The organism is Lysobacter rhizosphaerae (assembly GCF_054779795.1).
Genome location: NZ_BAAGXO010000007.1, coordinates 568,194 through 683,536, shown reverse-complemented (window position 1 = coordinate 683,536; position 115,343 = coordinate 568,194). Strand labels below are relative to the sequence as shown.

Sequence of the window (115,343 nt, the reverse complement as noted above, 5' to 3'; positions counted from 1 at the left end):
CGACGAAAACGGCAAGCGCATGGGCCTGATCGTGGTGGCCACGGACCTCACCGAACGCCATCGGCTGGAAGCCGACCTGCGCGCCAGCGAGGCGCGCGCGCAGGAAGCCAATCGCGCCAAGTCGTCCTTCCTCGCGGCGATGAGCCACGAGATCCGCACGCCGATGATCGGCGTGACCGGCATGATCGAGATCCTCGCCCATTCCCGGCTCGACCCCGACCAGCGCCACGCGCTCAACGTGATCCAGCAGAGTTCGCAGTCGCTGCTGCAGATCATCGGCGACATCCTCGACTTCTCGAAGATCGAAGCCGGCCGGATGGAGGTCTCGCCGAGCGTGGTAAGCCTCGCCGCGGTGCTGCGCAGCACCGTGGCGAACTACACCGGCGCGGCGTCGAGCAAGGGCCTCACCCTCACCTGCGAGATCGACGACCGCATCGCACCCGCGCATCTCGCCGATGCGCTGCGATTGCGCCAGATCATCGGCAACTTCCTCTCCAATTCGATCAAGTTCACCGCCAGGGGCGGGGTCGAAGTCGCGCTGGAGTGGCGCGGCGGCGTGCCCGCCGACGACGCGCACCCGCTAGGCGCCGACCTGCTCAGTTTCCGTGTCACCGACACCGGCATCGGCATCAGCGCGGAGGCGCAGCAACGCCTGTTCCAGCCGTTCGCGCAGGCCGAAGGCGACACCACGCGCCGCTATGGCGGCACCGGCCTGGGGCTCGCCATCTGCACGCGCCTGGCCGAACTGATGGGCGGCGTGGTGACGATGGATTCGGTGCCGCAGATCGGCACGACCCTGCGCATGGCGATCACGTTGCCGCGCGCGCCGGCTTCGGAACTGCCCGTCGACAACGTGTCCGCGGGCAAGAGTGCCGCATTCACGCCGCGGCGCCTGCCGACCCTGGAGCAGGCCGAGCGCGAGCGCAGCCTCGTCCTGCTGGTCGACGATCACCCGACCAATCGCCTGGTGATCACGCGCCAGCTCGCGCTCGTCGGCTATGCCAGCGAAGCGGTGGAGGGAGGCGCGCAGGCGCTCGCGCGCTGGCGCACGGGACGCTATGCGTTGCTGCTGTCGGACGTGCACATGCCGCACATGGACGGCTACGCCCTGGCCGGCAATATCCGCAGGGAAGAACAGCAGCGCGGGCTGCCGCGCATGCCGATCATCGCGCTCACCGCATCGGCGCTGAAGGGCGAAGCCGAGCGCTGCCTCGCCGCCGGCATGGACGACTACCTCGCCAAGCCCGTCGCCATCGCCACGCTCGCCGCCATGCTGCAGCGGTGGTTGCCGCACACGGCCAGCGCACAGGTGGATGCAGGCGCGGCCGGCAATGGCGATGCCAACGCCAGCGCCGCGCTGGCATCGGACGGATTCCCGCAGTTGGATGAAGCGCCGCCGCTGCTCGACTACAACGCATTGAACGACCTCAGCGGCGGGGACGAAGCGGAAACCAGCGCGGTGCTGCGCGACTTCCTCGACGCCACCGCGCAGGACCTGGCGCAACTCGCGCAGGCACGCGAAGGCGGCGACATGCCCGCGATCGCCCGCCAGGCACACAAGATCAAAGGGGCCGCGCGCCTGGTCGGCGCGATCGAGCTGGCACACGCCGCCGCCGAACTCGAAGCCGCCGGCCACGCCGGCGCGTGGGCGGGCATCCTGCCGCTGGTTGCGCACGTGGACACCGCGGCCGAGCGGCTGAAGCTGCTGGTCGCCGAGCGCCATTCCGCCCACTGAGTGCGCTGTCACGGTCGCGCGCGCTGCGGGCAGATCCGGCACGGACGTGGGGATTGCGCCGGCGCTACGATGCGCGCTCTGTCCCCGGGCGAACTCCCATGCGCAAACTGTTGCTTGGTCTCTTCCTGACGCTCCCGCTTACCGCCATGTGCGCCGACCGCGTTACCGGACACCCCTTCGCCACCCGCAGCGAGGTCTACGCGCCGCACGCGATGGCGGCGACCTCGCATCCGCTGGCGACGCAGATCGCCCTCGATGTCATGAAGGCGGGCGGCAGCGCTGTCGATGCGGCGATCGCGGCGAACGCGGCGCTCGGCCTGATGGAGCCGACCGGAAGCGGTGTCGGCGGCGACCTGTTCGCGATCGTGTGGGATCCCAAGTCGAAGAAGCTGTACGGCTACAACGGTTCGGGCCGTTCGCCCAAGTCGTTGACCCTGGCCGAATTCCAGAAGCGCGGACTCACCGACATTCCCTCCTATGGCCCCTTGCCGGTGACGGTGCCGGGCGCGGTCGATGCGTGGTTCGCCCTGCACGACCGCTTCGGCCGCAAGCCCATCGCCACCGACCTCGCGCCGGCGATCCGCTACGCGCGCGAAGGCCATCCGGTGCATGAGGTGATCGCCTACTACTGGGGCCGCTCGGTACCCAACCTGTCGAAGTGGCCGGGCTTTGCGGAGCAGTTCACCGTCGCCGACGAGACCCCCGGGAAAAGGCGTGGTCCGCGCACCGGCGAGATGTGGCGCAATCCCAACCTCGCCAACACCCTGGAGAAGATCGCCAAGGGCGGCCGCGACGCGTTCTACAAGGGCGACATCGCACGCACCATCGACGCCTACTTCAAGGCCAACGGCGGTTTCCTCTCCTATGACGACCTCGCCGCGCACCACGGCGAATGGGTCGAGCCGGTCAGCACCAACTACCGCGGCTACGACGTGTGGGAACTGCCGCCCAACGGCCAGGGCATTGCCGCGCTGCAGATCCTCAACCTGCTCGAGCCCTACGACCTCAAGAAGTACGGCTTCGGCAGCCCCGAGCACGTGCACCTGTTCACCGAAGCCAAGAAACTCGCGTTTGCCGATCGTGCTGCTTCCTATGCGGATCCGGACTTCTACAAGACGCCGGTGGCGAAGCTGGTGTCGAAGGAATATGCGCGTGAACGCGGCAAGCTGATCTCGATGGACCGCGCCGCCAAGGCGGTCGAGCCCGGCGTGATCCCGCAGCTCAACGAGGGCGACACGATCTACATGACCGTCGCCGACGCCGACGGCATGATGGTGTCGCTGATCCAGTCCAACTACCGCGGCATGGGCAGCGGCATGGCGCCGCCGGGCCTGGGCTTCATCTTCCAGGACCGTGGCGAGCAGTTCGTGCTGAAGGAAGGTCATCCCAATTCCTTCGCACCGGGCAAGCGTCCGTTCCACACCATCATTCCCGCGTTCGTCACCCACGACGGCAAGCCGTGGTTGAGCTTCGGCGTGATGGGCGGTGCGATGCAGCCGCAGGGCCACGCGCAGATCCTGATGAACCTGATCGACTTCGGCATGAACCTGCAGGAAGCCGGCGATGCACCCCGCATCCAGCACGACGGTTCCACCGAACCCACGGGCCAGGCCACCGCGATGAGCGACGGTGGCGAGGTCGACCTCGAAACCGGCTTCTCCTACGAGACGGTGCGTGCGCTGATGCGCAAGGGGCATTCGGTGAGGTTCGCCGACGGCCCCTACGGCGGCTACCAGGCGATCATGGTGAATCCCAACGGGGGCTACATCGGCGCCAGCGAGTCGCGCAAGGACGGACAGGCCGCGGGATACTGAGCGGATGAGCCACGAATTCCCCGAACCCGCGTGACCGACGCCGCCGCGATCGCGGACCTGTTGCGCAGCGCATGGGCGCAGTTGCGCGGCGGCCAGGTGCAACAGGCGCAGCTGCAACAGGCGCAGCTGCAATGCGAGCAGGTCGTGCAGCGCGATCCTGCGAACTTCGATGGCTGGCGCATGCTCGCGATGGCACGCCAGGCGCTGGGCGACGACGCCGGTGCCGGCCTCGCGCTCGAACGCGCACAGGCGTTGCGCCCCGACGATCCGGGCACGGCGTTCGATCGCGGCAGCTGGCTGTTGCAGCGGGGCGACGCCGGCGCGGCACGGCCATTGCTGGAACTGGCCACGCGGGCATTGCCGGCCATCGGCCGCGTCGCCTTCCGCCACGGCACCGCATGTTTCCTCGATAACGATTTCGCCGCCGCGGCCGCAAGTTTCCGGCGCGCGGTCGAACTCGAACCGCAGTGGAGCGAGGCCTGGAACAACCTCGCCGCGGCGCTGGGCCGGCTGCAGGATTACCCCGCGGCGATCGAGGCCGCGCGCAGCGCGTTGCGACTGCAGCCGCAGGTCGCGGCCTCGCACCAGGCCCTGGCGGCCCTGCTCTCCAATCTCTTCGATCCCGAATCCTTGCGCGAAGGCCTCGTCGCGGCCGAGCGCGCGCTGGAACTGGCGCCCGACCTGGCGGAGGCGCACCGCAATGCCGCCATCCTGCTGCGCAAACTGGGCGAACCGGTGCGCGCCGAAGTGCACGCGCGCCGCGCCTACGAACTGGCCCCGGGCGATCCGGACACCATCGAGACCCTGGGCGATCAACTGATGCTCAACGGTCGCGCCGAGATGGCCGCCGCGCTGTACGCGGCGGCGCGGCAGGCCGGGGTGGACACGCCCAGCGTGATCCGCCAGCACGGCATCGCGTTGCTGCGGCAGGGCCAGGCCGATGCCGCGCACGCGGCACTGGCTGAAGCGGTGGCGCGGCGCCCGGACGACCAGCGTGCGATCGCGCACCTGGGCCTGGCCCTTGCGAGCGCGGGCCAGATGGAGGCGGCCATCGATTTCGTCGGCCTGCAGCGGCACATCCATGCGATCGAACTGCCGGTGCCGGCGGGTTTCGCCAGCGCGGACGCATTCCATCAGGCATTGGCCGCCGACATCCGCCGGCACAGCCAGCAACGCTGGGAGCCCGCCGGCCTGGCCGCGCGCAACGCCTATCTCAGCGGCGACCTGCTGGCCGACGGCACGGCGGCCATCGTCGGGTTCGAGCAGCGCCTGCGCGAAGCCATCGACGCCTTCCTGCGCCGCTGCCGCGCGCAACGCGCAGCGGGCGCCAGCGACAGCTTCCTTGCCGGCATCCCGCAGGAGTACCGCATCCACGTGTGGGCAACGCAGGCGGCGCAGAGCGGTTTCATCGACACCCACATCCACGAGGACTCCTGGTTGTCGGGCGCGTACTACGTGGAACTGCCGCCGGCGATCGCCGCCGCCGACGCCACCCACGCCGGCTGGATCGAATTCGGCCGTCCCTTCGCGAGCCTGCCGCCGTGGCCCGAGCACGCGCTGCGGCACGTGATGCCGCAGGTCGGCACGCTGCTGCTGTTCCCGTCGTACCTGTTCCATCGCACCCTGCCGTATGCAGGCGAGGGCGAACGCATCAGCATCTCGTTCGACCTTGGCGCGGCCTGAGCCCGGCATGCCTGTGCACCAGGGCTGATCACTGACCATGGCTTTCGATGCTTTCGCGCTCGTGCTCGCCATGCTGGCGCTGGGCTACGCCTTCCAGCGCCTGCGCGTGCTGCCGGCCGACGCGGCGCGCACGCTGAACCTGGTCGTGCTGTACGTGTGCCTGCCGGCGGCGGTGCTGCGCTATGCGCCGCGCCTGCACCCGGAGCCGGCCCTGCTCGGCGTGATCGCGGTGCCGTGGTTGCTGCTGCTCGCCACCGTGCCGGCGGTGGCCGCGCTGTCGCGCTGGCTGGCCTTGCGCGACGAAGAGCGCGCGGTGCTGCTGCTGACCGTGGCGCTGGGCAACACCAGCTTCCTCGGCTATCCGCTCACGCGCGCGCTGATCGGCGAGCACGCCTTGCCGTACGCGGTGGTGTACGACCAGTTCGGCGCGTTCCTGATCCTGTCGACGTTCGGCCTGTGGGTGCTGGCACGCTACGGCGGCGACGCGCGGCCGACGGCGCGGGACATGCTGCTGCGGCTGGTGAAATTTCCACCACTGTGGGCCTTGCTGCTCGGCTTCACCTTGATGCCGGCGGCGCCAGCGCCCTGGATTGCCGGTGGCCTGCAACGCCTGTCCGATGCGCTGCTGCCGTTGGCGATGCTGACCATCGGCCTGTCGGTCCGGCTCACCCTGCCGCGCGAGGAGCTCAAGCCGCTCGCCGCGGGCCTGGGCTTGAAGCTGGCGTTGATGCCCGCGCTCGCCACCGTGCTGGTCCCGCTGCTCGGACTGCACGGCGACATGGCACGCACGACCGTGCTGGAGTCGGCGATGCCGTCGATGGTGACAGCCGGCGCGCTGGCCATCGCCCACAACCTCGCGCCACGCCTCGCCGCGGCGATGGTCGGCTACGGCGTGCTGCTGTCGCTGATCACGCTGCCGTTGTGGGCACAGTGGAACGGATGGGGCGTGGGTTGAAAGCCCGGGCCAAACCGGCGCCGCACCAGGGTTTCAGTCCGCCGGCACCGTGCGCCCGCGCGCCCATTCGCGCAGCGCCGTGACCTGCTCGGCCATCAGCACCGACAGCGGCCGCGCCTGCTTCAGTTCGGCGCGCAGGGCGAAATCCGACAACGGCGAACCGGTGGCGTGGGCGGCAAAGAGCGCGGACACGATTGCCTGTTCGATCTCTGCGCCGGAAAAGCCGTCGCTGGCCGCGGCGAGCGCGGGCAGATCGAACGTCGCCGCATCGAGCTTGCGCTTGCGCAAGTGCAGCGCGAACAGTTGCTCGCGCGTGGCCGCATCCGGCAGGTCGACGAAGAACACTTCATCGAAGCGGCCCTTGCGCAGCAGTTCCGGCGGCAGGGCATCGATCTGGTTGGCAGTGGCGACCAGGAACACCCGCGACCTGCGCTCGGCCATCCACGTCAGCAGATAGCCAAGCACGCGGCGCGACACGCCGCCGTCGCCGTTGCCGCCGTCGGTCGCCAGGCCCTTCTCGATCTCGTCGATCCACAGCACGCAGGGCTCCAGCTGCTCGGCCGAAGCCAACGCGTCACGCAGGTTCTTCTCGGTCTCGCCATGGAACTTGTCGTACAGCGTGCCGAAATCCAGCCGCACCAGCGGCACCCCGAAGCCGGCAGCGACCGCCTTGGCCAGCATCGACTTGCCGCAGCCCTGCACGCCCAGCAGCAGCACGCCGCGCGGCGGGTCCAGCGGGTTGCCGCCGCTGGTGGTAGGCGCGTCGCCACCGATGAACACGCTGCGACGCAGTTCGATCCAGCGTTTCAGCCGCCGCGCTCCGGCGACGTCGTCCATGCGCGCGCTGTCGAATTCGTAATGCAGGTGGCCGCTGCGGTTGAGCAGTTCGAACTTGAGCCGCGCCAGTTCCGGCAGGTCGCCGGCATTGAGCGCGCCGTCGTCGTGGATCAGCTGGCGCGCGATGCGGCGCACGTCGATCGGATCGAGGCCGCGCAGGTTGCGCACGATCTGCTGCACGGCTTCGCCATCGACTTCGACGCGACGGCCGCCGTTCTCGCGGGCATAACCCTCGGCCTCCTCGCGCACGATCTTCAGTCGCGCGCCGGCATCGGGCAGCTGCGGCGCGTAGCGCACCGCCAGCGTTTCCAGCTCCGGCGGCAACTCCACCTTGTGGCCGATAAGCACCAGCACGTGGGGCTGGCAGTCGCGGCGCTGGATCAGGTCGCGCAGCAGGCGCTGGGTGCTGGCGTAGCCGAGGTAGGGATGCAGGTCGAACATCAGGTAGATGCCGCGTTGCCCGGCATCGCGGATGGCCGCCAGCAGGGCCGACGCATCGGGGGCCACATCGGTCTCGTCCTCGCGGTCGAAATCGATGCGGCGCAGGCCTTCGGTGATCGACCAGCGGAACAGCGCGCGCCAGACCTGCATCAGTGCCTGCCGGAACAGCTCGACCACGCGGCCTTCGTCGCGGGTCTCGATCACGATCAGGGGAGTATTGGCGCGGATCAGCGCGACCAGGTCTTGCAGTTCGGACATCGGCCCAGCGCTTCCATGTGGCGGCCCGGAATGATAGCGGCGCGTGAAGCCCCGGCGCGCGGCGACGTGGCCCACGCAGCGTGAAGATCGCCATCACGTCAGCGGGAATACGTTTCGGCGATTCTTTACAGGACCTGCAACGTGCCGGCGTGAAAGTCGGCCGCGAGGGCCATCCGGAGGGGGAATGACGCATCCCGAATGGTTCCAGCGGGTCGCCCACGACCTGCGCGATCCGCTCTCGCCCATGCAGACCGCGGTGTACCTGCTGCGCAGCAGCGACATCAGCGAGGAGGAGCGCATCCGCATGCTGGAGCTGATCGAACGCCAGGGCGTGCGACTGTCCGGCATGATCGACGAACTCGGCGACTGCCTGCGCGCCGCGCGCGGCAGCCTGCTGGCACGCCGCACCGAAGTCGACCTGGGCGTGCTGGCCGCGCTCGGCATCGCCAGCGCCGACGCCGCGCCCCTGCGCTGCGAGGACGGCCCGATGCGCATGCTGGGCGACCACAGCCGCCTGCAGCAGCTGCTGCGCATCCTGCGCGAACTGAGCCTGTCGGCCGAGGAGGTCCCGCCGGCGCCGTTGTTCCTCGAGCGCGATGGCCGGCGGGCCCGCCTGCACCGGCGGCTGGCGTGCCCGGCGGATTTTCTCGACGAGCCCGCGCGCCTGCTCGACGGGCCCCTGCCTGCGGCACTGGGGCAGGGACTGGGCCTGCAGTTGCCGCTGGCGGCGGCCATCATCCGCGAGCACGACGGGCAGATCCGCGCCGAAGCCGAACCCGGCGGCCGCGTGGCGCTGGTCGCGGAACTGCCGCTGCTGGCCTGAACGCGCCCGCTCCTGCCGCGTGCCGATGGCCAGCCGCCGTTGTACGCTGGGGCCATCGCGCCGATGAGGGGGTTGGATGAAGACCGTTCTGGTGGCCAGTTCCAAGGGGGGCGCGGGCAAGACCACGATCGCCACCCACCTCGCCGCGCAATCGGCGCTCGACGGCCTGCGCACCGCGCTGGTCGACGCCGATCCGCAGGCTTCCTCGACGCGATGGGCGCAGAAGCGTGCCCTGGACGGCCGCGCCGGTCTCGACAGTGCGGTGCTGGCCGTCGACGGTACCCACCGCAAGGGCTGGCGCAAGCACGTCCCCGACGACACCCAGCGCGTGGTCGTCGACGGCGCCGCCGGGGCGATGGCCCACGACCTCGAGCCGTTCCTCGACACCGTCGACGCGGTGGTCGTACCCGTGGTGCCGTCGACTTTCGACATCGAGGCCACCGTGCCCTTCCTCGATTCGCTGGCCCGTCATCCGCGCGTGCGCAAGGGCACGCTGCGCGTTGCCCTGGTCGGCAACAAGCTCAAGCCGTGGACCAACGTCTCGCAGCAGGCGCTGGACCTGCTCGCGCAATGGCCCTATCCGCTGGTGGCGCAACTGCGCGACAGCCAGGGCTATGTCGTCACCACTGCGCTGGGCAAGACTCTGTTCGACTACCACTCCGCACAGGTGCGTGAGCACCAGGCCGACTGGCAGCCCCTGCTGCGGTGGCTGAAGAAGTAGCGGGCTGATTTTCGAGCCCATCCCCAGTTTCGAATTCCCGATCGCCACCACGGAACCCGGCCTGCCCATGCGCGAACTGATCCTGCTCCGCCACGCCCACGCTGACCCCGCTTCGCCCGGTCAGGCCGATCTCGATCGTCCGCTGTCGGCGGAGGGCCTCGCCGAAGCCGAGGCCGCGGGCCGCTGGCTGGCGGAAAACCGGCTGGTGCCCGACTGCGTGCTGTGCTCGCCGTCGCGGCGCACGCGCGAGACGCTGGAAGCCGTGCTCGGCGCGGTCGGCTATGTCGACCAGCGCATCGAGCCCTCCATCTACGAAGGCACGCCGGGCGCGCTGATCACGCTCGCCGACAGCCACGCCCACTCCGAACGCCTGATGATGGTCGGCCACAATCCCGGCTTCGAGCAGCTGGCCGCGCTGCTGCACAGTGGCCAGTCCGGCGACTACCGCGGCATGCCGCCGGGCGGCATCGCCGTACTGACGGTGCCTGCCGGTGCCGCGCTGGAGCCCGGGATCGCGCAGCTCAGCGCCTTCTGGTGGCCGTGAGCCACGGGCACGCGGCATGGGGTAGATGAGGTGGTGTGTAACGACTTCCGGCAATCACTGTTCGGCTTCCGGCAATCACTGTTCGCCATCTGCACGCTGCTCGCGCTCGCGCCGTTCGCGCCCGCCGCCGCGCAGGCGCTGGATGCCAGCCGCAGCCGGTTCGACTTCGAGCTGAGCCTGCGCTGGGGCCAGACCCTCAGCGGCCACTTTCCGCGCTACGAAGGCGAAGTGGTGGTGCTGCCCGATGGCCGCCACGAAGTGCGCATCCGCCTCGCCACCGCCAGTGTCGAGGTCGAGGGCTCGCCGCGTTACACCCGTTTCGCGCGCGGCGAGCGCTTCCTCGATGCCGCGCACCATCCGTGGGTGGAATTCCGCTCCGATCCCTACGCCGGCGAACTGGTGCGCAGCGGTGGCCCGCTCGACGGCACGCTGACGATGCACGGCGTCAGCCGGCGCGAGGCGTTCGTGCTCGCGCCCAGCGCCTGCGCGCGCCCGGCCTACGATTGCGACGTGCTCGTCCAGGGGCGCGTGCAGCGCACCAACTACGGCATCCAGACCTGGCGCTGGGCCCTGACCGACGACGTGAACTTCCGCCTACGCGTGCGCCTGCAGGATGTGGCCCCCAAAGACGCGGCCCCTTAGGGCATTGCCTCTAGAATCGCGCGCCATGAATCTGATGCATCGACTCCTCATCGCCGCGGGGACGCTCGCGCTCGCCGCCTGCGCCAGCCTCTCGCCGGCGCAGCGCGAGCACAGCGCCCGCATCGTCGCCGCGGCGCGGCCGACGGCGGTCGACTGCGCTGCGCTCAACAAGTGCGCACAGCCCTCGCCGCTGCGCGACCTCGCCACCCGCGCGCTGACCGAATCCACCAGCGAACAGCCGCGCCACTACGCCCTGATCATCGAGCGCGGTCCGGACGCGATGCTGGCGCGCATCAACCTGATCCGCGCCGCGACCACGCGCATCGACCTGCAGACCTACATCTTCGACGAGGACGACGCCGGCCAGCTCGTGCTCGATGAGCTGCTGGCCGCCGCGCGCCGCGGCGTGCAGGTACGCGTGCTGCTTGACCAGTTGTCCGCACTCAAGCGCGTGGAGACCCTGGCCGCGCTGGCCGGCGCGCACGCCAACCTCGAAGTGCGCATCTACAACCCAGTGCTGCACCGCGCGCGCATCAACTATCCCCAGTACGCCCTCGCCGCCGCGTGCTGCTGGCGCAAGCTCAACCAGCGCATGCATTCGAAGATGCTGCTGGTCGACAGCGCGGTGGGCATCTCCGGCGGGCGCAACTACCAGGACGACTATTACGACTGGAACGACCAGTTCAACTTCCGCGACCGCGACCTGCTCGTCGCCGGGCCGGCGGCAGCAACCATGGACGCCGCCTTCGTCACCTTCTGGAACGATCGCCGCAGCGTGCCCGTCGAGTACCTCACCGACGTGGGCAAGCGGCTGATCAAGGGCGGCGTGCCGACGCTGGCGCCGCCGGTGTTCGAGCGACCGGAGCGCGCCGCGGCGATGCGCCGCGACGCCGCCGACGCCGCCGTGGTCAGCGAACGGCTGGTGTCCGCCGCGATGCCGGTCGGCCAGGTGCATTACCTCTCCGACACGCCCTCCAAGCAACGCAGCGCGGGGCGCGAGCACGAATGGAGCTCGGACACGCTGCGCCAGCTGATCGAAACCGCGCACAGCGAGGTGATCCTGCAAACGCCGTACCTGGTGATGTCCAAGCCGGCGCAGGCGATGTTCCGGCGCATGCACGAGCGCGAGCGCAGCCAGCGTCCGCGCGTGACGGTGTCGACCAATTCGCTTGCCGCGACCGATGCCTTCATCGCTTACGCGCTGTCGTACAAGTACAAGCGCCGTTACCTGCGCGAATTCGGCTTCGACATCTACGAATACAAGCCGTTCCCGCTGGACTCACCGATCGACGTCGCCGCCACCGGCGCGGAACTGCCGGAACTGTCCGACGACGAGCAGGGCCCCAGCGAGGCCCTGGCGCTGCCGGGCCCGGGCTCGGGGTCGGCGCCGGAAACGTCATACACCCGCCGTGGCCGCGATAGCGACGCCAGCGACAGCCGCAGCGTCGTCTACCGCCCCTACCGCGCGCCGCTGTCGCGCGAGGACACCGCCAAGCGCTATGCGCGCCGCCGCATCAACGAACCGGTACCGCTGCGGCGCGCCGGTGTGCGCGTCGGCCTGCACGCCAAGTCGATCGTTATCGACGAACGCATCGGCGTGATCGGCACGCACAACTTCGATCCGCGCGGCGACAACTACAACACCGAAAGCGCGCTGGTGATCGAGGACCCCGCGTTCGCGCACGCGCTGGCCGAAAGCATCCGCCGCGATACGCGCCCGGAAAACGCCTGGGCGATCGCGGCGCGCGACAAGCCGTCGATGTTCTCCGGGCTGGAGTACTCGATCGGCAAGATGTCCGAAACCATGCCGATCTTCGACCTGTGGCCGATGCGCTACGCCACCAGCTACGAATTCGTCCCCGGACCCGACTGTCCAGGGCCGCTGCGGCGCAACGATCCGCGCTTCCGCGCCTGTTACAAACCGGTCGGCGACTTCCCCGAGGTCGATGTCGGGCTGAAGTCGCTGAGCACGCGCATGTTCACCGCGTTCGGCGCGGGCCTGGCGCCGATCCTGTAAGGGGCGTTTCCCGGCTGCGCCTGGAAACCCCGCCACGCGCTGCCACACCCCCATTCGCGCCTTCGGCGCGAATCGCCCCCTGACTCAGGGGGCCGGACCGGCGCGGTTACGAGCCGCCGTGCAGGTAATCGAGTGTCACCTGCAGCATCGCGCGCAGGCCGAGGTCGAGCGCGGATTCGTCCATGTTGAACTGCGGTGAGTGGTTGCCCGGCGCGGTGGCCGGATCGATGCCCTTGGCGGTTGCGCCGACGAAGAAATACATCGACGGCACTTCCCTGGCGAAGTAGGCGTAATCCTCGGCGCCCATCTGCAGCGGCGGCTCGACCACGTTGTCCTTGCCGGCGACCGCTTCCAGGCTCGGGCGCATGCGCGCGGTGAGCTCGGGATCGTTCATGGTGACCGGGTTGCCCTTGGCGTCGGGCACCTTCGCTTCCACGGTTGCGCCATGGGCCGCGCCCACATGCTCGGCGACATTCTTGAGGTCGGCGAAGATCTTCTCGCGCATGCCCAGGTCGAAGGTACGGATCGTGCCGGTCATCTCGACGTCGTCGGGAATGATGTTGAAGCGGATGCCGCCATGGATCGTGCCGAAGGTGACCACCGCCGGCAGCTTCGCCAGGTCGGTGCGACGGCTGACGATGGTCTGCGCGGTGCCGACCATGTCGGCGGCGGCGACGATCGGATCGATGCCGCCCCACGGCCGCGAGCCGTGCGTCTGCCGGCCGTGCACCTTGATCGTGAAGCGGTCGGACGCCGCCAGCATCGGTCCCTGGCGCACACCGATCTGCCCGGCCTGCAAGGTGGAGAACACGTGCAGGCCGAAGATCGCGTCCGGCTTGAAGGTCTTGAACACGCCTTCCTCGAGCATCATCGGGGCACCGCCGTTCTCGCCCGGCGGCACGCCTTCCTCCGCCGGCTGGAAGATCAGCATCACCTGCCCGGGCAGGTCCTTGCGCATCGCCACCAGTGCGTCGGCGACGCCGAGCAGGATGCTGGTGTGGCCGTCGTGGCCGCAGGCGTGCATCACGCCGGTGCTCTGGCCGTTGAACGTCGCCGTCGCCTTCGAGGCGAAGGGCAGGCCGGTCTGTTCGGTAACGGGCAACGCATCCATGTCGGCGCGCAGCGCCACCTTCGGTCCCGGCTTGCCACCTTCGATGATCGCGACCACGCCGTGGTGCGCGATGCCGGTCTGCGGCTTCAAGCCGAGCGCGCGCAGGTGTTCGGCGACCTTGGCGGCAGTGCGCTGTTCCTGGTTGGACAGTTCCGGGTTCTGGTGGAAGTCGCGCCGCCAGGCGACGACCCTGGCCTGCTCGGCCCGCGCCGCCGCGGCGACTTCCGGCCGCTGCGTGGCCTGTGCATGGACGGTGAGCGCGCAGAGCGCGAAAGGCAGGATCGCAAGGCGACGCATGGATCACTCCGGAACGGAAAGCGCCGATGCTACCGCCAAAGCGCGCGCTAGCCCGTGCGCGATCTGGCCGCATGCGCGGGGGCGCTTCGCATGCAGGGCTGGTCAACCTTGGTCCTGCCGATTCGGCGCCAACACCCAGGTTACCCAAATCGCAACCAGGTGTTCGTCAATCGAGAACGCCACTTGGGACAACTGAAGTCACCCTTGCATGGGGCGCACGATCAATCCCCTGATGCGATACGCCACCGTCAGTGGCCTGCTGCCGGCATTGACCGCCTCAAGAAACCATTGCATGGAGCACGCGATGAATCCCCTGATGCGATACGCAACCGTCAGTGGCCTGCTGCTGGCATTGACCGCCTGCCATCCCCTCGACAGTTCCCCGCAGACCATGAGCAAAAAATACCATCCCCTGTCGGACTACACGCTGGAACTCCGGCACAACCCGCAACCCACGCAGGCCTACAAGATCAGCCTGATGCTGATCAATCCGCCCGGACCGTTCGCGTACATCCGGGGCGTGGCGCAGTACGACGTGATGAACACCGAGTGCCTGCCGCCTCCGGACAGCAATCCCTGGGGAGTCACCTCGAAGCTCGGCACCGATGAGCCCATCGTGCTGACGCAGGTCTCGGCCAATGGGTACGAAGGCGTCATCCATGCCGACCTGATGCGCGATGAGGACTACATCGGGCGCGGCGTGTGCCATTGGCAACTTACCGAGGTGCGTGTGCGGCTGCGAGCCACGGGCGCGGAGAGCGAGACCCGATTCGTCCCCAGCCTTGCTGCGGAGTCCGTTCTGGCAGAGCGGTCGCAAGCGTTCTATTTCTGGAAGGGGCTCTATCCGCGAGCCCGCATGGATAACTTCGCCGACTATGGCGAGACGGATGTTGGTGAGTTCAAGCCCGAAGTACGGGGTGACCTCTTCGGCATGATCCTGACGGCGAAGAAGGTGCAGCCATGAGCCTCACCTCGCAGCAGTACGCCGGCCTGGCAAAAGATGCCTACACGGATTATCCGGTGGGCATTCGTCCGCCGGACGATGACAAGGGGGTGCCGATCGAAGGCATCACCTACAAAATCTACGAGCACGTCGACAACCCGCGCACGGGCTACCAGGGCACGATCTACGAGCGCGTGGACACCGGCGACCTCGTGGTCGCGCATCGCGGCACGGAACAGATGCTCCAGGACGGGGCGTTGGCCGATGGCCGCATGGTGCTGGCCCGCGCCAACCTGCAAGCCGCAGACGCCATCGCGTTGACCCGGCGGGCGGTGGAACGTGCGGCAACTATCGGTGACTTCAAGGGTCGAGCCCACGAGGTCACCGTCACCGGCCACTCGCTGGGCGGCTGCCTGGCGCAGATCACCGCGCATTACTTCAACCTCAAGGGCGAGACCTTCAACGCCTATGGGGCCGTCGGCCTGGAGCATCTGCGCATTCCCGAAGGTGGAAATGCGGTCATCAACCACGTCATGGCGGCCGATCCGGTGAGCGCGGCCGGTGCGCACTACGGGCAGGTGCGGGTGTATGCCACACCGCAGCAGATCATCACGCTGTCCCGCAACGGCTACGAGAACGACCGCGACTTTCTGTTCAATGAGCGCGCCGTGGTGCTGGCGGCCGGTGCCTCGGTCGGGTACCACTCGATAAGCAACTTCCTCAATGAGGATCATCATCGCTCGGTGCTGGCCGACCCGCATGCGCGGCAGCTGGCGCAGCAGTTCGACCCGATGATCGACCGCTACCGTGGCGACGTGGCGCTGACGCGCGGCGTTATCACGCTCTCGGCCCGCGGCCCCGCGGGATGGGTGCAGGACGGCTACGACTCGCTGCGCGGCCCGCTGGCGCCCGGTGCGCCGGCCGCACATGACGCGCACGACGCCGCGCAGCGGGCATTTGCAGAAGTCCTGGCGCGCCAGGACCGGGCCATGCGGCAGGGCATGCAGCATCACGAGCCCATCCGCTCCGGCCTCCCGCTACCGGACTACCTGACCCCGGACGGGCTGCATGCGCCGCTACGCGAGCCGGTGCGCGCCCCGCTGCAGCCCTTCAGCGATGCACGGCATCCGCAGCACGCGCTGTACGAGGACGTGCGCGAACGCCTCGCGGACCAGGGCCATCACTTCCCGGAAGACCGCCTGACCCAGATCACCGCCGCGCTGCACAACACTGGCACCAAGGCCGGCTGGGACGGACCGATCAAGGTCAAGAACGATCAGGTGATTGCGCTGGACTATTGGAACTACGCCAGCTCGGGGGTGACCGTGCGACTGGATCAGCCGGCCCCGTCGATTCAAGCCTCGATGGAAGGGGTACAGATCAAGGACCAGCTCAAGGCGGAGCGGCACGAGGCGTTTGTGCAGCAACAACAACAGCAGCAAGCGCGCGGCCACGGTCGAAGCATGTAGCCCTCGCCCCGACGGTGGCCGCCACGCGCTGACCGCCTCATGACGGATGGCGCCGGCACCGGCGGCACCCGTACTTAGACAGCGCCCGCCATGGCGTGCGAACCTGCACCCGAACCCATGCAGGCCTTGCCGATGAACGACGCAACCCGTCCCACGCCTCCCGCGCCGTTGCAGGGCGATGCCGCATTGCTGCGCGCGGTCGGTTCGTTCGCGTTGACCGCGGCGGTGATCAACGTGATCGTCGGCGGCGGCATCTTCCGCATGCCGTCGGCGCTGGCGACGCAGATGGGCGCGGCCGCGCCGCTGGCGCTGGTGGCGGGCGCGCTGGCCATCATCCCGATCGCGTTGTGCTTTGCCGCGGTCGGCAGCCGCGTGCAGGTCACGGGTGGGCCGTACAGCTATCTCAGCGCGACGTTCGGGCCGTTCGCCGGTTTCGTCGGCGGCGCGCTGATGTGGATCAGCAATTTCACCTCGAGCGCGGGCGTCGCTGCCGCGTTGTCAGTGCAGGTCGCCAGCCTGGTGCCCGCGTTCGCGCCGCCGCTGCCACGCGCCATGCTGCTCACGTTCGTGTACGGATCGCTGTTCGCACTGAATGCCTTCGGCGTGAAGCTGGGTGCGCGCGCGATCACCACGCTGGCGGCGTTGAAGCTGGCGCCGCTGTTCGCGCTCGCGCTGCTCGGCGTGTTCTTCGTCGACTGGAGCCAGGTGAGCTTCGCGATCGGCGACGTGCCATCGTGGGGCGCGCTGGGTGCATCGATGGTGCTGGTGATGTTCGCGTATTCCGGCATGGAAACCGCACTGGTGCCGTCGGGCGAGCTCAACAATCCCGCCCGCGACGTGCCGCGCGCGACCATGGTGGCGATCCTGCTGGTGGTACTGCTCTACCTCGCGCTGCAGATCGTCGGCCAGGGCCTGCTCGGCGCGGGACTGGCAAAGAGCGGCGTGCCGGTGGCCGATACAGCCGGTGCGCTGTGGGGTCCCGGCCGCGTACTGCTGCTGATCACCGCCTGCATCTCGATGACCGGCTTCCTGATGGGCAACCTGTTCGGCACCGCGCGCCTGGTGTTCGCACTCGGCCGCGACGGCTACCTGCCGCGCGTGTTTGGCACGGTCAGCCCGGCGCACCGCGTGCCGCTGTGGGCATTGGTCGTGCACGCCCTGCTGGCCTGGGCACTGGCGATCGCCGGCAACTTCGACGCGTTGGCGCTGATCTCCGGCGGCGCGATCTGCCTCGTCTACGGGCTGGTCAGCCTGTCCGCCTGGCGGGCGCAGTCGCTCGACCTGCGCGAGCGCGGCGACCAGCCATTCGTGCTGCCCGGTGGCGCGTTGATCCCGGCGCTGGCGATCGCGGCGATGGTCGCGATCGTCACCACGTTGACCCGCAAGGAATGGCTGGCGATCGGCATCGCGCTGGCGGTGCTGGTGGTCACCTACACCTTGCTGCACGCGCGTCGTCAGCGGCGCTGACGGGAGGCACAGGCGCGCGTCGGATCAGGACGCCGTCAGGCTTCGTCGGCCGGCTTTGCCACCGGCACCAGCAGGTTCGCGTCGCGCGCCAGTTTCCAGCGCCCGTCCTCCCTGCGCAGGATCGTCAGCGTGTGCCCGGCGCGCGTTACCGTGTCGCCTTCGCGTGGCGTCGCGATCACGGTCAGGTGCGAGCGCATGAAGGCCCAGTCACCGTGCACCTGGATCTCCTCGATCTCGCTGCGCCCGTCGAACTGCAGGCTCGCTGCGGATTGAGTCTGCGCGGCCTGCGCGAAGTCCGCCTTGCCGAACGGCGGGCGGCCCGGCACCAGGAACACCGCGTCGTCGGTCATCAGTTCGAGCACGGCCCGGGTGTCGCCGGCCTTCGTCGCCGCCATCCATGCAGTGACCAGTTGGCGAATCGCATCTTCATCGCTGCGCATGCGGGTGGCTCCGGTGGGCGACGCGAACATTGTGGCGCCTGCCAGGCGCCGCGACCAGTGGGTTAGACGAGTCATCCCGAAACAGATTGACCGCTGATTCCACGGCGATCTCGTGCTTTTAGCACTGCGTTGCCCACACGCGAACACGATGTTCGCAAAGTGCGTCTAGCTAGGACGAAAACATGTTGTTACATCGGTTGCCAACATTTCTGGCTACCGCCGCGGATCGATGTCCATGCACATCACTATTCAGGGCGCCACCCTCAGCCTCAATCAACAGATGGGTGAGGCCAATCTGGCCGCCCGCGTGTGCGTGTCACGGCTCGGACTGGTGCGACTCGGGGAGACGGGCTTCTCCATATGGGTTCAGCTCCGCGGCGTTTCGTGGATAACGACCCTGGAAGGGCGGCTGAAGCTGAGCCGCGGCGAGTGGATCGCTTTTGAAAAGGACTCCAGGCCGTCGGTGCAGAGCAGCCATGACGGAATATGCCTGGGCCTGGTGTTGAGTGAAAACGTCATGTCCAGTTTGACGCGATCCACAGGCTGCATCATTTGTGCGGGTCGTGGAAGCATGACGCGCCGCGAGCAGCTCAGGACGCTACGGCTCTGGCGATGCATTCGTGATGACAGGCTGGCTTCCGAAGTCAGTGAAACGCATCAAATCCAGCTGCATATGGCCGAGGTACAGCGGGAATTGAAGCAGAGCCTCTGCAGATGCCCCGGCTACTCGTTGACTCACAGGCGCAGGGTATTCAATCGTTTTCAGCGCGCGCGCCTCTATCTCGAGGGGAATGCCGAAAGAATCGTGCGGATGGGAGAGCTCGCCGGGCTGGCGAATATCTCCGCCTGGCATTTCTCGAAAGTGTTCCAGCAGATCTATGGCGAGAGTCCACAGTCCGTAGGCGCGCGAATTCGCATCCAGAGCGCCGCCATTCGACTGATATCAACGTCCGAAACCGTAAGTGAAATCTCTGCTGGCTGCGGATTCGATAGTCCGTGCAGCTTCGCGCGGGCCTTTCGTTCCCACTATGGAGTCTCTGCGACGCAATGCCGAAAGACAGGAGCTTTGCCAAATTTAGTAAAGAAGACTCCTTGAAAAAGCCAACGTAGAAGGTGTGCTCCCCGGGTAAGTTTTCAGTGCCTTAACACCGAAATAACTTTGGGAGTGCATCTGCAATGTCCAGTCGCCATGCCGGAACGCGTCGTCGGAATACCTTGTCTGCTTGTGTCGGCTTGGCGCTGATACCGGCCATTGCCAGCGCGCAAGACCCGAGTGCTCAGGACCCGAGCAAGGTTACTTCGCTCGAACGCATAGAAGTGACCGGATCGCGAATCAAGCGAGCGGACATAGAGACATCACAGCCTGTCTTCCAGCTGAGTCGAAGCGATATCGAAGCCCAGGGCCTGACTTCCGTCGGTGATGTGATCCAGAACCTCACCGCAAACGGATCGACGCTCAATTCCACCTTCAACAATGGTGGCAATGGTGAAACGCGCGTCAGTCTGCGCAATCTTGGTTCCAACCGCACCCTGGTTCTGGTCAAATGGCAGGCGTTGGGTCGGCGGCACGGGACTCGGCGGCGCGGTTGACCTCAACACGATCCCTACGGCGGCCGTCGAGCGCATCGAAGTGCTCAAGGATGGCGCGTCGACCATCTATGGCTCTGATGCGATCGCCGGCGTCGTCAACGTGATTCTGCGCCAGGATTTCGACGGCGCGGAAGCGAATGCCTATATCGGCTCGTACACCAAGGGCGATGGCTCCCGCCAATCCTACGACGTAACCATCGGATCGAGCTCCGATCGTTGGAATGCCATGCTTGGCGTCGCGTACGTCAAGGAAGATCCCGTCAAGGCAGGCGACCGCGAGATTTCCGCAGTGCCGCTATTCGGCGCGATCAACCGTTTCCGTTACAGCTCGACGACCCCGGATGGCCGCTTCCGTTTCGCCGGAAAGGGCGCCGGGACCGATTTCACCGCAGATGGCAAAGGCGGCTTCCGCCCTTACGTCGGCGCGAACGACAGCTACAACTTCGCTCCTGACAACTACCTCGTGACCCCGCAGGAACGCGCATCGATCTTCGCAAGCGGTGGCTTGAATATCGCCGACGACCTGCGCTTCAAGATCACCACGCAGTACAACAACCGCAAGTCGGAACAGTTGCTCGCCGCAATGCCCGTGACCTTCGGCAGGGCGGCGCCGGGCACCAATGCGGCCAATATCCTCATCAGCAAGAACAGCATCTATAACCCGACGGGCAAGGATGTCGACTACGGCGCGCGGCGCGTAACCGAGACAGGTGGCCGCTCGTTCAACCAGAACGTGACGACGTCGGTCTTCAATCCTTCTTTTGAAGGCACCCTGACCTTCGCCGACAAGCCCTTCGACTGGGAAGCCGGCTATCTGTACGGCGTCAACACAGCCAACAACACCACTTATGGCCTGTTCTCGGTGCCGGCGCTGCGCAATGCCTTGGGGCCGTCGTATCGCGATGCGGCTGGCAACGCCCACTGCGGCACTGTAGCCGCGCCCATTGACGGCTGCGTGCCGATGAACTTCCTCGGCGGCGAAGGCACTATTAGCCGCGAAATGCTGGACTACGCGACTTTCACGGCGCACGACGAGTTCCAGTACAAGCTGAAGACCTACTACGCCGATATCAGTGGCGAGCTTTTTGACATCGGCAATGCCGGAGCGTTCGCCTTCTCGTTCGGACTCGAGCATCGCACGGAGTCGGGCTACGACTCCCCGGACGCGCTGATCAACAGCGGCGACACCACCGGCAATGCGCGTACCGCCACGCGCGGCGGTTACTCCCTCGATGAGGCCTATCTCGAGCTGGCCATCCCGGTTCTGGCGGATGTGCCGGGTGCGAAGCTCCTCGACTTCTCGGTCGCTACCCGGTATTCCGATTACAGCAACTTTGGCGACACGTTGAACAGCAAGTTCGGTTTTCGCTGGAAGCCGTTCGATGACCTGATGATCCGTGGCAACTGGTCCCAGGGATTCCGCGCGCCTTCTGTCGCCGAAATGTTCTCCGGCATTGCCGATTCGTTCCCGACGATCGCCGATCCGTGCGCTGGCTTTTTCCAGGGCGCCCCCAATCCGAGCCGCCCTGCCTCGTGCGCCGGAATCCCCGCTTACGATCAACCCAACGCGCAAGTCCGGATATCGACGGGCGGCAATCCGAATTTGCAGCCCGAGACGTCGACCTCCACCACCTTTGGCTTCGTCTACAGCCCGAGTTGGGCACAGGGACTCGATATCTCCCTGGATTGGTGGAAGATCAATCTGGACGACGCCATTCTCACCGTTACCGGCCAGACCGTGCTGGACCATTGCTATCGCGCGGGAGATGCCGCCTCGTGCGCCTTGATCAGCCGAACCTCGTCAGGGGAAATCAGCGACTTGCTGGCTGGGCCGCTGAACATCGGCAAGTTCGTGTCCGAAGGCTACGACATCACGGTCGGCTACAGATTGCCCGAGACCGCGTGGGGCAAGTTCTCCTTCACTTGGGACACGAGCTACCTGTCAAAATTTACCCAGGACCTGGACGGCGACGGCGTGGTCACCGACGACGAAGGTGGTAATCAGGCAGGCGAGTACTCCCAGAGCAGCAACAACTGGCGCATCCGTTCGAACCTGGCCACGCGATGGGAGCGGGGCGACTGGGGTGCGACCTGGAACGCCCGCTACTACTCCAGGCAGGAAGAAGATTGCTCGGCCATTCCGGCGGTCCAGCAGCCGTTGGTTTGCAATGCTGCTGCGGGCGCGCGCCCGCAGAACAAGATTGGTGCGCGCGTCTACAACGATGCCAGCGTGTACTGGAATGCCCCTTGGAACGCCAAGGTGACCCTGGGCGTGAACAACATCCTGGATCAGGACCCGCCCAGCTTCGTGAATGCGTTCGCGAACTCGTTCGATCCGCAGTACGAGATTCCCGGACGCTTTGTCTACATGCAGTACAAGCAGGTGTTCTGACCCGGCTCAATGGTCACGACAATACGGCCCCTTCGGGGGCCGTATTCGTTTGGAGGGCGAATTGTCCGGCGCTCTCTTCGTCAGTCAGCGCTATATCGGTGGCGTCCCGGACTTCTTCCAGGCGAGACAACTTCAGCCGCGGTGCTCCAGCGCCAGGTACTCCGCCGACTGCATTTCGATCAGGCGCGAGGTCGTGCGTTCGAAGGCATGGGCGAGTTTGCTGCCGATGTACAGCTCGTCCGGTGCCGTTGCGGCGGTGCAGACGAAATTGACGTGGCGGTCGTACAGCTCGTCGATCAGGTGGACGAAGCGGCGCGCCGGATCATTGCGGGTGTCGTCGAACTGCGGGATGCCGCCGAGCAGCACGGTGTGGTGCTCGGTGGCGATCTCGATGTAGTCGCTGGTCGCACGCGGGCCTTCGCACAACGCGGCGAAGTCGAACCAGGCGTGACCCTCGCAGGTGGCACGGACGGGGATCTCGCGACCATCGATCTCCATCATGCCGGCCGAATTGACGCACGGATCCTGCGGCAGTCCGGCGGTGAGTTCGCCCCAACGCAGCGCCAGCCACGCGTCCGACTGTGCATCGAGCGGCGCGTGGTACACCGGCGACTTCGTCAACGCGCGCAGGCGATAGTCGTTGGGGCTGTCGAGCAGCAGTTCGACCGTGTGCGCCTGCAACTGCGCAATCGCTGGCAGGAAGCGTTCGCGCTGCAGGCCGTGCGCGTACAGGTTCGCCGGCGCGGTGTTCGAACTGGTCACCAGCGCCACGCCTTCGGCGAACAGGCGTTCGAGCAGGCGCCCGAGCAGCATCGCGTCGCCGATGTCGTTGACGAAGAACTCGTCCAGCACCAGCACGCGCAGGTTGCGCCGCCATTCGCTGGCGATCTTCGCCAGCGGATCGCTTTCGCCGGCATGCTCGCGCAACGCGGCATGCACTTCGCGCATGAAGCGATGGAAATGGGTGCGGCGCTTCTCGGCGATCGGCAGGCCGTCGAAGAACAGGTCGATCAGGAAGGTCTTGCCGCGGCCGACGCCGCCCCACAGGTACAGGCCGCGCGGCGTTTCCGGCTTCTTGCCGAACAACGAATCCAGCATCCCGCGCTTCACCGGCTGCACGAGCAGGGCATGCAGGCGATCGAGTTCGCGCAATGCGGCGTACTGCGCCGGATCGTCGCTCCAGGCGCCGCGCGCGACACCCTCGGCGTAGCGGCGGGAAGGCAACAGGACGGAGTCAGTCACCGGCGGAGATCCTGCCGGACACAAAGCCGTGGCATCGGTTCAATCCGCGATCGGGTTGGGCAGGTACGGCCGCACACCCGCCTTGATCGCGCCGCGCAGGTCCATCAGGCGGCGGTGGAAGAAGTGGCTGGTGTCGGGCATGCGCACCAGTTCCGGCGGGTTGGGCAGGTCCTTGAGCGAATCCAGCCAGTCGTAGACGGCCTGCGGATCGACGACTTCGTCGGCATCGCCCTGGATCACCAGCCACGGACAATCCGGCGGCGTGATCGCGGCGAAGTCCCAGCTGCGGCCGGCGGCCGGCGGGGCGATCGACACCAGCATGCCCGGCTGCAGTTCGGCGGCGCACCTGATCGTGACGAAGGCGCCAAAGCTGAAACCGGCCAGCCACAGCTGCGCGTCGGGGCGCCGCTCGCGCACCCAGCGCGCGACGAAGCGCAGGTCGTCGGATTCGCCCTCGCCATGGTCGAAGTGGCCGTGCGAGGCACCGGTGCCGCGGAAGTTGAAGCGCACCGTGGCGATGCCGCACTCGCGCAGCGCCCGCGCGGCCATCGTCACCACCTTGTTGTGCATGGTCCCGCCCTCGGTGGGCAGCGGGTGGCAGACGATGGCGACGATCGGCTGTGCCGGGCCTTCGGGCAGGTCGACGGCGGCCTCGAGGTCGCCGACGGGTCCGGGCAGGGTCAATGCCGCCGATTCGGCGGGGAACGTGGGTGCGCTCATACGCGCATTCTACGGCGCGCCTGAATCGACAGGTCTGGCGCGCAGAAACGACAACGCCGCCCGGAGGCGGCGTTGCGGAAGCGAGCGCGCGATGCGGCTTACTTGAGGTTGCCAACCATCCAGTCGACGGTGGCCTTGACCTGCTCGTCGGTGAGGGACGGGTTGCCGCCCTTGGCGGGCATCACGCCGGCGCCGCCGGTGAAGCCTTCGATGGCGTGCTTGTACAGCGTGTCCTTGCCCTGGGCGACGCGCGGACCCCAGTGGGCCTGGTCGAGGGTCGGTGCACCGCCGGCGCCGGAGGTGTGGCAGCCGGTGCACAGCTGGCCAAAGATCACCGAGCCGTCGGTGGTGCCGCCGTAGGCGACCTGCGAGGCGGCCTGCGCGGCCGCGGCGGCCACGGCCGCCGCTTGGGCAGCGGCGCCGGTGGTGCCGGCATAGACCGCGCCCGCCGGGGCGATGCGGTCCTGGGTCTTCTTCAGCGCGACCGGATTGACCTCCACAGGCAGGTGCTGGTGCACGTAGTAGGCGCCCGCGATCAGGCCGAGGGTGACCAGCATCAGGAAGCCGATCACCATGGAGAATTTCTTGAGGAATTCGAGGTCGTAATTACGCACGAGGGGCTGTTCCTGGGGCTTGTTCCCGGCCACGGAGCGGGCTGCGCCCGACCGGTCAAAGAGCGCGAATTATTCCAGAAGCGGGAGGCGGGCGCGAGTTTCCGCCGCCGAGGCGGCAGGAACGGGGTCGCGCTCAGGCCTCGAAGCCGCCCGGGGCGACCGCTGCGTCGCCGGCCACGTCGCGCCACAGGTGGTACATGACCCCGAACATGACCACGTACAGCGCCAGCACGAACAGCATGTAGAGCGGCAGGAATACCACCAGCGCCAGCAGCGGATTGAGCAGGCCGAGTACGCCGGCGACCAGCAGCAACACCACCCCGGCCGCCATCAGCAGGGCCAGTGCCACCAGCGCCATCAGCAGCAGCGGCAGCAGATTGCGCGCCGCGCCGGCCAGGCCCTCCATTACCGCGGTCCCGATACCGTGGCCGCGCAGCGCGACCTGGCCCAGGCCGACCGCGAACACGGCCGCCACGAACAGCGCGAACAGTCCGGCCAGGCTGAAGAGTCCGCCCAGGCCCTCCGGCGGCGGTGGCATTTCCGGAGGCTTGCCGGGCGTGGCGTGCTGGAGGATCTCGGCCAAGCCCAGGTACCAGTCCTGCAGGTTCTGCATCGCGTGCCCGAACACCGCGACCAGCAGCGACAGCGCGCCCAGCTGGATCAACAGCATGACGAAGCTGAAACCGATCATCCGCTGCGCGTCGTGCGAGTTGCGGAACGGTGCGAGCACATCGGCGGCGTGCGCGGGCTGGCCGCGTTCGCTGGCATCGATCACGCGCAGGTACCCGCCCATCAGCGGCCCCAGCAGGACCACCGCGAGCACGGTGGTCAGCGCCGCGATTACCGTGGCGCCGCCCGGTCCCGGCCGCAGCACGAGGTGGGCGAACGCCTGCAGGAAGCCCGGCACCAGCGCCGCCACCATCAACAACGCCGCGCCGCCAAAGATCGCCCGGGGATTGTTGCGCCCGGAGTTGAGGCCGCGTTTGAGCCAGGTGAGGCCGGCGAGCGGGCCGTTGGCGCGAGTAGTCATTACCGATGCATCTCCAGGGGGAAGGGCGCAGCCGCGAGATGGGGCCGCGCGCGGATAAGTCCAGTGCTCAGCGTGGCAGGGTGCGCGCGTGGCGCACGAAACGGCGCAGCACCAGCCGCGCATGCGGCGTCGCGCTGACGCCACGCGCCACCTGCTTGTGGCAGCGGCCCTCGTGGGCGAGCGCCTCCTCGCGGGCGCGCACGTAGCCGCGCATGTGGGTGGCGGAAAACTCGGGGTGGAACTGCACACCCCAGGCGCGATCGCCCCAGCGGAACGCGTGGCAGGCGTCGTGCGCCGACTTCGCCAGCACCGTCGCGCCCTCCGGCGCGCGCAGCACGCTCTGCAGATGCGTGGCCTGCGCGGGGAACTGCGCAGGCAGGCCCGCGAACAGCGGATCGTGTTCGGCCTGCGGATGCAGTTCGAGCGCGACCGTGCCCATCTCGCGTCCGGCCGGGTGGTAGTCGACTTCGCCGCCGAGCGCATGCGCGATCAGCTGGTGGCCGTAGCAGATGCCGAACAGCGGCAGGCCGTCGTGCGCGGCGTCGCGCAGCCACTGCGCGGAGCGTTCGCTCCAGTCGGCGCGGTCGGTGACCATCGCGCCCGAGCCCGTCACGATCGCGCCGGCGAAACCCTCGCGCGACGGCAACGCCTCGCCGGCTTCGACGTTCACTACCACCGCTTCGTCGCGCTCGAGTCCGGCGGCGACGCGGATCCAGTGCGGGAAGCCGCGATGGCGGCGCATGGAAGCGACCGGCTGGCCGGTCTCGAGGATCAGGAAGGGGTGAGGATGCCGCGTCAAGCCGATGCCCTGTCGGCATCGGCTGCGGATCCGAACGCCGGGCCATGGATGGCCGGGCCGGACGATCCGAAGCCGATGCGGTTGCGCCATGGACGGCACTGCAATGTCATTGGAACACCGTCAGGCGGGAATCAAAAAACGGACTGCCCGGCGCCGTAAACCAGCTGCGGCAAGGGCGATAGCTATACTACCGCGCTTTGCCCCGCGGCCTTTCCGTAACCATGTCACAAGCCAGCGCGACGCCGTCACCGATCACGTTCCAGCAGCTCATCCAGCGCCTCAACGCCTACTGGGGCGAGCGCGGCTGCGTGCTGATCCAGCCGCTGGACCTGGAGGTCGGCGCCGGCACTTTCCACCCCGCGACCTTCCTGCGCGCGCTGGGTCCGGAACCGTGGAACGCCGCCTACGTGCAGCCCTGCCGCCGTCCCACCGACGGCCGCTACGGCGAGAACCCCAACCGCCTGCAGCGCTACTACCAGTACCAGGTGGTGATGAAGCCCAGCCCCGACAACATCGTCGAGCTGTACTTCGATTCGCTCAAGGCGCTGGGCGTGGATCCGCTGGTGCACGACCTGCGCCTGGTCGAGGACAACTGGGAGTCGCCGACGCTCGGTGCCTGGGGCCTGGGCTGGGAAGTGTGGTTGAACGGCATGGAGGTCACCCAGTTCACCTACTTCCAGCAGGCCGGCGGACTCGAGTGCCGGCCGGTGCTCGGCGAGATCACCTACGGCCTCGAGCGCCTGTGCATGTACCTGCAGAACGTCGACAACGTCTTCGACCTGGTCTGGACGTACGGCCCGGATGGCACGCCGGTCACTTACGGCGACGTCTACCACCAGAACGAAGTCGAGCAGTCGACGTACAACTTCGAGCACGCGAACGTTGAGGAACTGTTCCATCGCTTCGATGCCTGCGAGGCGGAGGCACAGAAGCTGATCGAGCTCGCCCTGCCGCTGCCGGCCTACGACCAGGTATGCAAGGCCAGCCATGCGTTCAACCTGCTCGACGCGCGCCGCGCGATCTCGGTGACCGAACGCCAGCGCTACATCCTGCGCGTGCGCAGGATCGCCCAGGGCGTGGCGGAGGCGTATTACGCGCAACGCGAGAAGCTCGGATTCCCGGTATTGAACAAGTCCCGGAACCCGCAGGAGGCCGCGTGATGAGCATGCAGCCCCTGTTGATCGAACTCGGCACCGAGGAACTCCCGGTCAAGGCGCTGGCCGGACTGGCGCAGGCCTTCTTCGACGGTGTGCTCGAAGGATTCGCCAAGCGCGGCATCGCCTTCGATCGCGGCGAAGCCAAGCCGCTGTACTCGCCGCGCCGCCTCGCGGTGCGCCTGCCGGGCGTGGCGACGGAGCAGCCGGAGCAGACCTCGGAAGTGCTCGGCCCGTATCTCAACATCGCGCTCGACGCCAACGGCGAACCGACCAAGGCCCTGCAGGGCTTCGCCGCCAAGGCCGGCGTCGAATGGACCGCGCTGGAAAAGACCAGCGACAACAAGGGCGAACGCTTCGTCCACCGTTCGGTGAAGCCGGGCGCGCGCACCGCGGCGCTGTTGCCGGAGATCATCAACGAGGCGCTCGCCGCCATGCCGATCCCCAAGCCGATGCGCTGGGGCGACCATGACTACGGCTTCGCCCGCCCCATGCACTGGCTGGTGCTGCTGCTGGGCAAGGACATCGTCGACGGCGAGGTGCTCGGCATCCGCGCCGACCGTATGAGCCGTGGCCATCGCTTCATGTACGACAAGCCGGTATGGATCAACGGCGCCGACGAGTACGTGGACGCGATGCGCGGCGCCAAGGTGCTGGTCGATCCGGACGAACGCCGCGCGCGCATCGTGCACGAAGTCGAACACGCGGCCCAGGCCGGTGGCGGCAGCGCGCGCATCGATGCGGGCATCCTCGAGGAAGTGAATGGCCTCACCGAATGGCCCAAGGCCATCGCGTGCAGCTTCGAAGCCGACTTCCTCGCCGTGCCGCAGGAAGCACTGATCGCGACGATGGAAGCCAACCAGAAATTCTTCCCGGTACTGGACGGCGACGGCAAGCTGAGCGAGCGCTTCATCGGCATCGCCAACATCGAATCCAAGGACGAAGCCGAAGTGCGCAAGGGCTACGAGCGCGTGATCCGCCCGCGCTTCGCCGATGCGCAGTTCTTCTTCACCGAGGACATGAAGCAGGGTCTGGCCTCGATGGCCGAGGGCCTGAAGACCGTCACCTATCAGGCCAAGCTCGGCACGGTCGCCGACAAGGTCGCACGCGTGGCAGCGCTGGCCGAGGCGGTAGCAAAGCAGGTCGGCGTCGATGTGCAGCTCGCGCGGCGTGCGGCGGAACTGTCCAAGGCCGACCTGCAGTCGCGCCTCGTCAACGAGTTCCCGGAACTGCAGGGCATCGCCGGCCGCTATTACGCCGCAGTGGAAAGCCAGCCGATCGAAGTCGCGAACGCGATCGACGAGGCTTACATGCCGCGTTTCGCCGGCGATGCGATCGCACCATCCAAGTTGGGGCAGGTGCTGGCGATCGCGGAGCGACTGGACACCCTCACCGGCGGTTTCGCCGCGGGTCTCAAGCCGACCGGCAACAAGGACGCCTTTGCCCTGCGCCGCAATGCGCTCGGCCTGGCACGCACGCTGATCGAGGGCGGCATCGACCTCGACCTCGACGCGACGCTGGCCAAGGCGCGCGACACCGTCGGCGCGATCGCGCTGGACAAGGCGCCGGCCGCGCCCGCGAACATCGATGAGCTGCGCGATTTCATCATCGACCGCCTGCGCGGTTACTACGCCGACCAGGGCGTGCCGCCGCAGCAGTTCGAAGCCGTCGCCGCGCTGCGCCCCGCTTCGCTGCTCGACTTCGATCGCCGCCTCAAGGCCATCGCCGAATTCGCCAAGCTGCCCGAAGCCGAAGCGCTGGCCGCGGCCAACAAGCGCATCCGCAACATCCTGCGCAAGGTCGAGGGTGACGTCCCTACCGCGATCGAGCCGGCGCGTTACACCGAAGCGGCCGAACGCGAACTCGGCGCCGCCGTCGACGCCGCCTGCAACGACACCGATGCACTGCTGCAGTCGCGCGATTACGTCGCCGTGCTCGGCCGCTTGGCCCGCCTGCGCCCGCAGGTCGATGCCTTCTTCGACCAGGTGATGGTCAACGTCGACGACATGGCGGTGCGCAACAACCGCCTTGCGCTGCTCAAGCGCCTGGGCGACCGCCTCGGCAGCGTGGCAGCGATCGAATACCTGTCGATTTAGTGCTCGCGCGTGGCACCGGCGCCGCAAAGGGCGGCGCCGGGCCGGGTTTGTTTCCGCATGGCGTTCACGGAATGACCTACGCCGTTAAGCGCGCTTTGACGCTCCACGGTTATCCTGCCGCGATGCCCTGTCTCCCCCGACTCAGCACGCGGTTCGTGTTCGCCCTGGGCCTGCTGGCGGCGGGCGGCGCGCACGCCGCGACCGTTACCAGCGTGGACATCCGCGGGCTCGACGAAACGATGGCGCTCAACGTGCGCGTGTCGTTGTCGCTGGTCGATGCGATCGGCAAGGACGTGTCCGGCCGCCGCCTGGCGTACCTGCTGCGCGAGGCCGAGCAGGAGACGCGCGAGGCGCTGGAGCCGTTCGGCTACTACTCGCCGAGCATCACCGTCGAGCGCACCCGCGATGGTGTGACCACCGTAGTGGGCGAACCGGGTGCCGGCACCGCACCCGCCGACACCACGCCTGCCGACACCACGCCCGTCATGGACGCGACCGCGCCGGGCGCGCCTGCCACGGCCGCCACCGGCGCCGCGCCAACGGCGGCCAGCGAAGCGGCGCCGCCCGGCGAGCGCCGTGCGAGCACTTCTCCCGTCACCGTCACGATTACCGTGGCGCTGGGCGAGCCCGTCACCGTGCGCCGCGCCAACATCGCCATCGAAGGCGCGGGCGGCACCGACAAGTACCTGCGCGAGGACCTCGGCAAGTTCCTGCCGCAGTCCGGCGGCGTCTTCGACCACACGCAGTACGAGGCCAGCAAGGCGCGCATCACCCGCCGCCTGGCCGAGCGCGGTTACTTCGATGCGGATTTCCTCAACCGCCAGGTCGCGGTGACGCGCGCCGAACACGCCGCCGACATCGACCTGGTCTGGACCAGCGGCGAACGCTACGACATGGGGCCGATGACGATCACGCAGTCGCCGAAACACATCATCCGCGACAGCCTCATCGATCGCCTGGTTTATTGGAAAGAGGGCAGCTACTACCACCAGGGCAAGCTCGACCGCTTCCGCGAGTCGCTGGCGCGGCTCGACTACTTCGCCAGCATCGACATCCAGCCGCAGCCGGAAAACGCCGTCGATGGCCGCGTGCCGGTCGTCGTCACCCTGACCCCGGCCAAGCGCAGCATCTACACCGCCGGCTTGAGCTACGGCACCGACAGCGGCGCGGGCGTGCGCCTCGGCCTGGAGCGCCGCTACCTCAATAACCGCGGCCACAAGCTGCTGACCCAGCTCGACTGGGCGGAGAAGCGCAAGACCGCGACGGTGCAGTACCGCATTCCCGCGTTCGCGTGGATCGACGGCTGGTACACGATCAGCGCGCAGTACTACGACGAGCAGACCGATTACATCGACACGCGCAAGATCGAGCTGGTCGGCAGCCGCAGCGGCCAGGTCAACGAGCGCCTCAACGCGGCGGCATCGCTGCATGCCCTGCGCGAACGCTGGGCCTATGCACTGCCGGCGGGCGCGCTGGCGCCGGTCCAGTACAACTATGCGACCTTCCTCTATCCGGCCCTGCGTGGCGAGTACATCGACGCCGACAACCGCCTGTTTCCGCGCGATGCCTTCGGGCTGACCGTCGAGCTGCGTGGCGGCGTCAAAGGGGCGGGTTCGGATGCCAGCTTCCTGCAGGCGTGGGGCGTGGGGCGCTGGTACCGCGGCCTGGGCGAACGCAACCGCCTGATCCTGCGCGGCGAAGCCGGTTACACCTTCACCAACGCACTCGTCGACATGCCGCCCAGCCTGCGCTTCTACGCCGGCGGCGACCGCAGCATCCGCGGCTACGCCTATCGCGAAGTGGGACCGTTCTTCATCGCCGAGGACGGCAAGAAGTACGCGCTCGGCGCCAAGAACGTGCTGACCGGCACGGCCGAATTCGAGCACTACTTCAACGACACCTGGGGTGCCGCGGCGTTCGTCGACGGTGGCGACGCCTTCGACGACGACCGCCCCGACTTCCACACCGGCGTCGGCTTCGGCGTGCGCTGGCGCTCGCCGGTTGGGCCGGTGCGCCTGGACATCGCGCACGGGTTGTACGACCCGGATTCGCAGTACGAGATCTACCTCAACATCGGCGCGGATCTGTAGGCAGATGGCGAAGAAGCGGCCAGTCATGACCCCGGTGGAGCGCGACGCGCACGAGGCGCGCATCGCCGAGTTGCGCGCGAAGCGGCGTTCCCGCCTGCGCTGGCTCGCGATCCGCAGCGGCATCGTCGCCGCCGTATTGATGCTGGGTGCCGTCGCCCTGTTGTACTGGTTGCTCACCACTGTCGGCGGCCGCGACGTGCTGCTGGCGCAGATCCAGCAGCGCCTGCCCGCCGAGGCGAAGCTGAGCTGGGAACGCGCCGAAGGCCCGGCTTCGGGGCCGCTGGTACTGCATGGCGTGCGCTTCACCTATGTCATGGCCGACAAGGACGGCAAGCGCGACCCGCTGCATCCGCGCCTGCTCGAGTTCACGGCGAAGCGCGCCATGGTCGATCCCGCGTTGCGTCCGCTGCTCGGCCGCCGCCTGCGCCTGGATGCGTTGCAGCTGGACGGCGCGACGCTGGAGATTCCCGAAAGCGACGAGCCGTTCGAACTGCCGCGCTGGCCCGAATCCCTGCCGGCGATCCGGCCGCCGTTGGACCTGCAGGCCGACGACGTGCGCATCGACGGTTTGCGGGTGACGCAGGAGCGCCAGCCGCTGATCGACATCCGCCGCCTGCGCACCGGCATGGATGCGCGCGCGGGCGCATTGCATGTGGAATCGCTGGACGCCGACACCGACCGCGGGCATTTCCACGTGCACGGCGACTATGCGCCGCGCGACGATTACCGCGTGGACCTCGTCGCCACCGCGGTGCTGCCCGCGTCGATGGGGAGCACCGCGCCGCGCCTGGGACTGGTTGCGCGTGGCGATCTTGCGCGCATGGACGTCGGCCTCGCCGGCCGCGCGCCGGCACCCGTGCGGGCGACGCTCACCCTGCACGGCAAGGACCAGCCGCGCTGGCGCCTGCACGCGCAATCCGAGGCGCTGGACCTGGCGCTGCTGACCGAAGGCAAGCCGTCCGGCACGCCGCTGCGCCTGCGCTTCGATGCCGACGGTGTCGGCGGCGAGATGGCCCTGGCGGGCGAATTCGCGCAGGGCGATTTCAATGCCACTGTGCTGCCGTCGCGGCTGCGGCTCGAGAACGAGGTCCTCGAAGCCAAGCCACTGACCCTGCGCGTGTTCGACGGCACCGCGACATTGCGCGGCCGCGCCGACTTCACCGATCCGGAAAACGCCACGCTGCGCTTCGCCGTCAACGCGCGCGGCCTGAAGTGGGGCGGGGCGAAGACGACGCCGAAGACACCGGCGCAGGCGGCCAGCGACACGCCAATGGTCGAAGCCGACGCCGATCTCGGCATCGCCGGCACGCTGCAGCATTGGGCCGCGATCGGCCACGCCATGCTCACGCGCGAGGGCGAGGTTGCGCAGGTGCAGTTCGACGGCCGTGGCAACGAGTCGGGCATGACCCTGAAGGAATTGCACGCACAGATGCCCAGCGGCGCGCTCGACGCGAGCGGCGACGTGGCGTGGACGCCGGCGCTGGGCTGGAACCTCCAAGCCACGCTGGCCGGTTTCGATCCCGGTTACTTCGCGCCGGAGTGGAAGGGAGCGTTGCGCGGCCGCTTCAGTACGCGCGGCGTCACCCGCGGCGATGGCGGCCTCGACATCGCCGTCGATGCACCGCAGATCGATGGCCGCCTGCGTGGACGGCCGCTGCAGGGCCGCGGCCGCTTCGTGATGCGTGGCGCGGCCACGAAGCGCGCGCAGGATGCCTACGAGGGCGAGGTCGCGCTCACCCTCGGTGGCAGCCACATCGACGCGAAGGGCCGGGTGACGGACACGCTCGACGTCGATGCGAAATTCCAGCCGCTGCAGTTGAACGATTTGTTGCCCGACGGCGCCGGCACCCTGCGTGGCACGTTGCGGCTGACCGGCGCGCGCACTGCGCCGAACGTCGACGCCGACCTCACCGGCAGCGGCCTGAGTTATGCCGGCTACCGCGCCGCAACGGTGAGCGCGCACGGCCGCCTGCCGTGGCGCGGCGGCAGCGGGGCGCTGGCGATCCGCGCGAGCGGGCTCGACGTCGGTACGCCCATCGAAACCTTGACCCTCGATGCGCGCGGCGCGGTGGAGAACCTGCAACTGCAGGGCGAGGCGCGCGGCGAGATCGGCACGCTGTCGTTGAGCGGCAGCGCGGCCAAGCGCGGCAATGCCTGGCAGGGAACGCTCACCTCGTTGCAGCTGGCTCCGGTCAAGGGCGCGCAATGGCGCCTGCAGCAGGCTGCGCAATTCCGTTGGGATGGGCGCAGTGGCGCGCTGTCGAATGCGTGCCTGGCCTCGAGCGGCGGCGGTTCGCTGTGCGCGAACGCCGACTGGCCGCGTCGCGGCCTCGATGTGCGCGGCGAATCACTGCCACTCACGCTGCTGGTGCCCTACTTGCCCGAACGCAACGACAAGCGTCCGTGGATCCTGCGCGGCGACATCGCGCTCAGCGCCGAAGTGCGTCCGGTCGGCAACGCGTGGCGCGGCAGTGCGCACCTGACCTCGGCCAGCGGCGGCATGAAGTTCAGCGAACGCTCGCGCACCGAGATCGTGCGCTACGGCGGCCTCGACCTCAGCGCGACCTTCGATCCGCAACGCCTCGCTGCCGAACTGCACACGACCTTGAATGACGATGGGCGTGTCGATGCGCGCATCGCCACCGGCTGGGACGCCTATGCGCCACTCAGCGGCGAGGTCGCCCTCAATACCGACGAACTCGTATGGATGGAGCTGTTCTCGCCCGACATCGTCGAGCCGAAAGGACAGCTCGAGGGCCGCATCACGCTCGCCGGCACGCGCGCGCAACCGCTGCTGGGCGGCAATGCGCACCTCACCCGCTTCAGCACCGAACTGCCTTCGCTGGCGATCGAGCTGCAGGATGGTGACGTGCGCCTCGACGCCAGGCCGGATGGCAGCGCGCGCATTGCCGGCAGCGTGCGTTCCGGCGAGGGCACCCTGCATATCGACGGCACGCTGGGCTGGCAGGGCGACGACACACCACTCGTGCTCGCCCTGAAGGGCGAGAACGTGCTGCTGTCCGATACGCGCGACCTGCACGCGGTTGCCAACCCCGACGTGCAGGTGCGCTACGCCGCGAAGCAGCCGCTGCAGGTCACCGGCACCGTTACCGTGCCGTCCGCGCGCCTCGACCTGGAGCGCCTCGACCAAGGCGTCTCTGCCTCGTCCGACGTCGTCGTACTCGATCCGGCCAACCCGGAAGAGACCGGCGAGGCGCCGCTCGACATGGACCTCACCATCGCGCTCGGCGACGACGTGAAGCTCGCCGGCTTCGGCCTCAAGGGCACCCTCGGCGGTCGCCTGCGCGTGCGTGCGCGGCCGGGCCGCGAGATGACCGCGAGCGGGCGCCTCGATGTCGAGGGCCAATACACCGCCTACGGCCAGGAACTGCAGATCACCCGCGGCGCACTGGTGTGGTCGAACGGTCCCGTCGCCGATCCCATCCTCGACATCCGCGCCGAGCGCGAAGTCGGTGAGGTCACCGCCGGCATGGATGTCACCGGTCGCGCGGCCTCGCCGCAGGCGCGGGTATGGTCGGATCCGGCCACTTCGCAATCCGAGGCGCTGTCGTACCTCGCGCTCGGCCGCCCGTTGGCGAGCGCGAGCGGCGACGAAACCCGCCAGCTCAATGCCGCCGGCGCCGCGCTGGCGGCCGGCGGCGGCATGCTCGCCTCGCAGCTGGGCGCGGCGATCGGCCTCGACGACGCCGGGGTGTCGCAAAGCCGCGCGCTGGGCGGCAGCGTGCTCGGCATCGGCAAGTACCTGTCGCCGAAGGTGTACGTCGGCTACGGCGTCTCGCTGCTCGGCACCGGCCAGGTGCTCACCTTGAAGTACCTGTTGCGCAAGGGCTTCGACATCGAGATCGAATCGAGCACGGTGGAGAACCGCGCCTCGGTGAACTGGCGCAAGGAGAAATAGCGGGTCCGCGGAAGCGCGCGCGTTCCTAACCGTTCCTAACGCGGGCTTTCCCTCGCGGCATGTATAACCCCTCGCATCGTCGGCCCATCGGCCGCACGGCGGAGGTTGCCATGGCCGTACTCGATGCTCCCGCGCGGGCCGAACTGCCCGCGGACCTGGCCGAATGCGATCGCGCGCTGATGTCGATCGGCCCCAAGATCAAGGTGCTGAAGGCGATCGGCTGGCCGGCCGAGATGGAGCACCGCTTCCTCGCCGCCTGGCAGCGCGGCGCTCCGGAACTGCCGGTGCCACCGGTGCCGGCGCAGGCGCTGGGCGCCGAGATGGAGGCGCTCGAGGCGTTGATGCGGCGCATCGACCGCGGCCATCCGATCGGCCACTGGCTGTTCAAGACCGCGTGGAGCTATGCCGTGGCCGCACGCATGCTCACGCATGCCGGCACGCCGGAGTTCACCCGCTGTTCGACGATGCTGTACGGGCGGCCCGACTTCCAGTACCGCAGCCAGGACGTCACCAATGTCGACAGCGCGCGCGAAATGCTCGCGATCACCGACGACCTGGTCGGCAACCGCAACCTGCCGCCGGTGCCATCCGATATTCCCGCGGAGGAATTCGCGCAGCGCCTGCGCGAGCGCATCGGCCCGTTCTTCTCGCACGACAAGGTCGAGGTGGTGCTGGATCCGGCGCTGTCCTCCAAGGCCACCGCCGGAAGCAAGGGGATCAACCTGCGCGCGACCGCGCTGTTCTCCGAGCGCGACCTGGAGCAGCTGACCCAGCACGAGGCCTTCATCCACACCCTCACCCTGCTCAACGGCAAGCACCAGCCGAACCTGCGTTCGCTCGGCCTGGGTTCGCCACGCACCACCCGTACGCAGGAGGGCCTGGCCACCTTCTCCGAGATCATCACCGGTGCGATCGACATCGCGCGGTTGCGACGCGTTGCGCTGCGCGTGGTGATGGTGAAGCAGGCGCTCGACGGCGCCGACTTCATCGAGGTGTTCCGTGGCTTCCTCGATGCGGGCCAGAGCGACGTCGAGAGCTATCGCAGCGCCTCGCGCGTGTTCCGCGGCGGCGACGTGCGCGGCGGCGTCTGCTTCACCAAGGACGGCGCCTATCTGGAAGGCGTGATGGCCGTCCATCTGTTCATTCGCAAGGTGTTGCAGGACGGGCGCGGTGACATGCTGGGGATGCTGTTCGCCGGCCGCGTGACCACCGCCGACGTGATCACCCTGGCGCCCTACCGCGATGCCGGGCTGATCGCGCCTTCCGTGTACCTGCCGCCGTGGGCGAAGGACCCACAGCGCGTGCTCTCGATCATGGCGTTCTCCGCTGCCACCCAGCGCCTGCGTCTGGATCGGTTCGACCTGCAGAACTTCGTCGACTTCGAGGACCAGGTGATCGCGGAGTCCGGCGTGGGGGCATGAGCGTGCGCGCCCGCCGCGGCTGACGCGGGTTCAGTGCACCAGCCGCGCCGCCCGCAAACGTGGCTTGCCGTCGATGATGTCGGTCCATGCCACCACGGCGCCGCCCGCATGCAGCGCGAGTTGCGGGAAGCCGGTGCCGCGGCCGCGGCCCTGCAGCTTCGCGATCTCGATGCGTTGCAGCTGGCGCGACAGGTCGAGGCTGTAGCGCGCGAGCTGTAGCGACTGGCCGCCTGCGTCCTCGCGCAGCCACGTCACCCAGGCGGCGTCGGCGTCGAACGCCACATCCACCCGTCCCTGCACGGCCTCGCCTTGGTCGACGGTGACCGGCGCCGCGAAGTGATCGCCATCGTCATGCGAACGCGCCAGCTTCAGCGCCGCCATGTCGCCCGCCGCGGTGTACCAGCCGACGACCACGTCGCTGCCGCGTGCGGCGACGGCCGGCCCGTTGACCGGGCACGCGGGCATGGTCCAGTTGTCGGCATGGACCAGGCGCGGAGTGGTCCACGTGCGGCCCTGCATGCGCGTCACCGCGATGTCGCGGATTTCCTCCGGCGTGCGGTCGCGGTACGCCAGCAGCGGCCCGCGCGCGGTCAGGGCGATGTCGGTCTGGCAGCAGTCGCAGGTCATCGCGTCCACGCGCGTCTCGTCGTGGCGCTGCAGTTGCGCGTCGAACAAGGCCGCACGCAGGGTCATTGCACCTTCGTGCTCGTCGTGCTCGTCGTGCGCGCCGTGGCCGGCGTGTTCGTCTTCACCGGCCGATTCTCGGCCATCCAGCCAGGCCACGCCGAGCGTGTCGCGCGCCGCTGGCCACAGCGAGACGAAACCGTGCTCGGCCGGCTTGCCGTCGTCGTTCACCAGCACCGGCGGCGACCATGTGCGTCCACCATCGCCGGAGCGCACCAGGGCGACGTTGTAGGCATACGACGACGTGGCCGACTTCTGCAGCCAGTGCGCCCACAACGCGCCATCGGCGGTGACGGCGACATGCGGGGTGTCGGCCCAGTTGACGAACCAGTCCGTGCCGGTGGCGATGGTTTGCGGCGCACTCCATTGCGTCTTGTCGAGCGCCGCGAACTTCATCGCGTGTCCGTGCGCCTGCGGCTCCACCCATGACAGCAGCAGGCGGCCATCGGGCGTGGCGACGAGGTCGGGTTGCGCGGCAGCGACATCGACCGGCAACGTCCACGGTTCGACCCGGAAGGTTGGGGGCGCCGCTGGCAAGGCCGTCGCTGGCGCCGCTGCATGCTCGCGATTGCATGCGGCAAGCAGGAGCACGGCGATCGATGTCAGCACGGGATGGCATTTCATGCGCGCAGGGTAACGCGCACGGGTAGGCGCGGCGTCACCGCGGGTCGCGTGCGACTTGCCGGTCTAGGCGACGCGTTCGCGGCGCTGCCGGGTCAGATGCACCAGCAACAGGGAAATGGCGGCCGGTGTCATCCCGGGGATGCGCTGTGCCTGCCCCACCGTCTGCGGTTGCACGCGTTGCAGCTTCTGCGTGACCTCGGCCGAGAGGCCGCGCACGCCGGCATAGTCGAAATCCGCGGGGATCGTGGTGCTCTCGTGGCGCTGCTGGCGCTCGATTTCCTCGCGCTGGCGGTCGAGGTAGCCCGAATACTTCACGCCGATCTCGACCTGCTCGGCCACGGCGGCATCGGCGACCGCCGGACCGAGCGAGGCGACGGCCATCAGCTTGGCGTAGTCGAGTTCCGGCCGCTTGAGCAGGTCGCGCGCACTGGTTTCGCGCGTGATCTCGATGTCGAGCGTGGCGTGGATCTCGCGGCCGAGCGCATTGTTCGGTGCCGCCCAGATGGCACCCAGGCGCGAATTCTCCATCGCGATCGCCTCGCGCTTGGCATCGAACGTTGCCCAGCGCGCGTCGTCGACGAGGCCGAGTTCGCGGCCCACCGGCGTCAGGCGCAGGTCGGCGTTGTCCTCGCGCAGTTGCAGGCGATATTCGGCGCGTGAGGTGAACATGCGGTACGGCTCGGTCGTGCCGTGGGTGATCAGGTCGTCGACCAGCACGCCGAGGTAGGCCTCGTCGCGGCGCGGACTCCAGCCCTCGTGGCCGTGCACGAAGCGCGCGGCATTGGCGCCGGCGAGCAGGCCCTGTGCGGCGGCCTCCTCGTAGCCGGTGGTGCCGTTGATCTGGCCGGCGAAGAACAGGCCTTCGATCGCCTTGGTCTCGAGCGTCGTCTTCAGGCCGCGCGGATCGAAGAAGTCGTATTCGATCGCATAGCCGGCACGGGTGATGTGCGCGCTCTCGAAGCCGCGGATCGAACGCACCAGGTCGAGCTGCACGTCGAACGGCAGCGAGGTGGAGATGCCGTTGGGATAGATCTCGGCGACAGTGAGGCCTTCGGGCTCGACGAAGATCTGGTGGCTGGCCTTCTCGGCGAAGCGCACCACCTTGTCCTCGATCGACGGGCAGTAGCGCGGGCCGATGCCTTCGATCTGGCCGGTGTACAGCGGCGAACGGTCGAGCGCGCCGCGGATGATCTCGTGGGTGCGCTCGCTGGTATGGGTGATCCAGCACGACACTTGGCGCGGATGGTCGGCGTGCGAGCCGAGGAAGGACATGACCGGGCGCGGATCGTCGCCGGGCTGCTCCTCCATCACCGAATAGTCGAGCGTGCGGCCGTCGATGCGCGGCGGCGTGCCGGTCTTGAGCCGGTCGACCACGAACGGACCCTCGCGCAGCTTGTGCGCGAGCGCGACCGCGGGCGGATCGCCGGCGCGGCCGGCGGCGTAGGTGGTCTGGCCGACGTGGACCTTGCCGGCGAGAAAGGTGCCGGCGGTGAGCACGACCGCGGGCGCTTCGAACGTGAGTCCGGTCTGGGTGACGACGCCGGTGACCTTGCCTCCGGCGAAGACGATGTCGTCGACCGCGGACTGGAACAGGGTCAGGTTCGGCTGGTTCTCGACCGCGTGGCGGATGAAGGCGCGGTACAGCGAACGGTCCGCCTGGCAGCGCGTCGCGCGTACCGCCGGGCCCTTGCTGGCGTTGAGCCGGCGCCACTGGATGCCGGCCGCATCGGCGGCGCGCGCCATGATGCCGCCGAGCGCGTCGATCTCCTTGACCAGGTGGCCCTTGCCGATCCCGCCGATGGCCGGGTTGCAGCTCATCGCGCCCACGGTTTCCACCGAATGCGTGAGCAGCAGCGTGCGCGCACCCGCGCGCGCCGAGGCGAGGGCCGCTTCGGTGCCGGCATGGCCGCCGCCGACCACGATCACGTCGTATTGGTAGAAGGACTGGGACAAGGCAGGTCGAACCCGGGTGGGAGCGGAATTTTACTAGAGTAATCAGGTGCTTGCTGGGTTGCTTGCTGGTGCCGATCGCGCCCTGGCGCGGATCGGCCGGAGTTGGCACGCATCCTGCGATATATCCCTGCACCTCAGCGGGGCAGGCGCTAAGCGCCGGCTGGATTTGGAACAGGGGCTGGCCAAGCGCTCGCGGGGGAAGCAGGGGGTCGAATGTCGGGGGACGTTCGGCCCCTTTTTTATGCCCGGAGCCCGGTTTCGTGACGGCGGTCACAATGGCCCGGAGACCACGGTCGGGTTTCGCGTGCCCGGCAGACGGGAGCGGGGGCGGCGCTCGGGCCGCGGCGGCATCCGCAAGAAGGGGAGCCGGCGTCCAACGAAGGCGGAACAGGGGGGATCCGGGATTCTTCGTCGGACGCCGACATCGGCGCTTGCCACCATTCACTGTGCCCGCAGCGTCTAAATGCGACGCAACCGGTCAGTGGTTGCAGCTTGCCGTCACTGCTGGGGCAACGCAAGCCTCCGGCGGCGCGGTTTTGTGACGCGCTGCCTGCCTGCGCGAAGTCGGCTCAAGGCTCCTGCTGCGACTCGCCCGACTCGTGCCGCCGGGTCTCCTGCGCGCGCTTGATCACCTGCTGCATCCGCGACCCATTGCCGCTGCTTTCATGGCGCGGGGTCACCGTCTGGGTCGGCCGCGGTTGCGGTTGCGGCTGCGGTCGTTGCTGGATCGTGCCCTGGGTCTGCAGCGCGGAGCCTGCGACTTCACCGAAGCGCCGGTGGCGGTTGAGGTCGCGCCACGGCGGCGGGTTGTTGTCGTCGTGGCCGTGGCCGTCCCCTGGCTGCGGTCCGGTCACCGGCGGCGGGTTCTGGTGGTGGTTGTGGCCGTTGCCGTAGCCGTTGCCGTTGCCGTTGCCGTAGCCGTAGCCGTTGCCGTAGCCGTTGCCGTGGTCGTGGTTGTGGTTGTGGTTGTGGTGCTGGTAGTAATCGGGTCGGTACGGATAGTTGTAGTAGCGGTACGGCGAATACCCATAGCCATAGGGATAGCTGTAGCCATAGGGATGGCCATAGCCATACGGGTAGCCGTAGCCATAGGGATAGCTGTAGCCGTAGGGGTAGCCCTGCGGGTAACCGTAGCCATAGCGGTACTGGACGCTGGGCTGGCCGTAGTAATAGCCGTCGCCGTAGCCATAGCCGGCGCTCACGCAACCGCTGAGCAGGCCCACGAGCGCGGCCGGAATAAGAAGTTTGCGGATCATGTCGGAACCCCCCGGGGTGTGCCGTCAGCTTCGGCCCGGCGCTTTGAACTCGCGCTTAACTCAGACGGCCTGCGCGTCGCATCGACCCGTTAGGGGGACGGCCACGCTAGCATCTGCATGATGAGCATCGCCCCCAACCCCAGCACTTCCGTGCCGAGCTTGCCTGGTTTCGACGACGTCCTGGCCGCGGCCGCACGCATCGCGCCGCACGTGCACCACACGCCGGTGCTGCGCTCGCGTTCGCTGGACGCGCTGGCCGGCTGCGAGCTGCACTTCAAGGCCGAGCACCTGCAACGCGCGGGCGCGTTCAAGTTCCGCGGGGCATGCAATGCGGTGTGGTCGTTGCGGGAGGACATCGCCGCGCGGGGTGTGGTGACGCACTCCTCCGGCAACCACGGCGCCGCACTCGCGCTCGCCGCGCGCACCCGTGGCATCCCCTGCCACGTGGTGGTGCCGGAAAACGCGGTGGCCGCCAAGGTCGCCGCGATCCGGGCCTATGGCGCGACGCTGCACTACTGCGCCCCGACCATCGCCGCGCGCGAAGCGGCCTGCGCGCTGGTGCAGGCCGACACCGGGGCGGAACTCGTGCATCCCTATACCGACCCGCGCGTGATCGCGGGCCAGGGCACGGCGGCGCTCGAGTTGCTTGGCCACAACGGCGGCTTCGATGCCCTGGTCACGCCTCTGGGCGGGGGCGGCCTGCTGAGTGGCACCGCAATCACCACGACGGCGGTGTCGCGGACGACGCGCGTGTTCGGCGCCGAGCCCACGGGTGCGGCCGATGCCTTCCAGTCCCTGCAGCTCGGCGAACGCGTCACCGAGCTGGTGCCCGATACGATCTGCGATGGCCTGCGCGGCCTGCTGGGCGCCCCGAACTTCGCCCTGCTGCGCCAGCATCGCGTCGAGGTGCTGCTTGCCGACGACGCCGCGACGCTGGGCGCGCTGCGGTTGTTCTGGCAGCGCACCAAGCAGCTGATCGAACCCTCGTCCGCGGTCGCGCTCGCGGCCGTGCTGGCGCACCGCGAGCACTTCGCCGGGCGCCGCGTCGGCGTGATCCTGTCGGGTGGCAACATCGACCTAGAAGCCCTGGCGGGGATGCTCGCGCGCGACTGACGTTGCGGCATTCCCGCTGTTGTGTGCAGCATGTAACGAAGTGTTCGTACCGTCCTGCGTTCCTCCGCCCTTCGTCGCGAGTCCGCATGCCCCGATCCTTGCGTTCGCTGCTGCCCCGGCCTGGTGTGCTCTGGATCGCCGTGCTGGCGATCGTGCTTGCGCTCGGATTCCTCGGCACGCGCGGGATATGGGATCCCGATGAAGGCCGCTACACCAACGTCGCGCTGAACATGCTCGACAGCGGCGACTGGTTGAATCCGCGCCGCAACGACGAGGTCGGTCACTGGACCAAGCCGCCGCTCACCTACTGGGCGATCGCCACGAGCGTCGGCACGTTTGGGCAGACCGCGTTTGCCGCGCGCTTGCCGTCGGCGCTCGCCTATCTGCTGTGCGTGTGGCTGGCCTGGCGCATCGCCCGCAGGCTCGCGCCGGGCAGTGAGGTCACTGCAGCCGTGGCCTACGCGACGATGCTCTTCACCGTCGGTGCGTCGCAGATGATCACCACCGACTACGTCCTGTCGGCGTGTACCGGCGTGGCGATGTGGGCTTTCGTCGAGGCGCGGCTGGGAGTCGGGGCGCATCGGCGCTGGATGACCCTGATGTGGGTTGCGTTCGCGCTGGCCTTCCTCACCAAGGGACCGCCGGCGCTGGTTCACCTGCTTGCCGCCCTCGCCTTCGATCGGCTGATGCCCGATCGCGGTCGCGGCCGAGTGTTCCAGCTTTCCGGATTGCTGCTGTTCGTCCTGCTGGCCCTGCCCTGGTACGCCGCGGTGATGGCCAATCATCCCGGGCTGTTCCGCTATTTCATCGGCGACGAAGTGGTGAATCGCGTCACCACCAATGAATTCGGCCGTCACGGCGAGTGGTATGGCTGGCTGGCCATGTACGGCCCGACGCTGCTGGTGGGCACGCTGCCATGGACGCCGACGCTGTGGCGGTGGCTGCGCGCGTTGCCGGCGGAGGCGCGGGGCTGGCGCGACGGACCGGGACGCGAGCGTGATGCAGCCGGATTGATGCTGGTGGCGTGGCTGCTGTTGCCGCTGCTGGTGTTCTGCCTCGCCCGCTCGCGCCTGCCGTTGTACATCCTGCCGCTGTTCCTGCCGCTGGCGGTCATCGTGGCCAGGCAGCGCGGAGCGGAGCGGCGCGCGCTGTCATGGCGGCCCCTGCTCGCGTGGGCGGTAGTCCTGCTCGCGCTGAAGTTCGCGGCGTCGCTGTGGCCGACGCACAAGGACGCCTCTGAGTGGGCGCGGGCGATCAATGAGCGCACGGGCGGCCGCGTGACCGAGGTGATGTTCGTCGAGGACATGGCCCGATACGGACTGCACCTGCACCTGGATGCCGAGGTCGAAAAGATCTCGCTGGAACCGACGCAGCAGTCGGCCTTCAATCCCGAGTACGACGAGACGCTCGCGCAGGAGCTGGCCGAGCACGAGCCAGGAGGAGCGGTGTGGATCTGCAAGCAGGAGCTGTGGCCGCAACTGCAGCAACGCATCGCGGCGCAGGGCTATCGCACCGCGGTGCTGGGTACGCCGTACCAGGGCCGCGTGGTCTTCCGGGTGATACGGGAATAGGCGGAACAGTCAGGCGCCGCGATCGCTGCGCAGTTCCTGCATCGCATGCTTGTCGCCCGCGGCCGCCCGCGCCGCGACCACGCTGAAGGCGACGATGCCGGCACCGACGAGGATCGCGCCCCACAGCGTGATTCCGCGCGGCCACGCTTCGCCCAGCCAGGACACGCCGATCAGGGTGGCGAACAGGATTTCCGCCGCCTGCATCGCCTCGGCCGCCGCCAGTGCGCTGGGATCGTTGCGTACCATGCCGGTCGCTTGGAAGAACAGCACCGTGGCGATCACGCCCGCACCCAGCGCAACGCCGGCGGCGAGCAGCACCTGGCCGGAAGGTGGCGTGCCTTCGGTCGCGAACGCATACGCCGTTACCGCCCACCACATCGGCTGGCTCGCCAGCGTCATGCCGAATACGCGCTGGGTCGCATTGAGTTCGGTGCCCGTGCGCTCCAGGTGCAACAGCAGGCCGCGGTTGCCGAGCGGATAGGCGAATGCACTCACCGCCACCGCGAGCAGGGCGAGCCATGCCTTGCGATCGAGGTGTCCGCTGCCGTAACCCTCCTGCATCAGCAGCACACCGGCGATGACGACCAGGCCCGCCGCGAACGCGGGCAGGGGAATGCGCGCACGCGCGTCGTCGTAGAGGAACGGCGCGCACAGCATCCCGGCGATCACGGTGAGCTGGAAGCTGCCGGCCACCAGCCAGGACGGCCCGCTGTTCGCAGCGAAACTCAGCAGCAGGTAGAACAGCACGAAGCCGACGCCGCTCCACAACAACCACGGCCCCGGATGCGCGCGGATCGCCCGCCACACCGGCTTCGCGCCGCCCTGCCAGGGCATCACCACCAGCATGATGGGCAGGGTGATCAGGTAGCGCAGTGCCGCGGTCCAGAGCCAGTGCCCGCCCGCGTTGGCCGCGGCCCGGTTGAGCAGGTAGGTGCAGGTGAAGAACAGCGCCGACAGCAGCGCGATACCGACCGCGGCGAGCGCGACCCTGCGGGCGGAGTGGTTCACCCGCGCCTCCGGATCGGGATCTTCGCCACCGGCACCGCGACTTCATCGATGCCGCCGAGGCGGATCGGCGTACCCGGCTGCGGACCCCAGGCATGCGCGGTGATCACTTCCCACGTCGCCGGCAATTTGCCGTCGCGGCGCAGCGGCTCGTAGCCCTGCGCCGCGCGGGCGAAGCGTTCGCGCCCGGTGAGGCTGCGGCGGCGCGTGCTCAGCGCATTGGTCGCGCCGAGCGTGCGCAGCTCGCGCATCAGGTCGCCGAGAGTGGAGTGCTGCAGGTGGAACTCGTCGCGGTCCAGCACCGGATCCTTGAAGCCCGCCGCGATCAGCGCATCGCCGAACTGCGCGATCGACGCGAATGGACTCACGTGCGGTGCGCTGTCGGCGTGGCCGAAGGCTTCGCGAAGCTCCCACAGCGTGTCGGGTCCGAACGTCGACAGCACCATCAGGCCATCCGGCTTCAACACGCGGCGGAAGCCGGCGAACACGGCGGGCAGGTCTTCGACCCACTGCAGGCACAGGTTGGAGAACAGCACGTCGACGCAGCCGTCGGCCAGCGGCAGAGCGCGCGCATCGGCGCACAGCGCTTGCGGACGCTGCTTGAACGGGCGCCAGCCGCCGGCGTTGTGCCGGGTCTCGCGCAGCATCGGCAGGGCCAGGTCGAGCGCGAGTACCTGCGCCTTGGGCCAGCGTTGTTGCATCTGCGCCGACGCATGGCCCGGGCCGCAGCCGACGTCGAGCACCACCTGCGGCGTGCGCGGCTTGCCGCCGGGAGTTTCGCGTTGGGCACGCTCGTCGAAGTAGTCGAGCGATTCCAGCAGGCGCGCGCCCACTTCACGCTGCAGGGCGGCGGCGTCGTCGTAGTGGTGCGCGGCGCGCGAGAAGGCGCGGCGGACCTGGCGGTGGTCGAACAGTTCGCTCATGCGGTGCGGCTATTGTGGGGGGCGTTGGGGGAAGACGCTTGCCGGTCGCGCCGGGCTAGGGCAGTTGCTGCATGAAGCGGTCGATCTCGTGCGCGACTTCGTCGGCCGCGCCGAGGAACGGCGCATGGCCGGCATTGGCGATCACCGCGCTGCGCGCGTTCGGCGCCAGCAGTGCGGCGGCTGGCATCGCGCCCGCGGGCACCAGGCGGTCCCGGCGGCCGGACAGCCACAGGCTGGGCACGCGCAGCATCGCCAGCTCGTCGCGCAGGTCGAGGCGATCCAGCAGCTGCAGGCCTTCCAGCAGTGTGCGCGCCGCGGGTTCGCCGCGTTCGAAGGCCTGCGCGCGCAGGCTGCGCAACTCCTCGTGTGCGTGCGCGGAACCGAGCGCTTCCAGGGCGAGGAAGCCTTCCAGCGTGCCGCGGAAATCTTTTGCCAAAGCCTCGCCGAAGTCGCGGAACAACTGCGTGCCGACGCCGTGCTTCCAGTCCTCGCCGACGACGAAGCGTGGCGACGAGGCGACCATGATCAGGCCGCGCACCGCATGCGGATGGTCGAGCGCGGCGCGCAGCGCGAACTGGCCGCCCAGCGACCAGCCCAGCCACGCGGCATCGGGCACGCGCGCGACCAGCTCGGCGGCCAGGGTTTCGGGCACCAGTGGCGTGGCGTCGTCGCGAGAGTGGCCATGACCGGGCAGGTCGATGAGGTGCAGCGTGTAGCGGTCGCCCAGCCGCTCGGCCAGCGGCGCGAACAGGCCGCCGTGCATCGCCCAGCCATGAATGAGTGCGAGCGCGGGACCGTTGCCGCGCGTTTCGACGTACATCGTCAATCCTCAGCGCTGCGCCGGGCGCAGCTTCCTGGTGGCGCAGGCGCTCAACGCAGCATTTCGGCGACGCGCGCCTCGGCCTCGGCCTTGTCGCGCGCGCGTCCCAGCGCATCCACCAGGCCGTCGACATCGGCGTGCGTGTGCAGCGCCGACAAGGTGACGCGCAGGCGGGCACGGCCCTCGGGCACGGTCGGCGGGCGGATGGCCGCGACCCAGTAGCCGCGTTGCTCGAGCGTCGCCGACATCGACAACGCACGCGTATCGCTGCCGCACATCACCGGCTGGATCGGCGTTTCCGACGGCAGCAGCACCAGGCCGGCCCGGTCCGCACGTTCGCGGAAATGCGCGATCAGGTCGTAGAGCTTGCCGCGGCGCCAGTCCTCGCTGCGTGCCAGTTTCACCGCGGCCAGCGTCGCGGCGGCCTGCGCCGGCGGCAATGCCGTTGTGTAGATGTAGGGACGCGCGGTCTGCGCGAGGTGCTCGATCAGGTCGGCGTCGCCGACCACCGCCGCGCCGTAGCCGCCAAGCGCCTTGCCCAGCGTGACCAGCTGCAGCGGCACCTGTTCGGTGGTGAGCTGCGCTTCGGCGACGCTGCCGCGGCCATCGGGACCGACGACGCCGACGCCGTGCGCATCGTCGACGTACATCAGCGCCTTCTGCACGCGCGCCGCCAGCGCGAGTTCGCGCAACGGCGCGATGTCGCCGTCCATGCTGAAGACGCCATCGGTGGCGAGCATCGCCACGCCGTCGCTGGATTCGCGCATCAGGCGCAGCGCGCCGCTGGCGTCGCCGTGCGGATAGCGGCGCAACTTGCAGCCGGACAGGCGGGCCGCGTCGATGAGGCTGGCGTGGTTGAGGCGGTCCTGCACGCAGATGTCGCCGTCGCCAAGCAACGCCTGCATCACCGCGAGGTTGGCCATGAAGCCGCTGCCGAACAGCAGCGCGCGCGGCGCGCCGAGCCAGTCGGCGAGTTCCTTCTCCAGCGCCACGTGCATCGCATGGTGGCCGCAGACGAGGTGCGAGGCGATGCCGCCGGCACCTTCGCGCGAGGCCGCATCCTGCAGTGCACCGATCACGGCGAAATGCTGCGACAGGCCGAGGTAGTCGTTGCTGCAGAAATTCAGCAGCTTGCGGGGCGTGCCGTTCGCGTCCAGGACTTCCACGCGCGCACCGTCGCGGTGCGTGGCCGTGCGCAATACGCGCACGCGCGACGCGGCGACGCGCTCGGCCCGTGCCGTTGCAATGCGATCACGCCATGACGCACGCGCCATCTCAGACCACCGCGCAGGGAATGCTGGTAACGGCGGGGCTGGTGACAGCGTGTGTGTCACGGGCGGCGACGCCCGTGGTTTCGAGAATATCGGCGTGCACGGTCTCCCCCTGTTCAACGACCGGCATGGGCATGAGGCCCAGACGGTTGAACAATGCCATATCGCGCTCGGTGTCGGGGTTGCCGGTCGTCAGCAATTTCTCGCCGTAGAAGATGGAGTTCGCGCCGGCGAGGAAGCACAACGCCTGCAATTCATCGGACATCGTTTCGCGGCCCGCGGACAGACGCACCATCGACTTCGGCATGAGGATGCGCGCAACTGCGATGGTGCGCACAAATTCGAAGGGGTCGAGCTGCGCGGTGCCGGCCAACGGCGTGCCTTCGACCTGCACCAGGCGGTTGATCGGCACCGAGTCCGGATGCGCCGGCAGGTTGGCCAACGTCTGCAGCAGGCCGGCGCGCTGTTCGCGCTGCTCGCCCATGCCGACGATGCCGCCGCAGCAGGTCTTCATGCCGACGTCGCGCACGTGGCCCAGCGTGTCGAGCCGGTCCTGGTATTCGCGGGTGTGGATGACCTCGCCGTAGAACTCGGGCGCTGTATCGAGGTTGTGGTTGTAGTAGTCGAGGCCGGCGTCCTTGAGCGCGCGCGCCTGTTCACCCGACAGCATGCCCAACGTCGCGCAGGTCTCCAGGCCGAGCGCCTTCACCTCGGCGATCATGGCGGCGACCTTGGGGATATCGCGGTCCTTCGGCGAACGCCACGCCGCGCCCATGCAGAAGCGGCTGGCGCCGGCGGCCTTGGCCTGCTTCGCCTTCTCCACCACCGCTTCGGTCTCCATCAGCTTCGTCGCGTCCACCCCGGTGTGGTAGCGCGCGGCCTGCGGGCAATAGCCGCAGTCCTCCGGGCAGCCGCCGGTCTTGATCGAGAGCAGGGTGCTGACCTGCACCTGGGCCGGATCGAAATGGGTGCGATGGACCGTGCCGGCACGGTACAGCAACTCCGGGAAGGGCAGGTCGAAGAGGGCGCGGACTTCTTCGCGGCTCCAGTCGTGGCGGAGCGGGGAAGCGGGGGAGTCACTGACGGCAGGCATGGGAGTTTTCCGACAGATGTGGGCAGACCGGGCGGGCAGTCTGGAAACCATGGCCAGCGCTGTCAACCAAACGGGGATGTATCGAGTTGACGGCGACCCGCATCCCGCCGGCGAGCCCACCGTTGAGCCCGCCTGCGAGCCCGCCTCGCTGCGCCGGCGCCTGGGACATTGGCTCCGGGTCGATGCCGCCCACCTGCTCTGGCCCAGTCGCTGCCTGGCCTGCGACGCCCCCGGCCTCGACGGCCTGGACCTGTGCGCCGCCTGCCTTGCGGCCCTGCCCTGGAACCGCCGGGCCTGTCCACGCTGCGCCCTGCCCTTGCCGGCTTCGGAGGTCTGTGGCGGGTGCCTGCAGGACGAAGTCGTCCTGGCCCGGCGCGGCCGGGTTCCGATGCTGGATGGAGTCCATGCCAGCTTCGTGTATGCCGCCCCGCTCGACCGGCTGCTGCCGCGCTTCAAGTTCCATGGCGACCTGCCTGCCGGGGCGCTGCTGTCGCAGCTGCTGGCGGAAACGGCCGCCACCCGGCCGCGCCCGGACGCGCTGGTGCCACTGCCCCTGCATCGGGCCCGACTGCGCCTGCGCGGTTACGACCAGGCGCTCGAACTCGCACGCCCGCTTGCCCGCGCGCTGGACCTGCCCCTGCGTGGCGACCTGCTCCAGCGCGTGCGGGCCACCGCGCCGCAGTCGGAGCTCAGCGCCGGCGCGCGGCGGCGCAATGTGCAGGGGGCGTTCGCGGTCCGCGCCGACAGGCCGGTGCCCGCGCACGTGGTGCTGGTCGACGACGTGATGACCACGGGTGCGACGCTGCGCGCTGCGGCCACGGCGCTCAAGCGCGCAGGCGTGAAGTGCGTGGAGGCCTGGGTTTGCGCGCGCGTGCCGTGATGGCCGGCGGGTCGCCTGATGTTCGCGGATCACTTATTGCGCGCGCGCTGCACCGGCGAAGCCAACGACATCGCCAAGTGCGGAAGAAGTCGGCGCATGAGGCAAAAAAAAACCGGCGGCAGCCTCCCCCAAGGCTGCCGCCGGTCCCCCTTTCGGGGCTCTTGCTTCAGAACTCCTGCGAGAAGCGCACGCCGAAGGTGCGCGGCTGGTTGGTGACGGTATAGACCTGGCCGTTGGGATATTCCGGTACGACGCCCGCCGCACCGCAGACGGTCTCGGCGCAGTTCGTGAACCGGTTGATCTGGGCGCGTTCGTCGAACACGTTGTTGACGTACACGCTCAGCGACCAGCTGTTCTTGCTGATGCCCGCGGACAGATCCGCCGTGGTGTAGGCAGGAAGATCACCGAGGATGCCGCGCTCGAGCAGACGCAGGTCCGACTTGCGATCACCGACATGGACCACGGCACCCTGCACGAAGGAATCCATGCTGCCGATGTTGAAGTTGTAACGCGCGATCAGGTTGCCCTTGAACTTCGGCGTGACCGGCAGTTGCGTGCCGTCCGGCGCTTCGGGATCCGGGCAGTCGGTAACCGGATTGCCATTGTCATCGGTGAAGCCGCAATAGTTCTCCGTCAGCTTGGCGTCGTAGAACGCTGCGCCCGCACCCAGTTGCAGGTTGTAGGTGGCCGCCCAGTTCACGTCCATTTCCAGGCCGTCGATGCTGGCCTGGTTGGCGTTCTTGATCTCCGTGAGGCCGTTGGCACCGAGGATGCTGAACTGGAAGTCCTTCCACTCCTGGTGGAACAACGAACCATTGAAGGTCAGGCGATTTTCGCCCCAGGCGGTTTTCCAGCCGACCTCATAGTTGGTGAGGTAATCGGACAGGTACGGCGGCAGGGTGCCGCGGCGGTTGATGCCGCCGGGCCGGTAGCCCTCGGACCAGGTGCCATAGATCATCTTGGTGGGCGTGATCTGCCAGGTCAGGTTCGCCTTGCCGAGATTGCCGGTTTCCTTGACCTCCTTGTCGAACACCTCGCAGGGCGCGCCATTGAATGACGGCCAGTTCGCGGGGTCGGGCCCGAACTGGGCGACGCATACGGCTTCGCCGTAGCTCGAGTTCGGGGACCAGCCCGCACTGAATCCGAAGAAGCCCTTCAGGCTGTTGTCCGAACGGAAATGGCGCCCGCCGATCGTGCCGATGAGCGTCTCGGGAATGAAGTCGTACGACACCTCGCCGAAGATGGCTTCGTCGTGGTCTTCGCGCTCCTGCTTGGTGAGCCAGATGGTATTGGGCCAGCCGTGGATGGAGTAGATATCAGCGAAACCGTCGATCTTGTAGCGCTGCTGGATGTCGTGCTTCTGCGTTTCCCAGAACAGCCCGGCGGTGAGGCGGAAGCGGTCCTCGGCGGGAGAACTCAGGCGCAGTTCGTGGCTGTCCTTCTTGTACCGGTCCTTGCCCTGGATGTACTGCGACGGGTTGATGAAGTCGCCGTTGTCGTTGTAGGCGCTGTAGGAATACAGCGTGTCGTACCAGAAGCCGTAGTCGTTGTAGTCGGAGTCGACATCGTCGTTGCGCTTGAGGTGTGCGTAGGCGTAGGTGAGATCGAAATTGCCGATCTTGCCCTGCACGGTGAGCGCGGCCTGCCACCAGTTGTCTTCCGAGCGCTCCTTGTAGAAGTGGTTCAGGGCGAGATCGCCGACTTCCTCGTCGAAGGCGAAGTTGCCGTTGGCAACCGCGTACTGCCCCATGAGCGTCGGCGTGATGGACCAGTTCTCGTTGAGGTCCACCTTCAATGCCAGGCGCGCACCGGTGGTGTCGACGTCGTTGTAATCGTCTTCGGCGCGGCCGGTGCAGACGAGTTGGGCCGTGGAGGTGCAGTTGCGATTGGTCAGCACGCCGCCCCAGCTGGCCGGGACGTCGTCGCTGGGATCGGCCGGTGTGCCGCCGTCATCGATGCGGATCGGGAACTGGCGGTCGCCCGGCTTGTTGTCGATGTAGCCGGCGTCGTGCTGGTTCCAACCGACGAGGCGAATGGCTGCCGCGTCCGTCAAGGGGACGTTGACGAAGCCTTCTTCAACGTGGCCGATGCCACCGTGGCTGACGCTGTTGAGTTCGAGCGCGTAACCGGCGGCGAATCCACTCGGATCGGGCTTGTTGGTGATGACGCGCAGTGCACCGGCCTGGGCGCTGGCGCCGTACAGCGTGCCCTGCGGACCAGCGAGGGCTTCCACGCGGGCCACGTCATAGATGTGCAGGTCGAGCGGACCCTGGATGGTGGTAACCGGCTGCTCGTCCAGATAGACGCCCACGCTCGGCAAAGAGCCGGAATGGTTGCCGTCGCCGCCGCTGGCGACGCCGCGCATGTAGATCTGGGCGAAGCCGGGGCCGAATGTCTGGTAGGACACGCTGGGAAGGAATTTGACGTAATCGTCGAAGTCCGTGACGTTGAGTTCGTCCAGCTTCTCCTCGCCCAGGACCTCCAGGCTGATCGGCACCTTCTGCAGGTTCTCGGTGCGCTTCTGCGCGGTAACGGTAACGGCCTCCAGCGTCGCGGTTCTCTGCGGGGCTGGCGCAGCCGGTGCCGGGGCCGCCTGCGCCTGCGGCGCCTGCGCGTCCTGCGGAGCAGCCGCGTCCTGTGCATAGGCCGCCGTGCTGACGGCGAAGCAGATCGCCGCGGCCAGCGGCAGCCTGCTCAATGCGCGGCTGCTGCCAGATGTCTTGCCTGTTCTTCTGGAACGATGCATCGGTCTCCCTCTCCCCTCGGTTGTGAATTTCACACTCGGTTGCGGATTCAATCGGAATGGACTGCAGCAAACTCCGGTACTGCCGGATACGAATCGAGCACCGGTCCGAGCGCATCTTTCAGCGGACCGAGCCAATGTTCGAAATGGCGCCAGTGGTCGACGCCCTCCTTGTAGATCGGTTTGCGGACCTGTTCGGAACTGGCGGTCCGCACCGGGCGGTCGTTCTCGAAGAAGCGCAGGCACTGCTCCTCGAATGCAAGCCCGCAATAGTCGAGCAGGCGCCGTACCTCGCCCTCGGTGTCGGTGACCATCTGCTCGTAGATGACGCGATGGATGCGGCCGGGAAGCACGGCGTCGAAGTGCGCCATCAGTTCCACGTAGTCGCGGTAGTAGCGGCCGATTTCCCCGAGGTCGTAGCTGAAGGCCTGCCCGCGCGCGAAATGCTGCTTGAAACCGGAGAAGCAGCAGGCGAGCGGGTGACGGCGCGCATCGACGATCTTCGCGTTGGGCAGGATCAGTTGGATCAGCCCGACGTGCATGAAGTTGTTCGGCATCTTGTCGATGAACAAGGGCGCGCCGGTCTTGCGCTGGATGCGCGTATTGGCGAGGTATTGCGCGCCGAGTGCGCGCAACTGGCCGGCATCGAGTGCCGCCAGTGCCTCGTGGTAGGGCATCGTGCCCGTGCTTTCTTCCTGCGTCGCGCGTGCGCGCAGGTTGCGGGTGATCGAGATGATCTCCGGCAGTTCCATCGTGCCTTCGACCTCGCTGTGGCTCGACAGGATCTGCTCCAGCAGGGTCGAGCCTGACCGTGGCAGCCCGACGATGAAGATCGGGTCGCGCGCGCTGTCGCCGCCGCCCTCGCGCTGCGCGAAGAAGTCGCGGTTGTAGAGGTGCCTGATGTGGCGCACGCGCGCCGAGGTGGTCTCCGCGTCGTAGCGCAACTGCGTCCGGCGGATCGCGTTGCCCGCGGCATAGTGGCGGAAGGACGCCTCGTACTCGGCCGCGTCTTCCCTGGCCTTGCCCAAGGCGAACTCCAGGTGCAGCCGATGCTCGTCCGCCAGTTCCGGTCGCGCCAGTTGCCGCTCCATCGCGGCCACGTCGTCGGCGGTGAAACGGAATGTCTTGAGGTTGGCCAGGCTCCACCACACTTCGCCCAGCGCGGGATCCATCGCCAGGCTTTGCCGGTATGCGGCGACGGCGCGCTCGGTGTGCGCGGCCGTCTTGAGGGCGTGGCCGAAGCTCATCCAGACTTTCGGGTTGCGCGGATAGCGCTTGAGCAGGTCGTCGTAGAGATCGATGGCCTGGGCGTAATCACCGATGCGGCACAGCACCACTGCCTTCAGGTTGTGGCAACCGGGATTGCCCGCATCGTCGCGCAGCAGGCGCTCGATCTCGACCAGCGCCTGCTCGGGCTTGTTGGCCCGATACAGGATCAGTGCGTAGTTCTGCCGCGCCGCGTGGAAGCCCGGCGCGAGTTCGAGGCAGCGCACCAGCAGTTTCTCGGCCTCGTCGTTGCGCCCCAGTCGCGCGGCCAGCTCGGCGAACATGCGGATCGCGGCGACGTCGGTCGGCGCCTTCTTCAGGTGCTCGCGCAGCAGCAGCTCGGCTTCGGGAATGCGGTTGTCGGCCAGCGCCGCGGCCGCCTCCAGCAGGGCCGGGTCGCGGGTCGAATAGCGGACGTGGTGGTTGTAGGCGGCATCCGCGCCGGCGTTGTCGCCGGTGGCGGTGAGGTGGTCGCCGAGCGCGAGCCACGCGGCGGGCAGATCGGGTTTCAGGGCGACGGCGCGGCGCAGCGCCGCGAGCGCTTCGTCGCCGCGGCCCAGGCGCCCGAACGCAATGCCCAGTTCGAGCTGGGTGCGGGCCGAGTTCGGCTGCGCCGCGGCCAGCGGTTGCAGGACCGAGAGCGCGCCCGCGGCATCGCCGCGCGCATTGTGCGCGGCACCCAACAGCAGGGTCGCCATCGGGTGGTTGCCGACGACGCGCAGGATCTCGGTGGCCTGCGCGGCGGCGAGGGCGGGATCGGTTTCGAGCAGACGGCTGGCGTGAGCGAGGGCGGTTTCAAGCGAGGCGGTCGCCTCGGTCACGGAAGTCATGCGTCTGTATTCCCGGTAGTCAGTGCTGCGGCGCGTGGTGCAAGCCGGAGGTTCCCGCCCCGACTATGCCGAATGTGGCGGCAGGTTCACAGGCCATGCTTGGCTCGACGGTCGCGGCGGTGCTCATGGCGCCTCCAGTGCCAGGGCCACGCCTTGGCCTACGCCGACGCACATCGCCACCAGTGCGTGTCGATGACCGCCGTGCTGCAATTCCCGCATCGCGGTCAGGGCCAGGCGGGCACCGCTGGCGCCGAGCGGATGGCCCAGCGCGATCGCGCCGCCGTTCGGATTCACCCGCGGCTCGTCGTCGGCTAGGCCGAGGCTGCGCGTCACCGCCAGCACCTGCGCGGCGAACGCCTCGTTGATTTCGATCGTGCCGAAGTCCGCCAGGCGCAGACCGGTGCGCGAGAGCAGGCGCTGGATCGCCGGCACCGGTCCGATCCCCATCGTGCGCGGCGGCACGCCCGCCGCCGCCATGCCGAGCACGCGGGCCACGGGCACCAGGCCCCAGCGCGCGACCGCGTCGGCCGAGGCCAGCAGCAGCGCGCAGGCGCCATCGTTGAGGCCCGAAGCATTGCCCGCGGTGATGCTGGTGCCGGCACCGAGCAGCGGCGCGAGACCGGCCAGCTTGTCGGCCGAAGTGTCGGCGCGCGGTTGTTCGTCGGCGACGCAGGGTCCCACCGCCATCAGCTCGCAGTCGAAGCGGCCCGCCGCGCGGGCCCGGGCCACGCGCTGCTGGGAACGTAATGCGAACGCGTCCTGGTCGGTGCGCGCGATGGCATGGTCGCGGGCCAGGTTTTCGGCGGTCTGGGCCATCGAGTCGACGCCGTGCGCGGCCGCCATCGCCGGATTGACGAAGCGCCAGCCCAGCGTGGTGTCCTCGAGGGTCTGTGCGCGATCGAACGGCGCCTCGGCCTTGCCGAGTACGTACGGTGCGCGCGACATGTTCTCGACGCCGCCGGCGACCACCAGGTCGGCGTCGCCCAGCGCGATCGCGCGTGCCGCCTGGCCAACCGCCTCCAGGCCCGAGGCGCACAGACGGTTGACGGTAACGCCGGGGACCTGCACCGGCAGCCCGGCCAGCAACGCGGCCATGCGGGCGACGTTGCGGTTGTCCTCGCCGGCCTGGTTGGCGCAGCCGAGGATGACTTCGTCCACCGCGGTCGGGTCGAGGCGGGGATGGCTGGCGAGCAGATGCCGGATCGGCAGCGCCGCGAGGTCGTCGGTGCGGACGCCGGCCAGGCCACCGCGATGACGGCCGAAGGGCGTGCGCACGCCATCGCAGAGATAGACCGGGCGTGCGCCCGTGCTCACGCCGACACCGCCGGCAGGCGGTTGGCTGGGATGCAGCCCTCGATCGCCGCGGCCGTCAGCAACAGTTGCGGCAGGATGGAATCGATGGCCTGGCGCGCGGCATCGGGGTGGTAGGCCATGCTCACGTTGATCGCCGTGGCGATGCGGCCTTCGGCGTTGCGCAGGGGCACCGCGATCGAACACAGCCCGATCTCGAGCTCCTGCTCGACGTAGGCATAGCCCTGCCGGCGCACGTCGGCGACGATGCGGCGCAGCCGGTGCACGTCGGTTTCGGTATGCGGGGTCAGCCGGACCGGACGGCATTGCGCCAGCCAGGTGTCCAGGTCGGCCTCGTCCAAGCCCGACAGCAGCACCCGGCCCATCGACGCACAGAACGCCGGCAGGCGCGCGCCGATGCCCAGGTTCACGCTCATCACCCGCTGCCCGGGGACGCGCTGGACATAGACGATCGACTGCCCGTCCAGCACCGCCATGGAACAACTCTGCCGCACACGGTGCGCCAGGTCCTCCATCAGCGGCTGGGCGAGGTCGGTGAGGTTGAGCGAGCCGAGGTAGCCGAAGCCGAGTTCCAGCACGCGCGGGCCCAGCACGAACTCCTTGCCGGCCGGGCGCACGTAGCCCAGGTGGACCAGGGTCAGTACCAGCCGGCGCGCGGCGGCGCGGGACAGGCCGGTGCGGCTGGCGATGTCGGCCAGGCTGAGGCGGGCATGGTCGCGGTCGAACGTCCCGAGCACGGACAGCCCACGGGCCAGCGACTGCACGTAGTCGCCGCTGTGCTCGAACTGGTCCGAGTCGTCTGTTTTCCGTGCCATTCCGGGTAGCTCCCCTGCTCCCTGCGATGAACTCTCGAACGAGCCTGTCGATCGAGCCTGTCGACCGGACCTGCCGGCAGTGGCGGCCGATTGACGGCGAGATTAGAGCTTCCGTACAGTGGTGCGCAATACGCACACACGTGCGCACAGCGCACAAATCTGTGACCCGGGGAGGGTGGACAGCGGATGGCGATCGCCGAGCGCGACTGCGTGCTGCACAGCTGGTCGGTCCAAGCCGACTGGGATGCGCCGACGGTGGTCGGCGGACGCGGCGCGCGCCTGCACCTGGCCGACGGCCGCGAGATCCTCGACCTCAGCAGCCTCGCCGAGTGCAGCAACTTGGGGCACCAGCATCCGCGCCTGGTCGAGGCGATCCGCGCGCAGGCCGAACGTCTGTGTTTCGTCACCAATGCGTGGGGAGCGGAGCCGCGCGCGCAACTGGCGCAGGCGTTGCTGGAGCGGTCGGGGTTCGCGGGCGGGCGGGTGTACTTCACCCTCGGCGGCGCCGATGCCAACGAGAACGCGGTGAAGATCGCGCGCCAGGCGTCGCGCCGGCCGCGTGGCGCGGTGATCGCGCGCGATCGCTCGTACCACGGTGCCAGCCACCTGGCGATGGCGCTGTCCGGCGACAGCCGCACCCGCGCGCAGGTGGATCCGGCGGCGTTCAACATCCATCACGTGCCGCCCCCGTACGCCTACCGTTGCCCCTTCGGGAGCACGGATGCGGACACGTGCGGCGAGCGCGCCGCGCAGGCGGTCGCCGACAGCATCGATGGCCTCGGCGCGGGGCACGTCGCCGCCGTGATCATGGAACCCAACGCCGGCACCAACGGCATCGTCGCCCCGGACAACTATTGGCCCGCGCTGCGCCGGCACACCGCGCAGCGCGAGGTGTTGCTGATTGCCGACGAGGTCATGAGCGCGTTCGGCCGCTGCGGCGAATGGTTCGCCTGGCAGCGCCACGGCGAAGCCGGGCGCCCCGACCTGATGACCCTGGCCAAGGGCCTCACCGGCGCCGCCTTGCCGCTCGGTGCGGTGGTGCTGAGCGCGCAGGTGGCCGCGCGCATCGAACACGAAATGCTCTACACCGGCCTGACCTACTGCGGTCATCCGCTGGCGTGCGCGGCCGGACTCGCGGCGTTGGCGGCCTACGCCGAGGACGACCTGATCGCGCGCTCGCGCCGGCTGGGCGCCGAACTGCTGGCGCAGCTGCAACACCTGCAGGCACGGCACGCGGTGATCGGCGACGTACGCGGCGGCCACGGCCTGTTCGCGGTGATCGAGCTGGTCGCCGACCGCGCGACCCGCGCCATGCCCGCGCCCTGGCCGCAGAGCCCGCCGGCGTTGCGCGCACTGGTCGACGCCGCGATGGCCGAGGGCGTGAGCCTGGCCATACGCGGCAACCTGATCCTGCTGGCGCCGCCGCTGGTGATCGCCGAGGACGAGCTGGCCGATGCGCTCGCCGTGATCGATCGCCTGCTGTCGCGCTTCTTTCCCGCCTGACTTCTTCCCGCCCGTTTCTTTCCGACTGTTTCTTCCGACTGTTTCTTCCCGCCAGTTTTCTTCCCGCCTGTTCCTTCCCACCCATCCGACTGTCCGAGCGTGCCGCCATGAGCTTTCGCCTGACCTACGCCACCATGTTCAATCCGCCCGAGGCGATGCACCAGCGCTTCGACGAGGCCATGGCACGCGTCAGCGAAGAACTGGGCCAATGCCACGAGCTTTTCATCGATGGAGAGGATTGCGAAGCCGCGGACTACGCGCGCCGCAGCAGCCCGATCGACAGCGAGCTGGTGCTCGGCGACTTCGCCCTGGCCACCGCCGAGGATGTCGACACGGCGATGGCCGCGGCCAGCGCCGCGTTTCCGGCGTGGCGTGCGTTGCCGGTGGCCGAACGCGCGCGCCTGGTGCGCAAGGTCGGCGACCTGATGGAGGAGCGCGTCTACGACATCGCCGCGGCGCTGACCCTGGAGGTCGGCAAGAACCGCATGGAGGCGCTGGGCGAGGCGCAGGAAACGGTGGACTTCTTCCACCACTACGCCGACGACTACGAGCAGCACGCGGGTTACGAGAATGCGTTGCCGAACGATCCGCTCGAGGGGATGGTCTCGCGCAACCGCAGCGTGATGCGCCCGCATGGCGTCTGGGTGGTGATCGCGCCGTTCAACTTCCCGCTGGCACTGGCCGGCGGTCCGGTCGCGGCGGCGCTGGTGACCGGCAACACGGTGGTCTGCAAGGCCGCCAGCGACACGCCATGGTCGGGACGCCTGCTCGCCGACTGCATCCGCGACGCCGGCCTGCCCGCCGGTGTCTTCAACTACGTCTCCGGTTCCGGTCGCGACGTTGGCGATGCGCTGGTGCGCCATCCGCTCACCGCCGGCATCACCTTCACCGGTTCGGTCGGCGTCGGCATGCAGCTGCTGCAACAGATGGCCACCGGGCCGTGGCCGCGCCCGTGCATCGCCGAGATGGGCGGCAAGAATCCGTGCATCGTCACCGAGCACGCCGACCTGGAGCGCGCCGCCGCCGGCATCGTGCGCTCGGCCTTCGGCATGGGCGGGCAGAAGTGCTCGGCCCTGTCCCGGCTCTATGTGCATGAGAGCGTCGCCAGCGAACTGATCGAGCGTGTGCAGGAAAAAATCGCGGCCATCCGCATCGGCGACGCGCGCGAACGCGAAAACTGGCTCGGGCCGGTGGTCAACGCCGACGCCTACGTCCACTACAACCAGTACATCGCGTTGCTCAAGGCCGGCGGCGCGAAGCTGGTGAGCGGCGGCAGCCAGTTGCGCGAGGGCGACCTGGCCCGTGGCTACTACGTCGAGCCGGTGCTGGCCGAAGCGCCGCTTTCGCATCCGTTGTGGAAGCAGGAGATGTTCCTGCCGATCGTGATGCTGCACCGTTACCGCGACCGCACCGAGGCGATGCGCCTGGCCAACGACACCGACATGGGCCTGACCGCCGGCTTCTACGGCAGCGCCGACGAAGTGCCGTGGTTCCAGGAACACATCGAAGCCGGCGTCACCTACGCCAACCGCCCGCAGGGCGCGACCACCGGCGCATGGCCGGGTTACCAGCCGTTCGGTGGCTGGAAGGGTTCGGGCTCGACCGGCAAGGCGATCGCCTCGTTCTACTACCTGCAGCAGTACCTGCGCGAACAGTCGCGCACCGTGGTGGAGTAGGAGCGAACGATGCAGGCGATGAGCGTGCGCGAGCTGATCGGTGAGTTCGTGGCCGACGGCGCCAGCGTGGCGCTGGAGGGCTTCACGCACCTGATTCCGTTCGCGGCCGGCCACGAGATCATCCGCCAGCACCGGCGCGATCTGCACCTGATCCGGATGACGCCCGACCTGGTGTACGACCAGATGATCGGCATGGGCTGCGCGCGCCGGCTCACGTTCTCGTGGGGCGGCAATCCCGGCGTGGGCTCGCTGCACCGGCTGCGCGATGCGGTGGAGCAGCGCTGGCCGCGACCGCTGGAACTGGACGAGCACAGCCACGCCGGCATGGCGGCGGCCTACTGCGCCGGCGCGGCGCATCTGCCGTTCGGCCTGCTGCGCGGCTACCTGGACAACGACCTGGACAAGGCGAATCCGCGCATCCGCCGCGTCGATTGTCCGTTCACCGGCGAAACCCTCGCGGCCGTGCCGGCGATCAATCCCGACGTGACCATCCTGCACGCGCAACGCGCCGATCGCGCCGGCAACGTCGCCCTGCACGGCATCGTCGGCGCGCAGCGCGAGGCGGCGATGGCGGCGAAGACCTTGGTCGTGACGGTCGAGGAGATCGTCGACGCGCTGCCGCCGGCGATGAACGGCGTGGTCCTGCCGCACTGGGTGGTCGCGGCGATCGCGCATTGCCCGGGCGGTGCGTACCCGTCCTACGCGCATGGCCACTACACGCGCGACAACGCCTTCTACCAGAGCTGGGACGCGATTGCGCGCGAGCGCGAGGGCTTCCTCGCCTGGATGCAGGAACACGTCCTGGACACCGCCGACCATGCCGCCTTCCTCGCCAGTCTCGACAGGAGGGCCGCATGACGCCGGCGACGCGCGACGAATGGATGACGGTTGCCGCGGCGCGCATGCTGCGCGATCGCTGCGTGTGCTTCGTCGGCATCGGCCTGCCGAGCGCAGCCTGCAATCTCGCGCGGCTCACCCACGCGCCGGACATCGTGCTGATCTACGAGTCCGGCACGATCGGCACGCGACCTGACGTGCTGCCGCTGTCGATCGGCGACGGCGAACTCGCGGAGACCGCCGCGTTCGTGGTGCCCTTGCCGGAGGTGTTCGCGCACTACCTGCAGGGCGGGCGCGTCGATGTCGGCTTCCTCGGCGCCGCGCAGGTCGACCGCTTCGGCAACTTGAACAGCACCGTGATCGGGCCCTACGACGCGCCGGTCACGCGCCTGCCAGGCGCGGGCGGCGCACCGGAGATCGCCGCGCATGCGCGCGAAACCTTCGTGATGGCGAAGGCGAGCAGGCGCAGTTTCGTCGAGCGCCTCGATTTCCGCACCACGGCCGGCTTCGGCGAAGGTGCGGGCGCACGCGCCCGCAGCACCGCGCGTGGCGGCGGTCCGCGCGCGGTGATCACCGACGTCGGCATCCTCACGCCGCATCCGCGCACCGACGAACTCCAACTGAGCGCGCTGTTCGCCGATGTCACGGTCGACGACGCGCGCGACGCGATCGGCTGGCCGCTGGTGGTGGCCGACGAGGTGACGCACGTCGAGCCGCCGACCGCGCACGAACTCGACATCCTGCGCGCACTTCATGCGCGCACCCGGCAGGCCCATGCGCAACCCGTGGTCCTGCCTTCCTTCGAACGATGACCAGGACGCCATCCATGTCCGAACCGCATATCCGCACCGAGCTTCCCGGTCCGAACGCGCGCGCACTGATCGCACGCGATGCCGAAGTGATCTCGCCGTCGTACCCGCGCGACTATCCGTTCGTGATGTCGCACGGCCGCGGCACGGAAGTGTGGGACGTCGACGGCAACCGCTTCCTCGACTTCGCCGCCGGCATCGCGGTGTGCAGCACCGGCCACGCGCACCCGCAGGTGGTCGCGGCGGTGCAGGGCGCCGCGGAGAAATTCCTGCACATCTCCAGCGATTACTGGCATGAGCAGATGACCGGCCTGGGCGAACGCCTGGCGCGCATCGCGCCAATGGGCGAGCCGGCGATGAGCTTCCTGTGCCAGTCGGGCACCGAGGCGGTGGAAGCGGCGATCAAGCTCGCGCGCTACGTCACCGGTCGCTCGCGCTTCATCGGCTTCCTCGGCGGCTTCCACGGACGCACGATGGGTTCGCTGGCTTTCACGTCCAGCAAGTACACGCAGCAGAAGGGCTTCTTCGCGACGATGCCCGGCGTGGTGCACGTGCCGTATCCGGATCCGTATCGCCCGCTGTTCGCAGGCGACAACCAGGGCGTGGCGGTGCTCGACTACATCCGCATGCTGTTCGAGCGCAGCGTGCCTGCGTCGGAAGTGGCGGCCATCCTGGTCGAACCGATCCAGGGCGAGGGCGGGTATGTAGTACCGCCCGACGGTTTCCTCGCCGGCCTGCGCGCGCTGTGCGACGAACACGGCATCCTGCTGATCTTCGACGAAGTGCAGTCGGGGATCGGCCGCACCGGGCGCATGTTCGCGAGCCAGCACTGGGGCGTGGCGCCGGACATCATGACGCTCGCCAAGGGCATGGGCTCGGGCCTGCCGATCGGGGCGATGGTCGCGAAGAAGCGATTGATGTCGCAGTGGAAGCGCGGTGCGCACGGCAACACCTACGGCGGCAATCCGATCACCTGCGCGGCGGCCAACGCCACCATCGACCTGGTCGAAGCCGGGATGCTCGGCAACGCCGCGACCGTCGGCGCGCACTTCATGAACCGGCTGGTCGATCTCGCCAACCACTACCCGTGCATCGGCGAGGTTCGCGGCAAGGGCCTGATGATCGGCATGGAGCTGGTCGAAGCCGATGGCGAACGCACTCCGGCGCGCGCCCTGTGCGATGCGGTGGTCACGCGCGCCTTCCACAACGGCCTGCTGTTGCTGTCGTGCGGCGCGAGCACGGTGCGCTTCATGCCCCCGCTCAACGTGTCGCGCGATGAAGTCGACGAGGCGATCGCCCTGCTGCGCATCAGCCTCGACGAAGCGCTCGCCGGACGCGGGTCCTGAGCCGGATGCGCAGTCGCCAGGGGCGCCATCGCCACGCCGTCCTCGCCTGCACCCTGCTGCTGGCGGTGAGCGGCGTGACAGGCGTGGCCGTCGCCGGCCGCGAGCCGGTGCTGAAGCAGGTCGACCTGCCGCACAGCTACTACTGGCGCGAGTTGTACCTGCCGCAGCTGACCACCGGACCGTCGTCGCTCAGCTTCATGCCCGACGGCGGGACGCTGGTCTACAGCATGAGCGGTTCGCTGTGGCGGCAACGCATCGGCAGCGACGAGGCGATCGAACTGACCCACGCGAAGGGCGCGTACGACTACCAGCCCGATGTCGCCCGCGATGGCCGCAGCGTGGTGTTCACGCGCTACGACGGCACCGGCATGGAACTGTGGCAGCTCGACCTCGGCAACGGCCGCGCCCGCGCGCTTACCCATGGTGGCGCCGTCAACGTCGAGCCGCGGCTGTCGCCGGACGGCAAGCGCATCGCCTGGGTGTCGACGCAGGGCACCGGCCATTTCAACCTGTTCGTCGCCGAACTCGGCGCCGACGGCCTGCGCAATGCGCGGCCGCTGCTGGGCGAACGCAGGAGCACGATCGACCGTTATTACTACTCGCCCTTCGACCACACCATCAATCCGTCGTGGTCGCCCGATGGCCAGGCGCTGCTGTACGTCGGCAACCCCGAGGTCGCGTGGGGCAGTGGCGACCTGTGGACGGTGCGCGTGGACGATCCCACGCAGCGCCGCAGAGTCCTCGCCGAGGAAACCAGCTGGAGCGCCCGGCCGGAACTCGCGCCGGACGGCAAGCGCGTGCTGTTCGGCAGCTACCACGGACGCCAGACCCAGCAGCTGTGGCTGACCACGTTGCAAGGCGCCGCGCCGTTGCCGCTGACCTTCGGCGACAGCGAGCGCCGCAACGCGCGCTGGTCGCCCGACGGCAAGCGCATCGCGTACATCGGCAATGCCGGCGCCGACGGCAACACGTCGCTGATGGTGATGGAGACCGTCGGAGGCGCGAGCCAGCCGGTGCAGGCAAAGACCCGCCGCACCCTGCAGCCGACGACGCAACTCACGCTCGACATCTTCGACGGGTCCGGGCAGCGCGTGCCGGCCCGCGTTTCGGTGCTGGCAAGCGACGCCCGCGCATACGCGCCCGCCGATGCGTGGATGCACGCCGACGACGGCTTCGACCGGGCCAGGCAGGCGACGGAGACGCACTACTTCCATTGCGCCTCGCCCTGCACGCTGGATGTGCCCGCAGGCGCGACCGATGTCACCGTGCAGCATGGCTTCGCCCGCGCGCTCTGGCACAAGCGCCTGAAACTCGCCGCGCACGCCAGCACACCGGTGCGGGTAATGCTCGAAGCACAGCCGCTGCCGCGCGAATTCGGCGACTGGATCAGCGCCGACCTGCATGTGCACATGAACTACGGCGGCCATTACCGCAACTCACCTGCATACCTCGCGCGCCAGGCGCAGGCCGAGGACCTCGACGTCGTCGAGAACCTGATCGTCAACAAGGAAGAGCGCATTCCCGACATCGCCTACTTCGGCACGCGCACCAGCGACGATCCCGACCGGCCGCGCATCGCCCACGCGCAGGAGTACCACACCAGCTTCTGGGGCCATCTCGGCCTGCTCCACCTGCGCGACCACTACCTGACCCCGGACTTTTCGGCGTATCGCCACACCGCGATGGCCAGCCCGTATCCGCACAACGGCGTGATCGCCGACCTCGCGCATGCGCAGCAGGGCGTGGTCGGTTACGTGCATCCGTTCGACACCGTTCCCGATCCCGCCAAAGATCCGGTGCTCAGCCACCAACTGCCCGCCGATGTCGCGCAGGGCAAGGTCGACTACATCGAAGTCGTCGGTTTCGCCGACCACCAGGCCACGGCCGCGGTCTGGTATCGCCTGCTCAACCTCGGCTTCCACCTGCCCGCCGGCGCCGGCACCGATGCGATGGCGAACTACGCCTCGCTGCGCGGTCCGGTCGGCATGAACCGGGTGTTCCTCGACACCGGCGGGCGTCTCGATGAAGACGTCATGCTCGATGCGCTCAAGGCCGGCCATGGCTTCGTCAGCAACGGGCCGCTGCTCGGCTTGCTGCTCGACGGCCAGAAGCCCGGCGCCACGCTTCGGGTGGATGCCACGGGCAAGCTGCACTATCGCGTCGCGCTGCGGTCGCCGGTGGCGGTCGATCACCTGGAACTCGTGCACAACGGCCAGGTGCTGAAGCGCTTCGATCTGGCGGGCGATCCGACGAACAATCGCCACCGCCTCGATGCCGAAGGCGATGTTGCGGTGACGCAGGGCGGCTGGATGCTGCTGCGCGCCTGGAACGACGGCGCGGATCCGCAGATCCTCGACCTGTATCCGTACGCGACCACCAACCCGGTGTGGATCGAGAGCCCCGACGGCGCGCCCGACGTTCGCGGCGACGCTTCCTACTTCGTCGCCTGGCTGGATCGCGTGATCGAAGCCGCGGACGCGCGCGACGACTACAACGACGCCGCCGAGAAGCGCGCGACGCTCGACTACCTGCAAGGCGCACGCGCGATCTACCAGCGGCGGGCCGAGGGGAAATGACCTGATGCGATTGCGACTCATGGCTGCAGCCGGCAGCGTCTGCGCATTGCTGGCGACCGCGTCGGCAGCGGCCGCGCCGCCCGTGCCGCCCGTGCCCTTTGGCATCGATGACCTGGCGCGGCTGGCCGATGTGGCCGCGCCGGACCTGTCCGCCGATGGCACGGCGCTGGTGTACAGCGTCAGCACGGTCAATGCGAAGGAAGACCTCGCCCAGACCGACCTGTGGCGCGTGGGCTACGACGGCACGGGGCGCGTGCAACTCACCCGCACGCCCAAGCACAGTGAATCGCGGCCGCTGTGGTCGCCGGATGGCAGGACGATCGCCTTCCTGTCGGACGCACCGCCACCCGCCAAGGCCAAGCCCGGCAAGAGCGGCGGCGGCGAAGAAGAGGAAGTCAGCCAGGTCTGGCTGATGCCCGCCGCGGGCGGCCCCGCGCGGCCGGTCACCCGCTTCCCCAGTGGCGTCGACGACTACGTGTGGTCGCCCGACGGCAAGCGCATCGCGGCGATCGTGCGCGATCCGGAACGTCCGGCCGGCGTGGCGAAACCCAAGAACCCGCCTCCCATCGTCACCGAGCGCTACCAGTTCAAGGAGGACGGCACCGGTTACCTCGGCGACAAGCGTACCCATCTTTACGTGGTCGACATCGCCAGCGGCAAGGCCGAGCAGATCACCAGTGGCGCGCACGACGAAATCCTGCCGGCGTGGTCGCCGGACGGGAAGCTGATCGCCTACGTCACCAAGCGCGGCGCCGATCCGGACCGCCACCTCAATTACGACATCTACGTGGTGGAGCCGAAGGCCGGTGCGAGCGAGCGGCAGCTCACCACGTTCCCCGGATCCGATCTCGATCCGTACTGGGAAACCCGGCCCGCGTGGAGCCCCGACAGCACCCGCATCGCCTACCTGCGCAGTGGCGAAGACAAATGGATCTACTACGCGCCGTGGCAACTGGCCGTAGTCGATGTCGCCAGCGGGCATGAAACCGTGCCGGCGCCGATCGACCGCTGCTTCACCAAGCCGCACTGGTCGGCCGATGGCCGCAGCGTGTTCGCGCTGATCGAACAAAGCGGGGTGACCCACCTGTCGCGCGTCGAACTCGACAACGGCCGGGTTACCGAACTAACCCATGGCGACCGTTTCGATTACGACCTCGCGGTGTCGCGCAACGACCGCGTGGTCGTGCTCGGCGATGGTGACCTGCATCCCTACCGGATCGCCGCGGTCGAAGGCGATGGGCTGCGCGTGCTCGCCGACCACAACGAATTCCTTGCCGCCCGCGCGCTTGCCGCGGTCGAGACGATCCGCTTCCGCAACCGCGACGGCGGCGAGATCGAAGGCCTGCTGGTCAAGCCGCAGGGTTACACGCCCGGCCGGCGCTATCCGACCATCGTGCGCCTGCACGGCGGGCCGGTGTACCAGTTCAGCCACGAATTCATGCCCGACTGGCAGGTGTATGCGGCGCAGGGATTCGCCGTGCTCGCGATCAATCCGCGCGGCAGTTCCGGGCGCGGCTTCGATTTCGCCAAGACCATCTACGCCGACTGGGGCAGTGCCGACGTGCGCGACGTGCTGGATGGCGTCGAGCATGCCGTCGCGCTGGGCATCGCCGATCCGCAGCGCCTCGGCGTGGGCGGCTGGAGTTACGGCGCGATCCTGACCAACGCGGTGATCGCGAGCGACACGCGCTTCAAGGCGGCCATCAGTGGTGCCGGCGCATCCAACATGTACGGCATGTACGGCCACGACCAGTACATCCGCGAGTACGAACTCGAACTCGGCACGCCCTGGGCGAACCGCGAGGTGTACGACCGCGCCAGCTTCCCGTTCCTGCATGCCGATCGCATCACCACGCCGACGATGTTCCAGTGCGCCGGGGAGGACGTGAACGTCCCCTGCCTGGGAGCCGAGCAGATGTACCAGGCGCTGCGCTCGCGCAATGTGCCCACGCGCCTGGTGGTCTATCCCGGCGAGAGCCACGGCCTGACCGTGCCGAGCTACCTGCGTGATCGCATGGCGCGCAACCTCGCCTGGTACCAGCGTTTCCTGCAGGAGGCACCGTGATGAAGATGCCCGTAGCCATTGCCGCGCGCGGGCTGCTGCTCGCGGCCGCATGCGCCGCCGGCGCCGTGCAGGCCGGTTCCGTGCAGGCCGGCGAGCCGCGTGCGCGCGACCTCGGCGTGCCGTTCGAGGGCACGCCCGGTGCGCTCAACGCGATCACCGACGTCGCCGGCATCACGGTCGGCCAGGTCACGCTGATCGAAGATCGCAGCGACGGCCACAAGGTGCGCACCGGCGTCACCGCGATCCTGCCGCGTGGCCAGGCCAGCTTCGACACCCCGGTGTTCGGCGGCTGGTTCGCGCTCAACGGCAACGGCGAGATGACCGGCACCGCGTGGCTGGAGGAGTCCGGCCAGCTCGAAGGCCCGGTGATGCTCACCAACACGCACAGCGTGGGCGTGGTCCGCGACGCGGTGATCGCCACGCGCATCAAGGCCGGTGGCGCCGATGCCAGCGGCTACTGGTGGTCGCTGCCGGTCGTCGCGGAAACCTGGGATGGGCATCTCAACGACATCAACGGTTTCCACGTGAAGCCCGAACACGCCGCGCAGGCGCTCCGCGACGCCAGGGGCGGGCCGGTGGCCGAGGGTAACGTCGGCGGCGGCACCGGCATGATCTGCCACGAATTCAAATGCGGCATCGGCACGGCATCGCGTCGTGTTACCGGCGATGGCCACGACTACACCGTCGGCGCACTGGTGCAGGCCAACTACGGCGTGCGCGATACGCTGCGCATCGCCGGCGTGCCGGTGGGACAACACCTGCGCAACGACCGCGTCTATACCGATCCGGCGCTCGCCAGCGCGGGCGGCGCCGTGCCCAATGCGGACACCGGTTCGATCATCGTGGTCATCGCCACCGATGCGCCGCTGCTGCCGCACCAGCTCAAGCGCATCGCCAAGCGCGCCGGCATGGGCCTGGCGCGGATGGGCAGCTACGCCGGCAACGGTTCGGGCGACCTGTTCGTCGCGTTCTCCACCGCGAATACCGAAGCCGCCGCGGGTGCGCCGCTCAACCAGGCGCAGTTCGTCGGCAACGACCACCTCGATGCGCTGTTCGAGGCGACCGTGCAGGCCACCGAGGAAGCCATCGTCAACGCCATGGTCGCGGCGCGCGACATGACCGGCGAAGGCGGGCACTACGCCAAGGCCTTGCCGCACGACGAGCTGACACGCCTGCTCAAGCGTTACGGTCGCTACCAGCCGCGGCGATGACCCGCACACGCACCATCCTCCTTACGGAACCACGACACGACATGATCCGGATTTCCACGCCGCTCACTTCCATGCTGCTCACTTCCGCACTGGCCATGGCATTGGCCGCCGGATCCTCGATGGCTTCGGCCGCCACCAAGTCGGAGGTCGTCGTCATCCGTGCCGGCAAGCTGGTCGACGTCGACCACGGCAAGGTGCTCGCCGACCAGGCGATCCGCATCGAAGGCGAGCGCATCACCCGCGTCGAGCCGTACGCCAGCGCCAGCGTCGGCGATGCGAAGGTGCTCGACTGGTCGCGCTACACCGTGCTGCCCGGCCTGATGGACCTGCACACGCACATCGCCGACGAGGGCCAGGAAGCCGATCCGGGTGCGCCACTGAAAAGCACGCCGGTGCGCGACGCGTTCATCGGCGCGAAGAACGCGCGCAATACCTTGCGTGCCGGCTTTACCACGGTGCGCGACGTCGGCGTCTACCGCGGGCTTGCCGACGTAGCCCTGCGCGATGCGATCAACGCCGGGTCCATCCCGGGGCCGCGCATGTTCGTGGCGGGTGCGTACATCACCATCACCGGCGGCGGTGGCGAGATCACAGGCCTGCCCAAGGGCACGGTGGTGCCGAACGAGTTCCGCCTGGGTGTCGCCGATTCGGAGCAGGAAGTGCGGCAGAAGGTCAATTATCTGTTCGACCACGGCGCCGACTTCATCAAGGTGATCGCCACGGGCGCCGTGCTGACCGATGGCACCGAGCCGGGCGAATCCGAATACACCGAAGCGCAGATCCGCGCCGCGGTGGAGGAAGCGGCCAAGCACGGCAGTTTCGTCGCCGCCCACGCGCACGGCGCCGAAGGCATCAAGCGCGCGGTGCGCGCGGGCGTGCGCTCGATCGAGCACGGGTCCTATCTCGACGACGAAGGCATCAAGCTGATGAAGCAGCACGGCACCTGGCTGGTGGCCGACATCTACAACGGCGACTACATCGACACGGTCGGCCGGCAGGAAGGCTGGTCGGCGGAAAAGCTGCGCAAGAACCTGGAGACCACCGACGTCCAGCGCCAGGGCTTCCGCAAGGCGGTCAAGGCGGGGGTCAACATCGGATTCGGCACCGACAGCGGCGTGTATCCGCACGGCGACAATGCGCGCCAGTTCGCCTACATGGTGCGCTACGGCCTGACGCCGATGCAGGCGATCCAGGCGGCGACGATCAACGCCGCGCGCTCGCTGGGCCACGAAGCTGAACTCGGGAGCGTCGCCGCCGGCAAGGCCGCCGACCTGATCGCGGTGGAAGGCGATCCGCTGGCCGACATCGAGGTGCTGCGCCGGGTCCAGGCGGTCATCAAGAGCGGGACGCTGGTATGCGCCGCCGGCCCGGTGAACTGCCATGATGGCGGCCTCTGACCGTGGCGCGCGCCATTCACGGGGTTGGAGCCACGGGAGAGCAGTTGATGCAATCGGTTAGCGACAAGCAGGAGCGCAAGCTCGGGTTCTGGATGTGCACCGCGCTGGTGGTGGGCAACACCATCGGCATTGGCATCTTCCTGCTGCCGGCCTCGCTGGCGCCGTTCGGATTCAATGCCCTGATCGGCTGGGTCATCACCGTGGTGGGCTGCATGGCGATGGCGCGGGTGTTCGCGCGGCTGGCGCGCGAGATGCCCAATGCCGATGGCCCCTACGGCTACATTCGCAGCACGCTCGGCGACATCCCGGCCTTCATCGCGATCTGGTGCTACTGGGTCTCGTTGTGGATCACCAATGCGGCGATCGCCACCGGCGTGGTCGGCTATGTCGATGCGGTGTTTCCCGCGCTCGCCGGCATCCGGCCCGCGTTGCTCGCGCTCGCGCTGGTGTGGCTGTTCGTGATCATCAACCTGTTCGGCGTGCGCACGGGCGGGCGGGTCCAGATCGTCACTACCGCGCTCAAGCTGCTGCCGATGCTGATGGTCGCCGGCCTGGGCGCGTGGCTGCTGATCAGCGAGCCGGCGGCCTACACCCGGCACCTGCCGACGACGCCGGTGAGCCTGAACCAGTTGATGGCCGCATCGACGATCGCCTTGTTCGCCATGCTCGGGCTGGAGTCGGCGACCGTGCCGGCGGGCCGCGTGGAGAATCCCGGCCGCACGATTCCGCGCGCCACCATCGTCGGTGCGCTGCTGACGGCGGTCATCTACATCGTCGTGTCCACCGTGCCGCTGCTGCTGATCCCGCAGGCCGAGCTGGGCCGCTCGAACGCGCCCTTCGCGGCGCTGCTCGACCAGTACCTGGGCCAGGGCAATGGCCGCTGGCTCGCCCTGTTCGTGGTGATCAGCGGCTTGGGTGCGTTGAACGGCTGGACCCTGCTGGTCGGCGAGCTGACCCGCACCATGGCCGTCAATGGCGTGCTGCCCGCGGTCCTGACCCGCAACAACCGCCACGGGGCGCCGGCCGTGCCGCTGCTGGTGACCGGGATGCTGGCCAGCGTGATGGTGCTGATGAGTTACAGCCGGACGCTGGTGGAAGGCTTCACCCTGCTCACCACCGTGGTGACGGCCGCCAACCTGCCGCTGTACCTGTTCTGCGCGCTCGCCCTGATGGTGATGTGGCGTCGCCGCCAGAAACCCGCCAACAGCGACCTGCTGGTCCTCGCCATCCCCGGCGCCGCGTATGCGATCTTCGCCTTCATCGGCATGGGCCGCGAGCCCTTCGTGTATGCGCTCGCGCTGGCCGCGGCCGGCCTGCCGGTGTACGTGCTGATGCGCCGCGCGGTGCGCGGCACGCCGCTGGCGTCACCGTCCGGGCCCTGATCCGCCGCCTGCAACCCGCCTGACCTCTTCGAGTTATTCCGATCGCCATGCTGCAACTCAAACGCACGCCTTTCCACGAGCGCACCTCGCGCCTGTGCCTGCCGCAGAACTGGCGGCGCTGGGCCGGCCACATCGTCGCCGGTTCCTACGACCTGCACCTGGACCGCGAGTACTGGGCGATCCGCGACGCCGTCGCGATGATCGATGTCTCGCCGCTGATGAAGTACATGATCGAGGGCCCCGACGCGGCGCGCCTGCTGCACAAGCTGACGCCACGCGACGTGCACAAGATGGCCGTCGGCCAGGTCGGTTACACCGGCTGGTGCGACGAGGACGGCAAGATGCTCGACGACGGCACGGTGTCGCGCCTGGGCGAGAACCTGTTCCGCCTGACTTCCGCCGAGCCATCGCTGCGCTGGCTGTCGATGAACGCGGTCGGCATGGACGTGACGATCACCGAGGTCACCGAGCAGGTCGCCGCGCTGAGCCTGCAGGGGCCGAAGTCGCGCACTGTCCTCAACAAGGTCTGCGGCAAGTCGCTCGACAAGCTCAAGTACTTTCGCGTCATGCCCAACACGCTCGCGGGCAAGCCGGTGACGATCTCGCGCACCGGTTACACCGGCGACCTCGGCTACGAGATCTGGATCGACGTCGCCGACGCGCTGCACGTGTGGGACGCGCTGATGGCGGCGGGCCACGATTACGGCATCGTCCCGTGCGGCATCCTGGCGATGGACATGGCGCGCGTCGAAGCCGGTCTGTTCATGATCGACGTCGATTACACCGCGGCCAACCACGCCTGGATCGAGGGACAGAAATCCACGCCGCTGGAGATGGGCCTGGACTGGGCGGTGCAGCTGGACAAGCCCGGTTACTTCGTCGGCCGCCGCGCGCTGGAGCGCGAGAAGCAGGAAGGCTCGGCGTGGAAGCTGATGGGCTTCGAGGTCGACTGGGAAGCGATGGAGAAACTGTTCGCCGCTGTCGGCCTGCCGCCGCAGATTCCCGGCATGGCGGTGCGTGGCAGCCTGCCGATGTGGCAGGGCGACAAGCAGGTCGGCTACGCCTCCACCAGCACCTGGTCGCCGGTGCTGAAGAAATACATCGCGCTGGTGCACCTGCAGCGCCCGTACTACGAACCAGGCACCGCGCTGAGCATGGAAGTGACGGTCGAGCACAAGCGCCTGCACGCGCAGGGCAAGGTCGTGAAGCTGCCGTTCTACGAGCCGGAATGGAAGAAGAAGTAGCAGGTCCCTTCTCCCGCTTGCGGGAGAAGGTGCCCGCAGGGCGGATGAGGGTGCTCTTGCCGCCCCTCACCCCAACCCTCTCCCGCAAGCGGGAGAGGGAGCAAAGACAACCAACGAATTGAAGAACTCATGACCAACAACCAATACGACGCCATCGTCATCGGCGCCGGCCACAACGGCCTGATCGCCGGCGCCTACCTGGCGCGCGCGGGCAAGAAGGTGGCCGTGCTCGAACGCCGCGAGGTGGTCGGCGGCGCGGCCGTGACCGCCGAGCCGTTCCCCGGCTACCGCTTCAGCCAGTTCTCCTACGTGGTCAGCCTGCTGCGGCCGGAGATCATCCGCGACCTCGAACTGCCGCGGCACGGCCTGAAGATCCTGCCGTTGCCGAGCACGGTCACGCCGATGGACAACGGCGACTATCTCGCCGCGTGGGACGACCACGACCTGACGCGACAGGAGCTGTACCGGCATTCGCCGCGCGACGCCGAGGCGTCCGACGAGTACGGCCGCGTGATGGCGCGCGCCGCCAAGGCGATCAAGCCGATCATCGGCCTGGTACCGCCGGATCCTTCGTCGCTGAGCTTGCGCGACATGAAGGGCCTGCTCAAGCTCGGCCAGTACGGCAAGAGCCTGAGCGAGAAGGAGCTCTACCAGATCGCCAAGCTGTTGACGCAATCGGCGGCCGACCTGCTCAACGACTGGTTCGAATTCGATCCGCTCAAAGGCACCAAGTCGGCCAGCGGCATCATCGGCACCTTCCTCGGCCCCAATTCGCCCGGCACCGCCTATGTGCTGCTGCACCACTACATGGGCGAGATCGACGGCGCGTTCCGTGCATGGGGTTTCTGCAAGAACGGCAACGGCGGCGTGACCCAGGCGATCGCCAGCTCGGCGCGCGCGCTGGGCGTGGACATCCGCACCAATGCGTCGGTGCAGCAGGTGATCGTCAAGGGCGGGCGCGCCGCCGGCGTCGCGCTCGCCAACGGCGACGAGCTGCAGGCCAAGGTGGTGATTTCCGCCGCCGACCCCAAGCGCAGCTTCCTGCAGTTCGTCGAGAAGCAGCATCTCCCCGACGAGTTCGTCCAGCAGATCAAGAACTTCCGCGTGCGCGGTTCATCGGGCAAGGTCAACCTCGCGCTGAGCGAACTGCCCGACTTCACCTGCCTGCCGGGCGAAGGCCCGCTGCACCGTGGTGCGATCTCGGTCAGTCCGAGCATGGAATACATCGAACGCGCCTACGACGAGGCCAAGTACGGGCAGTTCGCGAAGAATCCCTATATCGACATGATCATCCCCTCGATGATCGACCGCGACATGGCGCCGCCGGGCCACCACGTGATGTCGTGCTTCGTGCAGTACGCGCCCTACGACATCGAGGGCGGCTGGGACGACGCCAAGCGCGATGCGTTTGGTGAAACCGTGATTTCCACGATCGAGCGTTACGCGCCGAACATCCGCCGCGCCATCGTCGGCAAGCAGGTCATCACGCCGAAGGACATCGAGAACATCGCCGGCATCACCGGCGGCAACATCTTCCACGGCGAACTGTTGCTGCACCAGTTGTTCTTCCTGCGCCCCGCGCCGCAGTGGGCCGATTTCCGCACGCCGTTGCCGGGTTACTACTTCGGCGCGTCGGGCGCGCATCCGGGCGGTGGCGTGATGGGGGCGGCCGGCAAGATGGCCGCGCAGGAAGTCCTGAAGGATTGGAAGTGAGTGCCAGGATGCGGCCAGCTCCCCACTTCGTCATGCGGCCAGCTCCCCACTTCGTCATCCCGGCGAACGCCGGGATCCAGCCTTTGACTTCCGTCCCTTCTCCCGACTCGCGCCAAAGGCAAGAGCTGGTTCCCGGCAGCTTTGCTGCTGAAAGCCGCCGGGATGATGATCAAATGCAGAAGCCCACAAATCCATGAGCAAATCCAATTACGACGTCATTGTCGTCGGCGCCGGCCACAACGGCCTGGTAGCCGCAACCTACCTGGCCAAGGCCGGCAAGAAAGTGCTGGTGCTGGAACGGCGCGAGCACGCCGGCGGCCAGCTGGCTTCGCGTGCCTTCGATGACGGTTCCCGCTTCGATCCGCTGCACGCCGGCGGCCAGCTGCGTCCGGATATCGTCCGCGAACTCGGCTTGGCCCGGCACGGCCTTGCCGCCTCCGCTCCCGCGCCGGCCTATGTCTCGCTGCTGGCGGATGGCCGTCGCCTGCAGCTGTCGACGGCGCCCGGCGATGCCCGGACGCTGGAATCGATCCGGCAGTTCTCCGCGGCCGACGCTGCGCGCTGGCCCGAGTTCGTGGCGTTCATGGACAAGGCGGCTGCATTCCTCGACGCCGCCTACCGCACGCCGATGCCGCGCTTGCCGCACGTCGGCCTCGCCGAGGGCTGGCCCCTGGCGAAGCTGGCGTGGACGCTGCGCCGGCTCGGCGGTCGCGACATGTTCCGGGTGATCCGGTCGATGTCGATGTCGGCGCTGGAGTTCACCGAAGAATGGTTCGAGTCCGAGGAACTCAAGGCCGCCATCGCCGCGGTGGCCATCCACGGGCACACGCTCGGCTCGATGTCGGCGGGCACCGGCTACACGCTGATGCACAACTGGCTCAATCGCGGCGGCCTGGCCCATCGGCCGGTCGCTGGCGGCAGCGTGCACCTTGCCGAAGCACTGGTCGCCGCCTTCATCGCCCACGGCGGCGAACTGCGCACGTCGGCCGGCGTGCAGCGCATCCTCGTCGACCGGCAACACGTGGGCGGGGTGCGACTGGACAGCGGCCAGGAGATCGCGGCATCCACGGTCATGTCCGCCGTTGACCCGCGCCACACCCTGCTCGGCCTGGTCGGCGCGCCGGAACTGCCCCCGGATTTCGTGTGGGAGACGCAGTCGATCAAGATGCGTGGCGCCGTCGCCAAGGTGCACCTGCAGACCGACGGCTCGCACGGCGTGCCCGCCGGCACGCTCGCGATCGCGCCGACCCTGAAGTACCTGGAGCGCGCGTTCGATGCCGCCAAATACGGCGAGATCTCCGAGCAGCCGTATCTCGAAGTCACCACGGCCGGCGATGTCGTGTCGATCCATTTCCAGTCCGCGCCGTACAAGCTGCGCCACGCGGACTGGGCGCATGCCCGCGGCACGCTCGAGCAGCTCGCGTTCGACACGCTGGCCCCGCACTTCCCGGCGCTGAAGGCATCCGTGCGGCACTCGCGCGTGATCACGCCGGCGGACCTGGAGCGCGACCTCGGCCTGACCGAAGGCGACCTCAACCATGGCCAGCTGATCCTCGACCAGATGTTCTTCATGCGCCCGCTGCCGGGATGGTCGAATCACGCCACGCCGGTCGACGGCCTGTACCTGTGCGGTTCCGGCGTGCACGGTGGCGGCGGCATCAGCGGCGCGGCGGGACGCAATGCCGTGCAGATGGTGCTGAAGGCGAAGCCCTGACGGACTGATGTCGGGGCGCGCGAACGCTTGCATGGCTTCGCGGAAGCCATCGCGGCAACGCGTGGTCCTTCAATAGGACAACGATGCGATCGCCGCTGCGCGGCCACGATATGCATCAGGCCGTGGCGACGTCGAAATGCATGCGGATCGCTGGCCGTGCCCGCGCACGCGCTGCGTTGACGCATGTATGAGGACTCACGCCTCCGTCGATGCAACGTTGCGCAGGATGCGAGAGGGCAGCGCCCCGCTCGAAGGCATGGTGCGGCATCGTTCTGGCCTGATCTGCTTCGTGGCCGTGCTCGTGTTTGTCGCGATCTGCGTGCTGGCGCAGGTGTTGCGTCCGGACCTCGACTGGCGCAAGGATCCGCTCAGCCATTACCTGACCGGCCACTACGGTGGCTGGGTGCGGGGCGCCTATTACCAGCTGAGCATGGCGCTGGCGCTGCTTGGCGTCGGCCTGTACGCGGCACTCAGGCCGCACGCGCGCCGCCTCGCGCCGCTGGTGTTGCTGGTGGTGGCCGGTATCGCGCTGTGGCTCACCGCGATTTCCGAAACCGACCTGCCATTCCTGGATCGCGACCAGGAAAGCGATCTGCACCAGGTGGCGGCGCTGATCACGTTCGTGAGCGTGACCACCGCCATGATGTTGCAGTCATGGCGCTTCTACTACGACGCCACCTGGCGGCCGCATTTCGGGCGGGCGTTTCCCCTGGCCGTGGTCGCTTTCATCGCGCTGGTGATCTACGCGAACTGGCACGGCGCGCCCGTGGGGCTGCGGCAGAAGACCGTGATCGCATTGATCCTGCTGTGGCTCGGCCACGCGGCCTGGTGGCTGCGCTGCAAGCAACTGGCGCGCCTGCAGGCGGGCGCGGCCATGCCTCCGGCGGAGTGAGGCGCCGGACCAGGCCACCTCGGCCACTTCGGTCAGCCGGCCAGCAGTTCAGCCGGTCAGAAGGTCTGCGTGCAGCAGCCGGTGGAACAGGTGCTCGCCGGCTTCGCGCCGGACCGACAGGCGGCCGGTGCTGTAGGCGCGTGAATGCAGCCCGCGTTGCACCGACTTGCAGATCGCCATGTCCTCGTCCTGGATCTGCTGGCCGACGTCGACGCTGGCGCGGTTGCGCGCATGCGCGGCTTCGGACACGTCGGCGAACCAGAAGTCGAAGATCACCTCGGTCTTGTCGATGCCCAGCGGCAGCACCAGGTTGGTGTCCATCATCCCCTGGTACCAGTTGATCATGAAGTTCGGATGCAGCCAGTAGTACAGGGCGCGATCGCCCTGGCGCACCGCCGCGTAGTCCTCCTGCGCCTTGGCGGTGGTCAGCGGACTGGACTGCAGGCAGAAGCGGCCACCGTTCTCGATCGTGTAGTTCTTGTAGTCGAGCACGCTGTCCAGCCCCTTGTGCAGGTGCGGCACGTGGTAACCGCCGTCGAGGTAGTTGTCGACGAAGACTTTCCAGTTGCAGTCGAACAGGTAGTGCCGGCGCTCGAACCAGTGCAGGCCCGACAACTGCAGCGGGCGGATCTGTTCGATCAGGTCGGTGCCCAGGAACTCCGCCAGGCTCGGGCCTTCGCGGTCCAGGCGCACGAACACCCAGTTTTCCCACACGTCGGTCGCGACCGGCACGAGGCCATGTTCGCTGCGGTCGAAATGGCATTCGCTGTTGAAGCTCGGCGTGCCCTTGAGCGCGCCCTCCAGAGTGTAGGTCCAGCCGTGGTAGGGACAGCGCAGGTTCTGCGCGCAGCCGGAGGCTTCGGTCATCACCGCGGCCGCATGGTGGCGGCACACGTTGAAGAAGCCACGCAGCACGCCGTCGCTGCCGCGCACCACCACGATCGGTTCGCCCGCGATCTCGCAGGTGACGTACTGGCCGGGCTCGCGCAACTGGTCGACCCTGGCGGCGAGCTGCCACGAGCGCGAGAACGTGGTCCGGCGCTCCAGCGCCGCGATGCGCTCATCGACGTACCAGGAGGCGGGAATGGTCGACGCCTCCTCCAGCGGCAGATCCGGGTCGTACTGATCCAGCAGTTCGACTGCAATCGATCGCATCCGGTCGCTTCCCCGTCTATGGGTGCCCGCGTGGCACCGCGCCGCCATCGTTTGCCGCCACGGCGCGTGGTGTCAACGGTGCAGTCGCGATGCCGCCAGACCTGTGGCTCCTACCCATCGCGCTGACATCGAGGTGCTGGTGGAAGCCGTCCCAATGGCGGTTGGGAACCCGGCGCGTGTCCGCGTGAATAGCCAGCCGGCAGCCCGCGGATCACGTCGCGGCGGCGCGGAGGCGCTATGGCAAGGGAGATGGCGCGCCCGGAGGGATTCGAACCCCCGACCAATGGCTTCGGAAGCCACTACTCTATCCGGCTGAGCTACGGGCGCATTTTTAAGGCAACCGCGCGATGGCAACCATCGCGGGACGGGCATTCTAGCAGCGCCGGCGCGTGCGCGGCCGCGATTTCCTCAAACGGCCCGGCGCACGGCGTCGGGGGGCGCGGCACGGCGCAGCCACGCGGAGAACTCATCCAGCGCCATGGCCTTGGCAAACAGATGCCCCTGCACCACGTCGCAGTGGCGCTGGCGCAGGGCCTCGAGGGTGGCCTCGTCTTCCACGCCCTCGGCGACCACCGACAGATTGAAGCGGTGGGCGAGGTCGATGATCAGCGAGGCGATGTCGGCACAGGCCGGATCGGTGAGCAGGCCGGCGACGAAGGACTTGTCGATCTTGAGTTCGTCGGCCGGGATGTCCTTGAAGTAGGCCAGGCAGGAATAGCCGGTGCCGAAGTCGTCGATCGAGATCTTCACGCCGAGGTCGCGGATGCGCGACAGGATCTTGAAGCTGTGGCGCGGATCCATCACCAGCGAGCGCTCGGTGATCTCCAGCACCAGTTGCGTGTCGGGCGCGCTCCACAGCTTCAGGGCGTTTTCGACGAGGTCGGGAAGGTCTTCCTGGCCCACCAGTTCGGCCGGCACGTTGACAGCGACATTGAGGCGGCCGTGCGTGTGTTCCCATTCGCTGGCGTGGCGCAACGCGGTGTTGAGCGCCCAGATGGTCATGCCCTTGATCTGGCCGGTCTGCTCCGCGATGGGAATGAACTGTTCGGGCGACACCAGCCCGCGCGAGCGATGCTGCCAGCGCATCAGGGCCTCGGCGCCGACCGGTTGCAGGTCCGACAGGCGCAGCTTGGGCTGGTAGGTGAGATAGGTCTCGCCGCGCTGCACCGCACCGTCGAGTTCGATTTCGAGGTCCCAGAATTCGGAGAAGCCGCGGTCGTCCTCGCACTCCGGCGGAAACAGCCAGCGTTGCCCCGTGTTGCGCGCGACCTCCAGGCTCTTTTCGGCCTGGCGCAGCAGGAACTCGGCTTGGCTGGCGTGCATCGGGCATACCGCCGCGCCGACCGTCGCGGTCATGCGCACCTTGCTCTTGCCGCCATCGAAGGGCACTTCGAACAGGCGGAACAGCTTCTGCACCGCCAGTTCGGCGTGCCCCGCGTTCATCACGCCCGGCAGGATCAGGGCAAAGCGGTTGTCGCCGATGCGGGCCGCGTAGTCCTGCGGGCGGATGACCTCACGCAACTGCTGGGCGACGTGCCGGAGCGCCCGGTCGCCGAATTCGTAGCCGTGCGCCGCATTGAGGCGGGCGAAGCCATCGATGTCGGCGACGATCAGCGCGAGGTTGGTCCTGCGTTCGTTCGCGTAGCCGATATGCCGGCGCAGCAGCGCGAGGAAGCTGCGGCGGTTGTGCAGTCCGGTGAGCTCGTCCTCGATCGTGGCCATGGCGGCGTGTCAGTGCAGGAACAGTTCCACCGGATCGATGCCGTAGGCACCGGTCGGCAGGCCGCCCTTCACGCTCAACGGCTGGCCGGCATCGTCCTGTTCCACTTCGCCCAGGTCGAGTACGCGGAACTGTTTCAGCGGCGCCTTGTTGGCATCGAGCAGCAGCATCACGCGCGGGCGCAGGCGCTTGAGGCTGTGCACGTCGGTGACCACGGCGACCTGCCCGTTCGACAGCTCCACCAGCGATCCGGTGGGATAGATGCCGCAGTTCTGGATGAACTGTTCGACCAGTTCGGCCTGGAACAGCGTGCCGCGCTGCTGGTAGAGCTCGGTCACCGCCTGGTGCGGCGAACGGCTGGATGCGTAGGGACGCACGCAGGTCATCGCGTCGTAGCTGTCGACGATGCCCATGATGCGGCCGAAGATCGGGATGTCGCTGCCCTGCAGCCGCCATGGATAGCCGCTGCCGTCGTGGCGTTCGTGGTGGGTGGCGACGATCTCGCGGATCTTCGGCGACAGCCCCGGCGTGGAATCGACGATCTCCAGGCCATGCTGCACGTGCTGGTGCACGAGTTCGATCTCGTCCGGACCCAGCGTCGTGCGCTTGTTCAACAGCGCCTCCGGCAGGCGCGTCTTGCCGACGTCGCACAGCAGGCCGCCGAGCGCGAGCAGCTGCAGTTCCGCGCGCTCCAGCCCGAGGTGGCGACCGAAGCTCGCCGCCCAGATCGCGCAACCCATGGCGTGCTGGTAGGCGTAGTTGTCGCGCCGCTTCATCTCCTTGAGCCAGACGAACGCGGTGGGATTGCGCAGGATGGAATCGATCATCGCGTCGACGCCGTCCTTCAGGCGTTCGAGGTCGAGGCGCTTGCCGCTGTGCAGGTCGGTCATCACCTCGTCGATGGAGGCTTCCAGCGTGGCGTGCACGGCTTCGGCCTGGCGCAGCTCCTGCTGGACCTCGACCTGGGGCGCCCATTGCTCCTTGCGCAACGCTTCGACTTCCGCGGCGGCGCGGCGCTGGCGTACCTCCGCGGGGTCCTCGAAGGCGAGGTAGCGCGGGTCCGGCGACGCACCGAGCATCACGTCGACCCAGACATGGTTGCAGATGCGTTGCAGCATCGCGACCTCGTCCTCGGACGTGATCTTGAGCCCCTGCATGAGGAACGCGGTCTCGATCCACGGCCGATCGAGCCGGCTGACGTACATCCCCAGTGTCAGTCCGTGGACAGTGATGCGCACTTCCCTGGATTTGATATCCATCAGATCCCCCAAGACCCTCGGGCTAGCCTACCCTTGGTTGCGGTGCGGAACAAAGGACAGGGGGGCCGCCGGTCTGGAATCCGCCGGCGATCGGCGACAATGCCGGCGTGGCCGGGCCATCCCGGCGCTGTCTCAAGTCCTTACGAGTGGGGAACATGGGTTACGAGCGTGACTACGCCCCGATACCGCCGCCGGTGCCGCGCTGGCGCGAGCGGTTGCATCAATACTGGTTGCTGGTGCGCGGCGATCGTCCGATCGGCTGGCTGCTGCTGCTGTGGCCGACTTGGTGGGGGCTGTGGCTGGCGGCGAAGGGCGTGCCACCGTGGTGGACGCTGGTGGTCTTCAGCCTCGGCGTATGGCTGACGCGCGCGGCCGGCTGCGTCATCAACGACTACGCCGACCGTTGGCTCGATCCGCACGTCGAGCGCACCATGGAGCGGCCGCTCGCCACGGGCGCGGTCGGTGGACGCGAGGCGCTGGCGGTGTTTGCGGTGCTGATGCTGGTGGCGTTCGCCCTGGTGCTGACGATGAACCGCCTCACGATTTACCTGAGCTTCGTCGGCGTGGTGCTCGCGGCGAGCTATCCGTACCTCAAGCGCTATACCTACCTGCCGCAGGTGTACCTGGGCATGGCCTTCGGCTGGGGCATCCCGATGGCGTTCGCCGCGATCCAGGGCGAAGTGCCGGCGGTCGCGTGGCTGCTTTATGTCGCCAACATCCTGTGGGCCACCGCCTACGACACCTGGTACGCGATGGTCGATCGCGACGACGACCTGCGCATGGGCGCCAAGTCGACGGCGATCCTGTTCGGCGAGGTGGACCTGGTCGCGCAGGGCATCCTGTATGCGCTGTTCGCCTACGCCCTGTTCCTGGTCGGCCGCCGTGCGGAGCTGGGGCAGTACTACTGGAGCGCGTTGGGCGTTGCCGTCGTGCTGGTCGCCTGCGAGTTCTGGATGGCGCGGGCACGGGATCGCGACGGTTGCTTCCGCGCGTTCCTGCACAACCAGTGGGTGGGCCTCGTGGTGTTCGCCGGTATCGCGCTCGACCTGGGCTTGCGCGCCGCGGGTTGATGTCGCTTAGACTCGCCGGGCCCGATGGGGATCGGGCCATTCATTGACGACCAGGGGAGTGGTGCATGAAGTCATGGGGCAAGTGGTTTTTCATTTTCGGTGCCGGTTCGTTCGTGTTGAACCTGTTCGATCTCGAGTTCGTGCTCTTGAGCTGGATCGACAACTGGGGCCCGGGCGTGGGTATCGGCATCCGCGTGGGCCTGATGGTGGTCGGCGCCGCGATGTGGCTGGTAGGCCGCAAGCAGGACGCGGCGCAACCCGCGACCTGAATTCAACCGGCAACACAGGACAACGGCCCGCACGCGGGCCGTTGTCTTTTGTGGCGACAATGCAACGACAAGCGCAAGGGGACTCACGATGAACGAAGCAGCGGGCGAACGCTGGATGGCGCGGACGGCGCTGCGTTGCGCGGCTTTCGCCGAGCGCTGGTTCCCCGATGCCTGGGTATTCGCCGTGCTCGGCGTGCTGATCGTCGCGGCGGCGGCCATCGCCTGTGGCGCGACGCCGCAAGCCACCGCGCAAGGCTTCGGCAAGGGCTACTGGAGCCTGATTCCCTTCACCATGCAGATGGTGTTCGTGGTGATCGGTGGCTATGTCGTAGCCACCGCTCCCGTGGTCGCGCGCCTGATCGAACGACTGGCGCGCTGGCCGCGCAGCGGGCGCGGCGCGGTCGCCTTCGTCGCCGCGGTGAGCATGCTGAGCTCGCTGCTGAGCTGGGGCTTCTCGATGGTGTTCGCCGGGCTGCTGGCACGCGCGCTGGCGCGGCGCGAGGACCTGCGCATGGACTACCGCGCGGCCGGCGCCGCGGCCTATCTCGGCCTGGGCGCCGTCTGGGCGCTGGGACTGAGTTCCTCCGCCGCACAGCTGCAGGCGAACCCGGCGAGCATGCCGCCGGGCCTGCTCGAGATCACCGGTGTATTGCCGTTCGCACAGACGATCTTCCTGTGGCAGTCGCTCGCACTCACCGCGGTACTGATCGCCGTGTCGGTGCTGGTCGCCTACTGGACCGCACCGGGCGAGGCGTCGGCGCGCGGCGCGCCGGAAACGATGGCGCGGGATGACGTGGCGGCCGCGGCCTCCGTGGTGGCGAAGCGCCCCGGCGAATGGCTGGAGCACAGTCCGCTGCTGACCATCGCGCTGTCGCTGCTCGCCTTCGGCTGGCTTGCTTCGGAATTCACCGGCAAACCGATCGCGCGCGCGATCGCCGACCTAAACACCTACAACCTGCTGTTCCTGTCGCTCGGCCTGTTGCTGCACTGGCGGCCGCGCAGCTTCCTCGACGCCGTCGCGAAGGCCGTGCCCAGCACTACCGGCGTGCTGCTGCAGTTCCCGCTCTACGGCGGCATCGCGCTGCTGTTGACCGACGTCGCCGGCGCCAACGGCGTCACCCTGGCGCAGCGCCTGTCGGCGTTGTTCGTGCAGGTCGCCTCGCGCGACAGCTTCGCGCTGGTGATGGGCGCGTATTCGGCGGTGCTCGGTTTTTTCGTGCCGTCGGGCGGCGGCAAGTGGATCATCGAGGCGCCGTACGTGATGCACGCCGCCAACGAGCTGCAGATGCACCTGGGCTGGGCGGTGCAGGTCTACAACGCCGCGGAGGCATTGCCGAACCTGGTCAATCCGTTCTGGATGCTGCCGCTGCTGGGCGTGCTCGGATTGAAGGCGCGCGACATCGTCGGTTTCACCTTCATGCAGCTGCTGGTGCATGTACCCCTGGTGCTGGGGTTGCTGTGGCTGCTGGGGATGACGCTGGAGTATGTGCCGCCGGTGATGCCGGCCCACGGCTGACCCAAACTGCGACAGGGCTGATGCCGCGCCCGCGGCCGATATCCGCGAACCGGCGGCGCTCAGGTTGCGATCGCAACGACCACTCAGCGAGGCTCCGCTTCGCGCTTGGGAGCCACCCACCCGGCGGCGATGATGCCGACCTCGTACAGGATGCACATCGGGATCGCGAGCATCAGCTGGGAGACCACGTCTGGCGGCGTGATGATCGCGGCGACGACGAAGACGCCGACGACGGCGTAGCCGCGCGATTCCTTGAGCTGCTTCGGCGTGACCCAGCCGAGCAGTGCCAGGATCACCAGCGCCACCGGCACCTCGAAGCTCGCGCCGAACGCGAGGAAGATCACCAGTACGAAATCCAGGTAGGCCTGGATGTCGGTCATCATCGCCACGCCCTCGGGCGTGACGCGGGTGAGGAAGGCGAACACGGCCGGCAACACCAGGAAATACGCAAACGCGCAGCCCGCGTAGAACAGCGATACCGCCGACACCAGCAGCGGCAGCGCCAGCTTTTTCTCGCGTTGGTACAGGCCCGGCGCGACGAAGGCCCAGGCCTGGTACAGCAGCCACGGCACCGACACGAACAGCGCGGCGAAGAACGCCAGCTTCACCGGCGCGAAGAAGGGCGACACGACGCCGGTGGCGATCAGCTGTCCGCCGGCCGGCAGTTTTGCCAATAGCGGTTTCGCCAGCCAGGCATAAAGCCTGTTGGCGAACGGCAGCAATGCGACGAACACGATGACCAGGCCCAGCACCGCGCGCAGCAGGCGCGCGCGCAGTTCGATCAGGTGATCGATCAGGCGGCTTTCGCCCTGCGGGGGAGCGGCGTCAGCGTCGTTCATCGTGTCCGGGCCCGGCCGCGTCGGCGTCGGATTCCATGCCGGGGGCGGTATCGCGTCCGGGGAGCGTCGGCGTGGTGGGTTCCGGTGCGCCAGCGGCATGTGGCGATGTCCCGGCGCTGTCGCCGGCATCGGAGGTCGTGCCGGAGCGCAGGGCATTGTGGACCTCGGCCTGCGCATCTTCGATCTGGCGCTGCAGCGCCATGCCGCCCTGTGCCAACGAAGCCCGCGCTTCCATCAGGTCGGCCTGGGCCTGCTTCAGGCTGCGCTTGAGCTCCTCGTCGGCGAGTTCGTTCTCGAGCTCGGCCTTGACCGAATACCACTGCGCGCGCGCGCGCCGCACCCACAGGCCGGCAAAACGCGCGGCCTTGGGCAGGCGTTCGGGGCCCAGCACGAGCAGGGCCACGACCGCGATCAGGAGGATCTCGCCGAATCCGACATCGAACATGCGTCAACCCGCCCTTGCGGCGGGCCCGTGCGCGTCAGCGCGGGGTGTGCTCGTCGTCGCGCTGCGACGTGGTGGAGCCGCTGTCGCGGCGCTCGTCGGGCAGCTGCCCCGACGGCTTCTTGTCGTCGTCGTCCTGCAGGCCCTTCTTGAAGCCCTTCACGGCCTCACCGAGGTCCTTGCCGACGTTGCCCAGGCGCTTGGTGCCGAACACCAGCACCACGATCACCAGCACGATCAGCCAGTGCCAAATGCTCAAACCGCCCATGATATTGCCCTGCGAAGTGGAGGCTAAGGATACCGCAGCGGCGGGGGCGACCGCGGCATCCCGTGATCGGCGGCCGTGGCTCAGCGACGGCCGGACGGGGTGGTGCGCGCGGGTTCAGGCGGCAGCGGTTCGCTGCGGACGCCAGCGTCGGCGGGAACGTCCTCGAACGGCGCGGGCCGGGTCTCGGCGGCGGCCGGGGCCATGGCCTGGGCCTGCGCCACCGGCGCAGGTGAAGCCGCACCGCGCGAGGCCGTGCTCGCATGTCCGCCACGGCGCTCGCGGGCCAGCGCGCTGGCTTCCTCCAGCGCGTCGCGGAAGTCGATCACCTTGTCGTCCGGCTGCCCGGGCGTACGGCCCTCGAAGATCATCCGCGGCGTGGTGCCCTGGCCGTAAGCGAGCTGGTTGGAGGCGTCGTCGATCGATAGCACCGCGCCATCGAGCGCGATGCCGGCGAACAGCCCGCGCGCGCGGGACCACGACCAGATTTCCGCCTTCAGCTGGCCGTCGGTAAGGGTGGCGGCGTTGCGGCCGACCGGGCCTGCGGCCGCCCCGGCATCGGCGCCGATGGTGACCTTGCCGTTGACGATGGAGTCCAGGCCGCGCTCGCCACGGAACACCAGCACGATGTCGGAGGACTGCACGCCGGCCTGCAGGCCGATGCTGCCGCCGGTGAGCTTGACGAAGCTGGGGTTGGACCAGCTGCCGTCGGGATTCTTGATCGAGACCACGCCGTGGCCGCGGCGGCCGCCGAGCACGAGGCCGACCTTGAGCGCGTCCGGAACCACCACGATCGCCCTGGCTTCATCGAACAGCTTGTCCGGGATCGCGGATTCCGGGATGCGCTGCACTTCGCTGAGCACACGCACCGCGTCGATGGAGCGCTGGTCCTGCTCGGGCGCGGCGACGGCGGTGCCGGCGAGAGCGAGCGAGAGGGCGAGCGACAGCGACAGCAGGGACGACTTCGACAAAGCGTGGCTCGACATGACAGCTCCGGAGGCAGGGGTTCCGGCAGCGTAAGTGCGCGGAAATGAACAGTCACGAACCGCGCCGCGGAAAAGTTGAAGCGACGGCGCAAACGAGGCCGCCGCAGCGCGCCGCGCCCCAGCAAAGCGAGGCGACGGCGCAAACAAAGCCGCCGCAGCGGCTGGAGATGGCAAACCACAGCGTTCTCTCCCGCCACACCGTGACTCCCCCTCCCCTCGACTGTCATCCTATGCCGATGACCGCGCCCACCCCCACGGCAGGCGAGACCGCAGCCGCCATCGACCGTGCCACCGCGATGGTGCTGGTGAACCTCGGCACGCCCGATGCGCCCACGCCCGGCGCCGTGCGCCGCTACCTGCGCGAATTCCTGTCCGACCGCCGCGTGGTCGACCTGCCGCGCTGGCTGTGGTGGCCGCTGCTGAACCTCGTCATCCTGCCGCTGCGCGCGACGCGCGTGGCCCACAAATACGCCAGCGTGTGGCTGCGCGACGGTTCGCCGCTGGCGGTGTACACGCGCCAACTGGCCCAGGCGGTGCAGCGCGAATGCCCGCAATGGCGCGTGCTGCATGCGATGCGCTATGGCACGCCGTCGTTCGCCCACGTGCTGGAGCAGTTGCGCGCGGATGGCGTGCGCCGCGTGCTGGTGCTGCCGCTGTATCCGCAGTATTCGACGACGACCACCGCGTCCGTGCGCGACATGGTCGAAGCCGCGCGCTTCGCGATCCGCGACAGCGGCTTCGTCGAGGCCGGCAAGGTGGGCTCCGGCGCCGACACCGATGCCGGCGTCGTCCCGATGGCCCATTTCATCGGCGACTACCACCTCGATCCGGGCTGGATCGCCGCGCTCAGCGAATCGATCCGTGCCCACCGCGCCCACCATGGCAACGCCGCGCACCTGGTGTTTTCCTTCCACGGTTTGCCGCAGCGCCTGGCCGACAACGGCGATCCGTATCCGCGCCAGTGCGAGGCCGGCGCGCGCGCGATCGCTGCCGCGCTGGGCTTGCGCGAAGAGTCGTGGACGTTGAGCTACCAGTCGCGTTTCGGGCGCGAGAAATGGCTGGAGCCGGCCACCGCCGCTACGCTCGACGCCTTGGCCGAACGCGGCATCCGCAGCGTCGACGTGGTCGCGCCGGGCTTCGCGGTCGACTGCCTGGAGACGCTGGAGGAAGTCGCGCAGATGCTGAAGCAGGACTTCCAGGCGCGCGGCGGCGAGCTGCGCTACATCCCCTGCCTCAACGACAGCGACGCGCACGCGCGCGTGCTCGCCGCGATCGCGCGCGATGCGCTGGCCGCCACGGCGGCGCAGCCCGCATGAGCGCGATGCGTGCCTTCGCGCTGGAAACCGCCTTCGGCACGCTGGCCGGGCTGCGCGCGGGCCGCGCGGGTGCGCCGCGCGTGCTCGCGCTGCATGGCTGGCTCGACAATGCGGCCAGTTTCGTGCCGCTGTCCGCGCACCTGCGCGATATCGACCTGGTGGCGATCGACATGCCGGGCCACGGCGCGAGCGCGCACCTGCCGGCCGCGGCGGATTACCTGCTGATCGCGTTCCTGCGTGCGGCGTTCGCCGCCGCCGATGCGCTGGGCTGGGAGCGGTTTTCGCTGCTCGGCCATTCCCTCGGTGGCGTGATCGCCAGCCTGATGGCGTCCGCGCAGCCACACCGGATCGAGCGCCTGCTGACCATCGAAGCCCTGGGTGCGCTGACCGAAGCCGAGGGGCGCACCACGCAGCGCCTGCGTGACGCGCTCACCGCCTACACCGCGCTGCCGGGCAAGCAGCTGCGCGTGTTCCCCGATGTCGCCACCGCGATCAAGGCGCGCCTGCGCGCCGGTACCGGCGACCTCGGCGAGGCGGCAGCGACGCTGCTGGTCGAACGCGGCCTGCGTCCGGTCGATGGCGGTTTCGTCTGGCGCAGCGACCCGCGCCTGACCATGCCCACCGCCGTGCGCATGAGCGAGGCGCAGAGCCGCGACCTGGTCGCCCATATCGAGTGTCCGACGCGGGTGATCTACGCCGAACCCGCGCAGACCTACTTTCCGGAGGCGCTGCGGCGCGAACGCGCCGGATTGCTGCGCCATGGCGAGCTGATCGTCATGCCGGGCAGCCACCACCTGCACATGGACGATGCGCCCGGCGTGGCCGCGGCGATCGGTGATTTCTTCAACGCATCCTGAGTGCCGGCGTGCCGTGGCACGCGCTCACTGGCGTTCGGTGGCGAGCTGGTAGCCCAGCTGCACGCCCTTGTCCTTAGCCCTCAGGCGGCCAGCAACGCGCGCATCGCGGCCTTGGCACGGCGGCCTTCGTTCTTGAAGTAGTCGCGCTCGTCCCGCCACGTCGGGAAGCGTTGTTCGACCTCGCGCCAGAACGCGCGCGAATGGTCGGCGCGGATCAGATGGCACAGCTCGTGGACCAGGACGTATTCGAATGCACTCGGGCGGGCGAGCACCAGGGCGAGATCGAGCGCGACCGCGCCATTGGGCGCCAGCGAACCCCATTGCGAGCTCATCACCTTCAGGGTGATGCGCGCGGGCGGGCGTGGCAGCGTCGGCAGCAGGGGCGGCAACCAGCGACCGATGTCCGCGCGCGCTTCGGCTTCATAGAAATCTCGTAACGCCCTGCGCAGCGAGGCGATGCGCAGGTTGGCCGGCACGGTGGCCTGCAAGCCGCCGTCGCTCATGGTCAGGCGCAAGGCGCGGCCTTCGTGCCACGTCACCGGCAGGTCGCCGCCGCGCAACGGGATCGAAGCCGTGACGTGCGGCTGCAGCGCCGGCGCGGCGTTGCCGTTGTGCGCCAGCTGCGCCATCAGCCAGTCGCCGTGTTCGAGCACGAAACGCTCGCCAGCGACCTCGCTCGCGCGCAGCGGCAGGGTCAAGCGCGCGCCGCGTTCGCTCACGCTGAGCTTGATCCGGCGCGCGCGCGGATCGCGCACGCGCAGTACGGCGACGGTCTCGCCGTTGTCCAGGGTAAGGCTGAGGGTTTCGCGCGCCGTCCCGCGCGCCTGCGCGCCGGGTTTGCCTGCGAACAGGCGGAGTGGATTCATGCGGTGACGCTCGTCATGGGCCAAAGCATATCGCGATGCCGGCACGGCGCAGCCGCGCATTCATCTGCGCGGCCTTGCGGAAAAGGGATGCACGGCAGGCCGCGGGAGTCGCGATGCATGGCGGCCGCGCGAGGCGTGCACCGGGCGGACTCGCGTCCGCGCCGGTTGTGCTCGTGGCGGTGTTACGCCTCGGCCTTCGACAGCTTCAGCGCCTTCTCGAGCACGGCGAACAAGCGCTTCGCTTCGCCGCTCATCAACGCGAAACGTGCGTCGAGTTCGGCGCGCAGGTCGTCGCGATCCGTGGATTCGAGCTGGTCGACGGCGCCGTCGAGCAGCTTGAACTTGCGCACGACCAGGTCTTCGCCGAGCACGAACGACACGTGGTCGTCGAGCGTGAGCGCGAGGCGCGTGACCTGCTTGCCGGCTTCCAGGTGCTTGCCGATCTCGTCGCCCTGCAGCTCCTGGCGCTGGCACTTCACCACCGCGCCCTGGTCGACCGGATCGCGCAGTTCGCACTCGTCACCGAGCGACAGGCCATCGGGCAGCGGTTCGCCCGCGATCCAGCCGGTCAGCACGCTGCGCGGCGCGACTTCCGCGTTCAGCGGCAAGGCGGGGAAGCTGCCCAGCGCGCGGCGGATCTCGCTGACCACGTTCTCGCCGCTCTTGCGGCTGGAAGTGTCGACCACGACCACGCCGTGCTCGAGGTCGAGCAGCGCATCGGTGCGGCTGGGCTTCACGAACGCGCGCGGCAGCAGGTCGGTAATCAGTTCATCCTTGATCCGCTTGCGCGTGCGTCCGCCGGGTTTACGACCTTCCTTCTGTTCGATCTCCTCGAGCTTCTTCGCGAGCATGTCGTTGACCACGGCGCCCGGCAGCAGGCGGTCCTCACCGCCGACGGTCAGCCAGATCGCATCGCGCTGGCGCGCGGCGAGCACGTCGCTGTCGCGTCCGAACGGGGAGATGAAGCCACGGCTGGACAGTTCCAGCGGGCCGACCGGCTTGAGCTGGCATTCATCGAGGCCGCGGTCGAGGTCATCGAGTTTGGCGGTGGTGGGGAAGCGGAACAGCGTCAGGTTGCGAAAGAACATTTAGGGTCCTGCGAAAGGGGAACATTCTCCCTCCCCCGCATGCGGGGGAGGGTTGGGGTGGGGGTGCGCCGCGGACGCAGGCCCCCATCCCGGCCTTCCCCCGCACGCGGGGGAAGGGGCTACGCAATCAATCGGCCTTCCCCCGCACACGGGGGAAGGGGCTATGCGGTGCAATCAATCGTGGGTATGCGCTTCGCCGGCCAGCCACGCATGTGCATCCGGCACCTCGCCGCCGCGCGCACCGAGCGCGAGGAAGTCGAACAGCCGGGGATCGCTCAACTGCGCGGGCCGGACGTCACCGAGCGCGCGCGCGATCGACTCGATGCGGCCCGGCGTGTCTTTTTCCCATGCGTCCATCATCCGCTTCACCTGCTTGCGCTGCAGGTTTTCCTGCGAGCCGCACAGGTTGCACGGAATGATCGGGAACTGCTTCGCCACGGCGTAGGCGGCGATGTCGTCCTCGCGCACGTAGGCGAGCGGTCGGATCACCACGTGCTTGCCGTCGTCCGACAACAGTTTCGGCGGCATGCTGCCGAGCTTGGCGTGGAAGAACAGGTTGAGGAAGAAGGTGGCGACGAGGTCGTCACGGTGGTGGCCCAGCGCGATCTTGGTGAAGCCCTGCTCCTCGGCATGCTTATACAGCGCGCCGCGGCGCAGGCGCGAGCACAGCGAGCACAGGGTCTTGCCTTCCGGCACCACGCGCTTCACCACCGAGTAGGTGTCCTGCTCGAGGATCTTGTAGGCGACGCCGAGCGATTCGAGGTACGCCGGCAGGACGTGCGCGGGGAAGTCCGGTTGCTTCTGGTCGAGGTTGACCGCGACCAGCTCGAACTTCACCGGCGCCTTCTGCTGCAGTTGCAGCAGGATGTCGAGCATGGCGTAGCTGTCCTTGCCGCCCGACAGGCACACCATCACCTTGTCGCCGTCCTCGATCATGCCGAAGTCGGCGATCGCGCGGCCGACCTGGTGGCGCAGGCGCTTGGCGAGCTTGTTGGCCTCGTGCGTGCCGCGTTTATCGGCACGGGCGTGGGCGCGTGGCAGCGGTTCGGCGAGGGGCAGGAGGGGGATGTTCACGGCGGACAGCGGGGCACAGCGACGGCGGACGGCCATTCTACCGTCCGCCCGGCGGCCCCGCCGGGCTCGCCGGAATGTGCCGCAGGATCCGTCATGACGCCGCAGCGGGGCGGGGTTAAGCTCGCAACATGGTCGAAGCCGAAGATCCCGTAGCCATCGCGCGCCAGCTCGCCGAATTGCGGACCGAGCATCGCGACCTCGATCTCGCGATCGAACGCCTGTCCGACGATGCGGCCGCCGACGAATTGACGGTCAAGCGCCTGAAGAAGCGCAAGCTGTGGCTGAAGGACTGCATCGCGCGGCTCGAAAGCGCGCTGATCCCCGACGAACCGGCTTGAGCCAGTAGAGCGCGGCGGTGCGCGTGGCACCGCCTCTGGCCTTCACCGCTGTGCGCCGCCGCGTCGCGGCTCAGCCCGCGTCGCCGGCGGGCTTGGCGGTCTCCGGGCTGATCTTCTCGATCGTGTGGCGCAGTTCGCGGCCCAGGATCACCTTGGCATCCTTCGCCCACGCCGCCAGGCGCTGGTCGAAGGTGAGCTTGCCGTTCTCGTTCGGCCACACCAGCTTCAATTCGCGCAGCTTCAGGATGAAGCCGCGGAACAGCGACTTGTCGAAGAACTCGGGCGCCGCCGGCGCGTACAACAACGACAGGCGCTGTGCGGCGAGGTGGCACATGCTTTCCAGTTCGCCCGAGGACAACGTGCCCGCGCCGTTCTTGGCCAGCACCGAAATCGCGATGTAGTAGCGCTCGAACGCCTGCTGCAACGAGTGGCCGATCGCGCGCAGGCGGAACACCTCGTCGGTCTGGCCGGCGTTGCGCGCGAGGATGCCACCATCCTCTTCGCTGACGCGTTCGAGCAGGCCTTCGCGCACGAACAGGTCGACGGTACGCGCCAGGCGCTCGCCGAATTCGTCCTCGCTCCACGGCAGGAACAGCTCCGCCTGCAGGAACGGATACACGTTGCGGCCCAGCTCCAGCACCCGCGCCAGGCTCATGCGCCGGTTGTGCTGGAAGCAGCACGCGATCCATGCCGCCGCGGTGTACAGGTGCAGCACGTTGTTGCGGAAATAGCTGAGCAGCACCGCCTTTTCGTCGTCGACGCCGAGCACGTCGCCGAGCGGATGCCGGGTCCGCTCGAGCACGTTGATCTCCTCGCCGTGGGCGATGATCTGCTCGGGCGTGTGCGGCGTGACGGTGACGCGGTCGGAATACGGCAGGTCCGCGAGCAGCTTCTGCGACAACGCGATCTGCGCGCGCAGGTCGCCCTCGCCCATTGCGTGCTTGGGCGTGGACAGCAGCGCCAGCGCCAGCAGGTTGATCGGGTTCACGTCTGCGGCGCGGTTGATGTTGATGTTGATGCGCTCGGCCAGCGTGTCGACGGTCTCCGCCAGCCACTTGGGTTTCTCGTCCTCGGGCACGGGCTTGCCGTCCCATTCGGGCGCGTGTTCGGCGAGCACGTCGCCCAGCCTGATGGGCTCGCCGAAGTTCACCACCACCTGGCCGTAGTTGCTGCGCAGCACCTTGGGGATGCCCCACAGTAGCGCCCAGATCGATTCCTTTTCCTTCGGCTTGCCGGTGAGTTCGTCGAGGTAGCTGTTGCCTTCCATCAGCTTCTCGTAGCCGATGTACACCGGCTGGAACAGCACCGGGCGCGTCGGCTGGCGCAGGAAACCGCGCACCGTCATCGAAATCATGCCGCCCTTGGGCTGCAGCAGCCGGCCCGTTCGCGAACGGCCGCCTTCGGTGAAGTATTCGATCGAGTAACCACCGGCGACGAGTTGCGCCACGTATTCGCTTAGCACCGCCGAGTACAGCGCGCTGCCGCGGATGCTGCGGCGGATGAAGAAGGCGCCACCCTTGCGCAGCAGGGTGCCGATCACCGGCAGGTTGAGGTTGATGCCAGCCACGATGTGCGGCGGCACGACACCCTTGGTGTAGAGCAGGTAGCTCAGCAGCAGGTAATCCATGTGGCTGCGGTGGCTGGGCACGTACACCACTTCGTGGCCCGGCGCGGCCTGCTTGAGATTGTCCAGGTGGTGCACCAGCACGCCGCGGTAGATGCGGTTCCACACCGTCGTCAGCAGGAAGCTGACCGAACGCACCACCGGGTGCGAGTAGTCGGCGGCGATTTCGTAGGCGTAGCCGTGCGCCTTCTTCCAGGCGTCGGTCAGCGAGCTCTTGTCGCGCGCGGCCTGGTCGGCGATGGCTTCCTTAACCGAGTCGGCGGCCAGCACCTGGTCGATCAGCAGGCGCCGCGTGGACAGGTCGGGGCCGATGACCGCGGCGCGCAGGCGGTGGAAGTGGGTGCGCAGCACGCGCGACAGCTTGCGCACCGTGCGCTCGGCCGGGAGGCCTTCGTCGATCACGCCCCGCAACGACACCGGCGGCGCGAACTGCACCAGCGTGTCGCGGCCGTTGAGGGCGAGCGCGAGCAGGCGGCGGAAGCGGCCGACCAGGGTCCAGTTTTCCGAGAACAACACCGAGAACCAGCCGCTGCTCTTGTCCGGCGCGCGGCCGACGAAGATCGACACGGGCACGAGCTGCACGTCGAGTTCCGGATGCGCGCGATGGGCCTCGAGCAGGCGTGCCAGCGAACCCGAATGGGTCTTGGCCGACGGCGGCGCCGCCGCCGGGGCGCCGGTGATCGTGCCGGTGATGCTGTCCGCGAGCGGTGCCAGCGTGCTGACGTTGCGGCGCGACAGCGCGAGGTAGGCGCGCTTGCGACCGAGCGGGTCGCCAGGCAGCGGCTGCAGCGGGGTCGGCAGGCCGGCTTCGCGGCAGGCGCGCTCGAGGATCAGCGCGTTGGACAGGCCGTAGTCCTCCAGCACGTAGCAGACCGGGCGGCCGTCCAGCGCGGCAACGTGCTCGAGCGGATTGGCGGGTTCGACCTTGAGTTCGACCCACGGCTCCAGGAGCGACCCGAGCAGCTTCGCCCACAGCGGGCGGCGCGGCGCCGGGTGCGGGCGCGGGTCGGCGGCAAAGGTGGCCGCGCCGGCGGCCGGGGCGGCCGGGATGGGAAGCTCGGGCTGGGCGGGGGCCGCGTCCGGCGCAACCGGAGTGGCGGCCTCGGTCGCCGGGGGCTTCGCATCGGCCCCGGCAGGATCCGTGGCCGGGTCCACCGCGACACCAGCGCCGGTGTCGGCGCCTGGCGCGGGCGATTGCGCCTGCGCGCCGGCTTCGGGCTGGCCGTCGTTCGGCTGCCCCGGCGGCGGCGTCGGGGCGTCCGGGAAGAGGGAGGTCTGGTTTGGCATCGTCGGGATTATGCCCGCAGCGTCGTAAAACGGGACGCGAACGGGGATGTATCAGTGGTGCTACGGCGCGGCGGAGGTGGCGTTGGCAATGGTGGCTTCGGCCTCGGCGCGGCGCAGCAGGTCGCTGAGATACCAGCGGCCGTCGCGGCGCTCCATCAACACCATGGCGTCGATGGGTTGGCCGGCCAGGGTGTATTGCAAGCGCACCCGGGCGGTGTCGCCGGTCTGTTCGGCGAGGCTGATGCGCGCGCCCGCCAGCGCGGCCTCGAAGTCCAACCCGTACGTGGCCAGCACGCGCTCCAGGCGCACGAAGAACGGTCCCAGCCGGCGCAGGCTGCGCTCCATCCCCGCCTTTCGCAGGCCATCGGGCGTGCCCAGGCCGGTGTTGCGCGCGGCGAGCGTGACCTGCGGGATGCTGCGTCGTGCCCGCGCGGCATCGCCCAGCGGTGCGCGCTGGCCCCAGCGCGCGAGCGCGGCGACGAGCTGGCGGTAATGGTCGCGTTCGGTCTCGCTGTAGCTCGCTTCCTTGGTCACGTATTGGGTGGTGAACAGTCCCAGCGTGGAGGCCGCGGTGCGGATCTCGGCATTGGCGCCGGCGAACTGGCGGCGGTACGCGGCCAGCAGCTTTTCCTCCGAGCGCGGTTCGGCCAGGGCGATGAGAAAGCCCTGGGCCTTGTGATCCAGCGGTAGCTCGGTCAACGGCCACAAGGTGCGGCCCTCGCCCCACGCGGTGACAAGCCGACCATGCAGCGCCGGTGGCACCGCGTGTTCGGCATACGCCGCCAGATCGTCCCGGCGCAGGTCGTCGACCAGTTGCTGCATGGCCTGGGCGGGCGCGGCCGAGGTCGCCTGCGTCCGGCTGCCGCGGTCGCAGCCGCCGGCGAGGACGAGCAGCCCCAGCAGGAGGGCGGCGCGCGCGCAGGCGGGTCGGATCGATGGCTTGGACATGGCTGCGGCGGCTTCCCCGTGGCCCGGCAGTGTCGCGGGCAGGGTCGGGATGGACAAGCCGAACCGGTCGCGGTTCGAAAGCCCGGGGCGGGCGGCGGACAAAAAGAAAGGGAGGCCATTGGGGCCTCCCGCAATCCGGCCGAGGCCGGAGGACTTGGTTGTGGCACGTTTCCGGCCGCAACCGGACGGGAGCAGGTTAGTGCAACCGATCATTCTTAGGCAATACTTTTTGTTTTCCTCATAACTTATTGATTTTATTTGAGCGCAGACCGCTTGTCGCGAGGAAGAGGCGCCTCAGGGGCGCGCGTCGTCCAGTGCGGCTTCCTTGGCTGCGCGGCGCTCGGGTTCGGGTTGCGCCCATTCGTTGTCGAACAGCGCGGGCTCCCAGCTGCCATACAGCGGGTTCGGCAGCGGCCACCAGCGTTCGCCGATCCAGGCCAGGTAGGGCGCGATGGCCTCGCGGCGGCCGTCGCGGGTATTGGCCAGGATCTGCACGAAGTCGCCGACCTGGTCGCCGAACTGCATCAGCACGCGGTAGCGGCGGGCGACCAGCTGGCGCCGGCAGGTCTTTTCCGATCCGTTCTGCTCGCAATCGTCGACCACCGTGCCCAGCCCGAGGAACTGGCTGTCGTCCTTCACCGGAAAGCCGGCCTGGCGCAGGTTCGCGAGCGTGGCCTCGGCGAGGCTGGCGTCGCGGTTGCTGATGTAGAAGACGGTGACGCCCTTCTTCGCCGCCGAGGAAAGGAACTCGACCGCGCCCGGCAGCGGCTTGGCCTTGCGCTCGCTCACCCACTGGCCCCAATCGGCCTCGTTGAAGCCGTGGTGGTCGCGGATCTGCCGAACGGTGCTGGGCGAGTTATCGAGCACGGTTTCGTCAACGTCGACGATGATCGCCGGCTGCAGCTTGGTGTAGTCGTTGTTGCGCTCGTCCTTGGGCAGCGCATCCCAATGCTTGTCGCGCAGGGCGGCATCGAGGCGCTGGCCGGCCGCGCGATAGATCGCGGTGTAGACAAGGTCGCGTTCGACCGACGTCTGGAACCACACCGTGGCGTTGAGGCTGTCGTCGGCGGGCGGCTCCTGCGCGACCACGGCGGCAACCGGCGTGGGTGCCGGCGCTTCGGCAGTCACGGTGGCGGCGTGCGTGGCGCAGCCACCGACGAGGGCGGCTGCGAGCAGGGTCAGGACGGGAGTCGAAAGGCGCATCAGCGTGCAGAGTCGATGAAAGAGGCGGCCGAGTGTACCCAAGCCGCGCGGCAGCGCTGTTGCAACGCGCGCGCGGCTGGCGGCTTTACCGATCAGCCTTCCAGCAGCGCCTTGATCGCGGCAAAGCCGGCGCTCGCGCGTTCCTGCTTGCGTACCGCATCGGCGACCGGGTCGGCGCCGTCGCGTTGCAGTTCGGCCGCCGGCAGTTCGTCCAGGAAGCGGCTCGGTTTCAGCCGCAGCTTGTCGCCCCAGCGCGAGGCCTCGCGCGAGTGCGACAGCCACAGTTGTTCCTTCGCGCGGGTGATGCCGACGTAGAGCAAGCGCCGCTCCTCGTCGAGGCTGCCTTCTTCGAGCGCCATCTCGTGCGGCAGCGTGCCGTCCTCGCAACCGACGATGAAGACGTAGCGGAACTCCAGGCCCTTGGCGCCGTGCATCGACATCAAGCGCACCTGGTTGCCGGCATCGCCCTTGTCGGCGTGCGAGAGCAGCGCGAGTTGGGCGGCGAGTTCGCCCGGGCCCGAGCCCTTGCCGCCGTCGAACCAGCCCGCGAGTTCCTCGAGGTTTTCCTTGCGTCGCTGGAAGCTGGCTTCGTCCTTGCACTGCGCGCGGATCGACGCGAGCATCCCCGACTTCTCGCCGAGTACGCGCACCAGTTCCGCCGGGCTCAGGCGCTGCGCGTCGGTGCGCAGCGAGCGCACGATGCCGGTGAAACCATCGAGCGCATTGGCCGCGCGCGGCGCGAGCTGCTTGAGCGCGCCGACCGATTCGGCAGCGCGCGACATCGGCATGTGCGCGCCATGCGCGAGTTCGGCCAGCTTCGCCAGCGTGGTCGCGCCGACCTCGCGCTTGGGTGCCTGCACCGCGCGCAGGAACGCCGCGTCGTCATCGGGATTGGCGACCAGGCGCAGCCAGGCGAGGGTGTCCTTCACTTCCTGGCGTTCCAGGAACGCGGTGCCGCCGCTGAGGTGATAGGGCACGCGCAGCAGCTGCATCGCCTTTTCCAGAGGCCGCGACTGGTGGTTGCCACGGAACAGGATGCAGAAATCGCTCCACGGCGCGGCGTTCTTCTGCGCGATGAAGTGGATCTCGCTGGCCACTTTTTCCGCTTCGTGCCCGTTGTCGCGGCATTCCCACACACGGATGCGCTCACCGTCGGGCTGGTCGCTCCACAAGGTCTTGGGATGTTCGTGGAAGTTGTGCGCGATCAGGGCATTGGCCGCGCGCAGCACGCGGTTGCTGCAGCGGTAGTTCTGCTCGAGCTTGACGATCTCCAGCGCCGGGTAGTCCTTGCCCAGTTGCAGCAGGTTGTCCGGATTGGCGCCGCGCCAGGCGTAGATCGACTGGTCGTCGTCGCCCACGCAGGTGAACAGGCCCTTCGGCCCGGCCAGCGCCTTGAGCAGGCGGTACTGCGCGTCGTTGGTGTCCTGGCATTCGTCGACCAGCAGGTAGCCGATGCGTTCGCGCCAGGCCAGGCGCAGCTCCTCGTCGGCTTCGAGCAGTTGCACCGGCAAGCGGATCAGGTCGTCGAAGTCGACCGCGTTGAAGGTGGTCAGGCGCGCCTGGTACTTCTGGTAGAGGATGGCCGCGTCCATCTCACGCGGGCTCTGCGCGACCGCGAGCGCCTCCTCCGGCGACAGCCCGGCGTTCTTGGCGCGCGAGATCAGGTTGCGCGCGTTGTCGAGCACGTCGGGCTTGCTGCCCGGCGGCAGCAGGTCCTTGAGCTGCGCCCCGGTGTCGTCGCTGTCGAACACCGAGAAGCCGCGGCGGAGCCCGGCCTTGGCGTGTTCGATCTGCAGGAACTTCAGCCCCAGCGCATGGAAGGTGCAGATGGTCAGGCCTTCGCCCGCGTCGCCCCTGATGCGCTTGGCGATGCGCTCCTTCATTTCGCGCGCCGACTTGTTGGTGAAGGTGATGGCCGCGATGCGGCGCGCGGGCATGCGCCCCGAGGCGATCAGGTGCGCGATCTTCTCGACGATGACGCGTGTCTTGCCGCTGCCGGCACCGGCGAGCACAAGGAGGGGGCCGTCGCAGTGCGTGACTGCGGCGCGTTGGGGAGGGTTGAGACCGTGCATGGAGACTTCCGGGTAGGGCGTCAGTCTACCCGGCGTGGAACCGGCGCCGGCCGCGCGCTGCGGGTTATGCGAAGCGGGTCGACAAACATGGCGTCGACAAACAGGGCGTCGAGACAGGGCATCGACAAACAGGGGCGCCGATGTTCCACGAACGTCGCCGATGGGGCGGTCAAACGGCAATAAATGCAATTGCCGGCGCCAGGCCAGGGGAGTAGCGTGCTGGCAGCGGCTTTCGTTTATCCCAACGGAGGATGCGGACATGAACGCACGAAACGTTCGTCTTGCCGGACTCTGCATGGTCTGTCTCTTCGGCAGCGCGGCGGTGCCTGCCGAAGAGCCCCTCCAGCTGGTCACGGCCAATTTCATGAAAGTCGATGCCCAGATGCCCTGGGCCAAGGGCCACCCCAACGAGGAGTGGCGCCTGTACGGACTGATGTCCTACCAGGACGGCCGCTACGAGGAGGCAATCGGGCGCTTCGAGCGGGCGGCGTGGTACGCCGACAAGTACTCGCAGCACTACCTGAGCCTGATCTACTGGTACGGCCAGGGAGTGCCCGCGGACCACGTCCGCGCCTATATCTGGAGTGACCTCGCCGCCGAGCGCGGCAGCCACAAGCTGCTGGCGATCCGCGAAAAGATGTGGGAGCAGCTGACGCCGCAACAGCAGCAGGACGCGCAGGCCCAGGGCGCCGACTACTACGGCCGTTACGGTGACTCGGTGGCGCGGCCGCGTGCGGAAGCGGAAATCCGCCGCTTCGCCCGCAGCATGACCGGCAGTCACATCGGCTACCGCAACCAGATGCTCGAGCAACAGAACGGGCCCCCGATCCACGGCTCGTTCGGCAATGCCACCGCCGGCATGCTGGCCTCCAGCGCCGTTGCCGCCGGCGGCCCCACCAGCCTCGAAGCCTATGCCGACGACCGGGTGGAGTCGGGCCCGTACTGGCAGCAGCAGGACCTCGAGCTTGAAACCGGCGGCCGCGTCGAAGTCGGCCCGGCCAAGGCGACGCCGAGGCCGAAGCACACCGACTAGCGAGCGGCGTCCATGTGGCGCGCAGATGCCGGCAGGCGGCAAACCTGCCGGCGGGTCTGCAATCGGGGCTGCAATCCCGTACGGGTCATGGCGACGTCGCGTTGCCACGCAGCGCGCGCGTTGCTCAGCGGATTCCGGCGCACCCGGGCCAACGATGTGCACGGCGCCATGCCAGTCCGCACAGCGAATCACTAAACTGGGCGCATGGCGAAACTCTACTTCTACTACTCGGCGATGAACGCCGGAAAGACCACCACGCTCCTGCAATCCGCGCACAACTACCGCGAACGCGGCATGCGCGTGCTGATCCTCACGCCGCGACTGGATGATCGCGCCGGCCGCGGCACGGTGGCGTCGCGCATCGGCCTGAAGGCCAGCGGTCATGCCTTCGAGCGCAGCGACGACCTCGACACGCTGATCCGTGCCGACATCGATGCGCACGGACGGCTCGATTGCGTGCTGGTCGACGAGGCGCAGTTCCTCGCCAAGTCGCAGGTGTGGCAGTTGAGCGAGGTCGTGGATGCCTTGCGGGTGCCGGTGCTGTGTTATGGGCTGCGCACCGACTTCCGGGGCGAGCTGTTCGAGGGCAGCCAGTACCTGCTGGCGTGGGCGGACGAGCTCAATGAGATCAAGACCATCTGCCACAGCGGCAAGAAGGCGACGATGACGGTGCGCGTGGACGATGCCGGGCGCGCGGTGCAGCAGGGACCGCAGGTCGAGATCGGCGGCAATGAACGCTACGTCTCGGTGTCGCGCGCGGAATTCAAGAAGGTCATGCGCGGCGAAGCCACGATCGAGGGCGTGCCGGAGCCGCAGCAGCCGCCGTTGCTGTGAAGTCGTTGCGCGGAAATCGTTGCGGTGAAGTCGTTGCTCTGAACCCGATTACAGGCAGCCTTGCCGGATCCGTTGCACGTCGCCCAGGGCCGCGCTGCCCTCGGGCATGGCCGCCTGCATCTCCTGCGTGATCGCGTCGAGCTGGGCGCGGGCGAGCGCCGGTTCGCGTTGGCAGCGCGTCTCGGTGAGGTAGGCGCGCGCCAACCAGCGGTCCCTGCGCTGGTCGTTGTTGTCGGCGGGCCCGGTTGTCCCGATTTCGGCCAGGCGCTGCATGGCCGCGGTATCGCCTTCGGCGGCGAGCAGGCGCGCCTGCGCGAGCTCGGCGCGCAGGGTGTGCGGATCCCCCGGGCCGTAATGACCACGCGTCAGCGCGACCGCCTGCTGGAGGGCGCTGCGGGCCTGCGCCGGATCCCCGAGCGCCGCGGCGACCACGCCGATCAGGCGGTCGGTGTCGCCGACGAGGCCATGCTCAGCGCCGAACTGCCCGACGCGCAGCCGGCGCGCCTCCTGCAACAACGGCATCGCGTTGGCATCGAGTCCGGCGTCGTGCAGCGCCGCCGCCTGGTTGAATAGCCCCGTGGCGAGCAGGCCGGGATCCGGGCCCGTGCGCCAGATCTCCACGGCGTGCGCCAGGGCGGGCAGGGCGGCCGCCAGGTCGCCACGTTCCCAGGCGGCCAGCCCGAGGTTGCTGGAGTTGCGGGCGATCTCGGCGTCGCCGGCCCCCAGCCTGGCGACCAGCCACGCCTGGGTCTCGGTGAATTCGCGCTGGGCCAATGCGTAACGGCCCAGGTCCATGTGCAGCGCGGCCAGCTGGCGGCGCGCTTCGATGCCGGCCCGGCTGTCGCCGCCGTGCAGCTGCACGGCGAGTGTCAGTGCCTCCTGGCAATCGTGCTCGGCGAGCGCGAGGTCGCCCTGCGCGCGACGCAATGCACAGCGGTTGCGCAGGATGGTGACGGCCAGGGGATGGCGCGCGCTGACATGACTGCCCAGGTAGGACAACGCTTCGTTGAAGCCGCGCATGGCGGACGCGTTGTCGCCGGCATCGCCCTTGAGCGACGCGAGGTCGACGAGGTTCTCGACGATGCCGACCTCATCGGCTGGCGATTCGCGTCGTATGGCGAGCGAGCGCTCGAACATCTGGCGCGCGCCCTGCCGTTCGCCCGCGGCGCGGCGGCAGCGCCCGAGCTGCGAGTAGAACTGGCTGCTTTGCGGTGGAAGTTGCGCTTCCTCGCCGCGCGCCACGTCCAGTGCGGGCTGCATCAGGGCGAGGCACGCCGGAGCGTTGCCCTGCACGGCGAGCAGCTGTCCGCGCAGGGTCAGTGATTCCAGTTGCAGGCTGTCGGGGATGTCGCGGGTGTTGTCGACGATGGCGGACTGCCGCCGCAGCAGTTGTCCCGCTTCCGCATAGTCGCCCAGGCCCAGGCGCAGGCGCGCGAGCAGGCCCAGCAATTCGGCGCGCGCGCGCGGCTGGTGGCCGGGCTCGGTGCGGTCGCGCGTCTCGGCGGCGGTGAGCAGGCTGCGCAGGTCCATGGCCTTGCCGGGCGCGCCACCCGCCTGTTCGAACAGGCCCACCATGAAATCCTGCATGGCCTGCGCGCGCGCGGCTTCGGCCAGCGCCTGCCGCGCCTGCCAGGCGACCAGGCCGACGGAGATCCCCAGCACCACGATCACCATGGAGGCGGTCGCCAGTGTCCAGCGATGCCGGGCGAAGTATTTGCGAATGCGGTAACCGACACCCTGTGGCCGCGCCAACACCGGGCGACCCTCTTCATAGCGGCGCAGGTCGAGGGCGACGGCTTCCACCGAGGGGTAACGCTGCTCGGGCTGCTTCGACAGCGTCTTCAGCACGATGTTGTCGAGGTCACCCGACAGCACGCGCGCGCGGCGACGCAGTGCGGCGACATGCCCGTATTCCTCCACCGTGTCGCTCTCAACCCGGCGAAGCATGGTTTGCGAAGGCCGGAGCGGGTCATTGAGCAGGATCGCCTCTTCCCACGCCGCGTCGCTGTCGCGCTTGAGCTTGTACGGCTTGCGGTCGGTCAGCAGTTCGTACAGCACCACGCCGAGCGAATACACATCGGTCATGGTGGTGACCGGCTCGCCGCGGATCTGCTCGGGCGCCGCGTAGTGCAGGGTGAATGCACGCATGCCGGTGCGGGTCTGTTCGACCACCGCCGCTTCGCTGTCGAGCAGCTTGGCGATACCGAAGTCGAGCAGCCGCACTTCGCCCGCCGGCGTGACGAGGATGTTCGAGGGCTTGAGGTCGCGGTGCACGATCAGGTTGGCGTGCGCGTGGCTCACCGCATCGCACACCTGCTGGAACATGTGCAGTCGTTGCGCGACCGGTGTGTCCTGGGTGCGGCAGTAGTCGGTGATGGGTTCGCCGTCGACGTATTCCAGCGCGAGGTAGGGCAGGCCCTCGACGGTGACGCCGGCATCGAGCAGGCGTGCGATGTGCGGGTGGCCCAGGCGCGCGAGGATCTGGCGTTCGCGGGTGAAGCGCACGCGCAGGTTGGTGTCGGTCAGGCCCGGGCGCAGCAGCTTCAGGGCGACGCGGCGCTGGTACAGGCCGTCGGCGCGCGAGGCCAGCCACACCTGGCCCATCCCGCCTTCGCCAAGCAGCCGATCGAGGCGGTACGGTCCGACCACGGTGCCCGGCTGTACGCCCGGGCGCGGCGCGACCAGCGGTTCGGCGAGGAAGTCGCCGCGTTCCTCTTCCAGCGCGATCAGCGCTTCCAGTTCATCGGTGAGTCCGGGGTCTTCCTCGCGCAGTTCGCGCAACCGTTCATCGCGTGCTTCCGGCGGCAGCTCGAAGAGCGAGTCGATCAGCGGAGAGAGGAGTTGCCAGCGCGCGGGATCCATCGTTGTGCCTGTGCTCCCTACCCGGTCGGGGCGGCGGCGTAACTCAGGAGTCCTTGAGCGAAGCCAGCAGGAACAGCCGCGCCTTCTGCCAGTCGCGCCGGATGCTGCGCTCGGAGCGCTCGAGCAGGGCAGCGATCTCCAGTTCCGAGAGGCCGGCGAAGTAGCGCAGTTCCACCACCTGCGCGAGCTTCTGGTCGACGGCGGCGAGCTTGGTCAGCGCCACGTCGAGGCCGAGGGTTTCCTCGTCCAGGCGCAGGCCGCCCTCGACGTCCTCGGGCAGGTCGGTAACGCGGTGCAGGTCGCCGCCGCGCTTCTGCGCCAGGCGCTGGCGCGCGTAGTCGACCACCACGCTGCGCATGGCCGAGGCCGCATAGGCGAAGAAATGGGCGCGGTCGTCGAAACGGGCTTCGCGGCGACCGATGAGCTTGAGGTAGGCCTCGTGCACCAGCGCGGTGGCATCGAGGGTCTGGCCATGCTGGCCGGCGAGCTGGCGCCGGGCCATGGAATGCAGTTCGGAGTAGAGCCGCGCGAGCACGTTGTCGAGCGCGCCACGATCCCCTTCTCGGGCTGCATCCAGCAGCAATGTGATGTCGGCACTATCCGCCATGACCATCCGATCCCCCGGAGTTGCGTCGAATATAAACCCAATATCCGCATAGGTGGTGTGCAGATGAGGCGAGGGCTATTTCTGGCAGTGCCCGCACCATACGGTCGTGCGTTGCCCGATCGTGGCCTGCTTCAACGCCCGCCCGCAGCGCGGGCAGGGCTCGCCGCCCCGGCCGTAGGCCGACAGTTCAAGCTCGAAATAGCCGGGTTCGCCATCGGGGCTGATGAAATCGCGCAAGGTGGTGCCGCCGCGCTCGATCGCGTAGGCGAGGATGCGCTTCACCGCCGCCGCGAGCAGGGCGTAACGCTCGCGCGAGACCTTGCCCGCGACACGCAGCGGTGAGATGCCGGCTTCGAACAGGGCTTCGGCCACGTAGATGTTGCCGACGCCGACCACGATCTTCTGGTCCATCAGGAAGGTCTTCACCGGTGCCTTGCGACCGCGGCTGAGCGCGAACAGGTAGTCGCCGTCGAAGGCGTCCGACAAGGGCTCCGGGCCCAGGTCGCGCAGCAGTTCGTGGGTGGTCCCTGGCGGCTGCCACAGCAGGCAGCCGAAGCGGCGCGGATCGGTGAAGCGCAGTACGCGCCGGGAATCCAGGGCCAGGTCGACGTGGTCGTGCGCCTTGACCGGCGTCGCCGCCGGCAGCACGCGCAGGCTGCCGGACATGCCCAGGTGCAGCAGCGCGCTGCCGGCGGACGTGTCGAGCAGCAGGTACTTGGCCCGCCGGCGCACGGCGGCGATGCGCTGGCCGGGCAGGAGGTCGCGCACCTCGTCCGGGATGGGCCAGCGCAGGTCCGGCCGGCGCAGGACGACGCCGGTGATCGTGCGGCCCTCGAGGTGCGGCGCCAGGCCGCGACGGGTGGTTTCGACTTCGGGAAGTTCGGGCATGCCCCCTAGCTTACGAAGATGCCCGCCGGCCCGCCTGTTCAGCTTTGGCCCTTGCCGAAGCGCGTCCCGGTCCCCATCAAATAGGGGTTCCATACCAGCGCGAACGTCCAGTGGGAGTGGCAGAATCCCGCGTGGGACTGCGTCTTCCACCCACCCTCTTCGCCCAGCGAGGAGTGGCGCGCCCGCTCCGGAGTTGTCATGTCCGCATTGCTCGATTTCCTCGCCGGTGGCCTGTTGCAGGCCGGCTGGGTTTCCCTCGCGATCTATTTCCTGGTCGCCACGCAGCTCACCATCTTCTCCGTGACCTTGTACCTGCATCGTTCGCAGGCGCATCGCGCGGTGGACTTCCATCCGGTGCTGGCGCACGCCTTCCGTTTCTGGTCGTGGTTTTCGACCTCGATGATCACCAAGGAATGGGCGGCGATCCACCGCAAGCACCACGCCAAGGTCGAGACCGAGGAAGATCCGCACAGTCCGCAGATCAAGGGCATCAAGACCGTGTTCTGGCAGGGCGTCGAGCTCTACAAGGAAGCGCGCGCCGATCGCGAGTCGATCGAGAAGTACGGCAAGGGCTGCCCGGACGACTGGATCGAGCGCCACCTTTACACGCCGTACGCCACGCTGGGTCCGACGCTGTATCTGTTCCTCAGCTTCGCGTTGTTCGGCTTCGTCGGCGTCGCGTTGTGGGCGATCCAGATGGCGTGGATTCCGTTCTGGGCCGCGGGCGTGGTCAACGGCCTCGGCCACTGGTGGGGCTATCGCAATTTCGAAAGCGCCGACACCTCGACCAACCTGAGTCCGTGGGGCGTGTGGATCGGCGGCGAGGAGCTGCACAACAACCACCACGCGTTCCCGTCGTCGGCGAAATTCGCGCTGCGCAAGTTCGAATTGGACATCGGCTGGGTCGCGATCCGCCTGTTCGAAAAGGTCGGCCTGGCGAAGGTGCTGCGCGTGGCGCCCACGCTTGACGTGCGCCCGAACATCGCCATGCCCGACGGCGAGACGATGAAGGCGCTGCTGGCCATCCGCTTCCAGGCGATGACCGACTACTACCGCAACGTCACCCTGCCCGCCCTGCGCGAAGCCAAGGTCAAGTTGCCGCGCAAGCTGCGCAAGGGCCTGGCCGACGGTGGTCGCTGGCTCGATGACGACAAGCGCGCGCGCCTGCAGGCGTGGGTGGCCGAGCGTCCGCGCATGGCGCAGCTGGCCGAGTTCCGCGCCAAGCTCTCGCAGGTTCTGGACGAACGCTCGCAGGACGCCCAGGCCACGCTGGCCAAGCTGCAGGCGTGGTGTGCCGAAGCCGAAGCCTCCGGCAACGCGGCCCTGCAGGCGTTCTCGATGCGCCTGAAGGGGTATGCACTGGCGCCGTCGCGCATCGGCGCGTGATGCGTCGCCGCGCGACAGGTTCGAATCGGGAAGGAGCGGCGACGCTCCTTCCGTCTTTTGCGGTTCAGCCGCGCTGCGGCAGATTGCGCGGCATGCGTAACGTCCTCACCGTCCTCATCGTGATTGGCCTGCTGTGGCCCGCACTCGCCGCCGCCCAGGTCACCGCCAGTGACGACTACCTGGCGCGCATGGACGGCGACGGCGACAGCCGTATCTCGCTCACCGAATACCAGGCGTGGATGGGTTACGCCTTCGAGCACATGGATGCCAATGGCGACGGCGTGCTCAGCGCGGAGGAGCTGCCCGGCGGACGTGGCAGGACGGTGAGCCTGGCCGAGCACCGCGAAGCATTGGCCGCGATGTTCCAGCGGCAGGATGCGGACCACGACGGCTTCCTCAGCACGCAGGAACTGTCGGCGCCGCCGCGCTGACGCGAGCTGCAGGCGACGCATCCGGCTTCGCTCCCTAGAATGCGCGCATGACCATCCTCGTGACCGGCGCGGCCGGCTTCATCGGCGCCTACGTGTGCCGTTCCCTGCGCGATCGCGGCGATACCGTGGTCGGGCTCGACAACTACAACGACTACTACGACCCGCAGCTCAAGCGCGACCGCGTCGCGGCGCTGTGTCCCGACGTCGACCTGCGCACGCTCGATCTCGGCGACCGCGACGGCCTCGCCGCGCTGTTCGACGAGGTGAAGCCGACGCGCGTCGTCCACCTCGCCGCGCAGGCCGGGGTGCGCTATTCGCTGACCCATCCGCACGCCTACGTCGACAGCAACCTGGTGGGCTTCGTCAACGTGCTGGAGCTGTGCCGCCATCGCGGCGTGCAGCATCTGGTGTATGCGAGTTCCTCGTCGGTGTACGGCGATTCGGCGACACCGCCGTTCTCGGAAGACCAGCGCGTCGACCAGCCGCGTTCGCTGTACGCGGCGACCAAGGCCGCCAACGAACTGATGGCGCACACCTACGCGCACCTCTACGGCCTGCGCGCGACCGGCCTGCGCTTCTTCACCGTGTACGGCCCCTGGGGACGGCCCGACATGGCGCCGCTGCTGTTCTCGCGCGCGGTACTGGCCGGGCGTCCGATCGACGTGTTCAACCATGGCCGCATGCGTCGCGATTTCACCTTCGTCGCCGACATCGTCGCCGGCGTGCTGGGCTCGCTCGACGCGCCATCGGGTGACGATCCGCCGCACCGCGTCTTCAACCTCGGCAACCACACCCCGGTGGAGCTCGAGCGCTTCATCGCCGTGATCGAGCAGGCGGCCGGCAAGCCCGCGCTGAAGGTCTACAAGGAGATGCAGCCGGGCGACATGGTCGAAACCATGGCCGATACCGCCCGCGCCAAGGCCGTTTTCGGCTTCGAGCCGGCGACCGCGATCGAGGCCGGCCTGCCGCAGGTCGTGGCCTGGTGCCGCGATTATTTCGGTGACCGCGCCTGACCCGTTCGCGGCCCCGCGCTGACGCCGTAACCCGCGGGCGGGTACGATGCACGCCCAACGCCCCCCGTTCGGCCGCACCGCGTGCTGGTGCGGCATGACAATGCCGACATGACTCCATCCGTGCCCCAGATCTCCGTCGTCGTGCCCGTGTTCAACGAGCAGGACAACGTCGCCTCGCTCATCCAGGAAACCGTGGCCGCACTGCGCGGCGTGGTTCCCTTCGAGATCGTCTACGTCGACGACCACTCGCGCGACAACACTCTGGCGACGCTGCGCGGACTCAAGGCGCAGGTGCCGGAACTGCGCGTGCTCCACCACGTCAGCCAGAGTGGCCAGAGCACGGCGATCCGCACCGGGGTGAGGGCCGCGCGCGGCGAATGGATCGCCACGCTCGACGGCGATGGCCAGAACGATCCGGCCGACATCCCCAAGCTGATCGCCGAGCGCGCCAAGGGCGGCCGCGACGTGAAAATGATCGCCGGCTGGCGCGTCCACCGCCAGGACACCGGCAGCAAGCGCTGGGCGTCGAAGTGGGCCAATGCGATCCGCGTGCGCATGTTGCACGACGACACGCCCGACACCGGCTGCGGTATCAAGCTGTTCGAGCGCGCCGCCTTCCTCGACCTGCCCTACTTCGACCACATGCACCGCTACCTGCCGGCGTTGATGCAGCGTGCGGGCTGGAAGACGGTGAGCGTGCCGGTGAACCACCGCGCCCGCACCGCCGGCGTGTCCAAGTACAACAACTTCAATCGCGCCCTGGTCGGCATCCGCGACCTGCGCGGAGTGGCGTGGCTGATCACGCGCAGCAAGCGCACCGCGGTCGAGGAGGTCTGAAATGCTGTTGACCGCTGCCGCCACCGCCACTGCTGCCGCCACCGCTGCCGGTGGCGCCGACATCATGAATGCCCCGATCGCCTGGCTGGCCTGGACCGGGCTGCACATGTCGCCCTGGAAGCTGATCGGGCTGACCGGCGCGCTGATGTTCGGCGGGCGCTGGCTGGTGCAGTTCCTGGCCTCGCGCAAGCATGGCAAGCCGGTGATCCCGCGTCTGTTCTGGTACATGAGCCTGGTGGGGAGCGTAATGACCCTGGGCTACTTCGTGTTCTCGGCCAAGCAGGACTCGGTGGGCGTGATCCAGAACCTGTTCCCGGCCTTCACCGCCGCCTACAGCCTGTACCTGGACATCCAGCACCGCGGCTGGCACCGGGACAAGGCGTCCCACTGACCCTCCCCGGGGGCGGGTAGTCCACACGTCCCGGACGGCCCGGCCCGTCAAAAGCCAGGGCGTTCAGGTACGCAGCGCTGCGGCGCGCCCGGCATCCGGGCTGGCGCGATCCCCCTTGGCGCTGCATAATGCGCGGCTCGCTGCGTCCGGTCGGCCTGCTCCCATGGAGCTGGACCTCGCCCGGGCGGGACCCGGAAGCACGATTCCGACCCGCCGCCGGCAGCGGGAACTCCGTTCTGGAGCCACCCACCCTCATCGTGTGCCGCCGCAATCCACCGCGGGCGGAGGGGCCGCCGCCTCCCTGGCCAAGGGAAGCAATCAATTACCTCTCGAGGTGCGTATGTCCCGCGTATGCCAAGTAACCGGCAAGCGCGTGCAGGCGGGTAACAACGTCTCGCACGCCAACAACAAGACCCGCCGCCGTTTCCTCCCGAACCTGCATGAACGCCGGTTCTGGGTTGCCAGCGAAAACCGCTGGGTGAAGCTGCGTCTTTCCACCGCTGCCCTGCGCACCATCGACAAGAACGGCATCGACTCCGTCCTTGCCCAGCTGCGTGCACGCGGCGAGAAGATCTGAGGAGGATCTGAATCATGGCTTCCAAGCGCGACAAGATCCGCCTGATCTCCTCGGCCAACACCGGCCACTTCTACACCACGGACAAGAACAAGAAGAACACGCCGAACAAGATGGAGGTCAAGAAGTACGACCCCGTCGTTCGCAAGCATGTGATCTACAAGGAAGGCAAGATCAAGTAAGTCTTCTGGCCGGTTTCCGACCGGCTTGTTCGAAGCAGTACCGAAGCCCGCCGCAAGGCGGGCTTTCTTTTTGCGTGCCCGAAAAGCGCGCCGCCATCGCGGCGCAGGCAGGCGCCGAAGCCGTTCCAGACAGCGGCTTGACAGGGGGGTCGCCCGTCCACAAGCTGCCCTGAGCCGACAGCCAAGCGCCTTCCAGGTAGGTAGGCTCTCATGCGATTCGCGCCATGCCGCTGGTGGTTTCTAGCGTTGCTGTCGGGCGGAATCCTTGCGGCGCACGGGCTGGCCAACGCGGCGCCTCCCCCGGCCACCACACCTGCACCTGCACCTGCACCCGCGCCCGCACCCACATCGATCCGGCTGGTCGAAAACGAATCGCCGTTGTTCGAAACGCTTGATCGTGCGCGTGGCCTGATGAGCCCGTCGACCAACGACATCCTGGTGGACCGGCACGGCTTCGTCTGGATCGCCAACGACACAGGACTTCACCGCTTCGATGGCCGCAACTTGTACAGCATCGAACGCGATGCGAATCGGCCCGATTCTCTGGCGAGTCAAAGGGTGATTCGACTTGCAGAGACTCCCGACGCGTTGTGGCTCGCCTTCGAGAACGCAACGATACAGCGCCTGAGCATGGTGACAGGCCGTCTCACCGTGGCGCCGATCGACGTGGCGGGTGTTGGCGCTCCACAAAAAATTGAGCGGATGCACGGCGATGCCTACGGTCGTCTCTGGCTGGCTACCGATATTGGCCTGCTCAGGTACGACCCTGCCACTGGCCAGGTGTTGCGCCCCATGGCCAAGGTCTTCCGGATGAACATGAGTCCCGATGGACGGCGCGTGTTCGTGATTACCGACGATTTTCAGATCGGGATGATGGAAACCAATGCCCCGGGGTCACTCCGCTTCGTCGCCCGTCTACCGGTCCCGAACACGACCGGCAGCCTCGTCATGGCGTCGGATGACAAGGGCCTGTGGGTGTCGCGGTGGACCGGAGTGCAGCTATGGAGGCTCGACATCGCCAGTTCCACGCTGCGTCGCATCGATAGTCCCGTGGCCCCCATCTGGCGCCTCGCCGCCGAGCGCAACGGCACGCTGTGGATAGGGACTGCGGAAGGGCTGTACCGCCTCGACACGACCCGTGGGGAGCTGCATCGGTATCGCTACCGCCCCGGCGATCCACTAGGGCTGCAAGTCAAAATCATCAGGGCCATGAGGATCAGCCCCGATGGCGACCTCTGGATCGGAGGCATTTTCGGCGGCGTGAGCCGGGTACGGCTGCGCAGCGGGGTGACCCGCATGGAGTTGGGCAAGCTTCCCGACGCCATCTGCGGCTTGTATGAAAACGCAGGACGCCAGTTGTTCGTCACGCCTTGCGAGGGCGGAATGGGCCGACTCGACCTGGCCACCGGACAGCTATCGGACCTCAGCCCTCAATTCGATCGTCTCAAACTTACGTCCAAGTTTTTCGTGCGCCGACCCATCGGTGATGGAGCGGACGGGATCTGGATGGCAATAGTGGGAGGTGTGCTGCACTGGAGGCCCGGCAACCCGACCCTGATTCCCTCTCCGCACGACATGCTCGGAACCACTCTCGACAGTCGGGGCCGTGTCTGGGCACCCCACGCGGATGGACTGGCCGTGCTGCTTCCCGGATCCCAGGTGTTGCGTGAAGTGACTGCGCATAGGGAAGGCCAGCCGTTTGTGTTCGTTGGCACCTACAGCGTGGAGGAGGGACCCGATGGCACGCTTTGGGTAGCTTCGACGAACGGGTTGTTCCAATACCGGCCCGACTCGGGAGAGGTGGTGCGACAGTTCGTGTCGGAGCGAGGCAATCCGCAGAGCCTGTCCGACACCACTGTCACGGAGGCGTATACCGATCCCGCCGGCCGCGTATGGGTGGCGACCCTGTCCGGCCTCGACCGGATGATCGTCGGCCGCGATGGCGCCATCCATTTCCGCCGATACGATCGCGCGGACGGTCTGCCGGCCTCCGGCATCACTTCGATGCTGAGTGACCGGACGGGCGCGTTGTGGGTGACCACCGATCGAGGAATCGCACGCTGGGATTCGCGTCATGATCGATTCCAGCCCTATCTGCCCGTGGATGGCCTACCGGATATCGCCACCAGCGGCGATGCGGGGATCCTGGGTAGCGACGGCAAGCTGTACTTCGGTACCAACGAAGGCTTGTGGCGTATCGACCTGGACCGGCTGCAAGTGGCCAGGCCTCATTCCACTGTGCTCAGCGCTTACCAGGTGGGCGACTCCACGATCATCAACCTGCGTGGACGCGACCTGCCGGGGATCCACGCCCGGTACCTCGATCGACGCCTGACCTTCACGTTTGCGACGCTGGGCGACCCGCGCAACCTGTTCTATCGCCTGGCAGGTCTGGACGATCACTGGCAAAGCATGCCGGCGAACCTGACCATCGGTTATCACCAGTTGCCTCCGGGTGATTACCGGCTGGAAGTCAGCCGGCTGGATGAAGCGGAGCATCGAACCACGGAGCTATCGCTCCCTGTAGGCATTGCGCCACCGATCTGGCGCACCCCCTGGGCCTACTTCGCGTATCTGCTGGCGATCGCCGCAGCGCTTGGATGGCTAGTGCGCTCCTATGTCGTCAGGCGCCGTCGCCGTCGCGAATACGTCCGCCTACTGCGTGCAAAGGACGAGCGCCTGAGCCTGGCCATGGCCGCGTCCGGCGACGTCATGTTCGAAATCGATTTCCAGAAGAACCAGGTCACCGAGACGGGAGGCGAGGAGGCGTCCCGTCATTCCAGCGAGTCGCACAGCATTCCCGCCTATCTCGACCTGATTCACCCCGATGACATCGAGCCGGTGAGGCACTACCTCGAGGCGTTGCAACAAGAGCACACACCGGATCTGCAGATCGAATGCCGGCGCCGTAGCGCCGCCAACGGTTGGAGGTGGGTCCGGCTTCGCGGTCAATTCATCGTGCAGGACGCCGCCGAAGCACCCGACAGGTTCACGGGGATGCTGCACGACATCACCCAGGAACGCGCCGACCAGGAGATGCGGCTCAAGACCGAGCAACTGCGCATGCAGGCGGAAGTACGAGGGCAATTCCTGGCCGTCATCAGCCATGAGATCCGCACGCCTTTGAACGGCGTCGTGGGCATGATCGAGCTGTTGGACGGCACTTCGTTGAACGACGAGCAGCGCAGGATGCTGGCGATGTGCCGCGACTCGGCCTTCATCCTGTTGTCGATCGTCAACGACTTCCTCGATCTGTCCAAGATCGAAGCGGGCAAGCTGGAACTGGAACACGCGGACGTTCCAGTCCGCGACCTGGTCGATGCGGCCGCAGGCAGCCTCAGGCTGCAAGCTGTAGATCGCGGCCTTCGCCTCGATCTCCATGTGGCCCCCGATGTTCCTGCCAGCATCGTGGGCGACTGGGTGCGCCTGCGCCAGATTCTCGGCAACCTGTTGAGCAACGCCATCAAGTTCACCGAGCGGGGCCGGGTGGAGATGGCCGTGCACATGGATGCGCCGGGTGAATTGCGATTCACCGTGACCGATACCGGCATCGGCATGGACGAGGAGACGGTGCGGAACCTGTTCCAGCCGTTCCAGCAGGCGTCCGCCGCCACGGCACGCCGCTTCGGCGGCAGCGGGCTGGGCCTGAGCATCGTCAAGCATCTGGCCGAAGTCATGGGCGGCCGCGTCGAATGCCGGAGCGAGGTCGGTAAAGGCACCTGTTTCAGTTTCCTGCTTCCGGTCCAGGCCGTTGTCGCTGCGCGTGCCGAGGTGCTTTTCCTGCAGGGGCTGCGCGCGCTGGCGATCGTCGCTCCGGAGCGGAACAAGTACCTGCGCGAACCCTTGCGCTGGCTCGGGGCCGAGGTCGAGTTTGTCGGGGACGCCGATGCCGCCCTGCTGCGGATTACAAACGCACAGGAACCTCGCATCGACGTCGTGTTGATCGAACCGCAAGCGATCGATGGGGATGATCTCCCGTCGCTATGCGAACGGTTGTCGGCCACGCGCGTTCCCGTCGTCGCGATTGCGACGGAACAGGTCCTTCCGCCCGAGTCCCGGGTACACGTCGTGTTCGTCGAAGGGAGTCCGCTGACGTCGCAGACGCTGGTCGGTGGCATCGAACGGGCGCTGGGACGCAGAACGATCCGCACTGCCATCCCACCCGAACGCATGGTAGTCGCGCCGCCAGCGGCAAGTCGTGGCGAGGCGCCTGCGAGCGCACGAATACTGCTGGCCGAAGACAATCCCATAAATCGCGAAGTGTTCTCGCGGCAGCTCGAACGATTGGGTCATGCCTGCGACATCGCCGAGGACGGCGAGGAAG

At 68.3% G+C, this 115,343-nt stretch carries 87 protein-coding genes, 1 tRNA gene and 3 pseudogenes (2 of these 91 cut by a window edge); 53 read left to right on the top strand and 38 right to left on the bottom strand.

Going from position 1 to position 115,343, the window contains the following annotated elements; translation table 11 throughout:
• The 4 genes from ACYVGE_RS12115 to ACYVGE_RS12100 form a co-directional block, all read left to right on the top strand.
• On the top strand, positions 1 to 1,735 hold the 3' portion of the coding sequence (locus ACYVGE_RS12115) for an ATP-binding protein (RefSeq protein WP_460730209.1). The gene continues 1,208 nt to the left of window position 1, outside the view; only the last 1,735 of its 2,943 coding nucleotides appear in the window; its start codon lies beyond the left edge, outside the window; the stop codon is at positions 1,733 to 1,735.
• Positions 1,736 to 1,833: 98 nt separating this feature from the next.
• Complete coding sequence (ggt, locus tag ACYVGE_RS12110; RefSeq protein WP_460730207.1) at positions 1,834 to 3,549, top strand: gamma-glutamyltransferase; 1,716 nt, start codon at positions 1,834 to 1,836, stop codon at positions 3,547 to 3,549.
• Positions 3,550 to 3,579: 30 nt separating this feature from the next.
• Positions 3,580 to 5,232, top strand: a complete 1,653-nt coding sequence (locus tag ACYVGE_RS12105; RefSeq protein WP_460730205.1) for a putative 2OG-Fe(II) oxygenase — start codon at positions 3,580 to 3,582, stop codon at positions 5,230 to 5,232.
• Positions 5,233 to 5,269: 37 nt separating this feature from the next.
• Complete coding sequence (locus ACYVGE_RS12100) at positions 5,270 to 6,187, top strand: AEC family transporter (protein ID WP_460730203.1); 918 nt, start codon at positions 5,270 to 5,272, stop codon at positions 6,185 to 6,187.
• A gap of 33 nt (positions 6,188 to 6,220) precedes the next feature.
• On the opposite strand, the gene ACYVGE_RS12095 is transcribed toward ACYVGE_RS12100, so the two are convergent.
• Positions 6,221 to 7,723 (bottom strand): AAA family ATPase, encoded by a 1,503-nt coding sequence (locus tag ACYVGE_RS12095; protein ID WP_460730201.1) that lies wholly within the window; start codon positions 7,721 to 7,723, stop codon positions 6,221 to 6,223.
• Between the two features lie 184 nt (positions 7,724 to 7,907).
• Here ACYVGE_RS12095 and ACYVGE_RS12090 point away from each other — a divergent pair, with 184 nt between their 5' ends.
• From ACYVGE_RS12090 to ACYVGE_RS12070, 5 genes are all read left to right on the top strand, one after another.
• Entirely contained in the window at positions 7,908 to 8,546 is a 639-nt protein-coding gene (locus ACYVGE_RS12090) for a histidine kinase dimerization/phospho-acceptor domain-containing protein (RefSeq protein WP_460730199.1), read from the top strand.
• Positions 8,547 to 8,622: 76 nt separating this feature from the next.
• A complete protein-coding gene (locus ACYVGE_RS12085; protein ID WP_460730197.1) occupies positions 8,623 to 9,267 on the top strand; it encodes a nucleotide-binding protein in 645 nt (214 codons plus the stop codon).
• 67 nt (positions 9,268 to 9,334) lie between these two features.
• Positions 9,335 to 9,811, top strand: a complete 477-nt coding sequence (locus ACYVGE_RS12080) for a SixA phosphatase family protein (protein ID WP_460730195.1) — start codon at positions 9,335 to 9,337, stop codon at positions 9,809 to 9,811.
• A 33-nt stretch (positions 9,812 to 9,844) separates the two neighbouring features.
• Entirely contained in the window at positions 9,845 to 10,453 is a 609-nt protein-coding gene (locus ACYVGE_RS12075) for a YceI family protein (protein WP_460730193.1), read from the top strand.
• Between the two features lie 25 nt (positions 10,454 to 10,478).
• Positions 10,479 to 12,470 carry a phospholipase D family protein gene (locus tag ACYVGE_RS12070; protein WP_460730191.1) on the top strand — a complete coding sequence of 664 codons (1,992 nt, stop codon included), beginning with the start codon at positions 10,479 to 10,481 and terminating at the stop codon, positions 12,468 to 12,470.
• Positions 12,471 to 12,576: 106 nt separating this feature from the next.
• Here ACYVGE_RS12070 and ACYVGE_RS12065 read toward each other — a convergent pair whose 3' ends face one another.
• Entirely contained in the window at positions 12,577 to 13,878 is a 1,302-nt protein-coding gene (locus tag ACYVGE_RS12065) for an amidohydrolase (RefSeq protein ID WP_460730189.1), read from the bottom strand.
• Positions 13,879 to 14,110: 232 nt separating this feature from the next.
• Between ACYVGE_RS12065 and ACYVGE_RS12060 the strand changes: the two genes are divergently transcribed.
• From ACYVGE_RS12060 to ACYVGE_RS12050, 3 genes are all read left to right on the top strand, one after another.
• A complete protein-coding gene (locus ACYVGE_RS12060) occupies positions 14,111 to 14,842 on the top strand; it encodes a hypothetical protein (RefSeq protein WP_460730187.1) in 732 nt (243 codons plus the stop codon).
• The gene (locus tag ACYVGE_RS12055; RefSeq protein ID WP_460730185.1) at positions 14,839 to 16,290 is read left to right on the top strand and encodes a lipase family protein; all 1,452 of its coding nucleotides are present in this window, start codon (positions 14,839 to 14,841) and stop codon (positions 16,288 to 16,290) included. The genes ACYVGE_RS12060 and ACYVGE_RS12055 overlap by 4 nt, the downstream gene beginning before the upstream one ends.
• A 132-nt stretch (positions 16,291 to 16,422) precedes the next feature.
• A complete protein-coding gene (locus tag ACYVGE_RS12050; RefSeq protein ID WP_460730183.1) occupies positions 16,423 to 17,757 on the top strand; it encodes an APC family permease in 1,335 nt (444 codons plus the stop codon).
• Positions 17,758 to 17,792: 35 nt separating this feature from the next.
• On the opposite strand, the gene ACYVGE_RS12045 is transcribed toward ACYVGE_RS12050, so the two are convergent.
• Positions 17,793 to 18,197: a YybH family protein gene (locus tag ACYVGE_RS12045; protein ID WP_460730181.1), complete on the bottom strand. Its 405-nt coding sequence runs from the start codon at positions 18,195 to 18,197 to the stop codon at positions 17,793 to 17,795.
• 235 nt (positions 18,198 to 18,432) lie between these two features.
• Here ACYVGE_RS12045 and ACYVGE_RS12040 point away from each other — a divergent pair, with 235 nt between their 5' ends.
• Both ACYVGE_RS12040 and ACYVGE_RS12035 read left to right on the top strand, forming a co-directional pair.
• Entirely contained in the window at positions 18,433 to 19,293 is an 861-nt protein-coding gene (locus ACYVGE_RS12040) for a helix-turn-helix transcriptional regulator (protein ID WP_460730179.1), read from the top strand.
• Between the two features lie 80 nt (positions 19,294 to 19,373).
• A pseudogene (locus ACYVGE_RS12035) lies at positions 19,374 to 22,179 on the top strand (TonB-dependent receptor).
• A gap of 132 nt (positions 22,180 to 22,311) precedes the next feature.
• Here the strand turns inward: ACYVGE_RS12035 and zapE are convergent.
• The 5 genes from zapE to ACYVGE_RS12010 form a co-directional block, all read right to left on the bottom strand.
• Entirely contained in the window at positions 22,312 to 23,406 is a 1,095-nt protein-coding gene (gene zapE, locus ACYVGE_RS12030; protein WP_460730575.1) for a cell division protein ZapE, read from the bottom strand.
• A 54-nt stretch (positions 23,407 to 23,460) separates the two neighbouring features.
• The gene (locus ACYVGE_RS12025; protein ID WP_460730177.1) at positions 23,461 to 24,141 is read right to left on the bottom strand and encodes an alpha/beta hydrolase; all 681 of its coding nucleotides are present in this window, start codon (positions 24,139 to 24,141) and stop codon (positions 23,461 to 23,463) included.
• Between the two features lie 98 nt (positions 24,142 to 24,239).
• A complete protein-coding gene (locus ACYVGE_RS12020; protein WP_460730175.1) occupies positions 24,240 to 24,755 on the bottom strand; it encodes a c-type cytochrome in 516 nt (171 codons plus the stop codon).
• 133 nt (positions 24,756 to 24,888) lie between these two features.
• Entirely contained in the window at positions 24,889 to 25,785 is an 897-nt protein-coding gene (locus ACYVGE_RS12015; protein ID WP_460730173.1) for a hypothetical protein, read from the bottom strand.
• Between the two features lie 67 nt (positions 25,786 to 25,852).
• Entirely contained in the window at positions 25,853 to 26,584 is a 732-nt protein-coding gene (locus ACYVGE_RS12010) for a glutamine amidotransferase (RefSeq protein ID WP_460730171.1), read from the bottom strand.
• 221 nt (positions 26,585 to 26,805) lie between these two features.
• Here ACYVGE_RS12010 and glyQ point away from each other — a divergent pair, with 221 nt between their 5' ends.
• From glyQ to ACYVGE_RS11980, 6 genes and pseudogenes are all read left to right on the top strand, one after another.
• A complete protein-coding gene (gene glyQ / locus ACYVGE_RS12005; RefSeq protein WP_460730169.1) occupies positions 26,806 to 27,744 on the top strand; it encodes a glycine--tRNA ligase subunit alpha in 939 nt (312 codons plus the stop codon).
• Complete coding sequence (gene glyS, locus ACYVGE_RS12000; protein WP_460730167.1) at positions 27,744 to 29,834, top strand: glycine--tRNA ligase subunit beta; 2,091 nt, start codon at positions 27,744 to 27,746, stop codon at positions 29,832 to 29,834. Before glyQ ends, glyS begins: the two co-directional genes overlap by 1 nt.
• 71 nt (positions 29,835 to 29,905) lie before the next feature.
• Positions 29,906 to 30,238 (top strand): annotated as a pseudogene (locus ACYVGE_RS11995) (POTRA domain-containing protein); the annotation flags it as partial.
• A gap of 129 nt (positions 30,239 to 30,367) precedes the next feature.
• Positions 30,368 to 31,924: pseudogene (locus ACYVGE_RS11990) on the top strand (autotransporter assembly complex protein TamA); the annotation flags it as partial.
• Positions 31,925 to 31,949: 25 nt separating this feature from the next.
• Positions 31,950 to 35,843: a translocation/assembly module TamB domain-containing protein gene (locus ACYVGE_RS11985; protein WP_460730574.1), complete on the top strand. Its 3,894-nt coding sequence runs from the start codon at positions 31,950 to 31,952 to the stop codon at positions 35,841 to 35,843.
• Between the two features lie 110 nt (positions 35,844 to 35,953).
• Complete coding sequence (locus ACYVGE_RS11980; protein WP_460730165.1) at positions 35,954 to 37,264, top strand: flavohemoglobin expression-modulating QEGLA motif protein; 1,311 nt, start codon at positions 35,954 to 35,956, stop codon at positions 37,262 to 37,264.
• Between the two features lie 30 nt (positions 37,265 to 37,294).
• Here ACYVGE_RS11980 and ACYVGE_RS11975 read toward each other — a convergent pair whose 3' ends face one another.
• The 3 genes from ACYVGE_RS11975 to ACYVGE_RS11965 form a co-directional block, all read right to left on the bottom strand.
• Positions 37,295 to 38,557 (bottom strand): sialidase family protein, encoded by a 1,263-nt coding sequence (locus ACYVGE_RS11975; protein ID WP_460730163.1) that lies wholly within the window; start codon positions 38,555 to 38,557, stop codon positions 37,295 to 37,297.
• Positions 38,558 to 38,635: 78 nt separating this feature from the next.
• Positions 38,636 to 40,525 carry a tRNA uridine-5-carboxymethylaminomethyl(34) synthesis enzyme MnmG gene (mnmG, locus tag ACYVGE_RS11970; protein ID WP_460730161.1) on the bottom strand — a complete coding sequence of 630 codons (1,890 nt, stop codon included), beginning with the start codon at positions 40,523 to 40,525 and terminating at the stop codon, positions 38,636 to 38,638.
• A gap of 569 nt (positions 40,526 to 41,094) precedes the next feature.
• Positions 41,095 to 41,781 (bottom strand): hypothetical protein, encoded by a 687-nt coding sequence (locus ACYVGE_RS11965; protein ID WP_460730159.1) that lies wholly within the window; start codon positions 41,779 to 41,781, stop codon positions 41,095 to 41,097.
• Between the two features lie 120 nt (positions 41,782 to 41,901).
• On the opposite strand from ACYVGE_RS11965, the gene ACYVGE_RS11960 reads away from it, so the two are divergent.
• Together ACYVGE_RS11960 and ACYVGE_RS11955 are read left to right on the top strand one after the other, a co-directional pair.
• A complete protein-coding gene (locus ACYVGE_RS11960) occupies positions 41,902 to 42,894 on the top strand; it encodes a pyridoxal-phosphate dependent enzyme (protein ID WP_460730157.1) in 993 nt (330 codons plus the stop codon).
• An 86-nt stretch (positions 42,895 to 42,980) separates the two neighbouring features.
• Complete coding sequence (locus ACYVGE_RS11955; RefSeq protein WP_460730155.1) at positions 42,981 to 44,465, top strand: ArnT family glycosyltransferase; 1,485 nt, start codon at positions 42,981 to 42,983, stop codon at positions 44,463 to 44,465.
• 9 nt (positions 44,466 to 44,474) lie between these two features.
• Here the strand turns inward: ACYVGE_RS11955 and ACYVGE_RS11950 are convergent, their stop codons facing one another.
• The 5 genes from ACYVGE_RS11950 to bioB are packed head-to-tail and all read right to left on the bottom strand — an operon-like array spanning position 44,475 to position 49,577.
• A complete protein-coding gene (locus tag ACYVGE_RS11950; RefSeq protein WP_460730153.1) occupies positions 44,475 to 45,473 on the bottom strand; it encodes a multidrug resistance efflux transporter family protein in 999 nt (332 codons plus the stop codon).
• The gene (gene bioC / locus ACYVGE_RS11945) at positions 45,470 to 46,393 is read right to left on the bottom strand and encodes a malonyl-ACP O-methyltransferase BioC (RefSeq protein ID WP_460730151.1); all 924 of its coding nucleotides are present in this window, start codon (positions 46,391 to 46,393) and stop codon (positions 45,470 to 45,472) included. The genes ACYVGE_RS11950 and bioC overlap by 4 nt, the downstream gene beginning before the upstream one ends.
• 55 nt (positions 46,394 to 46,448) lie before the next feature.
• Complete coding sequence (gene bioH / locus ACYVGE_RS11940; RefSeq protein ID WP_460730149.1) at positions 46,449 to 47,213, bottom strand: pimeloyl-ACP methyl ester esterase BioH; 765 nt, start codon at positions 47,211 to 47,213, stop codon at positions 46,449 to 46,451.
• Between the two features lie 50 nt (positions 47,214 to 47,263).
• Positions 47,264 to 48,487 carry an 8-amino-7-oxononanoate synthase gene (gene bioF / locus ACYVGE_RS11935; protein WP_460730147.1) on the bottom strand — a complete coding sequence of 408 codons (1,224 nt, stop codon included), beginning with the start codon at positions 48,485 to 48,487 and terminating at the stop codon, positions 47,264 to 47,266.
• A gap of 1 nt (position 48,488) precedes the next feature.
• The gene (bioB, locus tag ACYVGE_RS11930) at positions 48,489 to 49,577 is read right to left on the bottom strand and encodes a biotin synthase BioB (protein WP_460730145.1); all 1,089 of its coding nucleotides are present in this window, start codon (positions 49,575 to 49,577) and stop codon (positions 48,489 to 48,491) included.
• A 76-nt stretch (positions 49,578 to 49,653) separates the two neighbouring features.
• On the opposite strand from bioB, the gene ACYVGE_RS11925 reads away from it, so the two are divergent.
• Complete coding sequence (locus ACYVGE_RS11925) at positions 49,654 to 50,457, top strand: ComF family protein (protein ID WP_460730142.1); 804 nt, start codon at positions 49,654 to 49,656, stop codon at positions 50,455 to 50,457.
• A 166-nt stretch (positions 50,458 to 50,623) separates the two neighbouring features.
• Here ACYVGE_RS11925 and ACYVGE_RS11920 read toward each other — a convergent pair whose 3' ends face one another.
• From ACYVGE_RS11920 to ACYVGE_RS11905, 4 genes are all read right to left on the bottom strand, one after another.
• A complete protein-coding gene (locus ACYVGE_RS11920; protein ID WP_460730140.1) occupies positions 50,624 to 53,203 on the bottom strand; it encodes a TonB-dependent receptor in 2,580 nt (859 codons plus the stop codon).
• A gap of 47 nt (positions 53,204 to 53,250) precedes the next feature.
• Entirely contained in the window at positions 53,251 to 55,296 is a 2,046-nt protein-coding gene (locus ACYVGE_RS11915) for a tetratricopeptide repeat-containing sulfotransferase family protein (protein ID WP_460730138.1), read from the bottom strand.
• Between the two features lie 123 nt (positions 55,297 to 55,419).
• Positions 55,420 to 56,610 carry a 3-oxoadipyl-CoA thiolase gene (pcaF, locus tag ACYVGE_RS11910; RefSeq protein ID WP_460730136.1) on the bottom strand — a complete coding sequence of 397 codons (1,191 nt, stop codon included), beginning with the start codon at positions 56,608 to 56,610 and terminating at the stop codon, positions 55,420 to 55,422.
• Positions 56,607 to 57,422 (bottom strand): IclR family transcriptional regulator domain-containing protein, encoded by an 816-nt coding sequence (locus tag ACYVGE_RS11905; protein WP_460730134.1) that lies wholly within the window; start codon positions 57,420 to 57,422, stop codon positions 56,607 to 56,609. Before ACYVGE_RS11905 ends, pcaF begins: the two co-directional genes overlap by 4 nt.
• A gap of 186 nt (positions 57,423 to 57,608) precedes the next feature.
• Between ACYVGE_RS11905 and ACYVGE_RS11900 the strand changes: the two genes are divergently transcribed.
• The 14 genes from ACYVGE_RS11900 to ACYVGE_RS11835 all read left to right on the top strand — a co-directional run bounded on the left by ACYVGE_RS11900 (position 57,609) and on the right by ACYVGE_RS11835 (position 77,787).
• Positions 57,609 to 58,925, top strand: a complete 1,317-nt coding sequence (locus ACYVGE_RS11900; RefSeq protein WP_460730132.1) for an aminotransferase family protein — start codon at positions 57,609 to 57,611, stop codon at positions 58,923 to 58,925.
• A gap of 107 nt (positions 58,926 to 59,032) precedes the next feature.
• A complete protein-coding gene (locus ACYVGE_RS11895; RefSeq protein ID WP_460730130.1) occupies positions 59,033 to 60,601 on the top strand; it encodes an aldehyde dehydrogenase family protein in 1,569 nt (522 codons plus the stop codon).
• A 9-nt stretch (positions 60,602 to 60,610) separates the two neighbouring features.
• Positions 60,611 to 61,459 carry a CoA transferase subunit A gene (locus tag ACYVGE_RS11890; RefSeq protein WP_460730128.1) on the top strand — a complete coding sequence of 283 codons (849 nt, stop codon included), beginning with the start codon at positions 60,611 to 60,613 and terminating at the stop codon, positions 61,457 to 61,459.
• On the top strand, positions 61,456 to 62,250 hold the full coding sequence (locus ACYVGE_RS11885) for a CoA-transferase subunit beta (protein WP_460730126.1): 795 nt from the start codon (positions 61,456 to 61,458) through the stop codon (positions 62,248 to 62,250). The genes ACYVGE_RS11890 and ACYVGE_RS11885 overlap by 4 nt, the downstream gene beginning before the upstream one ends.
• A gap of 14 nt (positions 62,251 to 62,264) precedes the next feature.
• The gene (locus tag ACYVGE_RS11880; RefSeq protein WP_460730124.1) at positions 62,265 to 63,593 is read left to right on the top strand and encodes an acetyl ornithine aminotransferase family protein; all 1,329 of its coding nucleotides are present in this window, start codon (positions 62,265 to 62,267) and stop codon (positions 63,591 to 63,593) included.
• Positions 63,594 to 63,598: 5 nt separating this feature from the next.
• Entirely contained in the window at positions 63,599 to 66,169 is a 2,571-nt protein-coding gene (locus ACYVGE_RS11875; RefSeq protein ID WP_460730122.1) for a CehA/McbA family metallohydrolase, read from the top strand.
• Positions 66,170 to 66,173: 4 nt separating this feature from the next.
• Positions 66,174 to 68,234 carry a S9 family peptidase gene (locus tag ACYVGE_RS11870; protein WP_460730120.1) on the top strand — a complete coding sequence of 687 codons (2,061 nt, stop codon included), beginning with the start codon at positions 66,174 to 66,176 and terminating at the stop codon, positions 68,232 to 68,234.
• On the top strand, positions 68,234 to 69,445 hold the full coding sequence (locus ACYVGE_RS11865; protein WP_460730118.1) for a DmpA family aminopeptidase: 1,212 nt from the start codon (positions 68,234 to 68,236) through the stop codon (positions 69,443 to 69,445). Before ACYVGE_RS11870 ends, ACYVGE_RS11865 begins: the two co-directional genes overlap by 1 nt.
• 41 nt (positions 69,446 to 69,486) lie before the next feature.
• Positions 69,487 to 70,842: a Xaa-Pro dipeptidase gene (locus ACYVGE_RS11860; protein ID WP_460730116.1), complete on the top strand. Its 1,356-nt coding sequence runs from the start codon at positions 69,487 to 69,489 to the stop codon at positions 70,840 to 70,842.
• Between the two features lie 47 nt (positions 70,843 to 70,889).
• On the top strand, positions 70,890 to 72,224 hold the full coding sequence (locus tag ACYVGE_RS11855) for an amino acid permease (protein WP_460730114.1): 1,335 nt from the start codon (positions 70,890 to 70,892) through the stop codon (positions 72,222 to 72,224).
• 47 nt (positions 72,225 to 72,271) lie between these two features.
• The gene (locus tag ACYVGE_RS11850) at positions 72,272 to 73,468 is read left to right on the top strand and encodes an aminomethyltransferase family protein (RefSeq protein ID WP_460730112.1); all 1,197 of its coding nucleotides are present in this window, start codon (positions 72,272 to 72,274) and stop codon (positions 73,466 to 73,468) included.
• Positions 73,469 to 73,597: 129 nt separating this feature from the next.
• Complete coding sequence (locus ACYVGE_RS11845) at positions 73,598 to 75,181, top strand: phytoene desaturase family protein (protein ID WP_460730110.1); 1,584 nt, start codon at positions 73,598 to 73,600, stop codon at positions 75,179 to 75,181.
• Positions 75,182 to 75,374: 193 nt separating this feature from the next.
• Entirely contained in the window at positions 75,375 to 76,895 is a 1,521-nt protein-coding gene (locus ACYVGE_RS11840; protein ID WP_460730108.1) for a phytoene desaturase family protein, read from the top strand.
• 226 nt (positions 76,896 to 77,121) lie between these two features.
• A complete protein-coding gene (locus tag ACYVGE_RS11835; RefSeq protein WP_460730106.1) occupies positions 77,122 to 77,787 on the top strand; it encodes a DUF998 domain-containing protein in 666 nt (221 codons plus the stop codon).
• Between the two features lie 48 nt (positions 77,788 to 77,835).
• Here ACYVGE_RS11835 and ACYVGE_RS11830 read toward each other — a convergent pair whose 3' ends face one another.
• The 4 genes from ACYVGE_RS11830 to ACYVGE_RS11815 all read right to left on the bottom strand — a co-directional run bounded on the left by ACYVGE_RS11830 (position 77,836) and on the right by ACYVGE_RS11815 (position 81,921).
• A complete protein-coding gene (locus tag ACYVGE_RS11830) occupies positions 77,836 to 78,942 on the bottom strand; it encodes an aromatic ring-hydroxylating oxygenase subunit alpha (RefSeq protein ID WP_460730104.1) in 1,107 nt (368 codons plus the stop codon).
• A 250-nt stretch (positions 78,943 to 79,192) separates the two neighbouring features.
• Positions 79,193 to 79,269, bottom strand: a tRNA-Arg gene (locus ACYVGE_RS11825).
• A gap of 81 nt (positions 79,270 to 79,350) precedes the next feature.
• Positions 79,351 to 80,664: a putative bifunctional diguanylate cyclase/phosphodiesterase gene (locus tag ACYVGE_RS11820; protein WP_460730102.1), complete on the bottom strand. Its 1,314-nt coding sequence runs from the start codon at positions 80,662 to 80,664 to the stop codon at positions 79,351 to 79,353.
• A 9-nt stretch (positions 80,665 to 80,673) separates the two neighbouring features.
• Positions 80,674 to 81,921, bottom strand: coding sequence for an HD-GYP domain-containing protein (locus tag ACYVGE_RS11815; RefSeq protein ID WP_460730100.1), 1,248 nt, complete (start codon positions 81,919 to 81,921; stop codon positions 80,674 to 80,676).
• A gap of 155 nt (positions 81,922 to 82,076) precedes the next feature.
• Here ACYVGE_RS11815 and ubiA point away from each other — a divergent pair, with 155 nt between their 5' ends.
• From ubiA to ACYVGE_RS11800, 3 genes are all read left to right on the top strand, one after another.
• A complete protein-coding gene (ubiA, locus tag ACYVGE_RS11810) occupies positions 82,077 to 82,991 on the top strand; it encodes a 4-hydroxybenzoate octaprenyltransferase (RefSeq protein WP_460730098.1) in 915 nt (304 codons plus the stop codon).
• A gap of 65 nt (positions 82,992 to 83,056) precedes the next feature.
• Positions 83,057 to 83,260, top strand: coding sequence for a hypothetical protein (locus tag ACYVGE_RS11805; RefSeq protein ID WP_457096975.1), 204 nt, complete (start codon positions 83,057 to 83,059; stop codon positions 83,258 to 83,260).
• A gap of 115 nt (positions 83,261 to 83,375) precedes the next feature.
• The gene (locus ACYVGE_RS11800) at positions 83,376 to 84,776 is read left to right on the top strand and encodes a short-chain fatty acid transporter (RefSeq protein ID WP_460730573.1); all 1,401 of its coding nucleotides are present in this window, start codon (positions 83,376 to 83,378) and stop codon (positions 84,774 to 84,776) included.
• A gap of 83 nt (positions 84,777 to 84,859) precedes the next feature.
• Here ACYVGE_RS11800 and tatC read toward each other — a convergent pair whose 3' ends face one another.
• From tatC to ACYVGE_RS11780, 4 genes are all read right to left on the bottom strand, one after another.
• A complete protein-coding gene (tatC, locus tag ACYVGE_RS11795; protein ID WP_460730095.1) occupies positions 84,860 to 85,615 on the bottom strand; it encodes a twin-arginine translocase subunit TatC in 756 nt (251 codons plus the stop codon).
• Positions 85,602 to 86,060, bottom strand: coding sequence for a Sec-independent protein translocase protein TatB (tatB, locus tag ACYVGE_RS11790; RefSeq protein ID WP_460730093.1), 459 nt, complete (start codon positions 86,058 to 86,060; stop codon positions 85,602 to 85,604). Before tatB ends, tatC begins: the two co-directional genes overlap by 14 nt.
• A gap of 34 nt (positions 86,061 to 86,094) precedes the next feature.
• A complete protein-coding gene (tatA, locus tag ACYVGE_RS11785) occupies positions 86,095 to 86,325 on the bottom strand; it encodes a Sec-independent protein translocase subunit TatA (RefSeq protein ID WP_460730091.1) in 231 nt (76 codons plus the stop codon).
• An 80-nt stretch (positions 86,326 to 86,405) separates the two neighbouring features.
• Positions 86,406 to 87,293 (bottom strand): lipid-binding SYLF domain-containing protein, encoded by an 888-nt coding sequence (locus ACYVGE_RS11780; protein WP_460730572.1) that lies wholly within the window; start codon positions 87,291 to 87,293, stop codon positions 86,406 to 86,408.
• Between the two features lie 251 nt (positions 87,294 to 87,544).
• On the opposite strand from ACYVGE_RS11780, the gene hemH reads away from it, so the two are divergent.
• Together hemH and ACYVGE_RS11770 are read left to right on the top strand one after the other, a co-directional pair.
• Positions 87,545 to 88,624, top strand: coding sequence for a ferrochelatase (gene hemH / locus ACYVGE_RS11775; protein WP_460730089.1), 1,080 nt, complete (start codon positions 87,545 to 87,547; stop codon positions 88,622 to 88,624).
• Between the two features lie 5 nt (positions 88,625 to 88,629).
• A complete protein-coding gene (locus tag ACYVGE_RS11770; protein WP_460730571.1) occupies positions 88,630 to 89,481 on the top strand; it encodes an alpha/beta fold hydrolase in 852 nt (283 codons plus the stop codon).
• An 80-nt stretch (positions 89,482 to 89,561) separates the two neighbouring features.
• Here the strand turns inward: ACYVGE_RS11770 and ACYVGE_RS11765 are convergent, their stop codons facing one another.
• From ACYVGE_RS11765 to ttcA, 3 genes are all read right to left on the bottom strand, one after another.
• Positions 89,562 to 90,347, bottom strand: a complete 786-nt coding sequence (locus ACYVGE_RS11765; protein ID WP_460730087.1) for a YgjP family zinc-dependent metalloprotease — start codon at positions 90,345 to 90,347, stop codon at positions 89,562 to 89,564.
• Between the two features lie 182 nt (positions 90,348 to 90,529).
• A complete protein-coding gene (locus ACYVGE_RS11760) occupies positions 90,530 to 91,435 on the bottom strand; it encodes a recombination-associated protein RdgC (RefSeq protein WP_310054671.1) in 906 nt (301 codons plus the stop codon).
• A gap of 174 nt (positions 91,436 to 91,609) precedes the next feature.
• Positions 91,610 to 92,545 (bottom strand): tRNA 2-thiocytidine(32) synthetase TtcA, encoded by a 936-nt coding sequence (gene ttcA / locus ACYVGE_RS11755; RefSeq protein WP_460730085.1) that lies wholly within the window; start codon positions 92,543 to 92,545, stop codon positions 91,610 to 91,612.
• Between the two features lie 92 nt (positions 92,546 to 92,637).
• Here ttcA and ACYVGE_RS11750 point away from each other — a divergent pair, with 92 nt between their 5' ends.
• Positions 92,638 to 92,847: a YdcH family protein gene (locus tag ACYVGE_RS11750; protein ID WP_460730083.1), complete on the top strand. Its 210-nt coding sequence runs from the start codon at positions 92,638 to 92,640 to the stop codon at positions 92,845 to 92,847.
• Between the two features lie 70 nt (positions 92,848 to 92,917).
• Here the strand turns inward: ACYVGE_RS11750 and plsB are convergent, their stop codons facing one another.
• From plsB to ACYVGE_RS11730, 4 genes are all read right to left on the bottom strand, one after another.
• Entirely contained in the window at positions 92,918 to 95,758 is a 2,841-nt protein-coding gene (gene plsB, locus ACYVGE_RS11745; protein ID WP_460730081.1) for a glycerol-3-phosphate 1-O-acyltransferase PlsB, read from the bottom strand.
• Between the two features lie 60 nt (positions 95,759 to 95,818).
• The gene (locus tag ACYVGE_RS11740) at positions 95,819 to 96,706 is read right to left on the bottom strand and encodes a hypothetical protein (RefSeq protein WP_460730079.1); all 888 of its coding nucleotides are present in this window, start codon (positions 96,704 to 96,706) and stop codon (positions 95,819 to 95,821) included.
• Between the two features lie 294 nt (positions 96,707 to 97,000).
• Positions 97,001 to 97,909 (bottom strand): 5'-nucleotidase, lipoprotein e(P4) family, encoded by a 909-nt coding sequence (locus tag ACYVGE_RS11735; protein ID WP_460730077.1) that lies wholly within the window; start codon positions 97,907 to 97,909, stop codon positions 97,001 to 97,003.
• 92 nt (positions 97,910 to 98,001) lie between these two features.
• On the bottom strand, positions 98,002 to 99,981 hold the full coding sequence (locus tag ACYVGE_RS11730; protein WP_460730075.1) for a UvrD-helicase domain-containing protein: 1,980 nt from the start codon (positions 99,979 to 99,981) through the stop codon (positions 98,002 to 98,004).
• A 259-nt stretch (positions 99,982 to 100,240) separates the two neighbouring features.
• Between ACYVGE_RS11730 and ACYVGE_RS11725 the strand changes: the two genes are divergently transcribed.
• Positions 100,241 to 101,014: a hypothetical protein gene (locus ACYVGE_RS11725; protein ID WP_460730073.1), complete on the top strand. Its 774-nt coding sequence runs from the start codon at positions 100,241 to 100,243 to the stop codon at positions 101,012 to 101,014.
• A gap of 204 nt (positions 101,015 to 101,218) precedes the next feature.
• On the top strand, positions 101,219 to 101,848 hold the full coding sequence (locus ACYVGE_RS11720) for a thymidine kinase (protein WP_460730072.1): 630 nt from the start codon (positions 101,219 to 101,221) through the stop codon (positions 101,846 to 101,848).
• 48 nt (positions 101,849 to 101,896) lie between these two features.
• On the opposite strand, the gene ACYVGE_RS11715 is transcribed toward ACYVGE_RS11720, so the two are convergent.
• From ACYVGE_RS11715 to mutM, 3 genes are all read right to left on the bottom strand, one after another.
• Positions 101,897 to 104,710: a serine/threonine-protein kinase gene (locus ACYVGE_RS11715; RefSeq protein WP_460730071.1), complete on the bottom strand. Its 2,814-nt coding sequence runs from the start codon at positions 104,708 to 104,710 to the stop codon at positions 101,897 to 101,899.
• A gap of 43 nt (positions 104,711 to 104,753) precedes the next feature.
• Positions 104,754 to 105,317 carry an ECF-type sigma factor gene (locus ACYVGE_RS11710; protein WP_310054653.1) on the bottom strand — a complete coding sequence of 188 codons (564 nt, stop codon included), beginning with the start codon at positions 105,315 to 105,317 and terminating at the stop codon, positions 104,754 to 104,756.
• 75 nt (positions 105,318 to 105,392) lie between these two features.
• Positions 105,393 to 106,205 (bottom strand): bifunctional DNA-formamidopyrimidine glycosylase/DNA-(apurinic or apyrimidinic site) lyase, encoded by an 813-nt coding sequence (gene mutM / locus ACYVGE_RS11705; RefSeq protein ID WP_460730069.1) that lies wholly within the window; start codon positions 106,203 to 106,205, stop codon positions 105,393 to 105,395.
• Between the two features lie 198 nt (positions 106,206 to 106,403).
• On the opposite strand from mutM, the gene ACYVGE_RS11700 reads away from it, so the two are divergent.
• From ACYVGE_RS11700 to ACYVGE_RS11665, 8 genes are all read left to right on the top strand, one after another.
• Entirely contained in the window at positions 106,404 to 107,591 is a 1,188-nt protein-coding gene (locus ACYVGE_RS11700) for a DesA family fatty acid desaturase (protein WP_460730067.1), read from the top strand.
• A gap of 92 nt (positions 107,592 to 107,683) precedes the next feature.
• Entirely contained in the window at positions 107,684 to 108,022 is a 339-nt protein-coding gene (locus tag ACYVGE_RS11695) for an EF-hand domain-containing protein (protein ID WP_460730065.1), read from the top strand.
• A 47-nt stretch (positions 108,023 to 108,069) separates the two neighbouring features.
• On the top strand, positions 108,070 to 109,035 hold the full coding sequence (locus ACYVGE_RS11690; RefSeq protein ID WP_460730063.1) for an NAD-dependent epimerase/dehydratase family protein: 966 nt from the start codon (positions 108,070 to 108,072) through the stop codon (positions 109,033 to 109,035).
• Positions 109,036 to 109,143: 108 nt separating this feature from the next.
• Positions 109,144 to 109,872 carry a glycosyltransferase family 2 protein gene (locus tag ACYVGE_RS11685; protein WP_460730061.1) on the top strand — a complete coding sequence of 243 codons (729 nt, stop codon included), beginning with the start codon at positions 109,144 to 109,146 and terminating at the stop codon, positions 109,870 to 109,872.
• Positions 109,873 to 109,936: 64 nt separating this feature from the next.
• Positions 109,937 to 110,263 (top strand): lipid-A-disaccharide synthase N-terminal domain-containing protein, encoded by a 327-nt coding sequence (locus tag ACYVGE_RS11680; protein WP_457097205.1) that lies wholly within the window; start codon positions 109,937 to 109,939, stop codon positions 110,261 to 110,263.
• 340 nt (positions 110,264 to 110,603) lie between these two features.
• Complete coding sequence (gene rpmB / locus ACYVGE_RS11675; RefSeq protein ID WP_310054639.1) at positions 110,604 to 110,840, top strand: 50S ribosomal protein L28; 237 nt, start codon at positions 110,604 to 110,606, stop codon at positions 110,838 to 110,840.
• 11 nt (positions 110,841 to 110,851) lie between these two features.
• Entirely contained in the window at positions 110,852 to 111,019 is a 168-nt protein-coding gene (rpmG, locus tag ACYVGE_RS11670; RefSeq protein ID WP_175489134.1) for a 50S ribosomal protein L33, read from the top strand.
• A 210-nt stretch (positions 111,020 to 111,229) separates the two neighbouring features.
• Positions 111,230 to 115,343, top strand: the 5' portion of a protein-coding gene (locus tag ACYVGE_RS11665; protein ID WP_460730058.1) for an ATP-binding protein. Its footprint extends 683 nt past the window's final position; the window shows 4,114 of its 4,797 coding nt (coding positions 1-4,114); its start codon is at positions 111,230 to 111,232; the stop codon falls past the right edge of the window.

Bases quoted from the DNA above. Each gene is read 5' to 3' on its own strand.
- ACYVGE_RS11695 (WP_460730065.1), top strand. From the start codon at position 107,684: ATGCGTAACGTCCTCACCGTCCTCATCGTGATTGGCCTGCTGTGGCCC.
- ACYVGE_RS11720 (WP_460730072.1), top strand. From the start codon at position 101,219: ATGGCGAAACTCTACTTCTACTACTCGGCGATGAACGCCGGAAAGACC.
- ACYVGE_RS12055 (WP_460730185.1), top strand. From the start codon at position 14,839: ATGAGCCTCACCTCGCAGCAGTACGCCGGCCTGGCAAAAGATGCCTAC.
- ACYVGE_RS11885 (WP_460730126.1), top strand. From the start codon at position 61,456: ATGACGCCGGCGACGCGCGACGAATGGATGACGGTTGCCGCGGCGCGC.
- hemH (WP_460730089.1), top strand. From the start codon at position 87,545: ATGACCGCGCCCACCCCCACGGCAGGCGAGACCGCAGCCGCCATCGAC.
- ACYVGE_RS11835 (WP_460730106.1), top strand. From the start codon at position 77,122: ATGCGAGAGGGCAGCGCCCCGCTCGAAGGCATGGTGCGGCATCGTTCT.
- ACYVGE_RS11980 (WP_460730165.1), top strand. From the start codon at position 35,954: ATGGCCGTACTCGATGCTCCCGCGCGGGCCGAACTGCCCGCGGACCTG.
- ACYVGE_RS11690 (WP_460730063.1), top strand. From the start codon at position 108,070: ATGACCATCCTCGTGACCGGCGCGGCCGGCTTCATCGGCGCCTACGTG.
- ACYVGE_RS11770 (WP_460730571.1), top strand. From the start codon at position 88,630: ATGCGTGCCTTCGCGCTGGAAACCGCCTTCGGCACGCTGGCCGGGCTG.
- mutM (WP_460730069.1), bottom strand. From the start codon at position 106,205: ATGCCCGAACTTCCCGAAGTCGAAACCACCCGTCGCGGCCTGGCGCCG.
- ACYVGE_RS11680 (WP_457097205.1), top strand. From the start codon at position 109,937: ATGAATGCCCCGATCGCCTGGCTGGCCTGGACCGGGCTGCACATGTCG.
- bioH (WP_460730149.1), bottom strand. From the start codon at position 47,213: ATGTACGTCGAAACGCGCGGCAACGGTCCCGCGCTCGCACTCATTCAT.
- ACYVGE_RS11865 (WP_460730118.1), top strand. From the start codon at position 68,234: ATGAAGATGCCCGTAGCCATTGCCGCGCGCGGGCTGCTGCTCGCGGCC.
- ACYVGE_RS11880 (WP_460730124.1), top strand. From the start codon at position 62,265: ATGTCCGAACCGCATATCCGCACCGAGCTTCCCGGTCCGAACGCGCGC.
- ACYVGE_RS11760 (WP_310054671.1), bottom strand. From the start codon at position 91,435: ATGTTCTTTCGCAACCTGACGCTGTTCCGCTTCCCCACCACCGCCAAA.
- ACYVGE_RS11875 (WP_460730122.1), top strand. From the start codon at position 63,599: ATGCGCAGTCGCCAGGGGCGCCATCGCCACGCCGTCCTCGCCTGCACC.
- ACYVGE_RS11905 (WP_460730134.1), bottom strand. From the start codon at position 57,422: ATGGCACGGAAAACAGACGACTCGGACCAGTTCGAGCACAGCGGCGAC.
- ACYVGE_RS11845 (WP_460730110.1), top strand. From the start codon at position 73,598: ATGACCAACAACCAATACGACGCCATCGTCATCGGCGCCGGCCACAAC.
- ACYVGE_RS11900 (WP_460730132.1), top strand. From the start codon at position 57,609: ATGGCGATCGCCGAGCGCGACTGCGTGCTGCACAGCTGGTCGGTCCAA.
- ACYVGE_RS11850 (WP_460730112.1), top strand. From the start codon at position 72,272: ATGCTGCAACTCAAACGCACGCCTTTCCACGAGCGCACCTCGCGCCTG.
- ACYVGE_RS12100 (WP_460730203.1), top strand. From the start codon at position 5,270: ATGGCTTTCGATGCTTTCGCGCTCGTGCTCGCCATGCTGGCGCTGGGC.
- bioC (WP_460730151.1), bottom strand. From the start codon at position 46,393: ATGAGCGAACTGTTCGACCACCGCCAGGTCCGCCGCGCCTTCTCGCGC.
- ACYVGE_RS12090 (WP_460730199.1), top strand. From the start codon at position 7,908: ATGACGCATCCCGAATGGTTCCAGCGGGTCGCCCACGACCTGCGCGAT.
- ttcA (WP_460730085.1), bottom strand. From the start codon at position 92,545: ATGGCCGTCCGCCGTCGCTGTGCCCCGCTGTCCGCCGTGAACATCCCC.
- ACYVGE_RS12060 (WP_460730187.1), top strand. From the start codon at position 14,111: ATGCGATACGCCACCGTCAGTGGCCTGCTGCCGGCATTGACCGCCTCA.
- tatA (WP_460730091.1), bottom strand. From the start codon at position 86,325: ATGGGCGGTTTGAGCATTTGGCACTGGCTGATCGTGCTGGTGATCGTG.
- ACYVGE_RS11890 (WP_460730128.1), top strand. From the start codon at position 60,611: ATGCAGGCGATGAGCGTGCGCGAGCTGATCGGTGAGTTCGTGGCCGAC.
- bioF (WP_460730147.1), bottom strand. From the start codon at position 48,487: ATGGCGCGTGCGTCATGGCGTGATCGCATTGCAACGGCACGGGCCGAG.
- ACYVGE_RS12070 (WP_460730191.1), top strand. From the start codon at position 10,479: ATGAATCTGATGCATCGACTCCTCATCGCCGCGGGGACGCTCGCGCTC.
- ACYVGE_RS12040 (WP_460730179.1), top strand. From the start codon at position 18,433: ATGCACATCACTATTCAGGGCGCCACCCTCAGCCTCAATCAACAGATG.
- ACYVGE_RS11805 (WP_457096975.1), top strand. From the start codon at position 83,057: ATGAAGTCATGGGGCAAGTGGTTTTTCATTTTCGGTGCCGGTTCGTTC.
- tatC (WP_460730095.1), bottom strand. From the start codon at position 85,615: ATGAACGACGCTGACGCCGCTCCCCCGCAGGGCGAAAGCCGCCTGATC.
- ACYVGE_RS11730 (WP_460730075.1), bottom strand. From the start codon at position 99,981: ATGCACGGTCTCAACCCTCCCCAACGCGCCGCAGTCACGCACTGCGAC.
- ACYVGE_RS11750 (WP_460730083.1), top strand. From the start codon at position 92,638: ATGGTCGAAGCCGAAGATCCCGTAGCCATCGCGCGCCAGCTCGCCGAA.
- tatB (WP_460730093.1), bottom strand. From the start codon at position 86,060: ATGTTCGATGTCGGATTCGGCGAGATCCTCCTGATCGCGGTCGTGGCC.
- ACYVGE_RS11685 (WP_460730061.1), top strand. From the start codon at position 109,144: ATGACTCCATCCGTGCCCCAGATCTCCGTCGTCGTGCCCGTGTTCAAC.
- glyS (WP_460730167.1), top strand. From the start codon at position 27,744: ATGAGCATGCAGCCCCTGTTGATCGAACTCGGCACCGAGGAACTCCCG.
- ACYVGE_RS11855 (WP_460730114.1), top strand. From the start codon at position 70,890: ATGCAATCGGTTAGCGACAAGCAGGAGCGCAAGCTCGGGTTCTGGATG.
- ACYVGE_RS11820 (WP_460730102.1), bottom strand. From the start codon at position 80,664: ATGGCCACGATCGAGGACGAGCTCACCGGACTGCACAACCGCCGCAGC.
- ACYVGE_RS11765 (WP_460730087.1), bottom strand. From the start codon at position 90,347: ATGAATCCACTCCGCCTGTTCGCAGGCAAACCCGGCGCGCAGGCGCGC.
- ubiA (WP_460730098.1), top strand. From the start codon at position 82,077: ATGGGTTACGAGCGTGACTACGCCCCGATACCGCCGCCGGTGCCGCGC.
- ACYVGE_RS11715 (WP_460730071.1), bottom strand. From the start codon at position 104,710: ATGGATCCCGCGCGCTGGCAACTCCTCTCTCCGCTGATCGACTCGCTC.
- ggt (WP_460730207.1), top strand. From the start codon at position 1,834: ATGCGCAAACTGTTGCTTGGTCTCTTCCTGACGCTCCCGCTTACCGCC.
- ACYVGE_RS11840 (WP_460730108.1), top strand. From the start codon at position 75,375: ATGAGCAAATCCAATTACGACGTCATTGTCGTCGGCGCCGGCCACAAC.
- bioB (WP_460730145.1), bottom strand. From the start codon at position 49,577: ATGCCTGCCGTCAGTGACTCCCCCGCTTCCCCGCTCCGCCACGACTGG.
- ACYVGE_RS12050 (WP_460730183.1), top strand. From the start codon at position 16,423: ATGAACGACGCAACCCGTCCCACGCCTCCCGCGCCGTTGCAGGGCGAT.
- ACYVGE_RS12085 (WP_460730197.1), top strand. From the start codon at position 8,623: ATGAAGACCGTTCTGGTGGCCAGTTCCAAGGGGGGCGCGGGCAAGACC.
- ACYVGE_RS11735 (WP_460730077.1), bottom strand. From the start codon at position 97,909: ATGCGCCTTTCGACTCCCGTCCTGACCCTGCTCGCAGCCGCCCTCGTC.
- ACYVGE_RS12045 (WP_460730181.1), bottom strand. From the start codon at position 18,197: ATGCGCAGCGATGAAGATGCGATTCGCCAACTGGTCACTGCATGGATG.
- ACYVGE_RS12095 (WP_460730201.1), bottom strand. From the start codon at position 7,723: ATGTCCGAACTGCAAGACCTGGTCGCGCTGATCCGCGCCAATACTCCC.
- glyQ (WP_460730169.1), top strand. From the start codon at position 26,806: ATGTCACAAGCCAGCGCGACGCCGTCACCGATCACGTTCCAGCAGCTC.
- ACYVGE_RS11985 (WP_460730574.1), top strand. From the start codon at position 31,950: ATGACCCCGGTGGAGCGCGACGCGCACGAGGCGCGCATCGCCGAGTTG.
- rpmB (WP_310054639.1), top strand. From the start codon at position 110,604: ATGTCCCGCGTATGCCAAGTAACCGGCAAGCGCGTGCAGGCGGGTAAC.
- ACYVGE_RS12015 (WP_460730173.1), bottom strand. From the start codon at position 25,785: ATGACTACTCGCGCCAACGGCCCGCTCGCCGGCCTCACCTGGCTCAAA.
- ACYVGE_RS11870 (WP_460730120.1), top strand. From the start codon at position 66,174: ATGCGATTGCGACTCATGGCTGCAGCCGGCAGCGTCTGCGCATTGCTG.
- ACYVGE_RS12080 (WP_460730195.1), top strand. From the start codon at position 9,335: ATGCGCGAACTGATCCTGCTCCGCCACGCCCACGCTGACCCCGCTTCG.
- ACYVGE_RS11895 (WP_460730130.1), top strand. From the start codon at position 59,033: ATGAGCTTTCGCCTGACCTACGCCACCATGTTCAATCCGCCCGAGGCG.
- plsB (WP_460730081.1), bottom strand. From the start codon at position 95,758: ATGCCAAACCAGACCTCCCTCTTCCCGGACGCCCCGACGCCGCCGCCG.
- ACYVGE_RS11860 (WP_460730116.1), top strand. From the start codon at position 69,487: ATGATCCGGATTTCCACGCCGCTCACTTCCATGCTGCTCACTTCCGCA.
- ACYVGE_RS11955 (WP_460730155.1), top strand. From the start codon at position 42,981: ATGCCCCGATCCTTGCGTTCGCTGCTGCCCCGGCCTGGTGTGCTCTGG.
- ACYVGE_RS11830 (WP_460730104.1), bottom strand. From the start codon at position 78,942: ATGCGATCGATTGCAGTCGAACTGCTGGATCAGTACGACCCGGATCTG.
- ACYVGE_RS12025 (WP_460730177.1), bottom strand. From the start codon at position 24,141: ATGAGCGCACCCACGTTCCCCGCCGAATCGGCGGCATTGACCCTGCCC.
- ACYVGE_RS11815 (WP_460730100.1), bottom strand. From the start codon at position 81,921: ATGGATATCAAATCCAGGGAAGTGCGCATCACTGTCCACGGACTGACA.
- ACYVGE_RS12065 (WP_460730189.1), bottom strand. From the start codon at position 13,878: ATGCGTCGCCTTGCGATCCTGCCTTTCGCGCTCTGCGCGCTCACCGTC.
- ACYVGE_RS11925 (WP_460730142.1), top strand. From the start codon at position 49,654: ATGTATCGAGTTGACGGCGACCCGCATCCCGCCGGCGAGCCCACCGTT.
- ACYVGE_RS11920 (WP_460730140.1), bottom strand. From the start codon at position 53,203: ATGCATCGTTCCAGAAGAACAGGCAAGACATCTGGCAGCAGCCGCGCA.
- ACYVGE_RS11740 (WP_460730079.1), bottom strand. From the start codon at position 96,706: ATGTCCAAGCCATCGATCCGACCCGCCTGCGCGCGCGCCGCCCTCCTG.
- ACYVGE_RS11915 (WP_460730138.1), bottom strand. From the start codon at position 55,296: ATGACTTCCGTGACCGAGGCGACCGCCTCGCTTGAAACCGCCCTCGCT.
- ACYVGE_RS11960 (WP_460730157.1), top strand. From the start codon at position 41,902: ATGAGCATCGCCCCCAACCCCAGCACTTCCGTGCCGAGCTTGCCTGGT.
- ACYVGE_RS11725 (WP_460730073.1), top strand. From the start codon at position 100,241: ATGAACGCACGAAACGTTCGTCTTGCCGGACTCTGCATGGTCTGTCTC.
- ACYVGE_RS11700 (WP_460730067.1), top strand. From the start codon at position 106,404: ATGTCCGCATTGCTCGATTTCCTCGCCGGTGGCCTGTTGCAGGCCGGC.
- ACYVGE_RS11965 (WP_460730159.1), bottom strand. From the start codon at position 41,781: ATGATCCGCAAACTTCTTATTCCGGCCGCGCTCGTGGGCCTGCTCAGC.
- ACYVGE_RS11800 (WP_460730573.1), top strand. From the start codon at position 83,376: ATGGCGCGGACGGCGCTGCGTTGCGCGGCTTTCGCCGAGCGCTGGTTC.
- ACYVGE_RS11710 (WP_310054653.1), bottom strand. From the start codon at position 105,317: ATGGCGGATAGTGCCGACATCACATTGCTGCTGGATGCAGCCCGAGAA.